General features: G+C 40.1%; 96 protein-coding genes and 1 tRNA gene (1 of these 97 cut by a window edge). 41 read left to right on the top strand and 56 right to left on the bottom strand.

The genetic code is table 11. The annotated features are described in order from the left end of the window. Window positions 1-841 precede the first annotated feature (841 nt). The 13 genes from ACX3PU_RS05885 to dnaX all read right to left on the bottom strand — a co-directional run bounded on the left by ACX3PU_RS05885 (window position 842) and on the right by dnaX (window position 18593). Window positions 842-4495, bottom strand: coding sequence for a YobI family P-loop NTPase (locus ACX3PU_RS05885; protein WP_459084003.1), 3654 nt, complete (start codon window positions 4493-4495; stop codon window positions 842-844). Between the two features lie 115 nt (window positions 4496-4610). Then, entirely contained in the window at window positions 4611-4961 is a 351-nt protein-coding gene (locus tag ACX3PU_RS05880) for a hypothetical protein (RefSeq protein WP_459084001.1), read from the bottom strand. A 45-nt stretch (window positions 4962-5006) separates the two neighbouring features. After that, window positions 5007-5354 (bottom strand): hypothetical protein, encoded by a 348-nt coding sequence (locus tag ACX3PU_RS05875; protein WP_459084000.1) that lies wholly within the window; start codon window positions 5352-5354, stop codon window positions 5007-5009. A 1055-nt stretch (window positions 5355-6409) separates the two neighbouring features. Then, window positions 6410-10381, bottom strand: a complete 3972-nt coding sequence (locus ACX3PU_RS05870; RefSeq protein WP_459083999.1) for an Eco57I restriction-modification methylase domain-containing protein — start codon at window positions 10379-10381, stop codon at window positions 6410-6412. A 12-nt stretch (window positions 10382-10393) separates the two neighbouring features. Beyond that, a complete protein-coding gene (locus tag ACX3PU_RS05865; protein ID WP_459083998.1) occupies window positions 10394-11413 on the bottom strand; it encodes a restriction endonuclease subunit M in 1020 nt (339 codons plus the stop codon). Between the two features lie 2 nt (window positions 11414-11415). Further along, on the bottom strand, window positions 11416-11619 hold the full coding sequence (locus tag ACX3PU_RS05860; protein ID WP_459083997.1) for a helix-turn-helix transcriptional regulator: 204 nt from the start codon (window positions 11617-11619) through the stop codon (window positions 11416-11418). Continuing rightward, window positions 11619-12323 carry a phage integrase SAM-like domain-containing protein gene (locus ACX3PU_RS05855; RefSeq protein ID WP_459083996.1) on the bottom strand — a complete coding sequence of 235 codons (705 nt, stop codon included), beginning with the start codon at window positions 12321-12323 and terminating at the stop codon, window positions 11619-11621. The genes ACX3PU_RS05860 and ACX3PU_RS05855 overlap by 1 nt, the downstream gene beginning before the upstream one ends. Window positions 12324-12449: 126 nt before the next feature. Further along, window positions 12450-13838, bottom strand: coding sequence for a tRNA uridine-5-carboxymethylaminomethyl(34) synthesis GTPase MnmE (gene mnmE / locus ACX3PU_RS05850; RefSeq protein WP_459083995.1), 1389 nt, complete (start codon window positions 13836-13838; stop codon window positions 12450-12452). Window positions 13839-14087: 249 nt separating this feature from the next. After that, the gene (locus tag ACX3PU_RS05845; protein WP_459083994.1) at window positions 14088-14504 is read right to left on the bottom strand and encodes a nucleoside-diphosphate kinase; all 417 of its coding nucleotides are present in this window, start codon (window positions 14502-14504) and stop codon (window positions 14088-14090) included. Window positions 14505-14694: 190 nt separating this feature from the next. Then, a complete protein-coding gene (gene rsgA / locus ACX3PU_RS05840) occupies window positions 14695-15618 on the bottom strand; it encodes a ribosome small subunit-dependent GTPase A (RefSeq protein ID WP_459083993.1) in 924 nt (307 codons plus the stop codon). A 10-nt stretch (window positions 15619-15628) separates the two neighbouring features. Further along, a complete protein-coding gene (locus ACX3PU_RS05835) occupies window positions 15629-16711 on the bottom strand; it encodes a chorismate mutase (protein WP_459083992.1) in 1083 nt (360 codons plus the stop codon). 89 nt (window positions 16712-16800) lie between these two features. Continuing rightward, window positions 16801-17427 (bottom strand): hypothetical protein, encoded by a 627-nt coding sequence (locus ACX3PU_RS05830; RefSeq protein WP_459083990.1) that lies wholly within the window; start codon window positions 17425-17427, stop codon window positions 16801-16803. Between the two features lie 83 nt (window positions 17428-17510). After that, complete coding sequence (dnaX, locus tag ACX3PU_RS05825) at window positions 17511-18593, bottom strand: DNA polymerase III subunit gamma/tau (protein ID WP_459083989.1); 1083 nt, start codon at window positions 18591-18593, stop codon at window positions 17511-17513. Window positions 18594-18891: 298 nt separating this feature from the next. On the opposite strand from dnaX, the gene ACX3PU_RS05820 reads away from it, so the two are divergent. Beyond that, the gene (locus tag ACX3PU_RS05820; protein ID WP_459083988.1) at window positions 18892-19167 is read left to right on the top strand and encodes a hypothetical protein; all 276 of its coding nucleotides are present in this window, start codon (window positions 18892-18894) and stop codon (window positions 19165-19167) included. A 212-nt stretch (window positions 19168-19379) separates the two neighbouring features. Here the strand turns inward: ACX3PU_RS05820 and ACX3PU_RS05815 are convergent, their stop codons facing one another. The 5 genes from ACX3PU_RS05815 to pdhA form a co-directional block, all read right to left on the bottom strand. After that, entirely contained in the window at window positions 19380-22112 is a 2733-nt protein-coding gene (locus ACX3PU_RS05815; RefSeq protein WP_459083987.1) for a sodium-translocating pyrophosphatase, read from the bottom strand. A 144-nt stretch (window positions 22113-22256) separates the two neighbouring features. Further along, window positions 22257-22868 (bottom strand): inorganic pyrophosphatase, encoded by a 612-nt coding sequence (locus tag ACX3PU_RS05810; RefSeq protein WP_459083986.1) that lies wholly within the window; start codon window positions 22866-22868, stop codon window positions 22257-22259. Between the two features lie 180 nt (window positions 22869-23048). Next, complete coding sequence (locus ACX3PU_RS05805) at window positions 23049-23714, bottom strand: ABC transporter ATP-binding protein (RefSeq protein ID WP_459083985.1); 666 nt, start codon at window positions 23712-23714, stop codon at window positions 23049-23051. A 97-nt stretch (window positions 23715-23811) separates the two neighbouring features. Continuing rightward, entirely contained in the window at window positions 23812-25440 is a 1629-nt protein-coding gene (locus ACX3PU_RS05800; RefSeq protein WP_459083984.1) for a pyruvate dehydrogenase complex dihydrolipoamide acetyltransferase, read from the bottom strand. Between the two features lie 95 nt (window positions 25441-25535). Then, a complete protein-coding gene (gene pdhA / locus ACX3PU_RS05795) occupies window positions 25536-26540 on the bottom strand; it encodes a pyruvate dehydrogenase (acetyl-transferring) E1 component subunit alpha (RefSeq protein WP_459083983.1) in 1005 nt (334 codons plus the stop codon). A 113-nt stretch (window positions 26541-26653) separates the two neighbouring features. Here pdhA and ACX3PU_RS05790 point away from each other — a divergent pair, with 113 nt between their 5' ends. From ACX3PU_RS05790 to ACX3PU_RS05755, 8 genes are all read left to right on the top strand, one after another. After that, on the top strand, window positions 26654-27283 hold the full coding sequence (locus tag ACX3PU_RS05790) for a phosphatase PAP2 family protein (protein ID WP_459083982.1): 630 nt from the start codon (window positions 26654-26656) through the stop codon (window positions 27281-27283). Beyond that, window positions 27280-27867 carry a BlaI/MecI/CopY family transcriptional regulator gene (locus ACX3PU_RS05785; RefSeq protein ID WP_459083981.1) on the top strand — a complete coding sequence of 196 codons (588 nt, stop codon included), beginning with the start codon at window positions 27280-27282 and terminating at the stop codon, window positions 27865-27867. Before ACX3PU_RS05790 ends, ACX3PU_RS05785 begins: the two co-directional genes overlap by 4 nt. 85 nt (window positions 27868-27952) lie before the next feature. After that, window positions 27953-29752: a DUF4153 domain-containing protein gene (locus tag ACX3PU_RS05780; protein ID WP_459083980.1), complete on the top strand. Its 1800-nt coding sequence runs from the start codon at window positions 27953-27955 to the stop codon at window positions 29750-29752. A 48-nt stretch (window positions 29753-29800) separates the two neighbouring features. Continuing rightward, window positions 29801-31744, top strand: coding sequence for a threonine--tRNA ligase (thrS, locus tag ACX3PU_RS05775; protein WP_459083979.1), 1944 nt, complete (start codon window positions 29801-29803; stop codon window positions 31742-31744). Between the two features lie 45 nt (window positions 31745-31789). Next, window positions 31790-32353: a translation initiation factor IF-3 gene (infC, locus tag ACX3PU_RS05770; protein WP_459084016.1), complete on the top strand. Its 564-nt coding sequence runs from the start codon at window positions 31790-31792 to the stop codon at window positions 32351-32353. Between the two features lie 132 nt (window positions 32354-32485). Next, window positions 32486-32683, top strand: coding sequence for a 50S ribosomal protein L35 (gene rpmI, locus ACX3PU_RS05765; protein WP_459083978.1), 198 nt, complete (start codon window positions 32486-32488; stop codon window positions 32681-32683). A gap of 122 nt (window positions 32684-32805) precedes the next feature. Continuing rightward, a complete protein-coding gene (gene rplT / locus ACX3PU_RS05760) occupies window positions 32806-33150 on the top strand; it encodes a 50S ribosomal protein L20 (protein ID WP_194739238.1) in 345 nt (114 codons plus the stop codon). Window positions 33151-33300: 150 nt separating this feature from the next. Next, window positions 33301-34494: a BaiN/RdsA family NAD(P)/FAD-dependent oxidoreductase gene (locus ACX3PU_RS05755; protein WP_459083977.1), complete on the top strand. Its 1194-nt coding sequence runs from the start codon at window positions 33301-33303 to the stop codon at window positions 34492-34494. On the opposite strand, the gene ACX3PU_RS05750 is transcribed toward ACX3PU_RS05755, so the two are convergent. The 3 genes from ACX3PU_RS05750 to ACX3PU_RS05740 all read right to left on the bottom strand — a co-directional run bounded on the left by ACX3PU_RS05750 (window position 34491) and on the right by ACX3PU_RS05740 (window position 37232). Then, entirely contained in the window at window positions 34491-35603 is a 1113-nt protein-coding gene (locus ACX3PU_RS05750) for a glycosyltransferase family 4 protein (RefSeq protein WP_459083976.1), read from the bottom strand. The two genes, ACX3PU_RS05755 and ACX3PU_RS05750, sit on opposite strands and share 4 nt — an antisense overlap. A 97-nt stretch (window positions 35604-35700) precedes the next feature. Further along, a complete protein-coding gene (locus tag ACX3PU_RS05745) occupies window positions 35701-36513 on the bottom strand; it encodes a 2,3,4,5-tetrahydropyridine-2,6-dicarboxylate N-succinyltransferase (protein ID WP_459083975.1) in 813 nt (270 codons plus the stop codon). A 131-nt stretch (window positions 36514-36644) separates the two neighbouring features. Continuing rightward, complete coding sequence (locus ACX3PU_RS05740; protein ID WP_459083974.1) at window positions 36645-37232, bottom strand: C40 family peptidase; 588 nt, start codon at window positions 37230-37232, stop codon at window positions 36645-36647. A gap of 171 nt (window positions 37233-37403) precedes the next feature. Between ACX3PU_RS05740 and ACX3PU_RS05735 the strand changes: the two genes are divergently transcribed. The 9 genes from ACX3PU_RS05735 to arsB all read left to right on the top strand — a co-directional run bounded on the left by ACX3PU_RS05735 (window position 37404) and on the right by arsB (window position 42474). Beyond that, complete coding sequence (locus ACX3PU_RS05735) at window positions 37404-38066, top strand: hypothetical protein (RefSeq protein ID WP_459083972.1); 663 nt, start codon at window positions 37404-37406, stop codon at window positions 38064-38066. Window positions 38067-38306: 240 nt separating this feature from the next. Beyond that, the gene (locus ACX3PU_RS05730) at window positions 38307-38573 is read left to right on the top strand and encodes a type II toxin-antitoxin system HigB family toxin (protein ID WP_459083971.1); all 267 of its coding nucleotides are present in this window, start codon (window positions 38307-38309) and stop codon (window positions 38571-38573) included. A gap of 38 nt (window positions 38574-38611) precedes the next feature. Beyond that, complete coding sequence (locus tag ACX3PU_RS05725; protein WP_459083970.1) at window positions 38612-38974, top strand: helix-turn-helix domain-containing protein; 363 nt, start codon at window positions 38612-38614, stop codon at window positions 38972-38974. Window positions 38975-39046: 72 nt separating this feature from the next. Next, complete coding sequence (locus tag ACX3PU_RS05720; RefSeq protein ID WP_459083968.1) at window positions 39047-39184, top strand: hypothetical protein; 138 nt, start codon at window positions 39047-39049, stop codon at window positions 39182-39184. 15 nt (window positions 39185-39199) lie between these two features. Beyond that, window positions 39200-39556 (top strand): DUF2200 domain-containing protein, encoded by a 357-nt coding sequence (locus ACX3PU_RS05715; RefSeq protein WP_459083967.1) that lies wholly within the window; start codon window positions 39200-39202, stop codon window positions 39554-39556. A 317-nt stretch (window positions 39557-39873) separates the two neighbouring features. Then, on the top strand, window positions 39874-40203 hold the full coding sequence (locus tag ACX3PU_RS05710; RefSeq protein WP_459083966.1) for an ArsR/SmtB family transcription factor: 330 nt from the start codon (window positions 39874-39876) through the stop codon (window positions 40201-40203). 91 nt (window positions 40204-40294) lie between these two features. Next, on the top strand, window positions 40295-40768 hold the full coding sequence (locus tag ACX3PU_RS05705) for a DUF6428 family protein (protein WP_459083965.1): 474 nt from the start codon (window positions 40295-40297) through the stop codon (window positions 40766-40768). A 14-nt stretch (window positions 40769-40782) separates the two neighbouring features. Next, window positions 40783-41394 (top strand): low molecular weight phosphatase family protein, encoded by a 612-nt coding sequence (locus ACX3PU_RS05700; RefSeq protein WP_459083963.1) that lies wholly within the window; start codon window positions 40783-40785, stop codon window positions 41392-41394. 3 nt (window positions 41395-41397) lie between these two features. After that, the gene (gene arsB / locus ACX3PU_RS05695; RefSeq protein ID WP_459083962.1) at window positions 41398-42474 is read left to right on the top strand and encodes an ACR3 family arsenite efflux transporter; all 1077 of its coding nucleotides are present in this window, start codon (window positions 41398-41400) and stop codon (window positions 42472-42474) included. Between the two features lie 240 nt (window positions 42475-42714). Here the strand turns inward: arsB and ACX3PU_RS05690 are convergent, their stop codons facing one another. Both ACX3PU_RS05690 and ACX3PU_RS05685 read right to left on the bottom strand, forming a co-directional pair. Continuing rightward, window positions 42715-43308 carry a hypothetical protein gene (locus tag ACX3PU_RS05690; RefSeq protein ID WP_459083961.1) on the bottom strand — a complete coding sequence of 198 codons (594 nt, stop codon included), beginning with the start codon at window positions 43306-43308 and terminating at the stop codon, window positions 42715-42717. Then, window positions 43305-43604 carry a hypothetical protein gene (locus ACX3PU_RS05685; RefSeq protein WP_459083960.1) on the bottom strand — a complete coding sequence of 100 codons (300 nt, stop codon included), beginning with the start codon at window positions 43602-43604 and terminating at the stop codon, window positions 43305-43307. The genes ACX3PU_RS05690 and ACX3PU_RS05685 overlap by 4 nt, the downstream gene beginning before the upstream one ends. 374 nt (window positions 43605-43978) lie before the next feature. Here ACX3PU_RS05685 and ku point away from each other — a divergent pair, with 374 nt between their 5' ends. The 3 genes from ku to ACX3PU_RS05670 are packed head-to-tail and all read left to right on the top strand — an operon-like array spanning window position 43979 to window position 47875. Further along, on the top strand, window positions 43979-44764 hold the full coding sequence (gene ku, locus ACX3PU_RS05680) for a non-homologous end joining protein Ku (protein WP_459083959.1): 786 nt from the start codon (window positions 43979-43981) through the stop codon (window positions 44762-44764). Between the two features lie 3 nt (window positions 44765-44767). After that, window positions 44768-47272, top strand: coding sequence for a DNA ligase D (gene ligD / locus ACX3PU_RS05675; protein WP_459083958.1), 2505 nt, complete (start codon window positions 44768-44770; stop codon window positions 47270-47272). Window positions 47273-47305: 33 nt separating this feature from the next. Further along, window positions 47306-47875, top strand: coding sequence for a DUF421 domain-containing protein (locus ACX3PU_RS05670; protein ID WP_459083957.1), 570 nt, complete (start codon window positions 47306-47308; stop codon window positions 47873-47875). Between the two features lie 131 nt (window positions 47876-48006). Here ACX3PU_RS05670 and ACX3PU_RS05665 read toward each other — a convergent pair whose 3' ends face one another. From ACX3PU_RS05665 to dinB, 3 genes are all read right to left on the bottom strand, one after another. After that, the gene (locus ACX3PU_RS05665; protein WP_459083956.1) at window positions 48007-48444 is read right to left on the bottom strand and encodes a cold shock domain-containing protein; all 438 of its coding nucleotides are present in this window, start codon (window positions 48442-48444) and stop codon (window positions 48007-48009) included. Between the two features lie 284 nt (window positions 48445-48728). Next, window positions 48729-51788, bottom strand: a complete 3060-nt coding sequence (locus ACX3PU_RS05660) for a DNA polymerase III subunit alpha (RefSeq protein WP_459083955.1) — start codon at window positions 51786-51788, stop codon at window positions 48729-48731. Between the two features lie 11 nt (window positions 51789-51799). Beyond that, complete coding sequence (dinB, locus tag ACX3PU_RS05655) at window positions 51800-52948, bottom strand: DNA polymerase IV (RefSeq protein WP_459083954.1); 1149 nt, start codon at window positions 52946-52948, stop codon at window positions 51800-51802. Between the two features lie 62 nt (window positions 52949-53010). Here dinB and ACX3PU_RS05650 point away from each other — a divergent pair, with 62 nt between their 5' ends. After that, window positions 53011-53781 carry an XRE family transcriptional regulator gene (locus ACX3PU_RS05650; protein ID WP_459083953.1) on the top strand — a complete coding sequence of 257 codons (771 nt, stop codon included), beginning with the start codon at window positions 53011-53013 and terminating at the stop codon, window positions 53779-53781. A gap of 18 nt (window positions 53782-53799) precedes the next feature. Here ACX3PU_RS05650 and ACX3PU_RS05645 read toward each other — a convergent pair whose 3' ends face one another. After that, window positions 53800-54612 carry a GLPGLI family protein gene (locus ACX3PU_RS05645; RefSeq protein ID WP_459083952.1) on the bottom strand — a complete coding sequence of 271 codons (813 nt, stop codon included), beginning with the start codon at window positions 54610-54612 and terminating at the stop codon, window positions 53800-53802. A 167-nt stretch (window positions 54613-54779) separates the two neighbouring features. Between ACX3PU_RS05645 and ACX3PU_RS05640 the strand changes: the two genes are divergently transcribed. Beyond that, the gene (locus ACX3PU_RS05640) at window positions 54780-54947 is read left to right on the top strand and encodes a hypothetical protein (protein ID WP_459083951.1); all 168 of its coding nucleotides are present in this window, start codon (window positions 54780-54782) and stop codon (window positions 54945-54947) included. Window positions 54948-54995: 48 nt separating this feature from the next. Here ACX3PU_RS05640 and ACX3PU_RS05635 read toward each other — a convergent pair whose 3' ends face one another. The 6 genes from ACX3PU_RS05635 to ACX3PU_RS05610 form a co-directional block, all read right to left on the bottom strand. Then, window positions 54996-57359 (bottom strand): hypothetical protein, encoded by a 2364-nt coding sequence (locus ACX3PU_RS05635; RefSeq protein WP_459083950.1) that lies wholly within the window; start codon window positions 57357-57359, stop codon window positions 54996-54998. A 46-nt stretch (window positions 57360-57405) separates the two neighbouring features. After that, a complete protein-coding gene (locus tag ACX3PU_RS05630) occupies window positions 57406-61014 on the bottom strand; it encodes a BamA/TamA family outer membrane protein (protein WP_459083949.1) in 3609 nt (1202 codons plus the stop codon). Window positions 61015-61016: 2 nt separating this feature from the next. Next, window positions 61017-61877 carry an SdiA-regulated domain-containing protein gene (locus ACX3PU_RS05625; protein ID WP_459083948.1) on the bottom strand — a complete coding sequence of 287 codons (861 nt, stop codon included), beginning with the start codon at window positions 61875-61877 and terminating at the stop codon, window positions 61017-61019. Beyond that, a complete protein-coding gene (gene ppk1, locus ACX3PU_RS05620; RefSeq protein ID WP_459083946.1) occupies window positions 61874-63916 on the bottom strand; it encodes a polyphosphate kinase 1 in 2043 nt (680 codons plus the stop codon). Before ppk1 ends, ACX3PU_RS05625 begins: the two co-directional genes overlap by 4 nt. A gap of 15 nt (window positions 63917-63931) precedes the next feature. After that, the gene (locus ACX3PU_RS05615) at window positions 63932-65083 is read right to left on the bottom strand and encodes a Pycsar system effector family protein (RefSeq protein ID WP_459083945.1); all 1152 of its coding nucleotides are present in this window, start codon (window positions 65081-65083) and stop codon (window positions 63932-63934) included. Window positions 65084-65294: 211 nt separating this feature from the next. Further along, window positions 65295-66206: an NAD(P)/FAD-dependent oxidoreductase gene (locus tag ACX3PU_RS05610; RefSeq protein WP_459083944.1), complete on the bottom strand. Its 912-nt coding sequence runs from the start codon at window positions 66204-66206 to the stop codon at window positions 65295-65297. A 681-nt stretch (window positions 66207-66887) separates the two neighbouring features. Here ACX3PU_RS05610 and ACX3PU_RS05605 point away from each other — a divergent pair. Next, window positions 66888-67229: an Arm DNA-binding domain-containing protein gene (locus tag ACX3PU_RS05605; RefSeq protein WP_459083943.1), complete on the top strand. Its 342-nt coding sequence runs from the start codon at window positions 66888-66890 to the stop codon at window positions 67227-67229. A gap of 405 nt (window positions 67230-67634) precedes the next feature. On the opposite strand, the gene ACX3PU_RS05600 is transcribed toward ACX3PU_RS05605, so the two are convergent. The 15 genes from ACX3PU_RS05600 to ACX3PU_RS05530 form a co-directional block, all read right to left on the bottom strand. Then, window positions 67635-67711 (bottom strand) — tRNA-Ala (locus ACX3PU_RS05600). 110 nt (window positions 67712-67821) lie between these two features. Next, window positions 67822-69234: a TolC family protein gene (locus tag ACX3PU_RS05595; RefSeq protein WP_459083942.1), complete on the bottom strand. Its 1413-nt coding sequence runs from the start codon at window positions 69232-69234 to the stop codon at window positions 67822-67824. A gap of 34 nt (window positions 69235-69268) precedes the next feature. Next, window positions 69269-72415 (bottom strand): efflux RND transporter permease subunit, encoded by a 3147-nt coding sequence (locus ACX3PU_RS05590; RefSeq protein ID WP_459083941.1) that lies wholly within the window; start codon window positions 72413-72415, stop codon window positions 69269-69271. 68 nt (window positions 72416-72483) lie between these two features. Continuing rightward, window positions 72484-73677: an efflux RND transporter periplasmic adaptor subunit gene (locus ACX3PU_RS05585; RefSeq protein WP_459083940.1), complete on the bottom strand. Its 1194-nt coding sequence runs from the start codon at window positions 73675-73677 to the stop codon at window positions 72484-72486. Continuing rightward, a complete protein-coding gene (locus tag ACX3PU_RS05580) occupies window positions 73670-74131 on the bottom strand; it encodes a GbsR/MarR family transcriptional regulator (RefSeq protein WP_459083939.1) in 462 nt (153 codons plus the stop codon). The genes ACX3PU_RS05585 and ACX3PU_RS05580 overlap by 8 nt, the downstream gene beginning before the upstream one ends. A gap of 198 nt (window positions 74132-74329) precedes the next feature. After that, complete coding sequence (locus tag ACX3PU_RS05575; protein WP_459083938.1) at window positions 74330-74899, bottom strand: sugar O-acetyltransferase; 570 nt, start codon at window positions 74897-74899, stop codon at window positions 74330-74332. 30 nt (window positions 74900-74929) lie between these two features. After that, the gene (locus ACX3PU_RS05570) at window positions 74930-75472 is read right to left on the bottom strand and encodes a GNAT family N-acetyltransferase (protein ID WP_459083937.1); all 543 of its coding nucleotides are present in this window, start codon (window positions 75470-75472) and stop codon (window positions 74930-74932) included. Window positions 75473-75617: 145 nt separating this feature from the next. After that, window positions 75618-75854: a DUF2007 domain-containing protein gene (locus tag ACX3PU_RS05565; RefSeq protein ID WP_459083936.1), complete on the bottom strand. Its 237-nt coding sequence runs from the start codon at window positions 75852-75854 to the stop codon at window positions 75618-75620. 108 nt (window positions 75855-75962) lie between these two features. After that, window positions 75963-77258 carry an amidohydrolase family protein gene (locus tag ACX3PU_RS05560; RefSeq protein ID WP_459083935.1) on the bottom strand — a complete coding sequence of 432 codons (1296 nt, stop codon included), beginning with the start codon at window positions 77256-77258 and terminating at the stop codon, window positions 75963-75965. Between the two features lie 14 nt (window positions 77259-77272). Beyond that, on the bottom strand, window positions 77273-80254 hold the full coding sequence (locus ACX3PU_RS05555) for an amidohydrolase family protein (protein WP_459083934.1): 2982 nt from the start codon (window positions 80252-80254) through the stop codon (window positions 77273-77275). 132 nt (window positions 80255-80386) lie between these two features. Next, window positions 80387-81724 (bottom strand): L-lysine 6-transaminase, encoded by a 1338-nt coding sequence (gene lat, locus ACX3PU_RS05550; RefSeq protein WP_459083933.1) that lies wholly within the window; start codon window positions 81722-81724, stop codon window positions 80387-80389. A gap of 37 nt (window positions 81725-81761) precedes the next feature. Next, a complete protein-coding gene (gene amaB / locus ACX3PU_RS05545) occupies window positions 81762-83312 on the bottom strand; it encodes an L-piperidine-6-carboxylate dehydrogenase (protein WP_459083932.1) in 1551 nt (516 codons plus the stop codon). A 108-nt stretch (window positions 83313-83420) separates the two neighbouring features. Beyond that, complete coding sequence (locus tag ACX3PU_RS05540; RefSeq protein ID WP_459083931.1) at window positions 83421-83966, bottom strand: GNAT family N-acetyltransferase; 546 nt, start codon at window positions 83964-83966, stop codon at window positions 83421-83423. A gap of 52 nt (window positions 83967-84018) precedes the next feature. Further along, window positions 84019-85065 (bottom strand): bifunctional transcriptional activator/DNA repair enzyme AdaA, encoded by a 1047-nt coding sequence (locus ACX3PU_RS05535; protein WP_459083930.1) that lies wholly within the window; start codon window positions 85063-85065, stop codon window positions 84019-84021. Window positions 85066-85174: 109 nt separating this feature from the next. After that, a complete protein-coding gene (locus tag ACX3PU_RS05530; RefSeq protein ID WP_459083929.1) occupies window positions 85175-85759 on the bottom strand; it encodes a DUF2911 domain-containing protein in 585 nt (194 codons plus the stop codon). Window positions 85760-86053: 294 nt separating this feature from the next. Here ACX3PU_RS05530 and hisG point away from each other — a divergent pair, with 294 nt between their 5' ends. From hisG to hisIE, 8 genes are read left to right on the top strand one after another with little or no spacing between them, the layout of a single operon-like run. Further along, window positions 86054-86911: an ATP phosphoribosyltransferase gene (gene hisG, locus ACX3PU_RS05525; RefSeq protein ID WP_459083928.1), complete on the top strand. Its 858-nt coding sequence runs from the start codon at window positions 86054-86056 to the stop codon at window positions 86909-86911. 21 nt (window positions 86912-86932) lie between these two features. After that, window positions 86933-88219, top strand: coding sequence for a histidinol dehydrogenase (gene hisD / locus ACX3PU_RS05520; RefSeq protein WP_459083927.1), 1287 nt, complete (start codon window positions 86933-86935; stop codon window positions 88217-88219). Between the two features lie 3 nt (window positions 88220-88222). Beyond that, a complete protein-coding gene (hisC, locus tag ACX3PU_RS05515; protein WP_459083926.1) occupies window positions 88223-89248 on the top strand; it encodes a histidinol-phosphate transaminase in 1026 nt (341 codons plus the stop codon). Further along, window positions 89241-90332 carry a bifunctional histidinol-phosphatase/imidazoleglycerol-phosphate dehydratase HisB gene (gene hisB, locus ACX3PU_RS05510; protein WP_459083925.1) on the top strand — a complete coding sequence of 364 codons (1092 nt, stop codon included), beginning with the start codon at window positions 89241-89243 and terminating at the stop codon, window positions 90330-90332. Before hisC ends, hisB begins: the two co-directional genes overlap by 8 nt. Further along, the gene (hisH, locus tag ACX3PU_RS05505) at window positions 90329-90907 is read left to right on the top strand and encodes an imidazole glycerol phosphate synthase subunit HisH (protein ID WP_459083923.1); all 579 of its coding nucleotides are present in this window, start codon (window positions 90329-90331) and stop codon (window positions 90905-90907) included. The genes hisB and hisH overlap by 4 nt, the downstream gene beginning before the upstream one ends. Then, on the top strand, window positions 90904-91617 hold the full coding sequence (gene hisA, locus ACX3PU_RS05500) for a 1-(5-phosphoribosyl)-5-[(5-phosphoribosylamino)methylideneamino]imidazole-4-carboxamide isomerase (protein WP_459083922.1): 714 nt from the start codon (window positions 90904-90906) through the stop codon (window positions 91615-91617). The genes hisH and hisA overlap by 4 nt, the downstream gene beginning before the upstream one ends. Further along, the gene (hisF, locus tag ACX3PU_RS05495) at window positions 91611-92366 is read left to right on the top strand and encodes an imidazole glycerol phosphate synthase subunit HisF (protein ID WP_459083921.1); all 756 of its coding nucleotides are present in this window, start codon (window positions 91611-91613) and stop codon (window positions 92364-92366) included. Before hisA ends, hisF begins: the two co-directional genes overlap by 7 nt. Further along, window positions 92363-92950, top strand: coding sequence for a bifunctional phosphoribosyl-AMP cyclohydrolase/phosphoribosyl-ATP diphosphatase HisIE (gene hisIE, locus ACX3PU_RS05490; protein WP_459083920.1), 588 nt, complete (start codon window positions 92363-92365; stop codon window positions 92948-92950). The genes hisF and hisIE overlap by 4 nt, the downstream gene beginning before the upstream one ends. A gap of 168 nt (window positions 92951-93118) precedes the next feature. On the opposite strand, the gene carB is transcribed toward hisIE, so the two are convergent. From carB to ACX3PU_RS05460, 6 genes are all read right to left on the bottom strand, one after another. After that, window positions 93119-96298 (bottom strand): carbamoyl-phosphate synthase large subunit, encoded by a 3180-nt coding sequence (gene carB / locus ACX3PU_RS05485; protein ID WP_459083919.1) that lies wholly within the window; start codon window positions 96296-96298, stop codon window positions 93119-93121. 9 nt (window positions 96299-96307) lie between these two features. Continuing rightward, a complete protein-coding gene (gene carA / locus ACX3PU_RS05480; RefSeq protein WP_459083918.1) occupies window positions 96308-97390 on the bottom strand; it encodes a glutamine-hydrolyzing carbamoyl-phosphate synthase small subunit in 1083 nt (360 codons plus the stop codon). A gap of 113 nt (window positions 97391-97503) precedes the next feature. Next, window positions 97504-98403: an aspartate carbamoyltransferase catalytic subunit gene (locus tag ACX3PU_RS05475; RefSeq protein WP_459083917.1), complete on the bottom strand. Its 900-nt coding sequence runs from the start codon at window positions 98401-98403 to the stop codon at window positions 97504-97506. 284 nt (window positions 98404-98687) lie between these two features. After that, complete coding sequence (locus tag ACX3PU_RS05470) at window positions 98688-98906, bottom strand: heavy-metal-associated domain-containing protein (RefSeq protein WP_459083916.1); 219 nt, start codon at window positions 98904-98906, stop codon at window positions 98688-98690. 48 nt (window positions 98907-98954) lie between these two features. Continuing rightward, window positions 98955-101366, bottom strand: coding sequence for a heavy metal translocating P-type ATPase (locus ACX3PU_RS05465; RefSeq protein WP_459083915.1), 2412 nt, complete (start codon window positions 101364-101366; stop codon window positions 98955-98957). A gap of 166 nt (window positions 101367-101532) precedes the next feature. Continuing rightward, window positions 101533-102096 (bottom strand): helix-turn-helix domain-containing protein, encoded by a 564-nt coding sequence (locus ACX3PU_RS05460; protein ID WP_459083914.1) that lies wholly within the window; start codon window positions 102094-102096, stop codon window positions 101533-101535. A gap of 300 nt (window positions 102097-102396) precedes the next feature. Between ACX3PU_RS05460 and acs the strand changes: the two genes are divergently transcribed. From acs to nhaA, 3 genes are all read left to right on the top strand, one after another. Continuing rightward, window positions 102397-104331, top strand: a complete 1935-nt coding sequence (acs, locus tag ACX3PU_RS05455) for an acetate--CoA ligase (RefSeq protein WP_459084015.1) — start codon at window positions 102397-102399, stop codon at window positions 104329-104331. A gap of 558 nt (window positions 104332-104889) precedes the next feature. Beyond that, a complete protein-coding gene (locus ACX3PU_RS05450) occupies window positions 104890-107094 on the top strand; it encodes a RelA/SpoT family protein (protein WP_459083913.1) in 2205 nt (734 codons plus the stop codon). 14 nt (window positions 107095-107108) lie between these two features. Continuing rightward, entirely contained in the window at window positions 107109-108275 is a 1167-nt protein-coding gene (nhaA, locus tag ACX3PU_RS05445) for a Na+/H+ antiporter NhaA (protein WP_459083912.1), read from the top strand. 144 nt (window positions 108276-108419) lie between these two features. On the opposite strand, the gene ACX3PU_RS05440 is transcribed toward nhaA, so the two are convergent. Then, window positions 108420-109472, bottom strand: coding sequence for a YihY/virulence factor BrkB family protein (locus ACX3PU_RS05440; protein WP_459083911.1), 1053 nt, complete (start codon window positions 109470-109472; stop codon window positions 108420-108422). Window positions 109473-109503: 31 nt separating this feature from the next. Between ACX3PU_RS05440 and ACX3PU_RS05435 the strand changes: the two genes are divergently transcribed. Continuing rightward, complete coding sequence (locus ACX3PU_RS05435) at window positions 109504-109977, top strand: 23S rRNA (pseudouridine(1915)-N(3))-methyltransferase RlmH (protein ID WP_459083910.1); 474 nt, start codon at window positions 109504-109506, stop codon at window positions 109975-109977. A 244-nt stretch (window positions 109978-110221) separates the two neighbouring features. On the opposite strand, the gene ACX3PU_RS05430 is transcribed toward ACX3PU_RS05435, so the two are convergent. Beyond that, a complete protein-coding gene (locus tag ACX3PU_RS05430; RefSeq protein ID WP_459083909.1) occupies window positions 110222-111088 on the bottom strand; it encodes an aldo/keto reductase in 867 nt (288 codons plus the stop codon). A gap of 150 nt (window positions 111089-111238) precedes the next feature. Between ACX3PU_RS05430 and ACX3PU_RS05425 the strand changes: the two genes are divergently transcribed. The 5 genes from ACX3PU_RS05425 to ACX3PU_RS05405 all read left to right on the top strand — a co-directional run. Beyond that, window positions 111239-111646 carry an acyl-CoA thioesterase gene (locus ACX3PU_RS05425; RefSeq protein ID WP_459083908.1) on the top strand — a complete coding sequence of 136 codons (408 nt, stop codon included), beginning with the start codon at window positions 111239-111241 and terminating at the stop codon, window positions 111644-111646. Next, window positions 111643-112323, top strand: coding sequence for an SIR2 family NAD-dependent protein deacylase (locus ACX3PU_RS05420; protein WP_459083906.1), 681 nt, complete (start codon window positions 111643-111645; stop codon window positions 112321-112323). The genes ACX3PU_RS05425 and ACX3PU_RS05420 overlap by 4 nt, the downstream gene beginning before the upstream one ends. 579 nt (window positions 112324-112902) lie before the next feature. Then, window positions 112903-113562, top strand: coding sequence for a YggS family pyridoxal phosphate-dependent enzyme (locus ACX3PU_RS05415; protein ID WP_459083905.1), 660 nt, complete (start codon window positions 112903-112905; stop codon window positions 113560-113562). Window positions 113563-113668: 106 nt separating this feature from the next. After that, on the top strand, window positions 113669-114853 hold the full coding sequence (locus ACX3PU_RS05410) for a sigma-54-dependent transcriptional regulator (RefSeq protein ID WP_459083904.1): 1185 nt from the start codon (window positions 113669-113671) through the stop codon (window positions 114851-114853). Window positions 114854-114996: 143 nt separating this feature from the next. Continuing rightward, window positions 114997-115343: the 5' portion of an MATE family efflux transporter gene (locus ACX3PU_RS05405; protein ID WP_459083903.1), read on the top strand. The gene runs 1009 nt beyond the window's last position; 347 of the gene's 1356 nt are visible here — the first part of the coding sequence; its start codon is at window positions 114997-114999; the stop codon falls past the right edge of the window.

Raw genomic sequence — 115343 nt, 5'->3', positions numbered from 1 at the left:
AGTTTATTTACAAGTAGAGGATTTTTTATACCTTTATTTCACAAATATCGGTTTTGCTTTGCCTGCTAAGAAAGAATTAAGGATAAATTTTATCATTTAAGTTATTTCCAATTCTGATAATTCCCTTGGTATTTGCTTCCTCCCTCGAAATAATTTGGAAGAGATGCTGATTTCTCTCTACTTCTTGAATGTTTAAATAATTATAAACTACAAAACAAATTTTCCTTGGGAATGGAAATATAGGTCAGAGATGCTGCAATAACTCTTTTTCTACTTTTCAAATAGTGTTACAGAATCTTCTGCTTTCAGCAAATCATTGAGAATGTTTTAACTTACTTTTAAATTGATGTATTCAGATTTAAGAAACCTATTTTAAGTATTTCATTTTCTATCTTATCGGAATTGATGTAAACTCCGGAACTGTAATTATACTTTTTTAACTTCTTTATATAAACTTGACTTTGCAGAACCATTGGGGTATACCTTCAATAGATTTTACTAGCTCTAGATTTTTCCCCAAACGTTTAAATATCGGCAAAATCCGCGCTCCTTGAAAGAACTCATACTTGTGTTGTTTATAGATATATGTGTATACAAGATATAGATACCAACCCATTTTGTCGTCTTCAATCACAATATGAGGTGAGCTTGCTATATTGGTCGAAATGTCCACAGGCAGTATGCAGCTGGATAGATATCTTTCGATAGTAATCTTCTTTTTTCGCCAATCAGAATGTGATATATATGAGCGAAACCAATCGTATGCTGCAATAATATCCTCGTCACTGCATTCAACTGTTGGGAATCTTGAAAGAGGGATTCGATTGATTTTTTCTATATTTTAGTAATTAGCGACAATTTTAATTTCATTACCCTTAACCTCAAATGAAGAAATCAAACCTTGGCTATTAAGATTGTTTGCAAACTCACGATTGCGTTTGTTTAAAGGAATTTTAGGTCTTTTTCTTCTTACAGCGATTTCTGAATAAGGATAGGGTAAGATTGTTACGAGATTACTTATTGCTTCGATAGTTAATTTGCTAAATTGAATGTTAAGCAGTTCTATCCTATTGTCCACCGAAGTGGCATTACTGAACAATCCCTCAAGAATTTGGTATTCTAAAGGAATATAAGAAGCATTTGAAAGTATGTCGCAAACAATAATCGAAATACCCTTACTACTGATAATTACATCAGAATCAAGCATTTTTATGATTTCAATTTTAGTTTGATGTTCTATTTTTGTCAAATTGCCAAGCAGTAAAATAATATCTTTTTTGTCCAGTGAGTATTTTTCAAAATTTTCAATGAATTTACTTTGATAATTAGCTATAAGGTCGAGATGTTGATGGGGAAATTTTTCTTTCAAAAGACTGTAATTTTCTTCAGATAATGTCAGGATATTTTCAACCAGATATTTCACCTTTTCAATACTTAAATTTTCGAACGCAAGCTGGTCTGTAGTGTACATACTATTTTCAAACAACTTCATGTAGCTTTCGTCGGACAAATCACTGCACAGTAGAATATTTTTTCTAAACTCTGTATATCCATAATCTCCCTCCATATCCATTTTTTCCTTCGAAAGCTCATGAAAATTTTCACTATTATTCAAAAAGTCTATAAGGGATTTTTCCAGAGATGAATCCCAATCAATATAATAATCAATTACATTTTCCCAATTTGGTACAATTTTATTAGAAGCCACCAGCATTGTTTTTATTTCTGAATCTTCAATATCTGATATTGTAGAGATTTTAAAGCTATATTTATTTATCACGTCCTGTTTTAATTTTTTATCCAAAAAATGATTATTCAGAAGTATAAGAAATGACTCTTCTGGTTCTTCAGAATTTCCTTCTAATTTTAAAAATACCTTTTTAACATATGTATTAATATATCCTTTTACATAGCCAATAAGATGTTCGCACTTAGAAAGAAGAATAGAATTAAAATGTGCTTTTCCTAAATTGCCCACTTGTATTTCTTTACTATACTCAAGCATCATAGCTTCAATATTTTCCGCATTTATCTGATAACAATCATTTTTATAAACGTAATCGAACAATCTTTTCGTATCATCTTTAACAGGGTCTAAATCCGAAAATTTCACACCTATTTTTTTAAACAGCGAAGAAACCTTTTCAAAATAGTCAATTTCAATAGTACTTTTTATCATTGACAAGAAATATGGCTTTTCTTCAATCATGTCCTTTAATAAATCTTCATTTTGAAATTCCACGATATCTTCATTTGAAACAAATTTTATCAAAAGCTCTAGATAAAGGTTCTGTTTTTCCTCAGTATATATACTATCATTGTACAGATAATAGATCAATCCTGGCCAAGACTTACAAATGGAAGACATAAAAATTTCTTTCGGAAAATCTTCTCGGTGTATATACGAATCTATAAATACGATAGATTTTTCCTTCTCGTTGCCTAATACGTTTAAGATATTATCAAATAAAGATTTATATTTACTATGATTATTACCAAGATAATCAAGTAAATCAAAATTTAAAATACTGTCACGTCTGAAGTATTTTTCGGGAATTTTACTAATTACAGTCTCAATATTTGTCAAATTATAATCGAACGCTAGAGCTTCCCCACTCTTGACCTTCTTCTCGAAAATGAAATCTTCTTTAGTCAAACTTACCTCGTGGAATAAAGAGATGTAATCATTATAATTTTCATTGAGATAACCATTTATCAGTAAATTACGCATCAAAGGACTCCCCGCGAAAACATCTAGATAAGTGCTTATATCAGTTTCTTCAAAAATCTGCTTTATATCCCAAGATTTGACTTCTTGTCTTTTGTTTTTAAGTTTCTCAATCTCCAATTTGAGAATTTGAACTTTATCGCTGGTTTTATCAAAAATAAATTGTTCTCTTTCTGAATAGGTGAAATCTGAGTTAATCTCACTTTCAATATCAGGAAATTTGAAATCTAGTTTGGATTTTGTTTGGTTGAATCTATAAGTATCAAATTGTGTATAGAGGTTGTAAGTGACATTGTTATTAATGATATAATTTTCGAAATTTTCGTCATCTGTAAGTTCGTTAATGGGAGCCTCTATAAATAAAGTTGCGTTTTGTGGTAAAAGACACAAAATAGCATTAATATAGATGATTCTTAAATCTATCACACTTTTAGAAACTTCATCTTCAATTTGTTTGATGTCTTTAATATTATTTATAATCTGCTCATCAATTTCTTTTATTATTTCTGAAACATATTTGCTCTTATTATTTATAAATTGATAAAGCACTCCTTCCCTTCTGTGTAACTTCATAAAATCATTAGGATTCAGATTTTTGTATGTAATAATTGCAAAAAGTTCCTCCGGCTTCGTTACAAATTCTGGGTTGAGAGCATCTCTGTATAAAACAAATTCGTGGAAGATATTGATGAGCAAACGCATATCTATATCATCAATAAAAGTGATGACGTCACTGATAAATTCTTGGGATAGAACAGATTCCAGTTCAGCTTCGCTGATAAGCTTTGATAACTGTTCGTCGGCGTTGGATGGATTGATGAAAGGTATTATTGGAACAATAAATTCAAAAAACTTAACCCTTTCATTCTTATTTTTAAACATGTCATCTTTAATTGCATACAGAAAGTTTATCTTTTCATTTCCTCTTTTACTTTGGATGGATTTAGAATTATTCAGGAGAATATTTATTTCTCTCAGTTTGGTAAAAATATCTGTATTTTCAAATCTGTCTAAATCTTCAATCACGATTACGTTATAATCTGTCCTTTCAAAAAAATAGAGAATCTCTTCAAGATGTTCATTAAAAACAGATTTATCAATATCATCTCCTAATTCAACTTCGCCTTGAATATTTAATTTATTGATTTTTGAATTGCTGAATAACCTAACAACAGTTTTAGAAAATATTCCGATTCCAAAAAAGAAAATAAGAAACACTAAGAATGTTATCCAGTCTATATTTTCCCATCTCATGATCCAAGTATCCGGATTAATTTTCCTTATGTAGTTGAATTTGAAAAGAATGAAAATACTACAAATCCATAAAATAAAACCAATAGCGATAGACCAGATTTTGCTGGTTGTATTGTTAATAATACGCTTAAATCTTGAATCAGGGATTTCATCTGGCTTTACGTGATAGAAAATCTGTTGCAATATGCTTACTTCGAGTAATCTTTCCATATCCCCTGTACTATTTGAATCATTGAAAGATGCTAAAGAAATATAGAGATATTTATTCTGTGGATTAAGATGCTGAAATGTTTTGATAATGGTACTTTTGCCTGAACCGTAAGCACCTGTAATAGCAATGTTGGTTATCGTTGGTTCCTCAATTGCATTTTTAATAGCTATAAGATAAGGCTGAACTCTTGCAACTTCTTTCTCATTTGTCAGTACTTTAGCTGCTAAAGAACTCAAACTCTTTCTATCTGGCGCCTCTTGATAATTTTTTAATCCGATTTTATGAACTATAGACTTCAGCATACTTAAACTTTTCAATTAAAACTCAAAAAACATTCCCTTTGCAATATATAACTAATTGTCAGAAAGTTATATCAGTGGTAATTATAAAGCTTCCATTATGACTAGCTTTTTAGATTTAGTCTATAATTATGCATAATAGCAATTCAGCATTTCTCATGTTGTTATTTAGGTTCATCTGATTCAGTTGCATTATCGATACAAATTCAGAATGAGCATAATTACAATAAAGTTTATAATAACCATCGAGTAAATTATTATTGATACTAATTTTATTAAGTAATTTAGACCAACTAATTGTTCTTGGAATTCCAAAAGTATCCAATTTCCAAATTTCATGCTTTGATAATTGAGAATAAAATTCTGATTCTTTCACTTCTTTTTTTAGTTTATCAATTTCTTCTTTTTCAGAATGAATTTTTTCAGATTGAATTATATTTGTATTGTTTATTGCATGTTGTCTCATCATAAAAGCCGCTATTTTCCATAATTTAAATCGGAAATCCCTTTCTTTTTAGGTGATATCATTAAAAAATAAATATTCAATTGTGAGAAAAGATTCAATAATAGTTCTCGCAACGACGTATAATGAGGAAATATCTATTACTTGAATTTCTTTGTCAAGGACTTTTAAATTTTGACCATTTGAAAGTTGTAACGCTGTGTTTGTAGCAAGTAAAATTTTGGTTGTTAGTGTTTCAATATAAGCTTCACCAAAATCCAGCTTAGGATTTACTTCATTTTTATATAATTGAATTAAATCGGCTAAGGTTTTTACAACAACCTCTAAATGATTTTTGATAATGGGCAAATCAATTGAAGCAATTTCAATTACCGTTTCAAATTTATCTTTGTCAGTCATTTTATGAAAATAGGTATACTATAATTTACTTAATGCAAAAGTACATTCTTGCTACGCAGACTACTTGCGTAACTATTATTTTTAAATTGCCATCTTCTTTATTTCTTTATCTGAATGATTATCTAGAATTTTTGCGTATCGATAAAATGTGATTCTCGTTAATCCAAGCGGTTCATAGATTTCTTTTGGAGCTTTTGTTCGATCTTCGTAAACTGAACGCATATTTAGAAGTTTTGAAATTGTCTTTGTAATATAACCTTTGGGTTTTCCACCGGTACTTCCTCTTGCGCTTACAAAATGTAATCCAGCATTAGTTCTTTCTCTTATATACTCTCGCTCGTATTCCTTGCTAAAGAAAAAATGTAAATAAATTGTTAAAAACCAACCACATTAAAATGCTTATTTTGTGTTATGAAGCCTAATAATGCATAAAAAATAGATGTGATATTGGAAAATACTACATTTAAAAAAATGTAAATACTCACACTTTCTTTTGATTATATACATTCTTCAAAAGTTGAACAAGAAAAGTTGAAGGTTCCTAAAAAAAAATTCACCTCTTCTTTATTTAAAAAATCTCTTACTAGTTTGCTAATAAATTGTTCACTTTCTAGTCTACTGCCAAATATTTCGAACTTGAAATCGCGATATTTTCCAAGCTGAATGATCTTTCTTACTATATTTAAAATGAAATCTTCATCATCTTTATAACAATCAAAAAGTGGCTAAAAAAAAACTTTTATATATTCAAGTACCTCAAAATTTTTAGAATTCTTTGATGTTCTATTGCCAAAGGTATAAATTTATTTAAATTTTTATATTTCAAACCTTCATTGATATTTTATCAGTTAAATTCATTTATGGTATTTTCATCTAAAAAAGATTACTCTCACTCCAAAGTAATTCGCTAAAAACATTTGCTTCTCCTCTCATTCTGCCTGTAATTCCAATAACAATAAATTTGCTTCTTAGCTCATAAAATTTATTTACATTTATTTGTGCTACATTTAACTATCATTATTTTTGGTTCTTTAAAAGAACTTCAACATGCTAATCTATGCCATTGGTTTAATCATACTTTCAATAAAATCAATTTCTTCTTGAGTGAGGTTATACTTTGCATACAATTGTTGTGCTATTCCTTGGATAGAATCTTCCCACCTAATATCAGAAGTATCTGTGAAGTCTTGAAGTGGAACAAATTTGTATGTTTTTGAAGTGCCATGTTGACTTATTTTTGCTAGACTATGTAAAAATCTCACAAACTTTGTTTTAAAATAATTAGATAGATTAGTCGCTGATCTTAAATCTAATTCCAGGTCAGCTCCAATAACCAAATAGGATTCTGTACAAATTTCATTGGGTTTTCCGACAAAAGTATTTAGATTATCATCTTGTAATTCCGTACCGATATTGTTTGCATATGGAGTGAAAATTTTAAATCGATCTATCATTCTTCTGTTGGAAATGTCAGTAGAATTTACATATCCAATTTTTTTTCCTCTTCCGTAGCACTTTAGATGATTAACAAGATCTACTCGGTAATCTTTGAAAATATCTTTATTTCTAATAATTTTCCCTTCTAAACCAAAAGGTTTTCTAGCTGAGATATGATTTTCAAATGATTGAAAATTTAAATCATTATTAATTTTTTTGATAATTTCAATTGCTAAACCGTGACGAATAAATATATCTGAATTTTCAGTTTTTAAATTTCTGGTACTGATAGTTGGTGTGAAACTATTATTATACGTGAAAATGCTTGAAAAATTTTCTATATTGTTATAGTTTTTATCCCACAGAAAAAAACAAATACCTCCTCTGTTATTCGTATCTTGAAATAATAATTTAGGATTCAAAAAATCGTGCAGCTGAGAAATTCTTGCATCATTTAGCATTTCTTTTCTAAATTCATCCAAACCTTTACCACCAGAAAACCATCGAGTCGGGATAATCATTGAAATAAATTCAGGATCAAGTTGTTTTGCAATCTTAACAAATTCTTGATAAATTGGTCTTGCACTGGCTTGAGCGCCTCCATCCATTACTTGATAAGGTGGGTTTCCAACAATTACGTCGAACTTCATATCTTGGCTATTTATTTTTATTTCGTCTTTATTTATCATTTCTAGCTCATTATTAAGCAAATCAAAAGAGGTGTAATTTTCTTCAATGTGCGATACATCCAAACCTAAAAGTTCATAGACTTTTCGGGTGAATTCATAGGCAACCTTGGACGTTGGTATTGAATAGAAGTTCCCGGCTATTTCTTTACCATATTTTTTATAGGCGGCATATACAAATTCACCTTGTTTGGAAGCAACATCTAATAATTGAGAGTCATCGTCTAGCGCATTTTCCGCAAAAATACTCATCATCTTATTTGCTACTTTTTCTGGGGTTACAATTTCAGATTCCGACAATCGTGTAAATTTTCTCATTGCAATACCAGCACGTTGAATTGGTGATAGATTAGCATCGCTGGTTAAAGTATTAATGTTGAGTATTTTGTAATCTAATTCATTCAAAATTAAAGTATTCATTGCGGTTTGAATAATTTCTAAAATACTTTTACTTAATCCCAGATTACTTGCAATTCTCAAACTATTTACGTCTGCATCGATGGCATCAATAATATGTTGTAAAGATTTCACTTCAGTAGTTGTAAGAAATGAAAAAAATAAAATTTTCGAGTAATAGGTGGCAAATTTATTCTTAAAAACATTTTCTTCTGTATTTTTTTCAGGAGTATCAGTATTTACTGTATTAATTTGTCCTGTGTTGTTTTCTTCATTTGCGATCGGTTCTGAAACAGTAAGTTCGTCACCATTACCATCAGCTTGAGTAGCACTTATCTCCAATCCTTGTTTAGAACCTATTTCTCCTTGTTTATCAATTTCTGATCTAATAATTGCATTTTGAAGAAGAGAAAAATCTACCGGAATAGATGTAGCCTCATCTAATACACTTTTCTCACTTGAATATTTTCTTACAGCATCTAAAATATTGGTTGGGGTAACTTGTACTAATTTATTACTGTTTAGTGTAATAATAGGCGAAACTTCAAGTTCACGCTTTAATCTCTGTTCTAATTTTGTATTGCCGTTGGCTTCGGTATTGACATTATAGAATTTAGATTTTTGCTCCTGCATAATGAACATTCGATTTGGATCAAAATCAACCAATAATGTTTGAGGTTTCATATTAATTTTGATCACATTGTTATTATCATCAATTAAATCTTTGACATATTGGTTCTGAAGCCTGAAAATAGCTTGATCATATTCTTGCGGAGATGCGGTGTCTTTGAAATAGAGCATGGTATCCCATTCTTCAACGGTAGTTCCTGTAAGCATTCGGTTCACGGTAAGCGTAATACTTTTTTGTTGAACAGCTTCTAACTCTTTAATTTTTAAGATTACCTTTTTTGTGTCATTAAATTTTCTTTCATCTTCAACACCAGCAATATTGATAATCTCGTATTGATTAAGATTTTTAAATTTTTCTAAATTGTTAATTATAAGATGCTCCAAAGCATCGCAAGAAGCACGATATGGCAATACACAAACAATATGTCGACACATATTGCCTTCTTTAATTTTATCATAATCTAGAAAAGACAAAAGATTATCGTCAAGAGTTGCCCCATCAATTATTTTCCAGAGATCTAAAATTTCTTGTTCATTTTGAAATTTTGTATGGTTTTGATGTGTTGAATCTTTTGTAATAGATTTTGGTTTGAATAAAGCAGAAAAAGCATAAGTAACACCACTTTTCTTCAATTCATCCATTTTTTTAAGAGAAGACTCATTGGGATTAAATGCGAAACGAATCATTTGTGGAAAGCCATAATAAGGGTTTTCCCATTCTTTTACATCATCTTTATTCAAATTTTCTCCGTCCCATTTCTCTTGGTCATCTGCAATATCCGTGAATTGATAAAAAGCAATAATATCTTCTTGTGAAAACTCGCTTCCCATTAAAATACGATAAGGCGTTCCCGAAAGATGTAACCGTATTTTTGCATCAAAAATCTTTAACGAATCTTTTAAATCTTCTAAAGTTTCATCGCTTTGTTTGAGTTCTTTTTTTACTTCGGAATTTGAAAGCTGAAGAACTCTCCCATACTCATTTGCTCTAGCTCCAAAATGGGTTTCATCGATAATCAATATATCAATTTCATTATCAAACAATTCTTGATGTTTAATTTTGATGTCTGCTCCTTGCAAATCTTGTAGTGTAAGAAATATTGCAACTTTCTTATTTTTTGCTAATTTTTCAGAAATTTCCTGATCGCTCATTAATAATGCATCACTATCTAAAAAAGAATATTCTTCAAAATATACATGACTTTCGATGGTTCTTTTCCATTCCATTTTCACATCTGCTTTTGCTGAAACTACAACCACTATTTTGGCATCCATTTCAACAGCACAACACATGGAAGTAAATGATTTTCCAAAACGCATTACGGCATACATCAAAAGATTTGTTCTCCCATTATCAATTGCAACTTTAAAACGATTAATAGTTTCTTGCTGATTGGGTCTTGGTTGAAAATTTTGAGTTCTTGAATATGCATAAGTAGTTGGTATTCTACTTTTATCAAATGTATATAATCGATATTTGCCGTTATTTTGAGTATGACTTTCTTTTATATCTGCAATAGCATCATTTATCTCCAGTGTTGTCGTATTTTCGAAAAATTCTTTTGAATAGTAGGGAATATTGGGAATTGTGGCAGGTAATAATCGAAGTTTGTTTAAGTCAATTTCTAAATATTGATGAATTGACAAATCTCTAAAAAATGTTTCTTCGTCAGCTTTAGCTACATCAGAGAATTTTTTCTCAAGATTTGGAAAGTGTTTTCTCCATTCGTTCAGTCTTTTTTCTATAGGGCGATATGTATCTCCTACTTTTAAATAGTTTGGAATTGTTCCAGTAGAAAATGCGTAAATATGTGGTTCTACTCGACCGAATATTAATCCGTTAAGAATTTCTATATCTATGTTATTAGTTTGAGGCATAAAATAATACTATTAGTTTTTTTTAACTAAATCAATAAATCTCAGCTGAAATCCATACTCATTTGTTTCAGTGTCTTTTGTTTTCCAGTCTTTTATGGTGCAATAAATACCATTATGTTTATGTAAATTACCTTTAAGACATCCTTCACATAATTTTGTTTCAGTTTCTTTTTCTCCGAATAAGTTTTCAGATGTCTTTACAAATTTTTTAATACAGCTTTCTGGTATTACACCTTTTAATCCATCCATCTGCCAAACATTCCAAGAAATGATTTTAGCAATTATTTTTAAAGAAGTAAGCTCTGGTAATTCTCCAAATTTAAGATGGAAATAGTCTAAGAGAGTAAAAAGTAACGATTCCCGTGCTAGCAATAAGCTATCGCCTTGCCAATCAAATGCATAGATAGATTTGAAAGCAGTTTCTGTTGCTTTTAGCCAATCTTTTTCGGAAACTGTATTTTCATTGATTACTCTTAGTTTTCTATCTAAAAGACCAATACGTCTTTCAACTGGAATATATTTTCCTGTAGTTGCATCATAACGACTTGCTATATAAGGTGCTTCTCCACACGCTATTTCTAATCTTACATCCTCAATATAATCTTGCCAAGTTTTTCCTTCTGGAAAAATTATTTTTTCATTTGAAATTATCCAATCATTTTGACCATCAGATGTTTTGATTTCTTTGTTAAAAACATGATCTCGTTCAAACCAAGCATTATCAATTAAATTATTTTGCTTATTACAAACCCAAGAAGGGGTAAAAACTTCCGCTTTAGCCCTAACTCTTGATTGTTTAAGTTCTGCATTTTTTTTAACCCTTGGCATAATAACATTACCGTAAAGACCAGTGACTAATTCTTTTTTAATCGGAGAACCATATTCATATCCAAGACCTAAATGAGTGTAATCATCAGTCGCCCAAAAAATATTACTTTTTGTTGTAAAATCATATAAAAGCAATTCTAGTACTTCCGGATATTGTTCTAAAATTTCGGTTTCTAATATATCAACTTCATTAAACCTTTTCATAACTAAACCTTCTTTGTTGAAATTAGCAATTCCTTAAAATCCACATCCAAAATATTTACAATCTCCAACAAAGTCTCCATCGAAGCCTGCACCTCATTAGTCACCCAACAAGATACCGTGACATCGCTTTTCCCTAGCTTTACCGCCAACCATTTATTGGTTTTCCCATTTTCAGCAAGGATTACTTTTAATCTGTTGACTTTCATTAGATGTTGGCTAAACAAGAGAAAAGAAACGCTTTTTTCAAAATAGGATATTTACATTCGGCCTTTGCTAAAGATTGTAATTCATCGAAAGTCAAGTATTCTCGTTGACTTTCAGCTTGCAAAAATGATTTTATTTTTGAAGCATAATTAATCGTATGATAACCTTCTTCAAATGCATTTCTGTGCGCATCTTTAAATTTGTAGAAGTAAGAATACTTTGAGTTTTGAGAAAGTGGTAAATCACTTTCAGTACGGGCATAGTTTTCGAAATATTTATGTATTTGATTTATAAAATTTTCATCAACTTCATCAAAAGTCAGGTTCTTTGAAATGACTTTTTTTAAGTGTTGGTGAGTAGAAAACCAGTTGCCGTAATTATTGGAAGAATCTTGTTGTTGCTTTTCTTCAGTAAAATAATTAAGGAAAGTTCTTTTTGATTTGGTTGTATTTTTCAAATTAAATTTCCCTTGCAAAAACTCAGATTTCCGGATAGAAAGCACATTTTCAGCAATTTCAAGACTCTGTTTATTATGTTTTTTTTCTGCGGGATTTACCGGATCAGAAAATAGATATCTATCCAAATTTTCAAAACTTCGCAAATGTCTTCGTTTGCCTTCAGCTGAAATTTCAGAACCGCGATAATATTCGATTGAAAAACATATTCTATCATCCTTCAGTTTCCTTTTATTCAATGTAAATTTCATAATTTATATATTGTACTAATTTGTACTACCTACTATTTAAAAATAAAAAAATTATTACATCCGTGGTCACAAATATATAAACAAAGTCTGACAAAAGAATACAAAAGAATACAAGGGAAAAGTAATTTATTTCCCGATACAAAACTTAGAGAAAATATTCCCTAGTACTTCATCATTTGTGAATTCACCTGAAATCTCCCCCAAGTACTCGAGCGCATACTTTAGCTCATAAGCAAGTAGTTCGGTATGGAAACTTTGACTTACTGCTTTTTTAACTCGCAACACCGAATCCAATGACTTATTGAGGGATTCAAAATGCCGCTGGTTTGTGATCACTACATTGTTTTCGTCTGATTTCAGAGACTCTACATAGGAAGAAAGTTCTGTTTTCAAAATTTCTAATCCCACTTGATCTTTAGCAGAAATTGGAATTATTTTGCTAACTAGTTCTGGAATTAACGCCTCAGTTAACTTTGAATCAAACTCATGTTTTTCTTCAGAAGCTAGGTCAATTTTATTGTGCAGCAATAAAATCATTAGATCTTCCCTAGCAAACGATTTAACAGATTGAATAATTTCTTCTGGTGCGTTATCAAATTCATCATAGAGATAAAGCAAGATACTGGCTGTTGATATTTTTTCTTTCGCTTTTTGAACTCCAATTTTTTCAATGGTATCGTTGGTTTCTCTTAGGCCTGCCGTATCAATAAACCGAAAGGCCGTTCCTTTAATATGAAAAACTTCTTCAATCGTATCTCTGGTAGTCCCTGCTATGTCGCTCACAATGGCTCTCTCCTCTTTTAAGAGTGCATTTAGCAAGGTTGATTTCCCTGCGTTAGGTTTTCCTACTATGGCTACGTCTACTCCATTTCTGATGGCATTCCCGTACTGGAAACTTTCGATAAGGATTCTCAGTTTTTCTTCAATTCGATCAAGGAGTCCATTTAAAGCAGTACGATCTGCAAATTCCACATCTTCTTCTGCAAAGTCTAGTTCTAATTCAACAAGGGAGGTAAAGTTGAGTAAATCTCCACGAAGAAGGGAGATTTCATTTGAGACGCCTCCTTTTAATTGATTCAGGGCTACTTTTCTAGAGGTTTCGTTCTCACTTGCGATCACATCTGCGATTGCTTCAGCCTGGGATAAATCAATACGCCCGTTCATAAAGGCGCGCATGGTGAACTCCCCTGCTTTCGCCATTCTACATCCGCTGCTAATCAAAACGTCTAAAATTCTCTTGGCTATAAAAGGAGATCCGTGAAATGATATTTCCACAGAATCTTCTGTGGTAAAGGTTTTAGGAGCTTTAAATACAGAGACCATGACTTCGTCAATAGACTCCGTATTTTCCATAATAAAGCCATAATGCACCGTATGGGAATCTACTAGGGTTAAATCCTTTCCGTCAAAGCATCGATTTACGTTTTCGAAGGCCTGAGGTCCGGAGACTCTTATGATTCCTAAAGCGCCAATTCCATTGGCCGTGGCTAGTGCACAGATCGTATCTTGATTCATAAAACAAAAATACGAAATAAAGGTTGGATTTTTAGACATTCCACTCTATCGTATTTCTGGCCTTTAGAAAACTTTGTGCTTCCCATAATTATTATTCAGAATTGTGAGATCTAATGGATTGAAATGAGTCCCTTCTACATGGTTATACCGTCTACGATCGATCTTAATCAAAGCAGAGAAATTTTAAGCAAAAAAAAGAACCAAAAGCGAACTTCTGATTCTTTTTTATACTTTGAAATACAAGCTTTCTTAGAAAATCTCTCTTCCTGAAAAATGGAATTGTCCTTCAATTAAAGCATTCTCATCTGAATCCGAACCGTGAACGGCATTTTCTCCAATGCTTCTTGCGAACTCTTTTCTGATGGTTCCTTCTGCTGCTTCCGCTGGATTTGTCGCTCCGATTAAAGTTCTAAAAGCTTCCACTGCGTTGTCTTTTTCAAGAATAGCCGCAACGATAGGTCCTGAAGACATGAATTCTACCAGTTCACCGTAGAAAGGTCTTTCTGCGTGGACTTCGTAGAACTTCTTCGCGTCTGCTACTGTAAGTTGGGTAAGCTTCATGGCTTTGATTTTAAATCCAGCGCCTGCGATTTTCCCAAGGATAGCTCCAATGTGTCCGTCGGCAACTGCGTCCGGCTTAATCATTGTAAAAGTGATGTTTGACATATATAGGTTTTTTGATGGTGCAAAAGTACGAAATTTGACGAAATACAATCTTAAGAAAATTTAACTTTTATTTCTACTTTCGCGAACCGTTTTTGGCACAGATATTGAATCATACTAATTGTGATTCTCATGTTTAATTTGAGTTTTCATGGTTATTAGTTTTTACCCAGCTTCGGCTGGGTTTTTTGTTTTAATAACCTTGCTCATCGGCCTCCTCCATCAGCTTTAAATACGTGATATAACGAGACTCCTCAATCTCACCCTCTTCGATGGCCTCGAGCACTTTGCATTTGGGTTCATTGAGGTGCAAACAGTTATGGAATTTACACTGTCTTCCTGTTTTGAAAATCTCAGGAAAATAATGTTGAAGTTCTTCTTTCTCTACGTTTATCATTCCAAACTCTCTAACGCCTGGCGTATCGATAACTTGCCCTCCAAAGGACCAAAAATGCATCTGGGCAAACGTAGTGGTATGCTTCCCTTTTAAGTGAACCAATGAAATTTCAGAGGTTTTTAAATTCAGATCCGGCTGCATTGCATTGACAAGCGTGGATTTTCCACTGCCGCTATGGCCGAAAAAGACAGACGTTTTGTCTTTTAGCTCCTCCATTAAGTCCTCTAAGTTCAATTTAGAGTAAGAAGAAATGCTTAAAGTTTTGTATCCGATCTTCTGATACATAAAACCAATCTCTTCTGTAATTTCTTTTTCCTGCTCAGAGAGCACGTCCATTTTATTGAATAAAATAAGAGGTTCAATAGAATAGGCTTCGCAGCAGGCGAGAAAACGATCTAAAAACCCAAGAGAAGTCTCTGGATGTTTTACGGTGAATAGAAAACAAGCAATATCGATATTGGAGGCAATGATATGGGCCTCCTTCGATAGGTTAACGGATTTACGAATGAGGTAGTTCTTTCGAGGCTCAATGTGCGTGATCCAGGCAATGTCGTCGGCTTCCAATTGGAACTCCACTCGATCCCCTACGGCCAGGGGATTGGTGAGTCGAGTTTTAATCAGCTTGAATTTTCCACGAATTCTAGCCTCGTAGATAATACCGGTTTCTTTGTCCAAAACTTGGTACCAACTGCCTGTGGATTTTATTATGAGTCCTTTCAAAAGTGGTCGTTTACGGTTTTGTGGTCATCACACTATTTTGCACTTCCACGGATTCTTCGTGAATTGCTTTAAATAGCTTTTCAATAAATTCTTTACTCATTCCGGTTTCTTGCGCTTTTTGTCCTGCATAATCGGTAATTACTTTCCAACGCTCGGGTTGGAAAACAGCCAAGTTGTTTTCTTTCTTGACCGTACCAATTTTCTCAGAAATTTTCATTCTCTGAGAAAGAAGTTCAATCAATTGAAAATCAATATCCGATATAAGCGTTCTATGAGAACCAAGTTCATCCTCATAGCCTGAGATGCCTGCATTTCTAATTTCAAGACCTGAGATGAGCTCGGCCAAGACTTCTGGTGTGATTTGCTGGGCTGCGTCACTCCAGGCTTCGTCTGGAGACGGATGCGTTTCAATCATAGCTCCTGCGTAGCCCACGTTAAGTGCTTCTTGCGCAATGGAAGAAAGTCCAGTTCTGTTTCCACAAATATGGGAAGGGTCCACGATGAGTGGAATGTTTGGAAATTGATTTTTAAAATCAAGGGCAATTTGCCAGTTCGGAACGTTTCGGTATTTCGTTTTCTGGTATGTTGAAAATCCTCTGTGAATAGCGCCTAGGTTTTCAATGCCTTGACCTAAAAGTCTTTCCATCGCTCCAATCCAAAGGGCGAGGTCTGGGTTCACCGGATTTTTCACAAGCACAGGCTTTTTCGTATCCTTTAATGCTTCTGCAATTTCCTGCACCGTAAAAGGATTGACAGTAGATCTTGCTCCAATCCATAGGATGTCCACATCCGCTTCTAATGCAGCGCGAACGTGCCCTGCGTTGGCTACTTCCGTAGCGGTCTTAAATCCAAACTCTTCTTTCACCTTTTTAAGCCAGTTCAGTCCGATCACACCGACTCCCTCAAATCCATTCGGTTTGGTTCTAGGCTTCCATATTCCCGCTCTAAAGACAGGAACTTGGTTGGTTGCTTTTTTGATTCTTTCGGCTGCTTCTAGCATTTGGGATTCGCTCTCCGCACTACAAGGCCCTGCAATAATAAGTGGTGAATTAAACTCTGAGATCCACTCGTTTTTTAAATTTTGTAACTCCATAATCGTCCTTTCCTCCTGGGGGATCTCCCCTTTTTATTTGTAAATAGTTTGAATGTTTGCTTGATTCTTTTGAGATTTGAGCCTCAAATTTAAGAAAGATCGAATTTAAAATAGGCATCCATTTCTTTTAATACTGGATTTTCCGTGGCCATCTTTTCAAAAAGGGTGCGCTTGGTCACGATTTCTTTCTTTAGTTTCTTATCTCTTTGATACTCCACCTTTATTTTATGGTGATGCACTTGCTTTTTAAAAGGTCCGAAAAAGTCGCCTTGAATGCGCTCAAATTCAGCTCTTGCTGTTTGCGATGCATGGTGCACGACAATCGTATCCTCGCCCGTTTTCACCAAACGAAATCCTGCAATGGCATTGTAAATGAGATTGTCTTTTTTCTTTAATTGAAGTAAGAATGTAGCCCAGTGGGTATCCACGTCACTTTGAGAAAAGTGATTTGTAGGGAGCTCCTCTTCTATCACGAGCGCTTCGCTCTGCTTTACCTCCTGCTTAGGATCTAGCGCCTCTTCAATGCTAAATCGAGAAGCTAATTTCTTGCCTTGCAATAAAGGCTTGGTGGTTGCAGGGATTTTGACTGTAGGTTCAGGACTCTTAACGCTGGTTTCCGGAATTTCGATGCTCGCCTCAGGCTTCTTTTCTATCGTCTGAGTTGAGATAGGCTCTGTAGCAGAAGCCTTTTCAGGCACCGGTACTTTAGGCGTCAATAGAGACTCCTTCTTCTCGAAGCTGTCTTTTGATGAATTTGAATTCTGAGTCTCCCCTTCTTTAAAGAGAAGCGGGGGAAGAATTAGGAATTTTTTTTTTTAAGAGCCTCGGCACCTTGCAAAGAGCAAAGCTGCATGAGGGCTATTTCCACGGTGAGCCGTGGGTTCTTGGAGTTCTTATAATTGAGATCGGCATGGTTGCAAATTTCAATTCCTTCGATCAGCTCAGAAGCGCTCCAATCCTTGCTTTGTTTCGCATATTTTGCCTTGGTGGCCTCTCCTAGTTCAATAAGATTTAAAGTACTCGCAGACTGCGACATCATAAGATCCCGGAAATGACTTCCCAGACCTGCAATGAAAATATGCGGATCAAATCCTTTTTTCACAATCTGATCAAAGCGTGCTAGTACCCCTGGAATTTCTCCGGTATGGGCAAGTTCCGCTATTTTCAAATATTGATCGTAATCTAAAATGTTCAGAATTTCCGCGGCTTTCTCCAGGGTAATATTTCCTTGAGAAAACGTCGTTAGTCTATCAAAAATAGAAAGGGCATCTCGTAGGGCTCCGTCTGCTTTTTGAGCGATTAAATAAAGAGCGTCTTCTTCGTAGGAAACGTTTTCTTTCTCTGCAATGCCTTTTAAATGCGATTGGATGTCTTCAATCGTAATTCTCTTAAAATCGTAAATCTGGCAACGGGATAAGATCGTAGGGATGATCTTATGTTTTTCGGTCGTGGCTAAAATGAAAATGGCGTGCGCAGGCGGTTCTTCAAGCGTTTTCAAAAACGCATTGAACGCCGCTTGTGAAAGCATGTGCACCTCGTCAATAATATACACTTTGTATTTCCCTACTTGGGGAGCGTAGCGTACCTGATCCGTGAGTTCTCGAATGCCGTCTACTGAGTTATTGGAAGCGGCATCCAATTCATGAATATTGTAGGCGAATCCGTCTTGGGAGACCGAGCCGTCCTTTTCATTGATTTTTCGAGCTAGGATTCTTGCGCACGTGGTCTTTCCGACTCCTCTAGGTCCGCAGAAAAGCAGTGCCTGAGGCATTTGGTTGGTTTCCACCGCGTGCTCCAAAGTATCGGTCACGTGCGACTGTCCGACTACAGTATCAAACTCTAGTGGGCGGTATTTACGGGCGGATACGATGAAATTTTCCATTCTTCAAAAATAGAGAATTTTCTGGCAATAAAACAAACTTTGTCAAAGTTATTGCGAACTTTCTAAAGGGCAAATTCATCTCCAGAGTCCCTCCTCTTTTTGGGTACAAGTCGCTTCTTGAATTTAAGCAAAGGGAAGTGCAGTTTTTGGAAATAGCCCCGTCTTTAAGACCCAGTGCCTTTCCGATTCTCTCTTTTATAGTCCTGGAATCATAAAGAATCTTTGAGATTCGAATGAATTCCAAAGAGCCCTTTTTTTCTATTTGTTAGAAAAAAAGTATTTTTAAGAAAAAAAAGATATGGAACTACTCACTTTAAAAACATACAACACGGAAAGCGAAGCCTGGCTTGTGGCTTCTTTCCTTGAATTCCATCAGGTCCCTTGCTTTATCAACAATAATTTCATCTCCACTGTCTATCCCGTCTTCAATAGTACCATTGGCGGTACCGAGCTAAAAATCAGGCGCGAGGATTTAGAAAAGGCTCTAGTTCTCTTAGAAGAGTATGAGAGGAAAAATAACGATGACGATGCAGCAGAAGATCAGAACGAGCATGAGGGCTTAAATGAATCTTAAATTGTGAATTAAGCTACAGGTACCTATTTAAGGATATCCAAAAAGCTTATTTGCTAAATAGCCGTGAGTATACCTATCCATTTCAATTTATTTCGTTTTTTTTTAAATCGTATTCGATACAATCCAATAAGGCGTATCCTAACCAAAAGAGAAAAGCCGTCCCAGAATTAAGGGACGGCTTTTCAATTGGTAATTCGTTTGAATGCTCTTTGTTAGAGTTCTAAGACTCTTACATCAATACGACGGTTTAGAGCCCTGCACTCGTCAGTGTCGTTTTCAGGACACATAGGATGAAGAGATCCGTATCCTTCCGCTTCTAAGTTCGCAGCCGGTATTCCAAGTTCTAATAACTTAAGTTTTACGTTTTGGGCGCGAAGTTCCGATAAGTTTTTGTTATTGGTTTCGTTCCCTGTGTTATCCGTATACCCGCCAATTTTAATTTTCATTGAAGGATTTGCTTTAAGGATTTTGGCTAGTGCCGAAAGGTTGTCTTGTGATCCTGGTAAAAGATCGCTGCTCCCTGAGACAAAATGCAAATTCTCCACAGTGAACCACTCGTTCTCATTTAATAGAGTCTTGTCTTTCTTTTCATGACGCTGGTACAAGTAATTCATTTGACTAAAGGATCTCAGTTGAACGGTCTCTCCGTTAGAAAGTTTAATTTCTTTCATTTCTCCCAGATCATAGACAAACTCTCCGTCGGCATTTAGTTCTCCTAAACTCTGAGGAGCCTCCGCTTGCGCGTCTCCAAATGCGAGATCAGAAGGTAAAACCGCTCCGCTCGCAAGCGTAAGACGATTTAGACTTTCCATTCTTTCTTTTTCAATCTTTTCATGGTGCACCGAGGATAGTGTAGGCGCAATCACAAGAGAAACAATACTCATGAGTTTAATAAGGATGTTCATAGAAGGTCCCGAAGTATCTTTGAAGGGATCCCCAACGGTATCTCCTGTGACAGAGGCTTTGTGAGGATCAGATCCTTTGTAATGCATTTCTCCGTTTATATCCACTCCGGATTCAAAGGATTTCTTAGCGTTGTCCCAAGCACCTCCCGCGTTGTTTTGGAACATTCCCATAAGCACTCCACTTACGGTGGCTCCTGCTAAGAATCCTCCTAAAACTTCAGGGCCGAAAATAAACCCGACCAAGATTGGCGAAATAAGCGCCACAGCTCCAGGTAAAAGCATTTTACGAATGGAAGCGTCCGTAGAAATCGCAACGCATTTTTCATATTCCGGTTCTGCTGTTCCTTCCAAAATTCCTGGAATTTCTCTGAACTGTCTTCTTACTTCCTCCACCATGGCCATGGCCGCTTGCCCTACCGCGGTAATGGCAAGAGAAGAGAAAATAAACGGAATCATTGCTCCAATTAAGAGCCCTGCAAGGACGTCTGCTTTGTAGATGTTAATCCCATCAATTCCTGCAATTCCGACAAAGGCAGCAAAGAGGGCAAGCGCGGTTAAAGCAGCCGATGCAATCGCAAATCCTTTTCCGCTTGCAGCCGTGGTGTTTCCGACCGCATCTAAAATGTCGGTTCTTTGTCTTACTTCTTTTGGAAGTTCACTCATTTCTGCAATTCCTCCTGCGTTGTCTGCAATGGGACCAAAGGCATCAATCGCAAGTTGCATGGCCGTGGTGGCCATCATCCCTGCGGCTGCAATAGCAACTCCGTAGAGTCCTGCGCATAGGTAAGAACCCCAGATTCCTCCTGCTAATACTAAGATAGGAAGTAGTGTGGATTCCATTCCAATGGCCAGACCTCCAATAATGTTGGTGGCGTGTCCTGTCGAAGATTGCTTCACAATGCTTTTGACCGGTCTTTTGCCCATGGCGGTATAATATTCCGTGATGATACTCATGAGAGTCCCTACGATTAACCCTACCATTACAGCTCCAAAGACGCCCATTTTGGTAAAGACAAAGCCTCGAAGCTCCATCGTGTCCGGAAGAAGGTATTGAGTTAAGAAATAAGTCACTATGGCGGTTAAAATGATACTGCCCCAGTTTCCAAAATTAAGTGCATTTTGAACTTTGCTCGTGGTTTCTTCTCCGTCGTCATTGATTTTCACAAACAGAGTTCCCACGATGGAGAACACGATTCCGATGCCTGCAATCATCATCGGAAGTAAGATAGGAGCAAATCCTCCAAAATTGTCATTCGAAAGGGTTTCTCTACCGAGAACCATCGTGGCGAGCACGGTGGCTACGTAAGAACCGAATAAATCCGCGCCCATACCGGCTACGTCTCCAACGTTGTCTCCAACGTTATCCGCAATGGTGGCTGGGTTTCTAGGGTCATCCTCTGGAATTCCCGCTTCTACTTTCCCCACAAGGTCAGCGCCCACGTCGGCTGCCTTGGTATAGATTCCACCTCCTACTCTTGCGAACAGGGCAATGGATTCCGCTCCAAGTGAGAATCCCATCAGGATCTCCAGCGTGCGCTCCATCTCCACAGAGTCGGTCGCCGCTCCAGGAGCAAAAATTTGTTTGATGATTAAATAAAGGGCACCCAGTCCTAAAACGGCAAGTCCTGCCACTCCCATTCCCATCACAGAGCCTCCTGCAAAGGAAACCTTAAGGGCTTTGGAAAGAGACGTTTTTGCAGCCTCGGCCGTTCGAACGTTGGCTTTGGTCGCGATTTTCATTCCGATGAAACCGGCAGCGGCACTAAAAATAGCCCCTGCCACAAAGGAAAGTCCAATGCTCCAATGCGATTTTTCGTGGCTTAGGCCCATCAGGGCCAAAAGAACGGCTACGATGATTACAAAATACCCCATAACGCGGTATTCTGCCTTAAGGAAGGCCATGGCCCCATCGGCAATGTGGCCACTAATTAGACGCATCCTCTCATTACCGGCGTCTTGCTTACTCACCCATCGACTCTGCAAGAAGGTATACACCAACGCGACGAGCCCTAATAGGGGAACTAAAATGAATAAATCCATAGAAAAATATTTTGTTAATAAGAGTTAAATATAGGAAAAATCTCAGCCGCTGTATCACTCCCACCCGAAATACTTATAAAAAAAGCAGAATTCCTGTGGAATTCTGCCCTTATTATTCATTAATGAGTCTATTTATAGCCCCCTCTATCCACCAAATTTATTGGCGTAATCTCTTTTAGAAGCTTCGATCACTTCCTTGGCATGCTCTGCTCCGTAGACATCGTCGATTCTACATTTTGCAGGTTCGTCCGGAAGATTTTTGTACGTAAGAAAATAGTGTTTTAATCTTCTCACTTCCGCTTGGGGAAGCTCAGAAATATCTCTGAAATGCCCAAAAGCGTGGTCACCTACCATAACGGCTACAATTTTATCGTCTGCTTCTCCTTTGTCAATCATTTTAAATCCTCCGATCGGAATCGCTTCCATTAAGAGTCCTCCTGACAAAATATTGTGAGAAGAAAGAACGCAGATATCCAGGGGATCTAAATCTCCCTCCGCTACGTCTGTCGATCCATTGGCGATCGCAAGGTTTTTCACTTCGTCGTGACAGTAAGTCCTAGGAATGAAACCGTATAGAGCTGGGATAATATTTGAAAATTGTTGCGGTCGGTCTACCTTTAAAAATCCGCTTTGTTTGTCAATCTCGTACTTAATTGTGTCACTGGGCACAATTTCAATGAAAACATTCACAACATTCGGAGAGTTCTCTCCTGCGGATATTCCGTGCCATGGATGCGCCTTAAAATTTGGAATCATGTTTAATCTGTTATTTAAATCTTGAATAACTTAAGTTCTCTTGCATTTTCAACTTCCTTTGCCCTCAAGCAAAGAGACAAAAAACCTGCAAAACAGGCTTTCGTACCTAGCGAAAATTTAACGGCGCAAAATTACGAATAATATCGTAATAAAACTCTGATTTTACCAAAGACTTCGGGGCTAAAGAATCATCCCGTCTTTCATTACGAGTTTACGGTCTGTAATGTCAGCCAAATTGGGATTGTGCGTGACAATGACAAAGGTTTGTTTGTAACGGTCTCTTAAATCAAAAAAGAGTTGATGCAAATCGTCTGCGTTTTTAGAATCTAAATTTCCAGTGGGTTCATCGGCGTAGATGATCTTAGGAGAATTTATAAGGGCTCTTGCGACGGCGGCTCTTTGCGCCTCCCCTCCGGACATTTGGTTCGGCTTGTGGTGAATTCGGTCAATAATATTGAGCTCCTCGAAGAGTTGATAGGCTTTTTGAAGACTTTCTTTTTCGTTTTTCCCACAGATTCGAGTAGGCAAAAGAACATTTTCTAATGCGCTAAATTCAGGAAGTAACTGATGGTACTGAAACACGAACCCAATGTTCTCGTTTCGAAATCGACTAAGCTCTTTGTCGTTCATGGAAATGAACGACTGCCCGTCAATGGTGATTTCTGTATCAAAGCCTTTGGGATTGGTAGATGCATCCAGAGTCCCTAAAATTTGCAGTAAGGTAGATTTTCCGGCGCCGGACTCCCCTACAATGGAAACGACTTCTGCTTTTTTGATGTGAAGGTCCACTCCTTTTAGGACCTCTAAATCCCCGTAGGATTTGTGAATGTTTCTCGCTTTGATCATGGGTCAAAAATATCACTAATTTTTCAATTAAAGAAAAAACCCTTTTAGAATCTGTGCTCTAAAAGGGTTTTCTATTTTCTCCTTATCGAATCTTGCCTTAAAGTAAGATGGACATCGGTTGTTCTAAATACTGTCTTAGGGTTTGAAGGAACTCGGCTCCCGTCGCTCCATCGACCACTCTATGGTCGCATGCAAGGGAAAGTTTCATCATGTTTCCTACGACGATTTGTCCGTCTTTTACAATCGGTTTTTCCACAATCGCTCCTACAGAAAGAATCGCAGAATTCGGTTGGTTGATAATGGAAGTAAAGGTATCAATTCCAAACATTCCTAAGTTCGAAATAGAGAAGGTAGAACCTTCCATTTCGTTTGCTTTAAGTCCTTTGTTTCTTGCGCGACCGGCCATGTCTTTCACAGAAGAAGAAATCTGCGTGTAGTTCATTTGGTCCGCGTTCTTAAGAACCGGTACAACCAGTCCGTCTGGAACGGCTACGGCCACTCCCACGTTAATATTTCCGTGGTGTACGATTTTATCCGTCGCCCAAGTCGAATTTACTTGAGGATGTTTTCTTAGCGCCATTGCAGTGGCTTTAATAATCATATCGTTGAAAGAAACTTTCGTATCTGGCAAGGAGTTGATTTCTTTACGAGCTGCAATCGCTTTGTCCATATTAATGTCTACGATCAGATAGTAATGGGGAGCGGTGAATTTGCTCTCCGCAAGTCTTTTCGCGATAATGCTACGAACCGGTGAATTTTTAGTCTCGGTGGTTTCCCCTTGGGTAAACTGCATGGCAGGAGCTGCTGCTGCTTGTGGCGCCGCTGCACTTTCTGCTTTTGCGCTGGAAGGAACAAATTCTTCGATGTCTTTCTTTACAATGCGACCGTTTTCTCCGCTTCCTTTAACTTCGGAGAGAGAAATGCCTTTGTCTTTAGCCATTTTCTTAGCCAGTGGAGACACCGCAATTCGATCGGTAGAACTATTCGAAGTGCGTTCGCTACTTGAAGTTTCTGCTTTTGCAGGTTCTTCTTTTGCTTCTGTGGAAGCCTGAGGCTTCTCTTCTTTTGCAGGTTCACTTTTCACACCTCCAGAAGCCACGATACCCGAAACGTCTGTTCCGGCAGGGCCAATGATGGCAAGGATGCTGTCCACAGGAGAAGCTTCTCCCTCGGCTACTCCTTGGTATAATAAGGCTCCGTCAAACTCCGATTCAAAATCCTGAACGGCTTTGTCGGTTTCAATTTCGGCAAGAAGATCTCCTTCTTTTACCGCATCGCCTACGTTTTTATTCCATTTTGCCACAGTCCCTTCCGACATCGTATCGGAAAGTCTCGGCATGGTGATGATTTCTACGCCCTTTGGAAGTTCTGCGGGCGCAGAAACTTTCGCTTCTTCATTTTTTGGCTCCTGGGTTTTTGATTCCTCTTTCGGGGCCTCGCTTGACGAAGCTTCGCTTCCACCTGCTTTCAAAGAAGAAATGTCTTCTCCCTCTTTTCCCACAATGGCAAGTATAGCATCCACAGGGGCTGCACCTCCCTCTGCAACTCCTACATAAAGTAAGGTTCCGTCCATTTCTGCTTCAAAATCTTGCACCGCTTTGTCGGTTTCAATTTCTGCTAAAATATCTCCTTCCTTTACCGCATCTCCTACCTTCTTGTGCCATTTTGCAACCGTACCCTCCGTCATTGTATCCGAAAGTCGCGGCATTGTAATTACTTCAGCCATAGTCTTTGTATTGTTTAAGATTTAAAGAGTTCTTAAAAGAGGCCGCCTTTTCAAAAAGGTTGCGGTCTTTTACAACTCTTAGATCCGCTTAATTTCTAGTTATTTTCAATTTTATCAATGAACGGGTAATCCTCTTGCGCGTATACATATTCGTATACTTTGTTTGGATCTGGATAAGGAGAATTCTCCATGAATTCGATGCACTCTTCTACAAAAGCGCGCGCTTCGTTGTCCTTCTCTTCAAGTTCTTGTTCGCTTGCCCATCCATTGGAAAGAATTCTTTGTTTGATAAGTTCGATAGGATCGTCCTCTTTGGCCATAGCCACTTCTTCTTTCGTTCTGTAAGGTTCTGCATCCGACATAGAGTGTCCTCTATAACGGTAAGTTCTTGCTTCAATAAAAGTAGGTCCGTCTCCTCTTCTCGCTCTTTCAATCGCTTCGTAGGCCGCTTCCGCTACTTTTTCTGGGTCCATTGCATCGACCGCTAAACAAGGCATTTCATACCCTAGTCCTAATTTAAAGATGTCTTCGTGATTCGCAGTACGTTTCACAGAAGTTCCCATTGCATATTGGTTGTTTTCCACCACGAATACCACCGGAAGTTTCCAGTTCATCGCCATGTTGAACGTTTCATGAAGAGATCCTTGTCTAGAAGCTCCGTCTCCAAAGAAACAAATGTTCACGGCCTTACGGTCAAAGTATTTGTCTGCAAAGGCAATTCCAGCTCCTAAAGGAATCTGGCCCCCTACAATCCCGTGTCCTCCGTAAAAACGGTGCTCTTTGCTAAAGATGTGCATAGATCCACCCATTCCTCCTGAAGTCCCCGTCGCTTTTCCACAAAGTTCCGCAAGGATTCTTTTTGGATCTACGCCCATAGCCATAGGGTGAATGTGACAACGGTAGGCGGTAATCATGCTGTCCTTAGTTAAGTCCATGGCATGGGTAAACCCTGCAGGAATTGCTTCCTGTCCGTTGTACAAGTGTAAAAATCCTCTGATTTTTTGCTTTAAGTATAAAGAGCGGCATTTGTCTTCAAACCGTCTCCACATCGTCATATCGGAGTACCACTTAAGGTAAACTTCTTTAGAAAATTCGTTCATTGTAATTGAAAATATGAGGCAAAAATAAGAAAAATACTTGGTCTTTGTAAGGAGTGAACTTAAAAAAGGCATTTTCAATCTAAAGAAAATAGTTTAAATTTGATTTTACAAATATGAGAATGACTTCTTCCCCTAAAAAAACGGAGCCTTGGTGGATCTATGCCGCAAAATGGATTTCGAATCTATTTAACCCCCTAACCTCGTTAGTACTTTATTTTATTTATTTCGCGACTCAGTTTTTAACATGGCAAGAGGCGATAAAGCAATTCTCACCGATTCTTGGTCTTTTAATTCTTCCCGTGACGGCTTGGATTGTATGGAACGTAAAAACGGGTCGCTACTCCAATATGGACGTCTCAAATCGACTGCAAAGAAAAAGCCTTTATGTGTTTCTCTTACTTGCCCTTCTCACCTATTTGATCGTGACGTATTTTCTATTTGGATCTCTCGACCTAGTCATGGTTTTTCTTCTCGTTCTCATGCTCCTGATGCAAATTAGTAATTATTGGATCAAGAGCTCGATGCATACCGCTTTTAATGTCTTTGCTGCGGCTTTGTTTTTTACGATAAACCCTGTGGTGGGAATCGCCTGGCTAGGCCTAGCGGCTCTAGTCGGCGTTAGCCGTGTCGTTTTAAAACGACATAGCGTAAAAGAAGTGCTCTTTGGCTCAGGCATTGCCCTTGTGGTTAGTATTTGCTATCTTTATTTTCACATTCAAACCCAATCCGTATTGCCCCTATGAAATTAAGTCCACTTACCACTGCGGAAGAGCAGCTCATGCACGTAATTTGGCCTCTTGAGAGTCCTTATCTTCGCGATATCATGGAGGCTCTTCCCGAGCCCAAGTCTCATCAAAACACCGTCTCGACTTACCTTAAGATTTTAATTGAAAAGGATTATTTGCGAACAGAGAAGGAAGGTCGAATCTTTCGCTACATCGCAAGAGTGGACAAAGAAACCTACCTAAAGGAGAAACTGAAGAATCTTGCCAAGGAATTCTTTGACGGGTCTCTAGAGGCACTCCGCGAATATATGAACCCGAGTTCCTCCTCTTTAGGAAGAACTACAGTCTCGGGTACGAGGGAACCTGCAAAGGAGGCTGCACCTACTGAATCTACGCTAGTGGAAACCCAAGGGACCCAAAAAGCTTCAGTTAAAAAGTCACCTCGCAAAAAATACGAGGAGCAAATCGCAGCTTTTGTCTCTGGACTAGAGAAAGTCAATAAGAAAAAAGGGAAAAAGAGCAAGAGCAAAAAAAGCGACTCAAAGCCCTCTAAAAAGAAAGGCAAAAAAGAGAAAAAAGAAAAAGGCTCCAAAGGAAAATAGCGTCTCTTGTTTCAAAGTCTCAAACACCCGTCTTTAAAGAATTTCATTTCTAAGCTAATCTCCGAAACTTCTAAATCGAATAAAAATGAACACAAAATTTCAAATGCTGTTCTTCCATGCAAAAGATCTGGTTCGAAGCAGTCCACTGATTCTGCTCATGTCGCTTATTGCAGGGATAAGCTCTGTGGTCGCTATTGAAAACGAGAAAGAGTCGTGGGCCTTTTCTTACACGGTGCTTGCCTTCGTAGCCTGCCTAGGAATCTCCTTGTTTTTCGCTTTAAAAATGGCTGCAGAACGCTATTCTAAGAAAGTTTTGCTCTACAGCATTGGCTTTTTAACTCTGGTGGGTCTCTACTTATTTCTCCCGAAAACAGAGAAAGAATTTGGTCCTCCCGATGCTTTTCTTTTAGCCGGACTTTTTCTACTTTCTCATTTGCTAGTATCGTTTGTGGCTTACCTTCAAGAAAAGGAGTCTAAATCCTTTTGGTTTTACAACAAACAACTTTTTTTAAATGTCTTTTTAACGGGGGTATTTACTTTTGTTTTGGTCGGTGGGGTGATGCTCGCGATTTTGTCTGTTGACAAACTCTTTGAGCTGAACTTTGATGACTCGCTCTACCCTAAGATCTTCCTTTTTCTATCGATTACCGGAAGTACCTTTATCTTCCTTCTATTTGGTTCTGGAGGAATTCAGGAGCTGGAAAAACCGACCCCTTACCCTCCCGCTCTCAAATTCTTTACTCAACTTATATTAATTCCTCTTCTCCTGATTTATGTGATGATTCTGTATCTCTACGCCTCAAAAATTTTAATTCAGTGGGAACTTCCTAGAGGATGGGTGTCGTATCTCATCTTAATTTATGCTTGTGTAGGACAACTCGCTTTGCTTCTCGTGCATCCCTTAAAGAACGACCTAGCAAAGTCCTGGGTGAAAATTTTCAGTCGTATCTTTTACTTCTCGTTAATTCCACTCTTAGTTCTTCTTTTCGTAGCCCTTTTTACCAGAATTCTAGAATACGGATACACAGAACCTCGGTATTTCCTTTTGATTCTCTCCCTTTGGCTTACCAGCGTGGTTGGGTATTTTTGCATAAAGGAAAATGCCTCGATTAAATTCATTCCACTTTCCCTTTTTGCCTTTGGAGCTTTCGCCCTATTTATGCCGTATCTAAATGCTTTTTCAAGTGCCAAACGAAGTCAGATATCCGAACTTGAAAAGGAATTGTCTGAAGCGAAGGTCTTAAAAGAGGGCAAGATTCAGTTTGATCACAAAATTTCGGATACGCAGAGTGAAAGCATCGCAGACAAATTCTATTTCTTAGCGCAGCGGGGTGAGTGGGCGTCTGTGTCTAAATGGGTTCCGAAGAAACAGATTGAAATTTTAAGTCCCGAAGTCGCCGAAAGTCAATACTGGAACTTCAAATCAAAACTTAAGCATCAATTCACGAATGTTTCGAATACAAAGCCTAACGATCTAGAAAAGAGCTTTACCCTCGATATTGAATCTCAGCTCGTAAAGACGAGTGGATTTGACTACGCCTATTCTTTTAAGGTTCCCACACAGGTTAGTCTTCCTTTAGACAGGGATCAATTGGATATTTCCTACAGTCCGTATGCAAACAGTCCTTCTCTACTATTTACTCTAAAGTTAGAAAACGGAAAAACGGTTTCTAAGGATCTTCTCCCTACTCTACAAAATTTGGCCCAGCCCTATAAAAATCAGGGAGGTACCATCTCCTCGGGACCCATCAGTAGCGAGTTTTCTTTAGCAGATTACAAGTTTGAATTGCATTTTCAAACTCTATCTGCTCGAGCGACGGGGACCAAGGGATCGGAGTGGGTCCTTGATCCTTTAGAATTCACGGTTCTAATTCGAAAGAATTAGCAGAAAATCCGTATTTTTGCAGCTTATAATTTAATTTCAAGCGAGAACATGGTTAAAATCACACTTCCAGACGGAAGCCTAAAAGAATTTGAGAGTAAAGTTACTCCCCTCGAGATTGCAAAGTCCATCAGCGAAGGACTGGCTAGAAACACTATTTCTGCGATCGTAAACGGTCAGCAGGTAGAAGTCTCTACCCCAATCACGACGGATTCTACGGTTCAGCTTTTAACCTGGAATGATCCCATGGGAAAGAAAGCCTTTTGGCATTCTTCCGCCCACTTACTGGCTCAAGCCATTCTTGCTTTTTATCCGGAAGCGAAACTTACCATTGGACCTGCGATCGAGAATGGATTCTATTACGACGTAGACTTTGGAGAAGAAGTTTTAAGCGAAAAAGACTTTGAAAAAATTGAAAAGAAAATGCTTGAAAATGCCAAGCAGAATTCTACTTTCAAACTCTACGCAGTTTCAAAAGCAGAGGCTTTAGAAGCCTACGCTGACAACCCTTTCAAAACCGAATTAATCTCCAATCTAAACGACGGAGAAATTACCTTTGTAACCCATGCGGATTTCACAGACCTTTGTCGTGGGGGACACATCCCCTCCACAGGCATTGTGAAAGCGGTGAAGGTTCTTAATGCAGCGGGTGCCTATTGGAGAGGAGACGAAAAGAATCCTCAGCTTACCCGCGTCTATGGGATTTCCTTCCCGAAACAAAAAGAACTTACGGAGTATCTTGAGCGTTTAGAGGAAGCCAAAAGAAGAGACCACAGAAAACTTGGGAAAGAACTAGGCATCTTTGCCTTCTCTGAAAAAGTAGGTGCAGGTCTTCCTCTATGGCTACCTAAAGGGGCCGCGCTTCGCAAAAAATTAGAAAACTTCCTTTCTGAGGCTCAAAAAAAGGCAGGCTATGAGTTTGTCATGACACCTCATATTGGGAATGTAGAACTCTACAAAACCTCAGGTCACTTTCAGAAATACGGGGCGGACAGTTTCCAAACCATTAAAACTCCAAACGAGGGAGAAGAGTTCATGCTCAAACCAATGAACTGCCCTCACCACTGCGAAATATACAAGGTAGGCCAATGGTCGTACAGAGATTTACCCAAACGTTTTGCAGAGTTTGGAACCGTATACCGCTACGAACAAAGTGGCGAGCTTCACGGGCTTACAAGAGTAAGAGGATTTACTCAGGACGATGCTCACTTATTCTGTACACCGGATCAACTTTTAACCGAATTTGAAGGCGTGATTGATCTTGTGATGTACGTGTTTAAAAACTTAGGGTTTGAAGATTTTGTAACTCAGGTCTCGCTTCGCGATCCTGAGAACAAAGAAAAGTACATCGGATCCGATGAAAACTGGGAAAAAGCAGAAACCGCGATTATCACTGCGGCTAAAAATAAAAACTTGACCACCGTAGTGGAATACGGAGAAGCCGCCTTTTACGGACCGAAGCTTGACTTCATGGTAAAGGATGCTCTAGGTAGACGCTGGCAGTTAGGAACCATCCAGGTGGATTACAACCTTCCGGAACGTTTTGATCTAACTTACATTGGAAACGACGGCGAGAAACACAGACCGGTGATGATTCACCGTGCTCCTTTCGGATCCATGGAAAGATTCATCGCCATTCTACTCGAAAATACGGCAGGAGACTTCCCACTGTGGCTTTCTCCAGACCAATTCATTCTGCTTCCAATCTCAGAAAAATACGTGGAATATGCAGAAAAAGTTTCACAATTACTAGAAAATCACGATATTAGCGGCCTAATTGACAAACGAAACGAAAAGACAGGCAAAAAGATACGTGATGCGGAACTCGCGAAGCAACCTTTTATGCTCGTCGTAGGGGAAAGCGAAGCCCAAGCAGGAACCGTTTCTGTTCGTCGTCGTGGCGAAGGAGACCTTGGAACTATGACGGTGGAAGAGTTCATCAATTACTTTAAAAAAGCAGCTGAATTTAATGCTGAATTTGGACAGAAAGCCTAAGCGCTTTGGTTCACAAAAATAGAATATAACTTAAAATTTACTACAATAGCACAGAAATTTCATTACAGAGGTAGAGGCCCACAGAGACGTCCCCAAGAGGACGCTCACCAGATTAACGACAAGATCCGCGCAAGGGAAGTTCGTTTAGTGGGCGAAAACGTAGAACCGGGAGTATATCCTCTAGCGAAGGCTCAGGCCATGGCTAGAGAACTCGAACTCGACTTGGTGGTCATCTCCGACAAACAAGAACCGTTCATTGCCCGAATATTAGAATACAAAAAGTTTCTCTACGAACAAAAAAAGAAACAAAAAGAACTAAAAGCGAAGCAGGTAAAAGTGACTGTGAAAGAAGTCCGTTTTGGACCTCAAACCGACGAGCACGATTACGAGTTCAAAAAGAAACATGCTGAGAAGTTTTTAGAAGAAGGTTCTAAATTAAAAACCTACGTATTTTTCAAAGGACGTTCCATCATTCACAAAGACCAAGGAGAAATTCTTCTTCTTCGTTTGGCCCAAGATTTAGAGCACGTGGGAAAAGTAGACCAGATGCCTAAATTAGAAGGAAAACGGATGATTATGATGATGAGTCCTAAGAAACCTGCCAAATAAATCTTCTTAATTACGAAAGGGCAAACAAAGAGATTTCGATTCGAGGTCTCTTTTTCCCATGGTATCGCCAGTGGTATCAAAATATTTCGTAATTTTGCAAACTCAATATTGATAACAACAAATACTAAGCAAATGCCAAAATTAAAAACGAAATCAGGTGCTAAGAAGCGTTTTGCTCTTACCGGAACCGGAAAGATCAAAAGAAAGAATGCTTACAAAAGCCACATCTTAACAAAAAAAGAAACGAAGCAAAAGAGAAATCTTACGCAAACGTCTTATGTTGCGTCTGTGGATGAGAAAAGCGTGAAACGTCAATTAGCCATTAAGTAGTTTTTATATAACCCTTTTTAGGTTTATAAGAATTATCCAATTCAAAATTTTAACCCTGAAACGGAGCAAATAAGCGCAATGAAATAGTTTGCCGCCCTTTTCAAAAAAACAACAATTTAATTATGCCAAGATCAGTAAACGCCGTGGCTTCTAGAGCCCGCAGAAAAAAAGTGATGAAACTGGCTAAAGGTTTTTTCGGTAGAAGAAAAAACGTTTGGACAGTCGCTAAAAACGCCGTGGAAAAAGCGATGCAATACGCTTACCGTGGTAGAAAAGAGAAGAAAAGAAATTTCAGAGCCCTTTGGATTACCAGAATTAACGCTGGAGCGAGAGAGCACGGGATGTCATACTCTCAATTTATGGGAGCTCTTAAAAAGAACAACATTGAACTAAACAGAAAAGTTCTTGCTGATTTAGCAATGAACCACCCTGAAGCGTTCAAAGCTGTTGTAGATCAAGTAAAATAAATGTAAAATTTTGTTATCAATAGAGAATCCTGAACTTTTAGTTCAGGATTTTTTTTGTTCTTTTCTGTGACCTCTTTTGCCATTACTCTCTCCTACTTCCCATGACTACTTCTTTAAGCATCTCTTAGAAATGCTTACTTTTGCACAAGCATGAACGAAAAACACATTGTGATCATTGGCGCAGGACCTGCAGGACTTATGGCCGCTTACCAACTTGCCCTTCAGGGTAAAAAAGTCCATGTGTATGAGCAAAACAAGGCCGCTGCACGCAAGTTTCTTGTGGCAGGAAAAGGAGGCTTCAATTTGACACATTCTGAACCGATAGACTCTTTTGTCACCCAATACGACCGCCTTGAAATGCAAGAGATCGTGAAAGACTTTGACAATGACCAAGTCACGCAGTGGCTTGGCGAGATTGGAATCTCAACGTATGTAGGGAGTTCAGGCAAAATTTTTCCCACCAAAAACTTTAAACCCATTGAGGTTCTAAACGCTTGGTTAGAAAAACTAAGTTCACTTGGTGTCCAGATTCATTACGAGCATCGATTTGTAAGTTTTGAGAACTCTAAAGTATACTTCGAGAACAAAGGGAAACAAACGATCGTAGAGTTTAGCCATCTTGTTTTAGCCTTAGGAGGAGGCTCTTGGAAGAAGACCGGTTCTAATGCCCAGTGGATTTCTTTTCTGAAGGAAAAAAAGATTGAAATCATCCCGCTTGAGTCTGCAAACTCCGGGTATGAAACGAAAGCTACGTTTCATACCCTCCAAGGTCAGTATTTGAAGAACACGAAGGTTTCTTTTGAATCCACCTCAAAAATCGGGGAACTTGTATTTACAAAATACGGCATTGAAGGAAGTTCTATTTACTATATGAATCGCTTTACAAGGCACCGAGAATTTCCACTCGTTCTTACTCTTGATTTAAAACCGAGTGTATCCGAATCCGAAATCTTAAACCTGTTAAAAGAGGCGCCCAAGATGAGTCCCATTCTTAAAAGAGAATTAAAACTATCCACAACCGCTCTTAATCTTTTAAAGACGCTTGATAAAACAAGTTATCTAGATCCCGTAATTCTGACAAAACACATTAAAAGTTTTCCAGTAGAAGTTCTTGGCTATCGACCGATCGACGAAGTGATCTCTACCTCAGGAGGCGTGGCCTTTTCTTCCTTAGCGCCTACGTTAGAATTGAAAGAGTTTGCTTCTGTGTACTGCGCAGGAGAAATGCTAGATTGGGAAGCGCCCACAGGGGGCTACTTATTGCAGGGTTGTTTCAGTTCAGGGGCTCGAGTAGCGAAGTCTATTTTAGCGAATGCAAAGAGCAAAACGCAAGACCTTCCTTAGGACTCAAGAACTTCCTGATAGACCTCGAACATTTGAGAAGCAATGGTCTCATCACAGAACTTTTGAACATATTCAAATCCTTTTTCTGCTCGCAATTTCCTTTCCGATTCCAGACTCCACAAATAGCGAAGCTTGGCTGCAATGTCTTTGCTGCTGTACGGGTCTACATAAAGAGAATGAGGGCCTCCGGCCTCTTGTAGGCAACTGTTGTTGCTTGTGATCACGGGGGTTCCGCTATAGAGGGCTTCGATGACAGGAATGCCAAACCCTTCATAAAAACTTGGATACACAAACACGCTTGCGAGACGATAAATACAGGCTAAATCCTCCATGGTTACGCCCGTTAGAAAATGAACCCTGTCTTCTAGTCCATAACGCTTTATCGCTTTTTGAACCTTTTTTTGGTACGCAGTGGGTTTTCCTACCACGATAAGCGGTATCTCGATTTCTTTAAGTTCTTTAAGGGCCTCGATGACACCTAAAAGGTTCTTTCGCTCTTCAATCGTTCCTACGCTCAGTAGAAACTCTCTAGGTAGCTTGTATTTTTCTTGAATGCTATCTAGAATCTGTAGTGGGATATCACATTTGAATGCCTTGTGGCATCCTTGATAGACCACCCGTACTTTTTGGGAATCCACCGGTAGATAATAAAGAATATCCGTTTTGGTTTGGTTGGAGATCGCAATGATTAAATCGGCCTGCTCTGCTGCTTTTTTAAATTTCCAATAATGAATTTTTCGATCGAAGAAGGAATAATACTGAGGGAATTTTAGAAAGATAAGATCGTGTATGGTCACCACCTTTTTGATGGGCTCCTTCTCCCATCGAATCGGGAGTTCTCCAGAAAGTCCATGGAAGAGATCCGCTTTTTCTCGCTGGGCTAATTTGCCCATCAGAAATAGCCTTGCGAGCTTTCCGTTTCCAATGGATCTAAATTCTACTTTGGAGTTACCAAGAATTTCCGCTCCTCGTGCGGAAATGGATTTACCATACAAGAGATAGCGATTTTCCTTGGGCGTACGGGCAAGAATTCGGATGAGATCTCGAGAATAGTTTCCAAGACCGGAAGCGTTATGAAAAAATCGTTTCGCGTCGTAGGCAATTTTCATTTTCTTTCGAACAAAATAGAATTAGTCCACAAATAACGTAAAAAAAAGTGGATACTTTCAAGAAAAGCACCCACTTTACTCTATAAGCTTGGGTCTGTTAAACAGACACGTTGTTTTCTCTTAAAGCGTCGTTAAGCGAAGTCTTCTTATCGGTTGATTCTTTTCTCTGGCCAATAATAAGTGCACAAGGCACGTGGTAATCTCCCGCTTCAAATGTTTTGGTGTAACTTCCTGGAATTACAACCGAACGTGCAGGAATTCGTCCTTTATACTCGACGGGATCGTCTCCGGTTACGTCAATAATTTTAGTAGAGGCCGTTAGAACCACATTGGCTCCTAAAACCGCTTCCCTCTCTACGTGAACTCCTTCCACGACGATGCAGCGAGATCCAACGAAACAATCGTCTTCAATGATAACAGGTGCTGCTTGAAGCGGTTCAAGAACGCCTCCAATTCCCACACCACCACTTAGGTGTACGTTTTTACCAATCTGTGCGCAGCTTCCTACCGTTGCCCAAGTATCGACCATGGTTCCGGAATCTACATACGCACCAATGTTAATATAAGAAGGCATCATAATGACTCCAGAGGCTACATAAGCTCCTTCTCTAGCAATTGCATGAGGAACGACTCTCACCCCTTTTTCTGCGTAATTTTTTTTGAGTGGAATTTTATCGTGGAATTCAAAAGGTCCCACTTCAATCGTTTCCATGGTTTGAATCGGGAAATACATTACAACTGCTTTTTTCACCCATTCATTCACCTGCCATCCTGTTTCCGTAGGTTCTGCGACACGAAGTTCACCTTTGTCTAATAAAGAAATCACTTCTCTAATTAGCGCCTTACTCTCTTCTTGTTGCAACAAATCGCGGTTATCCCAGATCGATTCGATTCTTTCTTGTAAACTCATTTTAAATTAAGTAATTAATTGAGAACAAAAATAGGGAAAGAAGCTGTGATTAAAAAACCTAGCCTCTTCATTTCTTAAAAAAGGAGCAAATTCAATTGGAAATATGTAGGAAATTTTGAAAGTATAGATTTCTAAAGCACTTTTTGAGCGTGCAAGTAGGCCTTGTTCCAATACGTCTCGTTTAGAGAGGAAATAATAACTCCTTTTGAAGTAGAAGCATGAATAAACTTCACTTCTCCATCGCCACCAATATCGTGCACGATGCCTACGTGGGAAACTCTTGAGCCTCCGCCTGTAGCAAAAAACAATAGATCTCCAGGTTTCACCTGGGTAATCTCAATGGGATCTCCAGTGAGGGCCTGATCCGAAGAGCGTCTTGGCAATTTGTATTCATTCTGTTCAAAAACGACTAGAGTGAAGCCCGAACAATCAAAGCCTGAGGACGTATCCCCTCCGTATTTGTAGGGAGCTCCGAGGTATTTATGCGCATCTTTCAGTAGATCCTCTACCTGAGAAGAATTCTTTCCGGCATATTTTGATTCTAAATGCCTCAGACCACTTGACCTTTCTACCGTTTTCGTAGGTATCTCTCGCTCTACCGGATTATGACCCACGGCGCGAGAAGAAGTACCACACGAAATAGCCACAGAAGCTATTAGGGTAAGTCCAACAAAGGATTTAAGTAGGTTTTCTTTTGGAGCTTGCAAGAGTGTATTCATCACAGAAAGGTTTTTAATTAAAAAAGGAGCAGCAAAATTCCAGTCTCTTTTCTCTACAAATATAGAAAATATATTGAAATATAGATTATACTACAACTATAAATTAACTATACTATAATTAGGTCAAAATTAAAAATATCTATACATTTGAATTCTTTTGCAAATTCATTTATGGCGAAATACAAAAGTTCCATCGAAATCCAGGGCGCTATTGGAGATTTGGTTTACTACCAACTCAATGGCGTAAATGTGGTTCGTCGTAAAAGTGGATTTAACAAAACCTCCTACGAAGAAAAGGAAAGCTATGCAGCGGTTCGCCAGAACAGTTCTGAATTTGGACATTGTTCCAAGTCTGGAAAAATGATAAGAGAAGCCCTTAAGGACTATATGGCCTTTGCTGAGGACAAATATCTATATCAAAAATTTGCAAAGGTAATGACCCTCATCAAAGATCTAGATGCTCTAACTCCGAAAGGAGATCGGCGCGTTTACCGAGGTCTGAAAACGGAACTAGGTAAGACAATGTTACGAGAGTTTGAGTTTGGAAAGATGCCTCGACCCAAGGGATCCCTAAAGATTTCAAAAGATCTTTTTGAAACCTCCCTTCTTCTCCCCTCTCTTTCAAAATATGAGAACCTTGAACTTATCGCCATCACTGCGAATTTTGAAACCTATCAGACGAAGCTCAAATTTTATGATTTTTCTTTTAAAGAAAAACCCTCTCGATTTGCTTTGGAAAATATTCCCTCAACTGAGCAAGGTGCAGAGCAGACTCTATATTTTGCTGCCCTAAGAAAGAACCAAGACGTTCGCGCCATGGGCTTTGTATTTTAGAACTAGCAAAGTGTACTCTTGCACCTGCATAGAAAAAGAAGCCATCAGTTTTTGCTTCCTTCGCTTGGAAATCCTATAAATTTATACTTTTAACCCCGTCTACTACTCTACTGATCACATATCAAAAGAATCCCTGTTAGTGATATTAGAAATGAAAATGTTTTCATATTATTTTGATTTTTATAACTTAATTCTATATATTGGAATTTAATTTTTAACTTTGCTGTATAAATTCTTTATATGAGGATTGTTGCTATTAAAACAATTAGGGATTTTTATCATCTTCATCCTACTTCCAAAACCGCATTGGAAAGTTGGTATAAAACAAGCAAATCAGCTCAATGGAAAGGATTGAATGATATTAAAAAAGATGTGAACAGTGTAGATTATGTCGGGAACAAAAGGTATGTTTTTAACATTAAGGGAAATGATTTCCGAATGGTTGTCAAAATTCTTTTTACCCCACAAATTATGTACATAAGGTTTATCGGAACACTTAAAGAATAGGATAAAATTGATTGTAAAACGATTTAAAAAAAAATAATATGGTACGGATAAAATCAGAATCCCAGTACAAGATGCTTCTAAAAAAAATAGACGTATTGATTGACATTGTAGATGATGAGACACCTCCAACGGATCCGGATTATATGGAGCTTGACCTTTTGACTGATTTGGTGGAAGAATACGAAACCGAACATTACTCGATTGAACCACCGTCTTTAAATGACGTTATCAAACTCCGTATGTACGAAATGGATATTACACAGGCAAAATTGGCAGAGCTTATTGGTGTAAGTGCTTCCAGAGTCAGCGAATATCTTTCTGGAAAAAGTGAACCTACCTTACAGGTTGCCAAGAATCTACATAAAAAACTAAACATCAATCCGTATATTATACTTCAATAAAAACACAAGGACTATCAAACATACAGTCCTTTTTTAGTGCTATAAATTTCTTGCTTTGCTCTGGTTTTTTTCATGTCTATTGTCTTGATCCAGACCCTCCAAAGACTTATTGGTACGGATTCAGTAGAAAAGGCAGGTTTTGTGCAAATTGGAAGAGACAAAGGGTTTGCCAGTGCACGACAAGAAGAGATTGAAGAATACATATACTAACTAACCTAGCGTACAATGCACGAGAAAAACAAAGAAAAAATTTACAAAATGCCTTTTGCAGTGGTCTACCCGCATTACATTCAAAAAGCGGAGAAGAAAGGACGCACGCAGGCTGAAGTAGATGAGATTATCTTTTGGCTGACTGGCTTTGATAAGAAAACTCTGCAGGTTCATCTTGAGAATAAAACCAGTTTTGAGGAATTCTTTTCTAAAGCAGAAATCCACCCGAATACTTCAAAAATTACAGGTATGATTTGTGGATACCGCGTGGAGGAAATTCAGGAAAAGCTAACTAGAGAAATTCGCTATTTGGATAAACTAATCGATGAATTGGCTAAAGGGAAGGCAATGGAAAAGATTTTAAGATCGTAAGGCTCCCTACCTATAATCGACTAGTAGATATAAGTTGCAAGGCACTGCCTTCAGTTCATTTCTTAGATATGGCTTCCAATGGCGGTTACTTTTTTTTATTATTTCTAAGAACCATTTTGTAAATCGTTGTTTTTACTATCTTTAAGTATTGAATATCATCACTAAGGATATATAATTCAAAGACTTTAATCAACAAAGAAACTGGATTTTTCTATTTAGCCCCTTTTGGCTACATTAATCTCAATCCGTAAAAAATGTAAAAATTTCTTTTGTTATTTCAATTATCATCGTAATATTACAATATCAAAATACATACAATGGGAATTACGAAAACAGATTTATATACGGAAGAGCAAAACAAGCTCGCCACTCTACTCAAGGTCTTGGCTCATCCGGGAAGGATCGCCATCCTACAGTATATCATCAATCAAAAAGCTTGTATTTGCAATGACTTGGTCGATGAACTGGGTTTAGCTCAAGCTACAATTTCACAGCATTTAAAAGAATTAAAAAACATAGGAATCATAAAAGGCTCTGTAGAGGGGAAATCGGTCTGTTATTGTATCGACGAAAAAGTTTGGAAAAAGTTTCAGGAGCAAATCAATGGATTCTTCGACCAAAACGTCGATGTGGATGCGTGTTGTTAGATTCCAATTCATCCACTATACTCTCAATGACCTCTTGATATAAAAAAGTAGCCCTTCAATTATCTTTTATTAAACAGAAATTTAAATTATCATGAAACTATCTGAAATCAAAGCCATTTTACCCACTTTAGAGAATGTGCAATTCAAATTAGAAAATGGAACCTTCGTTCCTGAGCATTTTCATGTCACGGAAGTAGGACAAATTCAAAAGAACTTCATTGACTGTGGTGGCGTCATTAGAAAGGAGAAAACGATCAACTTGCAGCTGTGGAATGCAGATGATTTTGAGCATCGTTTAAAACCGGGCAAGCTGCTAAGCATCATTAATTTGTCAGAAGAAAAATTAGGTATTGAAGATTCCGAGATTGAAGTTGAATACCAAGACGGTACGATCGGAAAATACGATTTGGATTTCGATGGCAATACGTTCATTTTGAAAAACAAATTAACCGCATGCCTTGCTCAGGAGGCTTGTGGAATCCCGACGGAGAAAGTACGCAAAAATTTATCTGAACTTACCGTGAATACAACCTCCAGCTGCTCACCCAATTCAGGCTGCTGTTAATCCACCCTATTCCCATGAACACAAACTTAGAAAAGACAATCCAGCAGCTGCATTTTGAGCAGCTCAGCAGCGCGGAGCGCAGAACTAAATTGCAACCTCTGATTGATTTCATTCAGGAAAAAACAGATGAGAAAAAGGAAATAAACTTAAATTTCATTTGCACTCACAATTCCCGAAGAAGCCATTTGGCGCAAGTTTGGGCGCAAGCCGCGGCCGCACACTTCAAAATTGAAAAAGTGGCCTGCTATTCCGGAGGCACAGAAGAAACGGCCTTATATCCGAAAGTAGTAGAAACCCTTTTAAACCAAGGCTTCGATGCTTTTAAAATTGGGGAAGGCAGTAACCCTGTTTACGCGATAAAATTCGAGGCCAATTCCTTGCCTATCCTAGGGTTTTCTAAAAAGTACGACAGTGCGTTTAATCCGACTTCCTCCTTTGCAGCAATCCTTACCTGTTCGCAGGCCGAAGAGGCTTGTCCCTTTCTTGCAGGGGCAGAAAAAAGGATTGGGATTCCCTTTGAAGATCCTAAAATTTCGGATTCAACTCCAGAGCAATCGCAAGTCTACGCCGATAGAAGTTTGCAGATCGCAAGTGAAATGTTTTATGTCTTTTCAAAAATTAAATAGCGAATGCAACCTAAATTAAAATTTTTAGACCGCTACCTTACACTCTGGATCTTTCTTGCGATGGGCATCGGTATTGGAATCGGTCACTTTTTTCCTGCCGTTTCTCAAATCACGGATTCTTTATCAGTTGGGACCACCAACCTTCCCCTAGCCATTGGACTAATCCTTATGATGTATCCACCCCTGGCTAAGGTAGATTATTCCCTACTGCCCATGGCATTAAAGGATAAAAGAACGATTAGCATTTCTCTACTTCTTAACTGGATTGTAGGACCTATTTTGATGTTTGCCCTTGCGGTCCTTTTCTTGAGAGACGAACCGGATTATATGATAGGTCTTATCCTCATTGGACTAGCCAGATGCATCGCGATGGTGATTGTTTGGAATGATTTAGCAAAGGGCAATCGTGAATACGCGGCGCTCTTAATTGCCTTAAACAGTATTTTCCAAGTGTTTACCTACAGCTTTTTAGTATGGTTGTTTATAAACATACTACCTGGCAAGCTTGGTTTAGGGACATTCGAGGTGAGCGTTTCGATGAGAGAGGTTACGCAGAGTGTACTCATCTATTTAGGAATTCCTTTTGTAGCAGGGTTTGTAAGTCGCTATATTCTTGTTAAGACCAAAGGTATTGAATGGTACAAACGGAAATTCATCCCGAAAATATCGCCTCTAACCTTGTATGCACTGCTTTTTACCATTGTACTCATGTTTAGTCTCAAAGGAGACAAAATAGTAGAATTGCCAATGGATGTGCTTAAGGTAGCCACCCCTTTAATTCTCTACTTTGTACTCATGTTTTTCGTAAGCTTCTGGGTTAACAAATCCCTTGGGCTTCCGTACGATAAAAATGCGTCGATTGCCTTTACGGCTACGGGAAACAATTTCGAATTAGCCATTGCAGTTGCAATCGCCGTCTTCGGAACCCATTCCCCACAAGCTTTTGTAGGGGTCATTGGACCTTTGGTAGAAGTTCCTGTACTAATCGCCCTAGTGAGAGTAAGCCTATGGCTTAAAAAGAAGTATTATCCTACCCCTCAGGAAATAAGAATTGAGAGTGCGAATTCGTTAACCCCTTAGGTCTACTGAGCCTGAGTACCGAATGCTTTGACGCAAAATGGGTTCGTATCGTAATTGTTATCATAGCTATTTATTAAAATTTATTCGCTTTTTTCCATTTCAAAAGTAATGCTCATCCCTTTTGAACCAAATGCGCTCTCTCATTGCAGTTAAAATTGTTTCAAAAAAAGAAGCAGCCCACCACAGACTGCTTCAAAACCACCAAATTTAGTTTGAAAAACTAAGTACTTTGTATGCTGCCTAAAGGGCAGCTTTTTTCCATACCAAATCGGGAATCGCATCCGTACAAGGGTTCTTATTGGGATTGACCAGTATTTGTTTTAAAACTGTGGCAGCCTGTCGTGCGTATTCATGAAATTCTTTTTCAGTTTTCATCGCTGCACTAAGGGCACTTGCTGCACAAAATGTGTAAGCCTGCACTTCTGGATCGTCGTCCGATTTATTTGCAGCCAACGCTTGGTACTTTTCTGCGATCGCCATGTACTTATCATGCTCATCCCCTGAAGTGACTATAGCCGTTGCATTCATCCGTTTTAGTACGGAGGTATCCTGGGTATTAGAAGAGGTAAAATGCAAAGTATTAGGATCGACAATTTCTACGTAATACGTCTTTTGAAATTTATCGTGATAGTACTGGTATTTATTGCCAGCAAGTAGTGTATAGGGAGTCGTTCGATTGGGTTCGTAAACGATAAGTTTACCGCCTTTCAATTCAGCATCTAGGACGTAATTCCCTCCCTCCATAGAAAAGGTTCCTTTCGAGAGACTGGCTTGCGCATGGATTTGACCCATTCCTAGTAGAAAAGAGAATATCAAAATCGTTAAAGTTCTCATGGACACTGAGCTTTTAGAGAGTTGGCTTTTGCGAAATCGTCGGCTTCGTTACAACCGTAGGTTCTAGCAAAAAACTCCCAGTTCTTCTTACAAGTGGCGGAGAGTCGGTTTGGAATTTCAACGGAATTCTCACTTCCAACCGCGCACTTATATCTGTAGGTATAGGTAGAATTGTCCACTTTCTCTTGTTCCACACCGTCGGCAAAATCTTCACCTAGCCAGTCGGCAAAATCACAACGTTCTGCACTTTGCAATACAACGAATGCCAGTGCAAAATTAAATAGCATCTTTAACATAGTTTAAATTTTAAATCGTTAGAAATTTGGACTTAGCTCCCTGACGTCAGGATATAAGAAAAGCCCTGCCTTATATAAACATTCAAATATATCGTTTTCGCATTCTTAGTGAAATACCTAGAAATAGGTATTTTTCAGAAATAAAAAGGCGCGTTTATTGTAGGAAGTATTAAATAAACGATAAAGCTCTACACTTTTTACGTTTTAACCATGAGAAATGGAACAACAAATCGAACGTTAAATCCCTTTGCTTGTGACTTAAACGGGCAATAAAAAAATGTGACGATGCAGATAGAAAAGGCCTTTTGCTTATCATTTTTTAAGCGCAAGATTGTGTGTCAAAGCATTTTATTAATCTATAGAAAGCAAAAAATATGAAATCAATTTGGAACGGTGCCATCGGATTTGGCCTTGTGAACATTCCTGTAAAAATGTACTCTGCAGTAGAAGACAGCAGCCTGGATTTAGATATGCTCGACAAAACAGATCATTCAAACATTAAATTCAAGCGGGTCAACGAAAAGACAGGAAAAGAAGTAAAATGGAAAGACATCACGAAAGGATTTTTGATTAAAGATTCCTATGTGATTTTAGATGAGGAAGATTTTGCAGCTGCAAATCCAGAAAAGTCCAAAACGTTTGCCATTGAAAAATTTGTGAAAGAAGAAGAAATCGATTCTGTACTCTTTGAAGTCCCCTATTTTTTAGAGCCTCAAAAAAATGCAGAGAATGTTTATAACCTTTTGGTTCAGGCTCTATTAAAAACCAAAATGGCGGGGGTTGGAACTTTCGTGATGCGGGAGAAAGAAATCTTTGGTATGATCCGTGTGTATGAAGGAAAGATATTAATCGTGAATCGTCTTCGATTCGCTCAGGAAATCAGAGACTACAAAGAACTCAAAATCCCAAAAGACAAAACTCCAAAAGCCGCCGAATTAAAGATGGCCATTTCCTTAATCAAACAAACTTCAGCCAAATTTGATCCCTCTGAATTTAAGGACAACTACTCTTTGGATTTGATGAAAATCATCAAGAAGAAAGCAAAAGGAAAATCATCGAAAGTAGTGACCGAGAAGAAAGAAGAAACCGGAAAAGTGGTCGATTTAATGGCGCAACTAAAAGCCAGTTTAAAAGGATCCAAAGACAGCAAAGCCTCCTAGAATATGCCTTTAGAAGAATATCATAAAAAGCGAAATTTCTCTCAGACCTCCGAACCTAAGGGCGGTAAGGGAAAGAAGGACGACTCCCTTATTTTTGTCATCCAAAGGCATTCTGCCTCCCGCTTGCATTATGATTTTCGCTTAGAAATGCAGGGCGTTCTGAAGAGTTGGGCTATACCTAAAGGCCCTTCCTTAGATCCACAAGACAAAAGGCTAGCGATGCAAACGGAAGACCATCCCTACAGTTACAAGGATTTTGAAGGATCGATTCCGAAAGGAAACTACGGCGCTGGCGAAGTGGAAATTTGGGACTCAGGAACCTATGAGCCTTTAAATACGAAGAAGGGAAAAAGCAAGGAGGCCTCACTACTTGAAGAACTGCAATCCGGATCCTTAAAGATAAATTTGCACGGACAGAAATTGAAAGGGGAATTTGCCCTTGTGAAAATTAAAAATTCAAAAGAAGGAAATGCCTGGCTTTTAATTAAGCATAACGATACGTTTGCGACGCAGGGATATAATGCAGAAGATTTTGCAGCGAAGGACTCGAAAGTGAGCGAGCGAGAATTGAATCGATCGAGCAAAGGAAAAGCGAGCAAGGTTCAAAAAAAAACGCCCGTTAGGAACTTAAGTTCTGTTTTTACCGCTAGCGAAAGATTCTCTAATTATATTTCCCCCATGCTTGCAGAAACAGGTGAGCGCGCCTTCGATGATAAAAAATGGCTTTTTGAAATCAAATGGGATGGATACCGTGGGATTGCCGATTTACGAGAAGACAAAATAAAACTCTATTCGCGCAATGGAATCTCCTACGCAGCGTCCTTTGAAAAAATAGTCAAGGCATTAGAAGATCAAAAATTCCCTATGGTTTTGGACGGGGAGATTGTAGCTTTCAATGCGGAGGGCAAACCGGAGTTTCAACTCCTTCAAAACAAAGTTGAAAACTCGAAACTCGCCCTTAGCTATCAAGTATTTGATTTGCTTTGGCTCAACGGACATTCTACGCAGAAGCTTTCTCTTATCGAGAGAAAGGAACTTTTAAAAGAAGCCCTGATTGAAAATGAGGTGGTTAAATACTGCGATCATGTAGAAGAAAAAGGCAAAGATTTTTTTAAGCAAGTAGAGACCCTGGGACTCGAAGGAATGATTGCCAAGAAAATGGACAGCCCGTACCTAGAAGGCATTCGTACAGAAGACTGGCTTAAAATCAAATTTCACAAAACACAGGAAGTCCTCATTTGTGGCTATACAGAGCCTAAAGCAGGACGCTCCTATTTTGGTTCCTTGATAATGGGGATTTATGAGAAAGGAGCGCTTTGCTTTTGTGGTCACGTAGGTACGGGGTTTAAAGACGACACGTTAAAGAATTTAAGGGAAGTCTTTAGACCGCTTGAAACGGACGAGTGTCCTTTTGAAGAAGTACCGAAAACCAATGGCAAACCTACTTGGCTTCGCCCCGAACTTATTTGCGAGATTAAATTCACAGAAAAAACGAAGAAGGGAATCTTCCGCCATCCGGTTTACTTAGGCATCCGAGCGGACAAGGATCTTGAAGATTTAGAAGAATTTGAGTATTCGAATGCAAGGACAAGTAAACTCTTGGAAGGAACGAAATCAAAGAGAGAAGTAAAACTTACCAATCAAAAGAAAATCTATTTTCCAGAAAGTGGCATTACCAAAGGCGATTTGATTGCCTATTACCAATCGGTGGCGGAGTATATTTTGCCTCATTTGAAGCATCGGCCTCAATCGCTCAACCGATTTCCAAATGGCATTGAAGAATTAAACTTTTACCATAAAGATGCGGGTAAGGAGGCGCCCACGTGGATGGACAAGGTCTCTATTTTCTCGGAGTCTAACGATAAGGACAATCTGTATCTGATAGGCAACACAAAAGAAGACTTAGCCTATCTAAACAATTTAGGATGCATTGATTTAAATCCTTGGAATTCGACTGTGGATCATTTGCATAACCCTACGTGGTTAGCACTCGATTTAGATCCCTCTGAGAACAATACGTTCGAGCACGTGATTGAAACCGCCTTGGCGGTAAAAGAAGTGCTTGATCTTTCAAAGGTGAAAGGCTACGCTAAAACCTCAGGAAGTTCGGGCATTCACATCTATTTGCCTATGGAAGCAAAGTACACGTTTGAACAAGTGAAAAACTTCGCCCATATCCTCATGCAGAAAGTAAATGAGCTCCTCCCCGAACTTACCACACTAGAAAGAAATTTGAAAAAACGAGGCAAAGAAAAAATCTATTTAGACTACTTGCAGAACCGATTCGGACAGACTTTGGCTAGCGTCTATAGTGTTCGTCCCAAACCCCATGCACCTGTGTCTATGCCCCTCAATTGGAACGAAGTAAAATCAGGATTAAGCCCTACCGATTTTACGATTCACAGCGCACTTGAGAGAATTAAAAAGAAGGGAGATCTGTTTAAACCTGTACTCGGAGAAGGAATCGATCTATTGGATGCCTTAGAAAACCTAAGCCCAAAGGGTTAGAATTACCCGTTGAATTAAATAAAAACACAAAGTATGATAGAAGCTAGCGAATACACTTTTGATCTTCAAAAAATGTTTTTTGGAGATTTTGGAATCCAGATTTATCTCGAAATCATTTTGAGAGTGTTTGTCATTATGACCTATACCATTTTAATGATTCGATGGATTGGAAAGCGTGTGGTGGGTGGTATTGGGAGTACGGATATCCTACTCATTGTCGCAATGGGAAGTTCTGTGGGGGATGCCACCTTTTATCCTTCCATTCCTTTAGCGGTCTCCCTTTCGGTCATTACGCTCATTGCGCTTTTTCAAAAAATTTACGTTTCGATTGAAATCAAATACGAACCGGTCAGAAAATTCACTCACCCCAAAGTGACCAAATTGGTAGAAAACGGTCAGCTCTTGAAAGAGAATTTTAAGCTAGACGACATTGATGAAAACGAAGTCTACATGCTTCTTCGGCAGCAGGGAATTGAGTACTTATCCGAAATCAAATATGCCTACTATGAAGAATCAGGCGAAATAAGCATTTACAAATTTGAGAACCCAAAATTTGAAAATTCAATTTTACCTGAAAACATTAAGGAGCAAGAAGTGAACTAAAAGCTAGTTTTAGAGTACGGGGTTCGAAGGCTCTGCTGGTGGATGGATGATTTTTTTCAAGTAGGGAGCTAAAAAAAGCCTCGAATGAGGCTTATATAGTTTTATAAAGCGGTAGATCCCTACCCTTTTAATTATTGCTTAACAATCGTGATGTTTAAGGCAGAATATCCTTTTGGTGAACGTTCTTTTTCAAAGCGTACTTTGTTTCCTTTTTTAAGCTCTCCTTCCACGTTGTTCAAGTGGAAGAAAATGTTTTCTTTCGTATCATTTTCCGTGATAAAACCATAACCCTTGTCACTTAAGAAAGTAACAATTCCTGTTTTGATTGGATCTTCCGCTTCAATTGGAGCCGCTCCTAGTTGAATATCCTCTAGAGATACTTCGATTTTTTCTTGCTGGCTCGGCGGTGTAGAGGTTAATTGACCAAACTCATCGACATAAAGAAGCATGTCGTCAAGCTCTTTTCCTTTGTTGTTTTGAGTTTTACGCTCCTCACGCTTGAGTGCTTTTTCTTTTTGTTTCTGTAATTTCTTTTTTAAATTTTCCTTTTTAGAGAAAGAATCTGACATATATTATATTGTATTTTGTTTCATTGAAGTAGAGAGCTGTTTATAGTTTGCACATTTGCACAAACTGTACTTTAAGTTCTCTTAAAGTTTAAATTAAAAAGTTGCAGCTAAAAATTTGAAAACTGAAAAGTGGCTATTAAGATTTACTCCTCGGTAAAAGCATAAAGTAACCGTCGCTTTGTAATTTATCTGCAAAGGTACAAAAAATTAACGACACTTTCGCTACATGGCTTGGTTTCAGAGAAATATTTGATTTTGAGATGGGGATTAACTCGCCTTTGCCCCTACTCGCTTTTCATTTGAGTTCGAGGCAGTCCAATGTCTTTTTCACTCGGATAAGGTTTTCTCCACGTGGGACTTACATCTTCTTTCAATTGTTTTTCGGTCTCTCTCGACTTTTCTTTGTCGTACGCATACCGAGGGTCTGCAATAAAAGGCATCTTGGCCATCTTGAAAACCGTTACGGTGGGAAAGTGATACTCTACCTCGACTCGCCCCAGTAGAAGATAGACCCCACCTCCTAAAAAGGGATATTGACTCAGGGTATCCGGAAAATGCGCCGTATCAAAATAATCCCCGTTCGAGTCAATCCAGGTACCGAAATACATCGTGCCTTTCTTAGTGGGTACATGCTTTCTGGAAATAAGATACGCGAGCATCTTTACCTCCGTTTTGTGGTGATCCAAAAGATCCTTGGCTTTTACTTTTCCACGGTAAGAGGTTTGAAGCAAATCAAAAATACTACAAGACACTGGGAAATCCAGGAGTTCAATCTCATCAAACGCATCTTCAAAATCCGTTCTCTCTAACGAAGGAAGCGTGTAAGGCTCTATCGGCTCTTCTAAAAGACTCGGCCCTCTGTATTCGGGTTTAAAGTGAATCAGCAAAAGTCTAGCTTCAATCAAAAGTTCATTTTTCGCCTTCCCTGTAAAGCGAAAGGCGCCAATGAAAATAAGAATCTGCAAGGTTTCAATTCCTACGGGAACCCGTCTTACAAAATCTTCTAAGGAAAGATAGTCTCCGTTCTTCTCCCTCTCTAAAATCAGAAGACTCGCTAGTTTCACCTCTAGTTTCTGAAGATGCATAAAGCCTAGGTAGACCTCTTTTCCATAAAGGGTGGTCTTATAGAGGCTTTTGTTCACGCAGGGATTGTGAATGTGAGCTCCGGCCATTCGGCATTCGTGAACATAGACTTCCGTTCGGTAAAATCCTCCCTGGTTGTTAATGGCGCAGACCATAAACTCAATCGGGTAATGTACTTTCAGATAGAGACTCTGATAGCTCTCTACTGCGTAGGAAGCCGAGTGCGCCTTGCAAAAGCTATACCCCGCAAAGGATTCAATCTGGCGGTAGACCTCTTGCGAGAGCGGCTCGGGATGTCCTTTTTTCTTGCAGGACTCAAAGAAATGATCTTTCACTTTCTTTAATGCCGCTAAAGAGCGGCCCTTGCCGCTCATCGCCCGGCGCAAGATGTCGCCATCCGCAGCACTGAGCCCGCCAAAATGAAGAGCAATTTTAATCACGTCTTCCTGATAGACCATAATCCCGTAGGTGTCTCCCAGCTGCTCTTCAAAGACTTTGTGAAAGTATTCAAAGCGATCGGGATGGTTATGGCGAAAGATAAACTCTCGCATCATGCCACTTTTAGCCACTCCAGGTCGAATAATTGAGGAAGCCGCTACAAGCGTTTTGTAGTTGTCGCATTTAAGCCTTCGAAGAAGCCCCCGCATCGCAGGGCTCTCAATGTAAAAGCAGCCAATGGTTTTTCCGAGACTTAAAAAAGCATTGGTTTGTGGAGTGTCCTTAGAGAGTCGAGTGTCTTTAATGTCCACCCTAATTCCTTGGTTCTTCTCTACCATCTGCACCGTGTCATGGATGGTTCCAAGGCCTCTTTGAGAAAGAATATCGAATTTCTCAAACCCAATTTCCTCTGCCACATGCATGTCAAACTGAATAATTGGAAATCCTTTGGGAGGCATTTCAAGCGCGGTGTAATTGGTTAAGGGCTCCTCTGAGATTAAAATTCCACAACTGTGCATGCTGCGCTGGTTGGGGAATTTCTCTAGGAGCATTCCGTATTTTTGCACCGTGCTAACCACCTTACTTTTCTCGTGGGTCAGCATGGGGTTTTTGGCCAGTAAATCCAAATCGTCCTTGGGAAGACCAAAAACCTTTCCGACTTCTCTAAAAATGGAGCGGTATTTAAATTCCACATTGGTTCCACAGAAAGCCACATGGTTTTTGCCGTATCGCTGGAAAATATACTCTAAGATTGTATCTCGATCCTGCCAAGACCAATCGATATCAAAATCAGGCGGACTTTTGCGGTTTTCGTTCAAGAACCGTTCAAAATACAAATTGAGCTCCAGGGGACAAATGTCTGTAATGCCTAGGCAGTACGCCACAATAGAGTTCGCTCCCGAGCCTCTTCCTACGTGCATAAAGCCTTTGGAGTTGCTGTAGCGAATAATGTCCCAAGTGATTAAAAAATAGCCACTAAAATTAAGTTCGTGAATGACTTTGAGTTCCCTCTCAATTCTCGCTTTTGCCTCCTGATGATTTACTCCATACCGCCTTTTGAACCCTAGGTAAGCGAGTCGAGTTAAAAGCGTTTGGTCGCTTTCTCGACTGCGGGTGAAGAATTTTTTATTTCTCGGCAGAGAGAATTCAAATTCAAATTTCGCCTGGGTTAAAATTCGTTTTGTGTTCTCTATGATTTGGGGATAACGGCTAAACTGAGCTTCTAACTCTTGGGGCGAAACAAAACAGTCTGTCGGCTGACAAAACTGGTGGGGTTCTAATTTGGAGAGCAGCACATTGTGCTCAATGGCTCGAAGAATCCGGTGAAGATTGTACTCTCGTTTCGTGCGAAACGTGACCGGATGAAGGACCACCATACGCTCTAAAAACGGGCGTAGATCGGGACGCAGTAAAAAGTTGATCTCAGAGGGATTTACCCCTATAAACTCATTAGGCCTTAAGGTCTTTGGAAAATGCGCTAAGGGATACACGACATACAAATCCTTGAACTCAGGAGCCCAGGGACTCAGGGTCTCGTTTTCACAGTGGTGGCGAGTGAGAAGTTCGTTTATCTCCGAGAGGCCCTCAAAACGCTTTGCGATGACAAGATAATACAGATCGTCTTTTTCTCGAACCTCTACTCCTGCCAGAGGCTTTATGCCTTTTGACTTGCAGGCTTTGTAGAAATCATAAATGCCTGTGACGGTGTTAATATCCGTCAATACCAAGGTAGAGACGCCTTTCGAGAAGGCCTCTTCTACAATCTGGTCTATGGAAAGCGTACCGTAGCGAAGGCTATGGTAAGAATGACAGTTTAAAAACATACTCTTTAGATTTAGGATTTAAGTTTAAATCCAGAGGCTCTTCCTACGGCTGATTTTCCAAAGCGGTTTTTAATTCCATCCATGGATTGGTAGAGATTAATAAGCTCTTCTGAATCTTCAAAAAGATTCATTTGGTACGTTCCGTGCACCAAATCGGTTAAACGAAGTCCTATAAGCCGTAAACGCATACGTCGGGTGTAGAGCCTCTCAAAGAGCTCTAAAGCCACCCGACTAATGGAATGATCAAGCGAGGTATAAGGAATTTTGATCTGACGCGTCTCCGTGTCAAAATTGGAATACCGAATTTTCACCACGACCGTAGAGGTAAGCCATTTTTCTTTTCGAAGTTGGTAGCTAAGCGACTCGGCCATGGCCGAGATCAGCCGCCGAATTTCTATTATATCAATTGTGTCGCTCGTGAAGGTGTGCTCCTTCGAGATGGATTTTCGCTCGGCATAAGGAACCACGGGAGAGAGATCAATTCCGTTTGCTTTTTTCCAGAGTTCAATTCCGTTTTTTCCAATCATTTGCTGAAGTACTCTAACGGGCATCTCTGAGAGCGTTTGAATCGTTCGAATGCCAATTCGAGACAAAAGCTGAAAAGTCACGTCTCCCACCATTGGGATTTTTCGTACCGAAAGTGGATTTAAAAAAGGGCGAATGCTAGGCTCCTGAATTTCTAAACGGCCCAGAGGCTTGGATTCTCCTGTCCCAATCTTAGAGACGGTCTTATTGGTCGAGAGCGCAAAGGAAATAGGAAGTCCGGTCTCATGCGTCACGGACTGAGCAATCTCCTTTGACCATTTGTAACAACCAAAAAACTGATCCATTCCCGTAAGATCTAGGTAAAATTCATCAATGCTGGCTTTTTCCATCAGAGGAACCTTTTCTTGAACGACCTGCGTAACCTCATGCGAGAGTTTAGAGTAATACTCCATATCGCCTTTTACGACCTTGGCCTCTGGGCAAAGGCGCAAGGCCATTTTCATAGGCATAGCAGAGCGCACCCCAAAGTACCGAGCCTCGTAACTACAAGAAGCCACGACTCCCCGATCTCCCCCTCCAATAATAACGGGGACCCCGTTAAGCTTTGAATTAGAAAGCCTTTCACAGGACACGAAAAACGTGTCCAAATCCATGTGTACAATTGCTCGATTCATGGGGTCAAAATTATCACGATTTGTAACAATTTTTCGTATATTTGTTGATATAATTTATATCAATGTCAATTTTTGCCGATAACATCAGGTATCTCAGAGGGCAACTCAGTCGCTCTCAGCAGAACATCGCAGACGAACTTCTTATTACAAGAGGACGTTATGCCAAATACGAGGATGCGGCCTCCGAACCGCCTTTAGAACTGTTAATCCGGATCTCTCGATTCTATAAGATCAGTATTGATTTGCTGCTTTCTGTGGATTTGAAGAAATACCCCATTGACAAGATTCTTTCTCTTCCGGACAACCGAATCGTACTTCCAATTCGGGTGAACTCCGGAGGAGACAAGCAGATTGAAATCATTCCCCACCGAGCCTCGATGGGCTATTTAAATGGGTACTCCGATCCTGAGTACATTGAGAGTTTGCAAACCATCTCACTCCCCTTCTTAAGAAACGGAAACTTTCGAGCCTTCCCTGTGGAGGGAGATTCAATGCCTCCTTTTAATGAAGGAACCTACATCGTAGGGCAATACGTAGAATCGATTAAGGAATTAACGAAAGGGAAAACCTATATTTTCATTACAAGAAATGAGGGAATTACCTACAAGCGTTACCAAGGGAGAGACTCGAATGGCATTAGCGTAGCGGCAGACAATGAATTCTACGAACCCTATCAAATTAAGAACTCCGAGATTTTAGAAATCTGGCAATATGCCGCTAGCATCAACACGGAAGAGCTAGGCTCTTCGTCTCTGGATGCAAGCTCCATTAAAGAAATGTTTTTCAGTTTGAAGAAAGAAATCGCAGAACTTAAGAAAGAGAAAAAGTCTTAGCCCCTAGGGGCTGCCTCCCTAAGGGTAAGGAATGGCCCTGTCTTTTTCTATGGGCAGATAATAGGATTTGATATTATCCTGAAGGGACTTTCTTTTCTTGTTTATCTCTTCTTTGGTAGCAAGCTCTCCTTCCGTAGCAATGGAAACTCCGTTTTCGCGGTGTCGATTAAGCACTTCCACAATGTTATTGAAATGATCTACTTTCAAGGTATGAAACTGTTTTTGAGTGATTGAGATGGGTTTCTTTCCATAATGCGTTTCTAGGAAATTATGGGTATCGTACGTCTGCGCAAGATTTTCACTCTTGACCATCGAATAGTGGAAAATGTCCTCAGAATCGTAAACCTCAAAGATGAGTCCTGGAAGTCCCCGAAATTTATAGGGGCCTTCCTGAAATGGAATCTCAGGACAGAACCAAGCCGTCCACTGCCTTTCTCCAAAAGCAAGAGTAGCTTTCTGAAGCTCAAAGCCGTCCACTTTTTTATGTTCGTTTTCTATCTTCCAATTCATTTTATCCTTTGAGGAAATCGCGTAATAATCGTAGCCTTGGCGAAACATATTCCTGTTTTCAAAGCTGCCGGCTTTTCGATACAAACGTTGATCAATTTCAGAGAAAGCCTCGGAGGTCTGTCCTGTCGCTTTGTTTATAGAATCTCTTAGCACAAATTCATAATCATAGAATTTCACAAAATCTTTGTCAATATCAAGGGTCATGTTTGTCTTCTCTTCGTATCCGTTTTTTTTGATGTTCAGCTCATACAGGAATCTATGGGTTTGGCAAATCGCCATACTAAAGAGATTGAGTGCTAAAAGTAAAAGTAGTTTTTTCATAGTTACTTAGTTATTGAACAAAAGATCTCTAAAAGTAATAAATTTCTGCCTTCCCAAACTGTCTATTCTTTACAAATAAAAAGCTTACCCCATTTTCAATCCATCGAATTTGAAGTGTCACCTAATCGTGCCATCCGGTTAGCAATCTCACTTAATTATTGGATTGAATGAATCGCATTTTTTTTAAAGCTGCGAGAGTCCCCAACGGCGTATTCGTAGGTCTTGCAGATTTCTTGAAATACGAAGGCTCAAACCCTATGTCTATTACATGGGAATTGCAAAAGCCGATACCTGAGTTTCTATGGACCGCTTCCGCAAAGATGGCCATTGGGTAAAGAATTTGGCCCTTTCATAGGGTCTAACTTTACTCTCCAGGGTAAAGGCTAAAGAGAAAGGCTAAAATCCCTCATTTGATCGAAATTAACTCCTACACGAAGACCTTTGAGTCCATTAACGTCGTGAAGTTCTTCTAGCTCTAATACTTCTAAATCGTCTAGTAAGAGTCCTTTGTTTTGAAGGAACTGGATATACCCCTTGTACTCTTCCATTTCTTTTGAGCCCATAAAAACTAAAGAAATCTTCCCAGGTTGAGTAAGTCTTTCTAGGCTGTTTTTAAGGGTTATTTTATCGATTCGTTTTTTAATAATCTCGTAGCGAATATTATAACTTCCTTCGACATCAAAACGTCTTTCGTCCGTTCTAAAGCTAATGTCGATGGTATTCCCATTCACGAAAATTAATTGAGTGGTATCAAGGGGAACTTTCATCTGCGGCAATAAATTCTTGGTAATGCCCGCAATGGCAGCCATGGAGGTAAGTTGCCAGAGACGAATGTTTTTTAGGTAAAGAGGATTAAAGGGTTTGCGCGGCGCAATGGATTGACCAATATAAATGTCGTACTCGACTCCGTCGGTTCTAAATTTCTCAAAATAACTCGGATACGAATTCTGAATCTCCAAATTGAAAAATTCCAAGTACCCATTAATTGAGGAATTAATCAGTTGAATGGACTGTTCCAGTTCTCTTCGGCTTGCAAAGGCTTTTCCCTTGTGTGGATCCACGGCTGCTTCATACTCTGAAATGAGTTTAAAAGCTTCTGGACTTAGTTTTTTAAAATGCGCTAGAACATCGTTTACTTCTCTTTCTAGAAAATCCATTACACGAGATTGAATTCGGTCCATGGACTCTAGTTTTAAGCGCTCAATTAGCTTGTTGCACGTAAAGATCATTTCCTCGAGTATTCCAATACCCAGCTTTTCACTTAGCTTTTGAAGCACGGACTTGAGATACTCTAATTGGAACTCCGTGTCTGTGGCAAAGGCACTGTTTCTTTCGAGGGTGGAATTTTTGATATCAATGGCACCGTAGAGCGGATAGACCTCTTCGAAACTAATACTTCCAATGGCAGGAGCGGGTTTGTCCGCTTCTATACTTTGTAAGTATTCCAGCGCAATCTCATTAAATTTCCATTGCACGGCCGGTTGAAGGGATGTAAACTTATCTTTAATAATTTGATCAATCTTAAGTTCAAAATCCACCGTCGCATTTTCTAGAATCTGCGCTAATAAGGGACTCACACCGTCTAGTTTCGGAAGCACATTTTCGTCTAAAAAGTGATTTTTCTTTTTCGTATAGATTTCAAATACACCCACTAGCTTGGTATGATGGTAGATCGGAGTAAGGGCATAGGAATGCACTTTGAGGGCTTTTAGCCCTCGGGTAATGAACCCAAATTCCTCCTCCGTAGACAAGACCCCCGTGTTAACCAAAATACGAACTCGATTCTTTACAAGTTTTTCAATCTTTTCCCCTAGGGTATCAAAACTGATTTTTCGCCTTCTAAACATCTCTAAAATAGGACTTTCGTATCTCTCTTGAGATAGATTTAAGACCGGTTTCTTGTTTAGTTTTAGATAAGGAATGAGTTCAAATTCAATGTCCTTGTCCCCTACAATGGTTTTTAAAGACTTAATAAGTCGCTCGTCTTGAAAACTAACTTGCGAGCCCATGATGAGTTCTTTGATTCGCTCAATGGCATAGGCACTGGTAATGTCTGTGACCGATATAATGGAAAACCCCTTAAACTTAAAACTAGAGAGTGGAATTAGGGCCTCTAATTCCTCGTAATTTAAGGTGTCTGATAGCTGGCTTATATTCAGGTTGGAAAGGTCTAATTTTTCTCCAAGATTTTCAACTTCAATAAATTGATCGTCCACGGAGATCTCATAATACCGGCTCAGTCCCGATTTTGGATCCAAAATCGAACGTACAAAAGTTTGTTTCTTTACGAATTTAAATCCGTAATGTTTTTTGAAGAGCGTTAGGTACGGCACTCTTCTTATGTCTCGGTCCGTAAGGAGTGATTCCTGAGTTAAATCTGTGGTGCACAGTCCACCCTGCATGATAGAGAAGAAAGCGGGCGTTCCGTAAAAGGACTGACGCTTTACGGGGATTCCGAAGCCTAAAAGAATTTCTTCTTCATTTGCAATGGGGGGAACTAAAAATTCCTGAATCAGTTCAAATTCTTTTTCAAAATCAGGAAAACTCTCGACCGAAAGAGTTCCTTTCAGTCGCAATGCCTTTTCTAGGCTTTCGATAAGTCGATTTAATTGAGCGGCTTTCGTGGGAGATTCCGTTTTGACTCGCTCGGTTAGATATTTTAAAAAAGGCTCAAAGGAGAGTTCTACTCGAAGCCCTTCAATATCTTTGTCAAATGTCTCAATTTTAATCGTATCCTGCTTTATCATTAAATTTTCGATTCTAAAATATACGTTTCTTTTCTCTTGGTGGGATTTAAAACCTTAGCCCTAGGGTTATATAAGGACTCCACCCTTCTCTTGAGTATCCCCCGACGACTTGAACCACTACGAGTTGAGCCGGAGCGTAGTAGAGACCTCCTCCCACGCCTTGGTGGATTCTAGAGCTGTTAAACCCTTTTGCCCAAACTTTTCCAACGTCATAAAACCCGATGAGTCCTAGCTGTCCTGGAAGTAGGTAACTTCCAATGTCTAAGAGTTTAATACGGGCTTCTAAATTGTTATAAAGCATGTGCTCACCCGCAAACCTGTAATTTCTATAGCCCCATAAATTATCGTGGCCTCCTAAATAAAGTGCCTGATAAAAGGTAGGACTGCCTAGGGTAATTCCTCCCCCAATTCGGTTTGCAAAAATAATGGAATTTTTTCCAACGGCCTTGTAAAATGAAAATTCACCCGTAAGTTGTCCAAACGATCTAGACTCGTCATTTAGTCCTGTATACCCTCGAGCTTTCAGATTTAAATAGCCTCCAGCAGAAGGAAGAATTTTGCTGTTTCGTGAGTCTTTTACGTATTGTGCTATAAGGCCTACAAAAAGTTTGTCTTGGTCTAGTGTGTTCTTGTCATAGGTATTGACGAGTCCACTGTAAAGGAAACGATCTTCGTTTTCTTTTTTATTTAAGCTATAATACTCTAGGGCGGGTCCTATTCTAAACTCAGAATTGGGTTTTTCCCAAGAAAGACTTGGACTAAGCTCTATGAGATTGTAGCGAGCACGGTAGTAGCGTGAATCGTGGTTTTCTTTGTCATAGACGGACTCATTTCCAAGACCAAAAAAGTTTTGCGTGTTGTTGGGAACATATGCGCTTGCATCAATTCGCAAATCGGCTTTGCCGATAAGTTCTTTCCAGCGTCCTTTGTAGTTTACCTTAAAGGAACCTGTCGCTAGGGCGGCTTTTACGAGGAGTTGCTGCGTATGGGTATAAGGCGTTTTTCTAAATCCACGCTGATGCGTGTATTTGAATCCCCCTCCAAGCAGGATCCCGTCGTCTAAATTGTATCCCCCTGTCACAAGTGGCATCATTGAATTGCGGAGATTTACGGGGACAAAACCTACCATCGTGCTGTCTTTTCCTTTGTGATGGGTAAGTTTCGAATTAGGATCCGCATACGTCGCTTCGGACTGGTACTCATATAGATCAATGGATCGCTTAGAATCCGTCACGACAAAGCTTTTCTTGTCTGTCCCTGAAATGACACGCAATTTTATTTTGGAGTCTCTTGGCTCGAGTTGGATTCGATCCGCTCCAGCTTCTAAATAAAGACGAATTTCTTTGGTTAGAGAAGGATCGTACCATTTGCTCATGAGCTCCTTCTTATTTTCTCCTTCTTTATTTATTTTGTTGATGGTGACCTGAAGTCCCCCACTTTTCTCTTCCACAACCACGTTTTCGTCTTTATTGGTCAAACGAATGTCTACGATGGAATTGATAAAACGGTAGTAGGTCTCCATATTCTGAGGCATTTGATCCCTTCTTTTTTTCAAATCTTCTAAAAGACTTTTCCCTCGAATGTCATAGGAAGATTTCGGGAGCAATCGAACGCTTTGCTCTAAAACAGAATCGGAGATTTTCTCTACAAACACACGGCTGAGTTCATTCCACTCCGCCTCCGAAAATTGCATTTTCGGATGAGCGTTTAAGAAATCCGATTTGAGCATCGCAAAATTAACCGCTCGAATCTCTGGGGCAAAGCCTCGGTTGGCAGGCATCGCAAACCAAGAACGAGAGGCAAGTCGGGGGAAAAACCCGTCCATTAAACGAAGAACTTGATCTCGGTCTCTAGGAACCACCTCATAATCTTTGTCCTTTCCGGGCAACTGATCAAACCAGCGGTACTGGTCTCCATGCCGGTCCCAGTCTCCGACCAAAAGATCAAGCATTCTAGAACGAACAAAGGTTTTGGCTCCAAACGTATCGTCGTTATCGTTGTAGATTTTCTCAAGCATTTTGGGCGTGTTGTCTGATTTGCCCAGGGGCTCACGCTCTTCTAAAAGCGCTAGGGTTCCCGCAAAATCTAAATTGTGAACGCCTAGGGCAGGATCTTCCGCTACAATTCCGATCACTGGATTTGTGGAAGGTACTCCAAGGGCGCTAGCCAAAGGTGGCATCATAAGCGCGGAATAAGGATGCTGTGCACTGACGGCATCGTCTAAAAGGTCTTCTGCAAATGTATCGTGCAGCGTAGAAGGAATTAAAGATTCTGAGTTTTTATTAACACTTCGAAGAACCCACTGTTTTCCTGTTGGATCCTCTAAACGAAGAGAAATCGTTTGCATGCCCCCTCCTCTTTTTAAAGGCGTAAGTCCGCCCGCCACTTCCGAGACACGAATCACGGGAAGCTCCGTCGAAGCTGCCCATTCTTTTCGATAGTTTTCTCCGAAGAGCTTACGGTGAAATTTCCCTACTTTTTCAAACTCTACGTTGGCACTAACAGTCACACTGTCTTTTTGAAATGTGAGGTCCGCGGTGCCCATTTCATAGGGTTTCTCTTCTACAAAAGGCACGCTATAGGAAAAGGCTTTTTCAACGGTTCCCTCGTGATACGTATAATAGGTGATGACCGAGGATCGATCGTCCATAAAATCCACACTCACGAAACCTTGCATTTTGCTTGCAAATAGTGAATTTGGATTCTTTTTAATAAAGGTACTCTTTGAGCCTGATCCGCTCACAATTTGATAATTGAGTTTAGGATCCTTAATGAGTTGCAGCCCATGCTCATGTCCCGCCGCATAAATCACATTTGAAAATCCTTGAAACACCCCACTAACACTTTCAATTAAATTCTTATAATCGGGATGCGCTAAGTCTTCCGCATTTAAAAAGGCGGATTGTCGAAGTAAAGGATAAAGGGAGCCCACCACGGGTAGTGGAATGTATAAATTTTTGCTTATCGCCGTCAAGGGAAAGACGTGGTCTTTGAGCTCGAAGTTCCCTCCGTGAACTCCGTTCGAAAGAAACGGATGGTGGGAAGTAAGAAGGATGGTCTTGTCTTTGTTCTTATACAGAAGGCTCTCTAATTGGTCGACCACTTCCTCTTTTGTGGTGCAAAGACAGTCCGCTCCTGGATTCTCTTTGGAAAAGGGAAAAAGCCACCATTCGCTATCGTAAGCAATGACTACTACCTGATCTGAAATCGGAATCTCAATCGGATCTGGACAGCCCTTCGAAGGGACTAACTTTAGATTGGGATCGTTTTGAGAGGCTAAGAACTCGCCTTGCGCCTTGATTTTTGCAAGCCCCTGCTTTCCCATCTTGTCCCAATCGTGGTTGCCGGGTACAAAATACACAGGCGCTCCTTTTGCGCGCATGGGTCCAAACTGAGAGCGAAGAATATCTTCTCCTCTTTTTTTGTCCTCAGTTCCCTCGAGTCCCATGCCTCGAGGATAAATATTATCCCCTAAAAAGAAAACCGTGGTTTTGTCTTTTAAGATTAATTCAGCCGCTTTGGGAATCACCGTCTGCTGCTTATAATTCAGTTCTCCTGCATCGCCAATGAGAAGGACTCTGTTTTGGATTTCATTTTGCGCGAAGAGCGCGCAAAAAACAGAAGGGAATAGGGTAAGAGTAAAATAACGTCGCATGGCTAAGGAATTAAATTAAACTTTAAGAGACTGGGCCTGCTTGTTTTGCTTCCCCCTTCGTTACTAATAAATAAAGAGCCTTCCTTATCAAACGTAAGGCCTTCGGGCTGGTTATAAAGTTTTGGATCCAGAGAATAAGCTGCCTTTGGACTCATTTTGTCATCTAAAACCACGAGCATTTGGTTCACAGAAGAAAGTAAATACCACTCCCCCGTTTTCGGGTTTTGTCCTAAGGCGGAGGGTCTAAATTTCTTTCCCTTCAAGGAGGAGAGAGAATCAATCAAAGTATGCTCAATTTTAAATTCATCGAGCTTCTTGATTTCGCCTTCACTCGAAAGTGAAAGTCTATATCCTGAGGTTTTATCGCTTTTCTTATCCACGGAGCAGGATTTGCAAACTGCATAAAGAAGGGAGTCTTTTGCATTGTAAGCAAGGGACTCATACTCTCCTTTTGGGAGCTGACCACTCCACTCCCTCGCAAGGGAAGTCTTGTCTTTAGAAAGTTCCTTTTTAGGGATCGAAAAAAGGGTCCCGTCACTTCGAAGCACCACGACAAAGTCTTTTGCCACGGCAAGACCTTCGTAATCTGCGCTAGCACCAAAACGAGTCTCAGTAAGGATTTTTGAAAAGGGTGTAAACTTATAAAGAATGCCATTTTCATCCTCTACGGCCACAAGAGTGTCACCCCAAAACCCAATGGCTGAAATTTCATGGAGCGCGTCCCATAAAGGTTCTACCTTTGGCTGGGTTAAATCGTAATTCTTTGGACTTTGGTATTTCGTCGTGTTATCCTGTGCGCAGGCATTAAGCGAAACCAGTGCGAAAAGAAGGGCCCTTACAGGCGTAAATAGTTTGCTTTTCATAAACCTGTGCTTTTAGAGTTTAAATAGTCGTAAATCGCTTTTTGAGCGCGAACGCCCACAGAAGTTTGCAAAGGGACGTTGTGTAAATTTTCATCCAGTTCTACAGCGAACTCATCGTCGCGAAGTTGATAATCGAGGAAGGTAAAGATCTCCTTCTTTATATCCGGATCTAGAACCGGATAACAAACCTCAATTCGATTGTAAAGGTTTCGGCGCATCCAATCGGCCGAACCCATATACATGAGATCCTTTCCCCCTTGATGAAAGACAAAGACTCGACTATGTTCTAGGTAACGATCGACCAAACGTCTCACGGTGATATTAGAACTCATCCCTGGAACGCCTGGAACCAAACGACAAATACTTCTTACGATTAATGTAATTTTTACGCCTGCTTCACTCGCTTCATAGAGCTTACGAATTAGGCCCTTGTCTTCTAAGTTGTTAAGTTTTATAAGAATCTTGGCCTCTTGTCCCAGTTTTGCCGCCTCAATTTCCTTCTCAATAAGGCTCGTGAATTCTCCAAGCATATTAAATTGGGCAACGAGAAGATGTTTAAACTCGTAGGGTTTTCTTTGCTGCTCGTCTCTTTGAGACAGCATTTCAAAGACATCTCTTAGTTCTCCTAAGAGCTCAGGGTTGGCCGTTAGAATGATATGGTCCGCATAGACTCCCGCAGTCACTTCATTTAAATTTCCAGTCGAGAGCAGTCCTAAATACGTAGGCTCGTTTCCTTCGGTTTTTCGTTGAACCAGGGCAATTTTAGCATGTACTTTAAGGTTAGGCAAACTATAAAGAACATTTACGCCTGCTTTCCTTAGTTTTTTAGCCCATCGAATGTTATTGCCTTCATCAAAGCGAGCTTTTAGCTCGACAAAAACCGTTACTTTTTTTCCGTTTTTGGCTGCACTTATCAGGGCATTTAAAATCTGAGAGTTTTTTGCAACGCGGTAGATAGAAATCCATATTTCCTGCGTCTTAGGATCTAATGAAGCTTCATTAAAGAATCTTAGAATGGGATCGTAAGACTGATAGGGAGTACTTACCATCAAATCTTTTTTCTCTAGCCTTTCAAAGACAGACTCTTCTTTTAATTCCGGATGCGATAAGGGAGGTTGGGACGTATAGTTCCACTCCGGATTCGAAAGGGGAAACTGAAAAAAATCTTTGAGATTATGGTTGAACCCACCCTTCATTGCGCTTCGCTTCCTGAGGCCCAAATGCGATAAGAGTGAATCTCTAATTTCTTTAGGCATATCGGGTTGATACAAGAGTCTTGTGGCAAGGCCATAATCTCTTTTGGCAATCTGCTCTTCAATCTTAACCCGAAGATCTCCTTCAAATTCATCTTCTAAATTTAAATCGGCATTTCGCGTCACTTTAAAGGTGTAGAACCCTGTGAGGGTTTTGCCTGGAAACAAAGCAGCGATATTCTCTCTTAGTATGTCGTCTATGAAAACAATGTATTTACAGTCCGGTTTTTCAATGACATGAAAACGATCTAAGGAATCCGAAGGGATGTTTACAATCAATACTTCAGAGTCTTTTTCAAACGAAATTGCGCTATAGAGTTTGTTATTTTCAATATAGAGACTAGACTGCTCCATGGATTTAACCTGCAAGAAGGCTGCTATCCTTGTATAGAAATAATCGCGCGCCTCTTGCTTAATTTCTTGTGGGAAAGGCTGGTTGTATAACAGGACAATTCCAATTTCGCTTAACTTAGGTAAAACAAGCGTTCGAATGATCTCCCCATACTTCTCCTGTTGCGATTCAATAAGTGCTGTGGCCTGCGCATAAACCCCTGTTTCAATAGTTCCAAAAAGAGGATCTGGAACTTTCATCAGTTTTTTAAGTGCAGAAAGTACAGGCATTCTAACGCGGTAAAACTCATCCAAATTGGAAGAGAATATGGCTAAAAAATTAATTTTAGCAAGGAGCGGGACGCTCTCAAGGCTCGCTTCCTCTAAGATTCTTCCATTAAAATGGAGCCAACTTAAATCGCGGTCCATAAAGTAAGGCGAAATTGGGTCTGCCATGGATTTCATTTCAAATTATCGATTAATAATAACAACGATTAAAAAGACCAGTACAGAGAGAACAAGCCCAAACATAAACACATTGTAGGCAAGTCTTAGAAGTCTGAATTTTCGTCCAAGTACTACCCCTTGAGAATACACATCTCGAATTAGGGTGTTGTATAAAAAGTCCCTGTCTTCCATCACTTCATTCATTCCCTGGCTGTAGCTTTCTAAATCCATTCGGTGAAAATTTCCAAAAAAGAGCAAGTTGACTTTTTTAGCGGCCAAATCCTCTTTTGTGAAATAGCCTTTTGGAATCGAAGGACGTGTGGCTAAAATAGCTAGAACCATGGTAGCTAAACTAATGCTTAGTAAAATGACTGTAGGGATAATAAGGTGCGCGTTGTTGTCAAGTTTTCGAAGAAGCATGGCAATGACCACCGAAAGGATGATCGAGTTTACGGTAATCAAAATGTTTGACTTATTGTCCGCCATGTCACTTAGACGCTGATTGTTTGTCGAGGTGATTCGAAACATGGTTTCAATGCCTCGATCCGGTCTCTTGGCTTTTTTCTCCTTGTCTTGTAAATCGGTTTTCTCCTTGTCTTTTAGCATTTGAAGATTTTCCATCTTTTTAGGTTCCAAGTTTTGTTTTGCGTAGTCTGTATGGTAACGGTGTCTTTCCATGAGGGCAATGGTTGAGGCGCGCCAGTCTTCCTTAGAAAACTCAGCCCCACAAGCTTTTGCTTCTTGTTGAAGCAGTTTATTTCTGTATTCAAACCAATCTTTACCAAAGTGGAATAGATCTGCATCGCATACAATTTCTTCTAAAAGGTTCTTAGGCTCTTGAGGCATTTTTGTGGCAAGAATGCAATTCTTGACCTCTGAAATAAACTCTGGGTCGGCGGATTCGCCTTCTAAAAATTTTTGTGCGATCTCTGTTCCTCGAAGCTCGTGACCTTGCTTGCCCACTTGGCAATAGCCAAGGTCATGAAAGTACGAAGCAAGCCCCACAATCGCAGTGTCCCTTTCAGACAGCGAATAATGCATTGCCATCTTTCGGCTGGCTTCTACCACCTCTTTTAGATGGATTTCGTTATGAAAACGAAGCTTTGTTAGGTCATATTGCTCTAAGAAGTCTTGCGAAAACTGAGCTGCCTTTTGTAAGAGTACTGAATAGTCCATAGTTAAGTCTCGGCAAAGGATTTCGGGTTGTATTAATTTTTGAATTTCATTTGCGATCTTTTTTAAGGGGTCTTCCCTTCTCAAATAAATCGGGTAAACTTTTCACTAAAAAAACCTGTTAAAATTCAACTCTATACAAAGATAAGGATAAGAAACGCAGTTTGCGAGAAATGAGTGTCTTAGTTTTTTTCAATCACTTTCTGCTTCTTTCTTACTTAAAGCCTTGTTCAATTAATTCTGAGTTGAGTGCACCTCCGGCCATGCTTCCGTTGTAGACCGCGTTCGCAATGGAACGTAAAAAGCTTGCATTGTCGCCACAGGCATAAACGCCCTCTACACTCGTTTTCATAGAAATCTCAACCTTGATATGCCCCTGCTCCGTGAGTTCACACCCTAGGTCTATAGGAAGCTTACAATGCTGCTCAAATTCAGGATGCGCATACATAACGCTCAGCTGCTGACTCGAGTCGTCCTCAAACAAAACCGCTTTAAGCTTTCCATTCTCTTGCACCAGCTCTTTAATTTTGCGATCTACAATCTTTATTGCTTTTTTCGTTAGGGCACTGCTGTACTCTTCTGAAAGCTTTTCTTCCCCATTGGTGTAAATCGTAAGATCGCCGGTCCAATTGGAAATTAATTTCCCCATTTCATAAGCGCTTTCGCCCGTGGCAAGAATGCCCGTTTTCTGATCCCGGTATTCGTATCCGTGGCAGTAAGGACAATGGATAATCGAAACTCCCCACGCCTCTTTAAATCCAACAATGGGCGGCATAATATCCTTTATCCCAGTAGCAAAGATCATTTTCTTTGCGCTCCAGGTTTTACCCGATTCCGCTTTGACGAAAAAGCCCTCTTTTGTCTTCTCGACTCCGGTCACTAAATCCTCTACACACTCTATGGTTTTGTAAAGTTTCAACTGATCCCGAGCAATCGAGAGAAGCTCTAAAGGAGAAGTACCGTCACGCGTGAAAAAATTATGAGATTGGGGTGCCATGCGATTGCAAGGCATGCCGCTATCAATAAGGAGCACTTTTCTGCGAGCTCTTCCTAAGGCTAAAGAAGCGGAGAGTCCAGCGCTGCTGCCTCCTACCACAATGGCATCGTAAATTGGATTGTTATTCATAATTACAAGGTATTTCTTGAGTATTGGATTCGATAAAGTTAGAGGATTTTTTCTAAGTTTTAGAAATTCCTACATAGTTAAATTACGCGTTGAAGGAATGAAGCAGGGAGAACCCTATTTTTGGACAGTTGATTTGTTTAATTGATGATTCCTTCATCAAAAAAGAAGTAAAAAAATCAATTCTGACCGATACTTAAAGCGAATCATGTTAAGGGCGCTAATTAAAAAAATGAAACCAGTATATAGTCCTAATCTTGTTAAAATACAATTAGATAATCGGTTTATTTCCGATTATCTCTTCTTGTTTTTACATTATCAAATAAGAACGCTTAAGAATCGCTCAGGTTTGTCCGTGTATTGAGTCTTATCGCAATAAGTCGGCTTTCCCCAACTTCGTTTAAATAGGACGGTTGTGATGACACGAAGGATTCTTGATTGGCACCTCAAAAAAAACCCTCTTAAACACGGGAGTTTAAGAGGGTTTACGTGGAGAATACGGGATTCGAACCCGTGACCTTTTGACTGCCAGAAACATTTTGATAATTTGCAAATAGTTTCTTTTAGCTTCAAAACTATTGATCTTCAATTAATTACTAAAAAATAGTAATATTTTTGGTTTCATCAAATTTCATGATAAAAGTACAACTGTTGTACTAATGTTGTACTTAAACCAAAAATGTTATGAATGCTAGTATCAAAATCGTCTGCAAAAAGAACCAATTACAAAATGGATTGTTCCCAATTTACTTACGAATAACAATCAATCGTAAATCCAAATTCTATTCGCTACCATTTTCCTGTAAACTTACAGAATGGAATGAGAAGCAAGGCGAATTCAATACGAAATTTAGAAACCATATTCCATTTAATAAAACATTGCTGAAAATAAAAGATAAAGCACTTGATACAATTTCAATTCTAGAAAATGATTATGAGACTTACAACTTAATCTTATTTGATAAATACTATCAAATTTCAACATGTACTATTGATTTCGTTTCAAACTTGTCCTTTAATATTTGAAAAAAATCTTTACCAATTACGTGACAGTAAATTTGGGGATTCAAAATCGATAGAATCACAAGAGTAAGTACTAAAAATAAAGTTCCAACTAAGATGTAGTCTTGATAAAATAGAAAAGTAAAATAGAAAAATGTTGAATTAATAGTGGCCAAAGCGAAAATCAAAAAGAACTTTGATATTAAAAATCTAGTTTTTAGCTCATGAAAATATTTAGCAATATCAATGAAAAACTTATAATAATGTAAAAAGCCACTTTCCATTTCAATAGTATTTTTTTTTAAAATACAAATATTTGCAATCAATTGAAAACAATAACTATCTTTGAGTCAACAAGTTTGTTGTACTTTTGTTGTACTTGAACCAAACAAAAAAACACCTACATTACTGCAAGTGTTTGAAATTCAATGGTGGAGAATACGGGATTCGAACCCGTGACCTTTTGACTGCCAGTCAAACGCGCTAGCCAACTGCGCCAATCCCCCATTCTAAATCAGAAAGATCTGAATTCAGATTGCAATAATAGGTAATATTTTAAAAATAGCAAAGCGCAGGGATCAATATTTCCCCGCGCTTTGCTTTATTTGCTAATGGATTACTTCCAACCTCCTCCTAAAGCTCTATAAAGCTCGATTCCGGACTGCATTTTTGCATATCGGGCATTCGAGATATTAAGCTCCGCATTGAGTTGATTGACCGAGGCATTAAGTACTTCTAAGTAATTGGCCATCCCATAATTTACAAGTTCTTGCGAAAACTCGACACTTTTACGGTATGCGTCTAATTCCTTTTGCTTTAAGGCAATAAATGAATCTTGGGAAGAGTACATTTTGATGGCGTCAGAAACTTCTTTTCCTGCCGTTAAAACAGATCGTCTAAAGTTTAAATAGGCAATTTCTTTGTTCGCTAAACTTACTTCGTATTGAGTTTTAATCTGTCTTTTGTTTAAAACAGGTTGCAACAAACCTCCTACCACATTGGCAAAAAGAGAATTTGCACTAAAGAAATTGTCTATGTCTTTGGATTGCAGCCCCCCACTTCCTGTGATGGTAAGACGTGGGTAAAATTGCGCTTTGGCTGCTTTTGAAAGCTCAAAGGCTTGCACCAAATTAAGTTCTGCCATTCTTACATCAGGACGGTTGCTAAGCAATTGACTAGGATACCCAAGATCAAGTGCGATGGGCAAGTTCTGATCCTCAAGCGTACTTCTAGTGATCGCTGCAGAGGGTTCTGCAAGCAAAAGACTCATCGTATTTTCCAGAAGTTCAATCTGGATATCAATGTTGATTAAAAGAGACTCCGCATTATGCACCAAAGCTTCACTTTGCTGAACGGCCACTTCCGTTAATGATCCCGCATCTTTAAGTGCTTGGGTGGTTTCTAGGTTCTTTTCTCTAAGTGAAATCGTCTCGTTAATAATTCTCTTTTGCTCATCAAAGGTGAGTAACTGAAAATAAGAGGCGGCTACGGCAGCTACCAAATCGCTTTTAATGGATTGGTGAGCGGAAACGGTTCCTAGATAAGAAGCCATTTGTGCACGCTGCTCAGAGGCCATCTTCCCCCAAATATCAATCTCCCAATTTAAGGCGCCCGTTAGGTCCCACTGCGAATTGTGCGTACGCTCAGAAAGCATTTGACCGGACTGCGTATTTAACGATTGGGTGTTGAACGTATAGTTCGGTCCGATGTTAATAGTCGGCAGATAAGCCGCTTTGCTTTGCTTTAAATAAGCTTCTGCGGACACAATATTTTGAAGGGCAATACGCACGTCGATATTGTTGTCTAAGGCTTTTTGAATATGCCCTTGCAAAATAGGATCCGTAAAGATTTCACGCCAAGATACATCGCCAAAGCTCAGAGAATCTTGAGGCAGCTGATCTGTCCTATAAAGGGTCTGTTCTACCACCTGAGGAGGCGTTTCATACTTTGTGGCGGTTGCGCACGAAGTAAGCAGCACTCCTAGAGCTAGGGGAAGAATAACCGATTTTGCTTGTATATAAATATTCATTGTCTTTTTAATTTATTTTTAAGGTTTTTCTCCCTTATTCGTTCAAATTAATCACTTCTTTTTTAAGAGGTACTACTTTTTCCTGAAGCCATTGGAAGATGACGTAAAGCACGGGAATAACCAATAGACCTACAAAGGTTCCAATCAGTAGTCCTGCCGCTGCACCGGTACCAATGGATCGGTTTCCAACCATCCCAATTCCACTTGCGAACACAAGGGGAAGCATCCCGAAGATAAAGGCAAAGGAGGTCATTAGAATCGGTCTAAGTCTGGCTTTAGCCGCATTGATTGCAGACATAGCAATGCTCTCACCCTTATGCCTACGCTGAACAGCAAATTCCACAATCAAAATCGCGTTCTTGGCTAAGAGTCCAATAAGCATGATAATGGCAATCTGGAAATAGATGTTGTTTTCAAGTCCCATAATGCTCTGACCAAAGTATGCTCCAATAACTCCTAAAGGAAGGGACACGATGACGGCAAACGGAAGAATGAAACTTTCGTATTGAGCCGCTAGAATGAAGTACACAAATAGGAAGCTTAACAGAAACACTACATAAGTTTGGGAACCTGCTTTCATTTCTTCCTTGGAAAGCCCCGTAAATTCAACATCATAATCGGTTGATAAATGTTTAGCTTGTACTTCCTGCACAGCTTTAATTGCATCTCCAGTGGAATAACCCGGTGCGTTGGATCCACTAATCCCAACCGAAGTAAAGAGGTTGTAACGCTCAATCGATTGAGGACCAAAGGTACGCTCTAGAGTTACAAATTGAGAAAGCGGTGTCATTTGCCCACTCGCTGTTTTCACATAGAGTTTGCTTAAGTCCTGAGCATTTGCTCTATCCTCAGGCAAGGCCTGAATCATTACTCTAAACTGCTTTCCGTATTTCGTGAAATCCGAAGCGTAAATTCCTCCTACATACCCTTGCATCGCACTCAAAATGCTGTTGACAGAAACGCCTACATCTTTTGCTCTAGGGATGTCAATGATCATCTCGTATTGAGGGTAGTTGGTATTGAAGGAAGTGGAAGCAAACTGAATTTCTGGACGCTTCATTAGTTCTGCAATGAAATCCTGAGCAGCGGTACTTAAGTTGGATAACTCTCCACCTGAACGGTCCAAAAGCTCAAAATTAAACCCTTCACTCTGACCAAATCCAGGGACACTTGGAGGAGAGAAGAAAATCATTTTTGCATCGGGATACTTTTGAGCCAGTCCAAACAACTGACCTGTTATTCCTTGTACACTTGTGGCATCCGTAGTTCTTTCTTTAAAAGGCTTTAATTTAATAAAGGCCTGCCCTACGTTGGAACCTTGTCCGGACATAAAACCACGAGACGAACTAAAGGTAACGTTTTGTACGCCGTCAATTTTCCGAGCTTCTTTTTGAAGATCTTGCAAAATCGAATAGGTTCTTTCCATGGAGGCACCTTGCGGAAGCTGAATGTCTGCAAAGATAATTCCTCGGTCTTCACTTGGAATGAAACCAGAAGGCATCGAAGAATTAGCCCACCAGAAGGTAAGTCCTCCTAATACAAAAATGATAAGGGTAACCCATTTGTGGCGAATTAAAAAGAGGAACGATCGACCGTAACGATCGGTGATGGATTTGAATCCTACGTTAAATTTATAGAAGAATTTATCTCGGACATTTAATTCCGTGTATTCTTTGTGGTGATGTGCATTCGGCTTAAGGAGAAGCGCACAAAGCATTGGACTTAACGTTAGGGCGTTTACAGCCGAAATTAAAATCGCAATAATTAGGGTAATCCCAAACTGTTGGTAAAAGACTCCTGTAGGACCTTCTAAGAAAGTTACAGGAATAAAAACGGCTGCCATTACAAGGGTAATGGAAATAATCGCTCCTGTAATCTCGTCCATGGCCTCCACCGTGGCTCTTTTCGCGTCGGTGATTCCTTGCTCTAATTTCGCATGGACGGCTTCTACCACGACAATGGCGTCGTCGACCACAATTCCAATGGCGAGAACCAGGGCAAAGAGAGTTAATAGGTTAAGGGAATAGCCAAGTAAATTTAAAAAGAAGAACGTTCCGACAATGGATACCGGAACCGCAATGGCCGGAATCAAAGTAGAACGGAAATCTTGAAGGAAAATATAAACTACTAAGAATACGAGTAGAAAGGCTTCAATTAGGGTGGTCACTACTTTTGAAATGGAAGCTTCTAGGAATTCGTTGGTATCAAAGTTAATGTTGTATCCAATGCCCTCTGGAAACGAACCTTTTTGTTGCTCTAGAAAAACATTAATGTCTTCAATAATGGCCTGTGCGTTGGAGCCCGGTGTTTGGAAGATCCCCATACTGATGGAACGATTTCCATTACTTTCTCCAATTCCAGAATAAGAAAGTGCGGCAAGTTCTACTTTTGCCACGTCTTTTAAATGTAAAAACTGCCCATTTCCAAGGGAGCGGATTACGATGTTTTCATATTCCGAAGCCTCGTCAAATTTCCCTTTGTAGGTAATTACATATTCAAAGGAATTTCCGTCATTCTCCCCTAAAGATCCCGCAGCTGCTTCTCGAGATTGCTCGTTAATCGCGGCAGAAATCTCTGTAGGTTCAATACCGTACGCCGCCATTTTGGAAGGATCAAGCCAAACTCTCATGGAATAAGTCTTGCCTCCAAATACCATCGCATCCCCAACACCGTTAACCCGTTTTAGTCCAGGAACGACATTAATGTTCAAATAGTTTTGAAGCCAGGTCTCGTCTAAATCCGGATTGCTCGTATAGAACGTTAGGAACATAAGCGCACTGGTTTGCTGCTTCTGAGTAATCACCCCGGAGCGCGTTACTTCAGAAGGAAGTAAAGGCATGGCTCGTTGTACCTTGTTTTGAACGTTTACGGCCGCAATATCTGGATCAACTCCTTGTTTAAAAAAGATCTGGATCGATGCCGATCCATTGTTTTGGGCTGTGGAATTAATATAATCCATCCCTTCTACCCCGTTGACCTGCTCTTCAATCGGAATTACAACCGAATTCATTACCGTTTGCGCGTTCGCTCCGGTATAGTTTGCGGAGATTCTTACCGTAGGTGGGGCAATGTCTGGATACTGGGTTACAGGCAGTGCCATGAGTCCCAGAATACCGAGGATCACGATCATAATCGAAATTACGGTCGAGAGTACGGGTCTATCTATAAATCGTTTTATCATTTTTATCTTGGATTTTGGCTATTTGTCCTTCATTTAATTTCCAAATAGCCGAGTTCACTTTGCACTTATTAATTGTTAAATTGGGTTTTAATGGCCTTCAGAATGTCATCCAATTGTACAGGTTTTGCTTTGACAGGAGTTCCTGGTCTTAAGCTCCCCACACCTTCTGCTACGACGGTTTCGCCTTCTTTCAAACCTCCTTCCACAATGGCAAGGTTATCCACTCTGTCCGTCACTTGAATGACCGCGCTAGTAGCCGTATCTTTTACAATTTTGTACACGTAAACAAGTCCCTGTTGTTCGTAAGTCGCCGTCTCAGGAATGACAAGAACGTTCGTATAGGTTTTAGGAAGAAGAATCGTTCCCGTGTTCCCATTGCTTAGCATTTTTTCTGGATTCGGAAGCGACACTCTAAATTGAATGGTTCCTGTGCTAGGGTCAATTTGGCCTGTAACGGCTTTAATTACTCCTTTATGTGAATAAATATCACCGTTTGCCATCTGCAATTCTACAGCAGGCATATTTTTCAATTTTTCACTCATGGTAGAACCGTAAGAATTCTTTAAGAAATTCAAATACTCCGTTTCATTCATGGAAAAATAGGCATAAAGTTCACTCGTATCCGAAACCGTGGTAATCGGCTGCTGGTCGGAAGGTCCCACAAGACTACCAGTCCGTTGATTTAATTTACCCACAACCCCTGAAATTGGAGAACGGATCACAGAATAATCGATATTCGCTTGAACGCCTTGGAAGTTTGCACTTGCCTGCGCTTTGGCTGCAATGGCTTGCGAAAGCTGCGCTTGGGCACCCGCTAAATTCGCTTGAGCGGTTTGAAGCTGAACACTAGAGATGATGTTCTTATCGACTAGCGGTTTAATTTTATTCACCTCGACTTGCGCTGCATTGACAGCACTTTGGGCTGCTTTTACACTCGCATCTGCAGCTCCGATTCCAGCTCTTGCCGCAGAAGCGGACTGATTAAGGGTATTGGTTTCCAAACGAAAAAGGGGTTGTCCTTTGCTTACAAACTGACCTTCGTCCACAAGTACTTGAGTAATGTATCCTTGGATTTTCGCGCGCACGTCATTGTTCACACGCCCTTGAATACTAGCCGGAAAGGAAGTGTATCCGGTCACGCTTCGAGTTTGAGCTTTCACGCTGCTAACAGCTTTGGTCTGACTTGGAGCCTGAGTTTCTTTTTTCTTACAAGCCCCTAACGCTAAAGAGGCTACTAGTAATAAAACGATTCGTTTATTCATTGTATAATTGTCTTAGTGAGTTTTCTATATTTGCGATACTATTTTCAATAAGGTTGCTGTAAATTTCGTATTTTTCTTTGGAATATTCTCCCTGCGTGCCGCGAAATACCATAAGCCTTTCAAAAAGCGAACGCTCTGATTTTAATCGCTCCAAAAGCTCTTCAAAACGTAGACGGATAAATTCATTGTTAATACTGAAAAAACGTTTTCTACTTTCCTTTGGGATTTCCTTGATGAGTCCAATTTCCAATAACAGATGCAAATTGGTTGAGATGGAGCTTTTGCTTGCCGAAAAAGCCTCCACCAATTCTTCGAAAGTGACTCCCTGGCGGTCAAAATCAAAGATTAGAAACGCCTGAATTTTCGCCGCCAATGGCGGCAAGTGAAAAAACTCGCCATAGAACGAAACAAAATCCTCAAACAGGGAGGGATCGATTGCAATACGACTGCGCATAAAGGGTATAAATTTACGTGGGCAAAGATACTAATTTTGGTTCGTAAATTACCGAACCAATTGAGATTATCGATAAAATAAATAAGTTCTATAAACCAGCACGCAAGAAACGGCACTCTCCTTTTATGCTCATTCCAAACAGAAACCTGCTTTATTTTGCCTCCTTTTTTTGCTCGTGAAATAGAGACAAAGACTCTTTTACTCCTTTGGATTTTGTATAATCTTACGGACCGCTTTGCAAGGGTTTCCAAAGGCAAGCATTCCCGATTCAATCGAACGGGAAACCACACTTCCTGCACCAATCACACAATTCTCACCAATCTCAACGCCGGGCAACACCACTACATTTCCACCGAGCCACACGTTATTTCCCACTTTAATGGGTCTTGCCGTTTCCACTCCTAAGTTTCGGCTTTCGTACTCGAGTGGATGCAGCGCGGTATAAAAGGAGCAATTGGGTCCAATGAGCACATGGTCACCAAACTCCACGCGGGCTTCGTCAAGAATCACCAAATTAAAGTTGGCGAAAAAATTTTCTCCTACATGGATGTTATAGCCATAGTCACACTTAAATCCTGACTCCAGGATGAAATTTTCCTTTGTCGAACCTAAAAGAGAAGATAGAACCTCTCTCCTCTTAGGGATTTCCCTTGGGGAGAGCTGCTCTAGTTCTTGAAGAATCACTTTGCACTTTAATCTTTCCTCCACTAACTCAAGGTCGTTTGCATCGTACAGTAGACCCCGCATGCATTTTTCTTTTTCGTCCATTGCCTTGTTATTCGTGAGACTTTTGTCTTCTTATTTTTGAATAGATTTCTCCTTAGATAGTACTTTTTCGTAGGCTCTTCGAGAAGCTCCTCGAAAAAAAACCTCCCCGCAGTAGGTATATCCAAGGGAGTCTATAATTCTTAGCATAGCCACATTGTCAAAATTCGTATCCACTTTAATCGAGGGAATCCCACGCTGCAAGGCATAATTCTGCGCAAAAAGCAGAAGCATTTTCCCGTATCCTTTTCCACTTACACTTGGACTCACTCCCATTCTATGCACCACAAGAAACTCTCCTTGAGTAAGCCACTCTCCTTCTATGTCCTGGTAGGCAGGTTCGTAGTTTTCAATCAGGGCACAATAGGCTACTATCTCCTTCCCGTTCACAATGAAAAAACCATATCCCTTTTCAATATCCGTTACGATAGAATCCTCATTGGGATAGCCGTCTTGCCACTGTTTTGAACCTTGACTTTTGCGCAGTTCAATTCCCGATTTAATAATGGACCACGCTTGGGGGATTTCCTCCATCGTGGCTTTTCTAAAGGTAAGTTCAGGATTGTCAATTTTCATACTCTCTGTCATTTTGGAATTCTCTTAGCAAAGCTACTTTATTTTTGACCTAGAGAAAAGAAGTTCTGCTTAGATGAAAAAAAACCGCGATGCTCCTGCATCACGGTTTCAATAAAATTAAAATTTACTATATGAAACAATTTGGTTAATTCTGAGTGGCCTTAGACTCTAGGAGCCACTGGTCAATAATATCAAAAGCTTCTTGCTCTTTATTCAAATTTACTTTCACACTAAGCATATTCGCTGTCGGTGTGGTCGTAAAAGTCATGTATGCATTTTCCACTGCATTCTCTATTCCGGCTTCGTCTAATTTCGATTTTACGAGTTGAATTTCTTGCTGAATTGCACTCTCAAATACCGAAACTCTGGTCTTTCTTTCCATAGTAATTCATTTAATAGAGTCTAAATATACGAAAAATTTAGCTTTAATTTAACAAGTTTACCAAAACTTAACATTAAATCTGTTAAAAGACGGTTTTCCTTACCGGTTTCATTTTCGACTTTTATTCCCCTCTATTTTTTCCTGATATCGCTCATAAAGGGTGGTTTGGTGGTTTCTGAGTTCTATATCTCTTCCATCAATAAAGGCGCGAGTCACCTGATTGGTAAGTTGATCAAGCGCATCTCCTTCAGAAATAAATAACGTGGCGCTTTTTCCCACTTCCAAACTCCCGTGCGTTTTCTCGATACCGAGCATCTTCGCTAGATTTAAGGTAACACTTTGCAGAGCCTTTTCCTTATCTAATCCATACGCCGCCGTGGTTCCTGCAAGAAAGGGAAGATTTCTTGAATCGGAGAAATCCTTCCGTGCACTGTAATCCAGTCCGTGCAGAATTCCTTTGTCAGACACCATTTTTGCGAACTGATACGGTAGCCTAGGGGAAGAGGATGCATTCGTAGGCAACGAGTGAGGATTGGTGACGATCAGTGGATAGCCACTCGCCTTGATTTCATCAAGGACCGATTCTAGAGAGGAATCTCCAATTAAAACGGTCTTTTTCACCCCGTAATCTTTTGTGAATTTAATTAATTCTAGCGCTTCGTTTGGACCGCTTACGGCTGCAAAGAGAATCTTCTCCCCTGTAAATAGAGGCGCTATACTTTGCAATTTAAATTCTTTATACCCCGAATTCTTGTCGTAGGATTTCGCCCGTTGGAAAAGACTCTTAAGCTCCAAGAGATCTTGGTCTCTTTGATCGTTCAGCTGCTTACTTCTTTTGGCGTCACTTAGTCGATAAATGGTCGGCCAGTTCATGTGAAGCACATTGTCCTCGCTGACCACAGCATCTTGCCAGTTCCACCCGTCTAGCTGCATAATCGAGGACGTTCCCGAAAGAAGCCCTCTTTCCATCGCAGGCTGAGCAAGAAGAACTCCGTTGCTACGCACCGTCGGGATTACGTGACTGTCCGTATTAAAGGCAATTAAAGTTCTTACTTCCGGCACAAGACCGTTGGACTCCCTAAAATCCACCGTGGCCTTCGTGGCCGATATTTCCACGAGTCCTAAGGAATTGTTCACAAGGATAAACCCGGGATAGACGTGCTTTCCACTGGCTTCAATGACTTGTGCTCCTTGAGGAATTACGCCTCCAATGGAGGTAATGATTCCCTTGTCAAACACAAGCGTCGTGCTGGGAAGCACTTGGCCGGTTGCCGTATGCAAGGTGGCCCCCGTAATGGCGATGGGCGCCGATTGCGCAGGAGCAGGTTTTGGCCTTTGCGCAAAGCTACTTACACTAATGAAAAAGGCAAATAAACTATATAGAGTACGTTTTGATGAGTTCATAGGTTCTGTATTAATTAATGAGAATGAGTTTCAGACAATAAATGCTCCTCCAAGGTGTCGCAGTGATAAAGAACCGGCTCTGATTTGCTTACCGCTTTTGTATTGCCAGACTTTTGATCGTCTGAGAAAAGCATCTTTTGCACAATTCTATTTTTTTCGTCTCTCACTTTTTGGTCTTTCAAGGCTTGGGTTTGCCCATCAAAGTACAAAGTTCCATCTACGAAGGTTTTGTCCACAGTGGCATAAATGCTTAAAGGATTGTTTGTCCAAAGGACGAGATCCGCATCCTTTCCCACAGCTATAGAACCTACCCGATCATCAATCATAAGCATTTTCGCTGGGTTTAAAGTAACCATTTTCCAGGCAGCTTCTTGAGACACGCCTCCGTATTTAACGGATTTAGCAGCCTCTTGATTGAGTCGGCGCGCCATTTCCGCATCGTCCGAATTAATGGCCGTGTTTACGCCCGCTTCTAGTAATAGGGCCGCATTTTGCGGAATAGCGTCTCTCACTTCTTCTTTATAAGCCCACCAATCGGAGAAGGTGGAAGCATTGGCTCCGTGCGCTTTCATAAGGTCTGCAACCTTATATCCTTCTAAGATATGGGTAAAGGTTTGCACTCTAAAATTAAAACGATTTGCTACCTCCATAAGCATGTTAATTTCACTTTGTACATACGAGTGCGAGGTGATAAAACGCTCTTTGTTTATGATCTCTAACATAGCTTCCAGTCGAAGATCTTTACGGTAATTTTTGTTTGTTCTTTTTTCCTCTCCGTATTCTTTCGCACGGGTGAACCAGAAATCAAAGGCTTGCTCTACGCCGGCTCTACTTTGAGGGAAACGATTTGGATTTCCTCCCCAGTTGGCCTGCTTCACGTTCTCCCCTAAGGCAAATTTAATAAAAGGCTTGGCTCCTTTGTACTGCATGTGAGTAGGATCCTCTCCCCACCGGAACTTAATCAGTGAAGACTGCCCTCCCACAGGGTTGGCACTTCCATGTAGCTGCTGCGCAATGGTAACTCCCCCTGAAAGTTGGCGGTATAAGTTGACGTCATCCGGATTGATGGCATCGCTCATTCTTACTTCCGCAGAATTGTTAGTTCCCCCTTCGTTCACTCCACGAGTAATTCCCACGTGAGTATGCTCATCAATAATCCCGCTTGTAAGGTGCATGGATTTTCCTGAAATCACCTTGGCTCCGCCTGCAGAAAGTCCCTGGCCGACGGCTACAATTTTCCCTTTGGATACTTTTACATCGTAATTCTCAACGATGCCTTTCTCTGTGTTGGTCCAGACCGTGGCTCCTTGGATTAAATAATCCTCAGCTTTTGGAATCTCGCTCGATCCAAACGCGGAGAACGGATACCATATTTCTCCGACCTTCTGGTCTAAAGGAGATGTGGGCTTTTGAGGTTCAGGTGAAAACCCCTGAGTCTGTACTAGAGAATACGGCACGGGCAGTCCGTTTTTATTTAAAGCGCGACCGCTTGCATTTTTATATCGATCGAGTTCATACATCAAACGATAGTTCTGAAGGGAATCGTTTGGAAGTTTAAGCTCCATGGCCAGTTTATAGTCCGCAAAAGCAAGTTTCACTTTGCCTTTCTTTGTTCCTTGAGAGATTTCAGCTTGTGGACTTGTCAACTTGCCTTTTACTTTTAAATCATAGGATTGTCCGTTCAAAGTTAACTTATAGGTTCCCCGAATGTCTTGCGTCGGACGCTGGGTAATCTGATAGCGGGTTCCCATTACGTAATTGTCATAAATCTCAGTTTCCTTTTCAAATAGATCTCCTGAGCTTACAAAGAAATTCGCAAGTGAGCCTGCTTTTAGGCTCCCTAGTCTCTCCTCTTTTAAAAGCTTTGCAGGAACTTTGGTTAGCGATTCTAACAACTGTTCTTTGCTCATTCCTTTTTCATGCAAAGCGCGAAGTTCGGTTAAAAACTTGCTTTTGTCTGAAAGTCCGTTCATTGTAAAAGCAATAGGGACATTTTCTTTAGCAAGATACACCGCATTGTAAGGAGCGAGCTCCCAATGTTTAAGGGCTGCTACATCAAGAACTTCGACATCAAGCGCATCTTTTATTTGGTAAGGTTTTGGATAATTTAGGGGCAATATAAGGGTACCGCCAGTGGCTTTAATTTCTTTTGCACGTTGGTATTCGTTCCCCGAACCTAAAAACACAAACTGACGACTTGTTTCATCTCCAATTTTGTCCGCTCTAAGAACGTCCCACTTTTCTGAGGTTTCTACAATGGTAGGAAGGTCTTTTAGTTGATTAAAAGCTTCTAGGTTTGCATTTAGAGCTTTTGAATCTTTAGAGCTCTCATACCATTTTGCATCTAAGTACAATTGGCGAAGTAACGCAATGGAACCTACAAGAGAGGAAGGATACGCCTGTCTTGAACTCCCTTTTGAAAAGGAGAGCATCAAAGCGGCATCGCTTTTAATGATTTTATCAGCACTTGTCCCTTCTCCTAGTCCGATCAGTACGGCAGATCCGCGGACCAGCCCGTCCTCATTAAAACTAAGAACCGACCCAAACCCTTGGCTTAAGTACGCATTAAAGTCCTTGGATTGGTTTGTAAAGGTTTCTACCGCTCTCGTGTCGGCTTTCACCGCATCGTTGTAGGCGGCAGAAGTTGCATCTGTAGGAAGGTAACTGCTACCTGGATCGTACTGCTTTCTTTGTTTTTTCTCCACTCCTACACTCGCGTAGGGATCGATAAAAGAGGGATACACAAAAGCGCCCTTGCCATCAATAACAACCGCTCCTTTAGGAATGGAGGCCTTGCCTGAAGCCACGACTTTTCCTTCTTGAAAGACCAAAACAGCCTCAGGGATCACTGTTTTTGAATCTTGGTAAAGGGTAATGTTCTTCAAGGCATAAAGACTTTTGTCCTTGCCTTTCGTGTCGTTTGGCCAGTAGCCTACTTGCGCCCAAGTGTGCACGGCCAGTAGCAGTGCCAAGCTGGATAGGATTCGTTTTTTCATAGTTTTAAGAGGGATTTAAAAAATCAAAGTATCAAAAGTAGACATTATTATTAAAATATCCCTGTGGATTCACAAAAAATACCGCACAATTTTGTGCGGTACTCAAGTTTTTAATAAAATTTAACGAGGTTCTTAAAATCCTGCGGCTAAAATCTGATCCATTTTCTCAATTGCCATTTGAATCTCCTCCTTCGATACCGTTAAGTGCGGTCTGAAACGAAGCGACTGCTCTCCACAAGCGAGCAGTATTACTTTTTCTTCGTAAAGCTTAACACGGAAGCGGTCTCTGGTTTCAGGATCTTTCAAATCAATCGCGCACATGAGTCCACGACCTCTAGGGTTTGAAACCTGCTCTGGGTATTTATGAGCAAGATTTTCGAGTCCTTTCAACAGGCTCTCCCCTACCAAACGTGAATTTTCCACTAGGTTATCCTTTTCAATAACTTCTAGAATAAGTTTGAGTCGCATCATATCAATGAAGTTTCCTCCAAACGTAGAATTGATTCTTGAACTTTCTCTAAATACATTGTTTGGGATACGGTCCATCTTCTCTTTGTTCGCGAGAACGCCACAAACTTGGGTTTTCTTTCCAAAGGCAATAAGATCGGGTCTCACGGAAAAATGCTCAAATGCCCACATTTTCCCTGTCATGCCAATGCCCGTTTGTACTTCGTCAAAAATGAGCAAAATTTCGTGCTCATCACAAATTTTGCGTAGCGCTTGAAAGAACTCATCTCGGAAATGATGATCTCCCCCTTCCGCTTGGATGGGTTCTATGATAATGCAGGCAACACGACCGGGACTTGCTAAAATGGCTTCCTCAATGTTCAAAATGGCAAGCTGTTCATTTTTGATGGTCTCTTGTAAGTTTTCCTCAGTGATTGGAAAACTCAAATGAGGATTTAAAATTCTTGGCCAATCGAATTTAGGGAAATACTGATGTTTCCTTGGGTCGGACGTATTGGTAAGACTTAGGGTGTACCCACTTCTTCCATGAAAAGCTTGACGGAAATGGATGCAGATATCTGCCTCTAAATTCTGTCCCTTCTCCATATTGAGTCTTGTCTTCCAGTCGAAGGCTGCTTTCATCGCATTTTCCACGGCCAGAGTTCCACCCGAAACGAAAAAAACGTATTGAAGCTCCTTTGGAACGACCACTCTTTCAAAGACTTCCATAAACTCAGCGTATTCTACACTGTATACGTCTGCCAAGGTAGGCTTATTCACGGCCATTTTCCCAAGCCAACCCACATGCTCCAAAAGATAAGGATGGTTGTATCCGATGGATGCGGAAGCAAACATCGAAAACATATCCAAGTAATCCTCACCCGAAAGACTGTCATGAATATAGGATCCATGGGATTTTTCAATGTCCATTACAAAATCAAAACCGTCCACAAGTAGGTGTCTGGCTAGTACGCTTTGTACGTCTTTAGGAGCGATGGAATCTTGGTGATTTTCTGTATGCATAATAAATTTGTATTTGGTGCTTAATTAGGGTTTGAATTTATAAATCGAACGTGATGCCCTGGGCCAAAGGTAGATCCAGACCGTAGTTGATTGTATTGGTTTGTCTTCTCATGTAGTATTTCCAAACATCGGAGCCACTCTCGCGACCTCCTCCCGTTTCTTTTTCTCCACCAAAGGCACCGCCAATTTCAGCACCTGAGGTTCCAATGTTTACGTTCGCAATCCCACAATCCGAACCTTGAGCAGAAAGGAAAAGTTCCGCTTCGCGAAGATTTTGAGTCATGATGGCTGAGGATAAACCTTGAGGAACGCTATTTTGCAGTTCAATGGCCTCTTCTAACGTCTTATATTTGATTAGGTACAATATCGGAGCAAACGTTTCGTGCTGTACGATTTCAAAATGGTTTTCGACTTCCGCAACACATGGTTTTACGTAGCATCCTGAAGCGTATTCTTTTCCTTTTAACACGCCTCCTTTTACGATGAATTTTCCACCTTGCTCCTCGCATCTTTTGATGGAGCTCTGGTAATTTTTCACTGCGGAAAGATCAATAAGCGGTCCTACGTGGTTGTTTACATCCAAAGGGTTTCCAATCTTAAGTTGGGCGTAGGCTTTTACAAGTCGCTCTTTCACTTGGTCGTATAGGCTCTCATGAATAATGAGTCTTCGGGTAGAGGTACAGCGCTGTCCTGCAGTTCCTACAGCTCCAAACACCGCTCCAATCACGGACATGTCGATGTCGGCATGCTCTGAAATAATGATGGCATTGTTCCCACCTAATTCTAAGATGGACTTCCCAAACCTTTGTTGAACCTTGACCCCTACTTCTCTTCCTACTTTGGTAGATCCCGTAAAGGACACAAGTGGAATGCTTGTTTTTTCTACAAGCGCTGCGCCCACAGTATGGTCCGCTACAATAACACTACAAACGCCCTGTGGCATTTTGTTTTCTTTTAAAACTTCGTTTAATAGGTTCTGACAGGCCAAAGCACAAAGTCCTACTTTTTCGGACGGTTTCCAAACCACCACGTTTCCACAGACTAAGGCAAGCGCTGTATTCCAACTCCATACCGCTACTGGGAAATTAAAAGCGGAAATCACCCCTACAATCCCTAACGGATGGTACTGTTCGTACATACGGTGAGAGGGTCTTTCAGAATGCATCGTGTATCCGTAAAGTTGACGAGAAAGCCCTAGGGCAAAATCACAGATGTCAATCATCTCTTGCACTTCTCCTAGACCTTCTTGGAGGGATTTCCCCATCTCGTAAGACACGAGTTTACCCAAATCTTGTTTGTTTTCACGAAGCTTTTCTCCAAATTGGCGGATTAGCTCTCCTCTTTTGGGAGCTGGGATACGGGAAAATTCTTTGAAGGCTTCTTTCGCCTTGGAAATTACTTTCTCAAAATCGCTAAGGCTACCGGTTTTAATCTTTGCGATCAGTTTACCATCTGCCGGGGAATAGCTTTCAATCACATCGCCTTTCGCAAAGGATTTGCCCCCCATATTCACTCCATTATTTTCTTTGGAAATCCCTAAACGTTCTAGTGATTTATCAATCGAAAATTTTGATTCTTTTTTTGCCATAATTTTTCAATTCTATGGTTCTAAATATAAAAACTATCCAAGGAATGAACAAATTTTTTAGCATTAAAAAGACTTTAGACCGTTTTACTCAAAAGAAAGAAGCGCAAATCAGCTTCTGCTTTTGCGCTTTGTCCAACTGGATTTAGAGATTTCATACTCTATATTGATTTTGGGCGACTCTCCGTGGTACGCTACTTCCAACTCTCGACGCTTTAGGGCTCCCAATTTTTCCATTGCCCGTTTGGATCTCTCATTTTCTCGCCCTACGTGAAACACTACGGTGTCTATGAAATCAAAAATATAGTTGAGCATGGCCTCCTTTACTTCCCGATTTACGCCTTGCCCCCAATGCTTAGGATTGTAAAAGGTATATCCAATTAAGATCTCGCTATTAAGTGGATTGTAATCGTAAAACCGCGTAGAACCAAGTACCACACCGTCCTTTTTTCGAACCACTTTAAAGGCTCCTCCACTTTGGAGAGCCCCTTGAAAGAAGTTCTGAAAAACTTCTCGTTTGTAGCGGTTCGGATTGGGATGTTGACTCCAGGTTTCGGGATCCTTTGCACTGGCATACAAGGCCTCAAAATCGGACTTGGCAAGAGGAACTACTTGGTAGTTCTTTGTATCTAAAGTAGGTTGTAGATTGGGAATCATGGGAAGAGAATTTATCTTTGTTTATTAGAAATACCCGTGAGCTTCAAGGAGATTAAAAAAGAATTGATTTTTCCAATTCTAGTAATTTTTGTTTGCGCCAAATTCCACCGCCATACCCCGTTAAAGTCCCGTCACTTCCAATTACGCGGTGGCAAGGGATTAATATGGAAATCTTATTCATTCCATTTGCATTGGCCACGGCGCGGACTTTCTTCACATCGCCCAAAACTTCCGATTGCCTTCGATAATTCCATGTTTCACCGTAAGGAATCTTCCTTAAAATCTCCCAAACACTTTTCTGAAATTCGGTTCCTACAGGGGAAAGTGGAACCGTAAATTCTTTACGAATCCCTTCAAAATATTCTGAAAGTTCTTTTTCTAAGGTATCAAAATGGGGATTATCCCCTTGAATAATGGTGGCATTGAGGGATTTTGCTAAATCTTTAAATTCAGTTTCCAGCATTCTTCGATCGGTAAATTCGAGCATACAAATGCCCTCTTCGGTTGCCGCTGCATACATGGTTCCTATCGGGGTTTCGATTCTTTTTAAATCAATAATTCTTTGCGCTTTTGAATTTTTCGGAGAAACCCCGAAAATATTTTTGAAACTTTCACTAAATCCACTTAAACTTTCAAAACCACTATCATAAGCTGTTTCCATCACATTTTCTCCTTGTTGCAATTTTTTGAAAGCCGTATTCAAACGAAACATTCTTTGAAATGCCTGAAAGGTCATTCCGTGGTTCTTCTGAAACCATCTTCGCATCGTAGAGGGGTCAATCCCCCGTTTTACCAAATCGTAATCTTTAAATTTTAAAGCAGGGTTTTCCCTTAGTTCCTTCAAAATTTGTTGAATGTACTGGGGAGTTTCATCTGGATTCTCTAGGGGCTTACAAACTTTGCAGGGGCGGTATCCTTTTAAAATTGCATCCTTTGTGTTTTGAAAAAACTCTACGTTTTCGGCTTTAGGTTTTCGGGCGCTGCATGTGGGGCGACAGAAGATTCCTGTGGTCTTCACACCCATCCAAAATACCCCTTCAAAATCTGAATTTTTGTCCAAACTGGCCTGGTACATGATTTGAGAACTTAAGTTTTTCATTGACATTTGCGATTAACTAGTCACAAAGGTAAAAGGCTGAGCCTACAGGTGCAACCGAAAATTAAGCAACTATTTTTTTTGCGATGCTCGTCTTACCTATACCCTTACCTTATTTTGCACGCTCAATCGATCTAATCTCCCCGAGCTTCTCTACAATGGCTTTTGTCTTATCCGCGTTTTGTACACTGACGGGTACCGTAGCGGAAGATTTATCCCATGCAAAGGTTAGATTTGCATGCGTTGTATCCACAGGCTCAATCGAAATGGTAAACCACTCCACTTTCTGAGCTAAGTCCACCTTAGGAACTTTTACACTGTAAAGATCAAGCTCTTTGTTGTATTGGGTTCCCCAACTTTGATAGTCCTTATTTAAGATGACTCGCCACTGCGATTTGGAGGGCTCAATGTAAAGACCATACGTTCCCGCAGGGACATCCACGCCACCAAAGTTCACTTTTTCACCAAAGGTAATTTTTGTCGAGGAATTCGCTCCCGCGCGCCACACAGCATCATAAGGAACTAAGTCTCCAAAAACCACCCGGTCTTTCACCGCCGGACGACCATAGTCTACAGAAATACTGGTTAGAGAAAATTGTTGTTCAATTTTCTGCCTAGGGCTTTGCGCTGGAAGCGTGTACTGCGCCTGAGAAAATAAAAAACCGCAAAGAAAGCTGGTTATAAGAATCTTTTTCATAGAATTGATTTAGGATTTAAAGGTAGTGAATTTTATAGTTTTATTAGAAAACAAAAAAAATAATTGTTTGAATAACAAAAAATTATTTATCTTCGCCCCCTAATTTAAAACACAAAGAATGTTTAATCAATTACATCATCATTTTCATCCTTGCACTCAAGCGAGCTGAGAATGATATGCTGTAAATTCAAAATATCTAAATCTAATCCCGTTTGAGTAAATCAAACGGGATTTTTCTTTTTTACAGGTCATCCCCCATTTAAGATTTACTCAAACATTTAATACTAGTGAAAAATGAGTAAACTTAGAATTGCCATTCAAAAAAGTGGCAGACTTAACGAAAAATCAATCAATCTACTGCAACAATGCGGAATTAAATTTCCAAATGGCGGTGGAAAATTAATCACGGAAGCTACTAATTTTCCAATTGAAATTTTGTTTTTAAGAGATGATGACATTCCCCAATACGTCGAACAACAAGTTGCTGATATAGGCATCATAGGAGAAAATGTTCTGGTTGAAAGTAAAAAGATTATCAATCTCGTTGAAAAGCTTGGTTTTTCTTCCTGCCGGTTGAGTCTGGCAGTTCCTAAAGAAACACAATACGACAGCTTGGAATTTTTCAGAAACAAACGCATCGCAACCTCCTATCCCAATATTTTATTGGAATATTTTCAGAAACAGAATATCGAAGTTACGATAGAAGTTATATCAGGAAGTGTGGAAATTGCACCGGGAATCGGTTTAGCAGACGGTATCTGCGATATTGTAAGCAGCGGTAGCACCCTGCTTTCGAATGGGTTAAAAGAAGTAGAGAAAGTCCTGGTAAGTCAGGCGGTTTTGGTGGCAAATCCTAATTTAGAAGAATCCAAAAAACAGATTTTAGAAAAACTGTTGTTCCGAATCCAGTCCGTTCAGAAAGCCAAAGAAAACAAATACATTTTATTGAATACCCCCGATTCTAAACTGGAAAAAATCAAAACAATTCTTCCAGGAATGAACAGCCCGACCATTCTACCCCTGGCAAGGGAAGGTTGGAGCAGCTTACATTCTGTTATCAGAGAAGACAAATTCTGGGAGATCATAGACGAATTAAAAGAAGCCGGAGCTGAAGGAATTCTCGTCATTCCTATCGAAAAAATGATTGTGTAAACGAACTCAAAAAAAAACATAATGAAATACTTGAATAATCCCTCAAGATCTACATGGCAAAATTTAGCCAAAAGACCTTTGATTGAAAAGAGAAACTTAGATGACACCGTAGCCAATATCATTGACAAAGTACGGACCATGGGCGATGCTGCCCTTCGGGAATTTACCTTAGAATTCGATAAATTCAACTTAGGCAATCTAAAAATAAGTTCCTCCGAAATCGAGCAAGCAAACTCTCAGGTTTCAAACGAACTGAAACAGGCGATTTCTATTGCCTATAACAACATCTACAAATTTCACGCTTCTCAGAAAGTTGCAGAAATACCTGTGGAAACCATGGAAGGTGTGACTTGCTGGAGAAAAAACGTGGCTATAGAAAATGTAGGACTTTATATACCTGGCGGTTCTGCTCCCCTATTTTCAACCCTGCTGATGTTGGCAATTCCTGCACAAATTGCAGGTTGCAAAAACATTGTTTTGTGTACGCCTTGTGATCAAAAGGGAACGATTAATCCAGCCATTTTGTACACCGCTTCCTTTTTGGGTATTAACCAAATTTATAAAATCGGCGGTGCCCAGGCCATCGCTGCCTTGGCTTATGGAACCGCGAGCATTCCTAAAGTAGATAAAATTTTTGGACCCGGTAACCAATATGTAACCAAAGCAAAAGAACTTGTTCAAAAGAACGGCATTGCGATCGATTTGCCTGCAGGACCCAGTGAAGTTTTGGTTATTGCAGATGAAAATGCAGACCCAGAATTTATTGCGGCAGATTTACTTTCACAGGCAGAACACGGAACGGACAGCCAGGTAGTTTTTGCAACGAATTATAAACCCCTTATCGAGCAAGTAAATCTTGCTTTGGAAAAGCAATTGAGTACTTTATCAAGAGCTGATCTCGCAAGAAAAACATTGGAAAACAGCTTTTCCGTATGGTTCAATTCAGTGGAGGAATGTATCGATTTTAGCAATAATTATGCTCCTGAACATTTGATTTTGGCCCTTGAAAACGCAGAAGAATATGGTGATAAAATTCAAAATGCAGGTTCCGTTTTTCTTGGAAATTACTCCTGTGAAAGTGCCGGAGATTATGCAAGTGGAACCAATCACACATTGCCAACCAATGGGTATGCCAAGAGTTATAGCGGTGTTTCGTACGATAGCTTCGTAAAGAAAATCACGTTTCAAAATATCACCCCAAAAGGTCTTCAAAACATTGGGGCTACCGTAGAAATTATGGCAGAGGCAGAACAATTAACCGCACATAAAAACGCTGTGAGCATCCGACTTAAGAAATTAAACAAGTAGACTATGGAAAATTTAATCAGAAAAAACATCCGTACTCTTGCTCCCTATTCAAGTGCGAGAGAGGATTACTCCGAAAAGCAAGGCGTTTTTCTGGATGCAAATGAAAATCCATTCGGCATTTACAACCGCTATCCAGATCCTTACCAAAAAGCATTAAAAGAGCGATTGTCAGAGATTAAAAACATTCCGTCCAAGCGAATCTTTATCGGAAACGGAAGCGATGAAATAATTGATATTGCTTTGCGTATTTTTTGCGAACCCAACCAGGACAAAGCCTTGACATTTACACCTACTTATGGCATGTATGAAGTTTCGGCAAATATCAATGCGGTGCAGCTCATCAAGCTTCCCTTGAACGAAGAATTTCAGATAGACAGAAAAACGATTGAATCTTGGTTATCAGATCCAAATTTGAAATTAATTTTTATCTGCTCGCCTAACAACCCCACAGGAAATCTCATCAATCCAACGGACATTGAATTTATTTTACAACAATTCAATGGAATTGTCATCCTTGATGAAGCTTATATCGATTTTTGCGATCAAGTTTCGTTTCTGGAAAAATTGACTCAATATCCTAATTTAATTATCAGCCAAACACTAAGCAAGGCATGGGGACTGGCAGGAATCCGCCTTGGGATTGCTTATATGAACGAACCTGTATTGTCCTATTTCAATAAAGTGAAAGCACCATACAATGTCAGTGCCATCAATCAGAAAATAGCGCTAGATGCGTTGACTAAATTGGAAGAATACGAGAAAAACAGAAGCGAAATTCTTAAAGCAAAATCCAACCTTTTAACGGAATTACAAGGAATAAAAATCATCTCTAAAATTTATCCCTCCGAGGCCAATTTTCTATTGGTTGAAGTAAACGATGCAAATGACGTGTATACTCAATTGATAAAAAAACAAATAATTACCCGAAACAGAAATATCGCAATTCCAAACTGTCTTCGAATAACGGTTGGAGCCCAGGAGGAGAATCAAAAATTAATAACCGCTTTAAAACAAATCAGCAATGGCTAAAAAAGTATTATTTATAGACCGAGATGGCACCCTCATCGAAGAGCCGGCAGATTTTCAGATTGACCGCTTTGAGAAATTGCAATTTTTACCGTTTGCTATTAGTTGTTTATCCAAAATAGCCCGGGAATTGGATTTCGAATTGGTAATGGTGAGCAATCAAGACGGTTTGGGAACGGATTCTTTTCCCGAAACCACCTTCTACCCTGTCCAGAATTTTATACTTCAAACTTTGAAAGATGAAGGTGTACTCTTTAAGGACGTCTATATTGACGCGTCGTTTGAATACGAAAACAAACCTACCCGAAAACCTCAAACGGGCATGCTTGGCAAGTATATTTACGGCAATTACGACCTGCGAAATTCCTTTGTAATCGGCGATAGAAAAACCGATGTGCAACTTGCAGAAAATCTTGGAACACAGTCCATCTTTATCAGTGAAAATACTGTGGTAGATGCCACCTTCACGACTACCGATTGGAATAAAATTTATAATTTTTTAAAAAATCAACCCCGAACCGGAAAAACTCAACGCAAAACTTCTGAAACGGACATTTCGGTTGAAGTAAATCTGGACGGAACAGGAAAATCCGCTATACAAACAGGATTGCCCTTTTTCGACCATATGTTGGAGCAGCTCTCCAAACACGGTAATTTGGATTTGAATATACAGGTAAAAGGAGATTTGGAAATAGACGAACACCACACAATAGAAGATACAGCCCTTGCTTTGGGAGATGCATTTTTGCAGGCATTAGGGAATAAGAAAGCAATAGAACGCTACGGATTTTTACTGCCTATGGATGATTGTTTGGCTCAGGTCGCAATTGATTTTGGTGGTCGTCCCTGGCTGGTGTGGGAAACGGAATTCAAACGAGAAAAAATAGGCGATTTGCCCACAGAAATGTTTTTTCATTTTTTCAAATCTTTCAGTGACCAGGCCCGGTGCAATCTGAACATAAAAGCAGAGGGAACCAACGAACATCACAAGATAGAATCCATTTTCAAAGCCTTTGCGAAAGCAATAAAAATGGCAGTAAGTAAGACAGAAAATCACCACATTCCAAGCACAAAAGGAACCCTATGATCGCTATTTTAAGATACAATGCAGGCAATACCACTTCGGTAGAAAACGCCATAAAAAGTTTGGGTTATAAACCCCTTGTAACCGATGATATTGCACTTTTGCAATCCGCCGAAAAAGTGATTTTTCCGGGCGTTGGAGAAGCGGGTTCCGCAATGAAATATTTAAGGGAAAGAGGTTTAGATGAAGTAATAAAAAATCTAAAACAACCTGTTTTGGGAATTTGCCTGGGCATGCAATTGTTGTGCGAGTTTTCAGAAGAAGGAAATACCGACGGATTGGGAATTTTCAAAACAAAGGTTCGAAAATTTCCTCCTGAAGATTTAGTCCCCCATATGGGTTGGAATAATTTCACCGCTGTCAAAAGAGAATTGTTTCAAGATATTTCGTCAGAAAACGATTGCTATTTTGTCCATCTTTTTTATGCCGAATTATGTTCACACACAGTGGCTACAACCCACTATATCTTACCCTTCAGTGCTGCTTTGCAAAAGGATAATTTTTATGCTACTCAATTTCATCCCGAAAAATCGGCCTCAACAGGGTTACAAATTTTAAAAAACTTTCTTGAATTATGAGAATTATTCCCGCTATAGATATAATTGACGGTAAATGTGTTCGACTGACTAGAGGCGATTACAATCAGCAAAAGATATACAATGAAAATCCGTTGGAAGTGGCCAGAATGTTTGAAGATTTTGGAATCAATTATTTACATCTGGTCGATTTGAATGGAGCAAAATCAGGGCAGATTGTCAATTACAAAACTTTGGAATTGCTGGCTGCAAAAACCAATCTGCAAATTGATTTCGGTGGTGGAATAAAATCTCTGAATGATGTTGAAACGGCCTTTAATGCGGGTGCTAAACAAATTACAGTGGGAAGCATTGCTGTCCAAAAACCCGAATGGATGATAGACTGGCTAGAACGCATTGGAGCCGATAAAATTATTCTGGGAGCGGATTGTAAAAATCGAAAAATAGCGACCCACGGCTGGCTAAGAAACAGCGAATTAGATGTTTTGACATTCATTACAGAATATGCAGAAAAAGGAGCAAAATACAGCATTGTAACGGATATAGACAAAGACGGGATGCTTTCCGGACCTGCTTGTGGATTGTACGAAGAAATTTTATCTGAAACTAAAATACAACTAATCGCAAGTGGTGGCATTACTACAATTCAAGACCTGATACAACTCAAAGAAATGGGGTGTGAAGGAGCGATCATAGGAAAAGCTATATATGAACAAACAATTCAATTAAAAGAAATATCGCAATTATGTTGAAGAAAAGAATCATTCCTTGTCTGGACATCAAAGACGGACGAGCCGTAAAAGGCATCAACTTCGAAGCGATTCGGGATGCGGGTGACCCGATAGAACTGGCTCGGCGGTATGTGGAAGAAGGGGCTGATGAACTGGTGTTTTTAGATATCACTGCTACATTGGAAAAACGTAGAACACTTCTACAGCTGGTCAATCGCATTGCTTCGAAAATCAACATTCCGTTTACCGTCGGTGGAGGTATTAACAGTATAGAAGATGCAAAAATGATTATTGATGCAGGTGCCGATAAAATAAGTGTGAATTCGGCTGCGATTCTGAATCCTGAACTCATCAGTGAAATTGCCAATGAATTCGGAAATCAATGTGTGGTTTTGGCTATCGATACAAAATTTATTGATGGAAAATGGATTGTTTTCCGAAGCGGTGGAAAAATTGAAACCGGATGGAATGCGGTGCAATGGGCTCAAGAAGGTGTTAGACTTGGAGCAGGAGAAATCCTGCTTACTTCTATGAACAATGACGGTACAAAATCGGGTTTTGCGTTAAACATTACAAAACAAATCTCCGAAAGCGTCTCTGTACCCGTGATCGCTTCAGGAGGAGCAGGATGTATGCAAGATTTTGCAAATGTTTTAAACCACACAAAAGCCACAGGAGCTTTAGCCGCAAGTGTTTTTCATTACGGACAAATTTCCATTCCTGAACTCAAACAATTTTTAAACTCACAAAATATTCCGGTCAAATTATGAACATAGATTTTAACAAAGGCAACGGACTGATCCCTGTTATTATTCAAAATGCCATTAGCATGGAGGTATTGATGCTTGGTTTTATGAATCAAGAAGCATACAATCAAACGGTTGAAAAACGAAAAGTCACATTTTTCAGCCGAAGTAAAAACCGCTTATGGACGAAAGGAGAAACGTCTGGAAATTTTCTGGTCGTAGAAACCATCCGTTTGGATTGCGACCAGGATACCTTACTTATTATGGCAAATCCAATGGGACCTACTTGTCATACGGGCGATACATCTTGTTTCAACTCAGGATCTTCAAAAGGTTTTTTGTACCAACTGGAACAAACGATTCACAAAAGAATTGATAATAACGTAGAAACTTCTAATACCAACACATTGTACAAAAGAGGTATCAATAAGGTAGCTCAAAAAGTGGGTGAAGAAGCTGTAGAACTAGTGATAGAAGCAAAAGACGATAATGAGAAATTATTTAAAAACGAAGCAGCGGATTTATTGTATCATTTTTTGATTTTATTGAAAGCTAAAGATCTTTCCTTGGAAGAAATAGAACGTGTCTTGTCCGAAAGAAATAAATAAGACCCTTAATCCTAAATTCGCAAAAACGAAATAGGATCGTAATTTCTGAACTTTATGAATTCGGTCTTCAATGACCCTAATTTCTAGTTCAGTTTGAAATACTTTTGCCTTTAAACGACACATCCCTCGCGAATGCGAAGGATGTGCTATTTATTATGAGGGTGTTTTTTACATAGGTTGCATCTTGAAACTCATACTCTCAATCACTTTGAGTATTGCCTCTACCGTGTCCATGGAAGTAAGACAAGGTACTCCATTCTCCACACTCATACGGCGGATTTGGAATCCATCTCGTTCGGCTTGTTTTCCTTTCGTGGTTGTATTCACTACGTATTGAACTTTTCCTTTTTGAATAAGGTCAATTAGGTTGACATCTTCCTGTCCAATTTTATAGCCTATTTTTACTGGGATACCGACTTCCTGAAAGTATTTTGCAGTCCCCTGAGTGGCCCAAATTCTAAAGCCTACTTCGTGGAAACGACGTGCAAAAACGGCCGCTTCTTCCTTGTGTTTGTCAGCTACTGTAAAGAGAATCGCGCCGTGAAGTGGAACACGTCGACCTGCTGCGATAAAGCCTTTGTAAAGTGCTTTTTCTAAAGTCGTGTCTTTCCCCATGACCTCCCCAGTAGATTTCATTTCAGGGCCTAATGAAGTATCAACCTTGGTTAACTTAGAAAAGGAGAAGACAGGAACTTTTACATACACTCCCTCTTTTGCCTCTACCAGTCCACTTTCGTAGCCCAGTGATTTTAAGCTCTCTCCAAGAATCACTTTGGTGGCTAAATTCGCCATAGGTACCTCTGTGATTTTTGACAAAAATGGTACGGTACGAGACGATCTTGGATTTACTTCGATGACGTAAACCTGATCTTCAAATAAGACGTACTGAACATTCATTAATCCAATGACGCCAAGACCTTTCGCTAAACGCTCTGTGTAATCAATCAATTGTGCCATGCACTTTTCGTTGATATTCTGCGGAGGATACACCGCAATGGAATCCCCAGAGTGAACTCCTGCGCGCTCAATATGCTCCATAATTCCTGGAATCACGACCGTTTCTCCGTCGCAAATGGCGTCTACCTCAACTTCTTTTCCGGTCATGTATTTATCGACCAAAACGGGATGTTCAGGACTGGCTTCTACCGCATTTTCCATATAGTGCGCTAGTTCCGTTTCGTTGTATACAATTTCCATCGCGCGCCCACCTAAAACGTAACTTGGACGCACTAAAACAGGATATCCAATCGAATCTGCGATTTCAATGGCTCCTTCTTTCGAAAAGGAGGTTCTTCCTTTGGGCATCGGAATGCCCATTTCCTGCAGTGCTTTTTCAAATTTATCCCGGTTCTCAGAACGGTCTAAGTCTTCTAAACTGGTTCCTAGAATCTGAACGCCATGACTTGCTAGTTTGTCCGCAAGGTTGATAGCGGTTTGTCCACCAAATTGAACAATGACCCCTTTGGGTTTTTCTAGCTCAATAATATTCATCACGTCTTCTTCGGTCAAAGGCTCAAAGTAGAGTTTGTCTGAGATCGAAAAATCGGTGGAAACCGTTTCCGGGTTGTTATTGATAATGATGGATTCGTACCCCATTTGCTTAATGGCCCATACACTGTGTACGGTCGCGTAATCAAACTCAACTCCTTGCCCAATACGGATAGGTCCAGAACCCAGTACAATGATTTTTTCTTTGCCGCTTCGTACACTTTCGTTTTCTTGTTCGTAGGTTCCGTAGAAATACGGAGTTTCGCTTTCAAATTCAGCTGCGCACGTATCTACCATTTTGTAGACCGGCATAAGTCCACTTCTTTTTCTAAACTCGAAAACTTCTCTTTGGGTGATTCCCCAGAGAAACGCAATGTTTTTATCCGAAAACCCTAATTTTTTTGCATCGTTTAAAACCTCAAGATCCATTTTGCTGCTGGAAATGGTCTTTTCAAAATCCACTAATTTTTTTAGCTTCCAAATGAAGAACGGATCAATTTTACTCCATTCTACAATTTGCATCCAGTCGTATCCACGTCTTAGCGCTTCACCGATGACAAAGAGTCTTTCGTCATCACATACTCGAATGCGTCTTTCAATATCTTCCGGCGTTAACTCCTGTGCTTGTTTTTGCTTAAGTCCTAAGTGGCGAATACCCGTCTCAAGAGAACGAATCGCTTTTTGAATACTTTCTTCAAAGGTTCTTCCGATTGCCATAACCTCCCCTGTAGCCTTCATTTGAGTAGAGAGACGACGGTCTGCCGTTTCGAATTTATCAAATGGGAACCTAGGAATTTTGGTCACCACGTAATCCAGTGCAGGTTCAAAACAGGCATAGGTTTTTCCAGTGACAGGGTTCATCATTTCATCTAAGGTTAACCCCACGGCAATCTTCGCTGCTAATTTCGCAATCGGATACCCGGTCGCTTTGCTGGCTAAAGCAGAAGAACGCGATACCCTCGGATTCACCTCAATGATATAATAGTTGAAGGAATGAGGATCTAAGGCCAATTGCACGTTACAGCCTCCTTCGATGCCAAGGGCACGAATAATTTTTAAAGAAGCATTTCGAAGCAGTTGATACTCTCTGTCGGATAGCGTTTGTGAAGGAGCCACTACGATACTATCGCCTGTATGGACTCCTACAGGATCAATGTTTTCCATGTTACAAACCACAATTGCATTGTCGTTTGCATCTCTCATCACCTCGTATTCAATTTCTTTAAATCCCGCAATCGAACGCTCAATTAAACATTGAGTTACTGGCGAATATTTAAGTCCTAATTCTGTGATTTCTTTTAATTGGGCTTCTGTATCTGCAATTCCTCCCCCGGTTCCTCCCATCGTAAAGGCAGGACGAACAATTACAGGATACCCTATTTTATTTGCAAACGAAATGGCTCCTTCTACGGTGGTGACAATGTCACTCTCTGGAACCGGCTCGTTTAACTCGTTCATTAATTCTCGGAAAAGATCTCTATCCTCTGCTTTGTTGATGGCAGAAAGTTTGGTTCCAAGAACCTCCACTTCACACTCTTCTAAGATTCCTGATTTTTCTAATTCAATCGCCATATTCAGACCAATTTGCCCTCCTAAGGTAGGAAGTAAGGCGTCCGGTCTTTCTTTGCGAATAATGTGACTTACAAAAGGAAGGGAAATAGGTTCAATGTATACTTTGTCCGCAATTTCCACATCGGTCATAATCGTAGCGGGATTGGAATTAATTAAAATTACGCGGTATCCCTCCTCCCTTAGTGCCAAACAGGCCTGGGTTCCTGCATAATCAAATTCTGCCGCTTGTCCAATAATAATCGGACCTGAGCCAATTACTAAAATCGTTTTTATATCCGTTCTCTTCATTTTCTTGTCTTAAGCTCTTTTCGTTGTAAACGCCTCCATTAGGCTGATAAATTCATCAAATAAATAATTTGCATCTTCTGGACCTGGACTGGCCTCTGGGTGATACTGTACCGAGAAACAAGGAAATTCCGTGTGACGAACTCCTTCGTTTGTTCGGTCGTTTAAGGCCACGTGCGTTTCCACAAGGCCTGTGCCTTCCAAACTCGCAGAATCCACTGCGTATCCGTGGTTTTGAGAAGTAATTGCTACGGTGTTTCGTTCTAAATCCAGTACAGGATGGTTTGCTCCTCTGTGTCCGAATTTCAGCTTAAAGGTTTTGGCTCCACAAGCTAAAGAAATGAGCTGATGCCCTAGACAGATTCCAAAGATAGGCACCTTGCCTAAGAGTCCTTGAATCATCTCCTGCGCCCCCACCACGTCCTGGGGATCGCCAGGTCCATTGGTTAGCATCACTCCGTCGGGATGCAAAGCTAAAATTTCAGAAGCGGACGCGTTTTGATTCACCACAATAATATCGCAGTCTCTATGGGAGAGTTCTCGAATGATACCAAGTTTCGCTCCAAAATCAACGACTACAACTCTAAAACCTCTACCTGGTGCCGCATAAGGTGTTTTTGTAGAAACCTGCTCCACTAATTTTTTTTCAATTTCAAGCGCCTTTAATTCCGCCACTATCTCGCTTTCATTGGCATCAAAGTTTGCAATTCGTCCTCTTAACGTTCCTTTGTCTCTGATGAGTCTTGTCAATTGTCGGGTGTCAATGCCTTGAATCCCAGAAATATTTTTCGATTTTAAGAGCTCATCAAGCGACATTTGACTTCTAAAATTAGAAGGATAATCACAAAGCTCTTTGACCACCAAACCTTTGATTCCCGGTTCAATGCTTTCAAAATCGTCACGGTTGATTCCGTAATTCCCAATTAAAGGATATGTCATGGTCACAATCTGACCGCAATACGAAGGATCGGAAATTAATTCCTGATACCCCGTCATTCCTGTGTTAAACACCACTTCACCCTCGCTCAATAAATCCGCACCAAATCCAATGCCGTGAAAAACCTCGCCCGATTCTAATACTAATTTCTTTTTCATTCTCTTTTTTTAGCGCGTCTTTGGCAAGACTTGCTTTCTTTATTGTATGATTACTTTTCCTTTCTGTCGCTTTCGTCTGCTTCTCTCTTCAGACCTTAGCACCTCTACCTTTTTTAGCTGTACGTTTCAAACTCAAATCCTTGCAATTCAAGCTCATGCTTTAAAATCGCCATGCGCGTATACACGCCGTTTTCAATTTGTTTGAAAATTCTTGATTTTTCGCTATCCACAAGTTCGCTTTCCATCTCCACTCCTCTATTCACAGGCCCAGGATGCATCACAATTGCATTGGGTTTCATAGCCTCCATGCGGGCTTTTGTGAGTCCGTATTTCGATAAGTACTCTGCATTTGAAATGGGATGTTTCGTCGTATGTCTCTCGTGTTGAATACGTAGCATAATTAACACATCGACTTCTGGAATTAAGTGATCAAAATTTCGGTACGTTCCGTTCATCATGGCTCCTTGGTCGAACCAATCTTCCGGTCCTGAAAAATGCACTTTTGCTCCCAATCGTCTAAGCGCTTCTGCATCAGAGTTTGCCACTCGAGAGTGCTTTACATCTCCAACAATTCCTACGGTGAGTCCTTCAAAACTTCCAAACTCTTGTTTGATCGTGACCAAATCCAATAGACCTTGGCTTGGATGATGGCCGGTTCCGTCCCCTGCGTTCACAATCCCGATTTCAATGGACTTTAAATCTTCGTAATAATTATCGTCTGGATGTCGGATCACAAGTAAATCAAGCCCTAAAGCTTTTAGAGTCTTCACTGTATCGAATAGCGTTTCTCCTTTGTTGAGTGAGCTGGTTTGAACCGCAAAAGGAATCACTTCCAGTCCTAGTTTGCGCTCGGCCATTTCAAAACTCACAACGGTTCGAGTACTGTTTTCAAAAAATAAGTTGGCCACAAAAATGGGCTGTTTTGCACGTATTTTCGTTCCCTTAGCAAATGCCAAGCTATCTTCAAGGATCCTCTCAATGGATTCTTTGCTGAGTTTTGAAAGTTTTATCATTTTGAATTAAAATTTCTCCTTAAAATTACAAAAAAAAACGAAGCCAAAAAGACTTCGTTCGTTATAAAAAATATGTTTCCTGAGGCATCCATGCCTCTTGATTTGCGATCAAAATGTAGCGTTTTACACATTGAGTGCAAAGATAGAAATTAATTTGAAAAGTAAAAAATTGTGAGGCGATAAATTTTCTTTCCCCCTCAATTTTTTCTATTTCTGTCTCCATCTCGTCTTAAAAAACTTCGGCCGCTGTGGGAAACGTGCACCCTTAAGGGGGGGGCTATCGCTTAAGAAATCGATTCTACTTCGAATCCTTTTGCTTTTACAATATCCATCACCTCCTTCTCAGTAATCCCACTCGATTCTACTGTAAGAATCTTGTCTGGATTCGAGGTATCTACATTCCATTTTTCAATCCCAGAGGCAGAGTCTAAATCGCCTTGCACTTTAGAGACGCACCCTCCACAATCTAAGGTGGTTTTAAATTTAAATTCTTTGTTTTCCATTGTTCTATTGATTATTTTAAAATTATTATTGCTTAATTCTACAGGTATTTACTTTTTCCACTTGAGGCGCAAACTATTGCTTACGACACTTACGCTACTTAGCGCCATGGCCGCTCCAGCAAGCATTGGATTCAGAAGAAAACCATTGATAGGATACAAGATTCCTGCTGCAATTGGAATGCCAATTAAGTTGTAGATAAACGCCCAGAATAAGTTTTGCTTAATGGTAGCCACGGTTTGTTTAGAGAGTTTTATCGCCTGAGGAATTTTGAGTAGATCAGAAGAGATAATGGTCATTTTAGCCACATCCATTGCAATGTCAGATCCTTTCCCCATGGCAATACTTACGTCTGCCGTGGCAAGAGCAGTACTGTCATTAATTCCATCCCCAACCATGGCCACGATTTTCCCTTCGCTTTGGAGTTTTTTCACAAAGTCCGCTTTGTCCTGAGGCATCACCTGAGCTTTGTAGTTTGCAATGCCGGTTTGCTTTGCAATGGCCTTCGCCGTTGCCTCGTTATCTCCTGTCAGCATGTAGAGCTCGATGCCCATTTTATTTATTTGCTCGATGGCTTGCACCGAGGTTTCTTTGATTTTATCTGAAATGGCTAGCACAGCAAGCGCCTGATGCTCATTTGCAAACCAAATTACGCTTTGTGACTGCTCAGCCCAGTTCTGCGCATACTGCTTTAAACTTGGGCTTATTTCAATCTTATGATCAGTAAGCAATTTTAAATTGCCCACGAAATAACTCTCCTTCTCATAAAGCGCTTTTGCACCCTGTCCAGTAATACTTTCAAAATTGGAGATTTCTATTTGTGGAGAGCCCTGCAAATACTTCACTACGGCGTCCGCGAGCGGATGCTCAGACTGCTTTTCAAGACTAAGCAAAACGGCTTTCTTGTCCTTTTGCCCTTCAAGCCACTCTGAGGCGGTTACCTGAGGTCTCCCCTCGGTAATGGTTCCGGTTTTGTCAAGGATGATGGCATTCACTTTTTTGGCAAGCTCAAGACTTTGTGCATCTTTAATTAAAATTCCATTTTCAGCACCTTTTCCTACGCCCACCATAATGGCTGTCGGCGTGGCAAGTCCAAGTGCGCAAGGACAGGCAATCACAAGTACGGTAATGGCCGCAAGCAGCCCTTGTACCACACCGTTTTCTCCTCCGAGTACGAGCCAGAGTCCAAAGGTTACAAGCGCAATCCCGATCACCACAGGCACAAAGACACTTGCGATTTTGTCAACCAACTTCTGCACCGGAGCTTTGCTTCCCTGGGCATCTTGTACGGTCTTAATAATATGAGCAAGCATCGTATCTTTCCCTACTTTTTGGGCTTTGAATTGAAAACTTCCTTTTTGGTTGATGGTTCCTGCGTAGACCGATTCATTCTCACTCTTTTGAACCGGAACAGGCTCTCCACTGAGCATGCTTTCGTCCACATAGGAATTGCCTACGGACACGATTCCATCCACTGCAATTTTTTCTCCGGGCTTTACTAAAATTTCATCGCCCACTAGCACCTCTTCAATCGGTATTTCTCTCTGCGTTTTGTCTGGGGAAATCACAATTACAGATTTAGGTTGTAGTCCCATCAGGTTCTTAATTGCACTAGAGGTATTGCCTTTTGCTCTTTCCTCTAGTAGCTTCCCAAGCAGGATAAAGGCTATAATAACTGCAGCCGCTTCAAAATAGACGTGCGCCTCAAGCCCACGACTGGTCCAAAACTCAGGGAAGAGCAGAGTGAATACACTAAACAGGTAGGCAATCCCTGTACTGAGTGCCACAAGTGTATCCATATTGGCGGATTTGTGCTTTAATTGTTTCCAAGCTCCGATAAAAAAATCTCTACCGAGCCATAGAACCACCGGGGTGGAAAAAAGCCACATAATTTCGTTTCCATAGGGCATGTCCATATAAAACATCCCAATGAAAACCACCGGTAAAGACAAGAGGACCGCCCAAAGCGTTTTTTGCTTCAGGGTTTTGTACTTTTTCTCCTGAATCTTCTCTAAGGTTTCATTTACTGAGGATTCCTCTTCGATGAGAAGATCGTATCCTCCGTTTTGAAGTGCCTTTTTGAGCTTTAGAAGATCGGTTGTACCCGGCAAATACTCTAAAACCAAATTTCCGGTTCCATAGTTCACGGATGCATCCACCACTCCAGGTTGCATTTTTATGATGTTTTGTGCACTGCTAGCGCACGAAGCGCAGGTCATCTCTAGTACGGGAACCGTGGCCTTTATGGTAGTCACGCCGTATCCAAGGTCTTTAATCGCTTGTACAGCTCTAGTGACCGCTTCGTTATTTTCAGTCGTCAATACCGCCCTGCGATTATTAAGTTCGACTTTATGACTCTCCACTCCGTTTACTTGCGAGAGTCCCTTGTCCACTATAAGAGCGCAGTGTTCACTATCTACATCTTCAAGGGGAAGATAAATTAATTCTTTATTTGTAGCCATTGCTTTACTAGGTTTGTTTACAATGCAAAGATGCGACATCCTCTGGGGAGAAAGGTTGTAGTTTTGTGGAATTGAATTGTAAGATTATAGAAGGAATCAGAAAAGGGATTCCAAAAATAGAAGGACTAAATCCTTATTTCTAACCTAATGGCCCTGCATTTTTAACCTAAATTGAATCGAGGGATTTTCTTTGGTTTGTTTTCTCTTTTTTAAATTCACTGGGAGAGAACCCTGTGATTTTCTTAAATTGATTGCTTAAATACGCAACACTCGAATAATTTAATTGGTCCGCAATCTCACTTAAAGTTAACTCATCATAGACCAATAGCTCTTTTACCTTTTCTATCTTTTGCGCGATAAAATACTTTTCAATGGTGGTTTTCTCTAATTCGGAAAACAAATTAGAAAGGTAACTATAGTCATGGTTTAGTTGCTCGCTTAAAAGAGTGGACAAGTTCGTTTTGTTCTCATTGTCTTTGGTATGAACGAGCTCAATAATGATCGTCTTAATGCCTTCTATTAGCTGTTTCTTTTTGTCATCGATTATCTCAAACCCTAAAGGTTTTAAAGAGGCATCTAAGGCTTTTCTTTGGTCCGGACTTAGTTCCCTTAGGAGCTCTGCCTCTCCTAGTTTTACTTCTTTAGCTTCGAGCCCTAGCTTTTCAAGTTCCCCTTGTACCACCAAGATACAACGATCACACACCATGTTTTTTATATAAATTTGGGCCATAATAGATAAATCTAAACGAGATACAAAAGTACAACTATCTTTTCCGAATCCGAAATACCAAAACAAAGACTCTCTTTTAAGTAGTACAGCGCGGCACTTGTCTTTATGTTTTTCTATTCAACTCTAGCCTATCTAGCTTAAAATAAGAACATATCCCATTCTCGAAAAGACCTTAAACTTCAGTATACACGGGCCCTTTTCATGGGTGCTCGTGTAGGGCTCTGTTTTTTTTCTACGAAATCCCCCTCGCAAAAGCTGCGATAAATTAAAAATAATGCTAATTTTAAAAACACAAACGAAATCCAATTCACTCAAGAAAATAATAAAATGAAAAATTTTTATATCGACGACCTTCCCGATTATTTTAAGCAATACAAGAAATCCATCAAAAATCCTAAGAAATTCTGGGATCAAGTCGCAGACGAAGGCTTCGTTTGGTACCAGCGTTGGACGAAAGTTCTTGAATTTGACATGGAAGAAGCAAAGATCAAATGGTTCAAAAATGCGAAGCTAAACATCACAAAGAATTGCATTGACCGTCATTTGCAAGTCCGAGGGGACAAAACAGCGATTCTGTTTGAACCTAACGACCCAAAAGAACCCGCGCAGCACATTTCGTATAAGGAACTGCATGAAAGGGTTTGCAAGATGGCAAATGTACTAAAGGACCAAGGCGTCGAGAAAGGAGACCGCGTCTGCATTTACCTTCCTATGATTCCGGAACTTGCTGTAACCATGCTTGCCTGCGCAAGACTTGGAGCCGTGCATTCCGTTATTTTTGCTGGATTTTCAGATTTGGCGCTTTCCTCCCGAATGAACGATTGTGAGGCGAAACTTTTAATTTGTTCAGACGGTAGTTTTCGAGGTTCTAAATCGATTGATTTGAAAGGAATCGTAGACAAAGCGCTTGAAAAATCGCCAGGAATCAAAAGAGTATTGGTTGTAAAAAGAACGGGCACTGAGGTGAGCATGAAAGAAGGAAGAGACTTATGGCTCGAGCCTCTCTACAAGGAGGCTTCCATCGATTTTGTTTCTAGAATTATGGATGCGGAAGATCCTTTGTTTATTTTATACACTTCGGGTTCCACCGGCAAACCCAAAGGAATGCTTCATACCACCGCGGGATACATGGTTTATTGTGGGTATACCTTTAAAAATGTTTTTAATTACAAAGAAAACGACATTTATTGGTGTACAGCGGACATAGGCTGGATCACGGGACACTCTTACATACTTTACGGTCCGCTTTCCTGTGGTGCTACCACCGTATTGTTCGAAGGAGTCCCTACTTACCCCGAGCCGGACCGTTTTTGGGAAGTCATTGAAAAGCATAAAATAACTCAGTTCTATACCGCCCCTACCGCTATTCGTTCTTTGGCTAAGGAAAGCACCGATTGGGTAGAAAAGCATGATTTGAGCTCACTGCGTGTAATTGGATCCGTGGGTGAACCCATTAACGACGAAGCCTGGCATTGGTACAACGACCATGTAGGAAACAAAAAATGTCCCATTGTCGATACTTGGTGGCAAACGGAAACTGGCGGAATCCTGATCTCTCCGATTCCTTTTGTAACCCCAACCAAACCCACCTATGCGACTTTGCCTCTACCTGGAATACAGCCTGTCCTAATGGATGAAAAACGAAATGAAATCACAGGGAACCAAGTAGACGGAAACCTTTGCATTCGATTTCCATGGCCCGGCATTGCGCGTACCATTTGGAAAGACCATCAAAGGTATAAAGAAACTTATTTCACGGCCTTTCCTGGTAAATATTTCACCGGAGATGGAGCCTTACGAGACGAAACGGGATACTACCGTATTACGGGACGTGTAGACGATGTTATTATTGTCTCTGGACATAATTTAGGAACCGCTCCGATTGAAGCCAGCATTAACCAACATCCCGCTGTAGCGGAATCGGCCATCACCGGGTTTCCACACGAGATCAAGGGCAGTGGGCTCTACGCCTTTGTAACACTCAAAGAAAGTGGAGAATCCCGTGATCGGGAAAATCTTAAAAAAGAAATCAACATGTTGATTTCAGACAGCGTGGGACCTATTGCCAAACTAGATAAGATTCAATTTGTCTCCTCTCTCCCCAAAACAAGATCAGGGAAAATTATGCGACGCATTTTACGTAAAATAGCACAAGGAGAACAAAGTGATTTTGGTGATATTTCCACTTTACTCAATCCAGAAGTTGTCGAAGAGATCAAGAATGAAAAAGAATAAACTAGCACGCGGATCTTCCCACTAAGCAGATAATGACCTTATTTGAGCTTTGTATTTCTTTTTTTGAATGAATTATTTTTCATCCAAAGGAACTTAAAAATCGGCAATTGCAAGGATTGCTTGTCTCTCTTCAAATGAAAAGGACTTTCCTTCAAACTTTTTACAAAGCAAAAGACTAAAAATTACGATTTTGTTATTATAGAGGCGCTATATTATTAATTATTTGTTAAATCTATTAGAAACTGTTAAAACTTTCTATTTTTGGCTGTAGTTTTGCACCGATTTAAAAGAACATACGTTAAAGATCCAAATAACAGTGTTTTTCTTATCAAATTAAATTTTTTCAATACGGTCCACTTGAGTGCAAGTGGACTTTTTTCTTTTCAAACCTCTGGGTTTTTCTACCCACTTTTTTGCCAAAATTCTAATGGACTCCTAGACATATCTGGACTTTAGGAACTGGACTTTCGCTTTAAAACAACCTCTATTCTATCCTCTCTATTTTGTTGGAGTTCTGCTCATTTTTTTCTACATTCGTAGAGTTAAAGAACTGCACAGATGATATACGACTTAGAACAAGAAAACAAAGAAATTCTTGCCCGGTATAAGGACTTAATTTCCAACACATACCGGACTCTTGACGAGGAGCAGAATAAGCTAATACGTCGTGCATTTGATCTCGCACTGGATGCCCACAAAGATCAACGTAGAAAATCAGGAGAACCCTATATCTACCATCCGATCGAAGTGGCAAAGATTGTTGCCAATGAAATCGGACTTGGGGCCACCTCCATTGCGTGCGCCCTGCTTCATGATGTGGTAGAAGATTCAGATTACACATATGAAGATTTAGAAAAGAGATTTGGAAAGAAAATCGCGGACATCGTAAACGGTCTGACCAAGATCTCTGTGATGAACCACCAGAACATTTCGATTCAATCGGAAAACTATAGAAAATTACTTTTAACCCTCTCTCAGGACTTCCGCGTGATTCTCATTAAGATTGCGGACCGCCTTCATAACATGCGTACCTTAGAGAGCATGGCTCCGGACAAACAAAAGAAGATTGCCTCGGAAACCGTCTATATTTATGCGCCTCTAGCCCACCGTTTAGGGTTTTATAATTTGAAAGGAGAGTTAGAAGATCTATCCCTAAAATACAACAATCCCGAGGTTTATAACGAAATCACAGAAAAACTTGAACTCGCGAAGGAAAACCGAGAAAAGTACGTTGAAGAATTTAAAAAAGAAGTCTCTGAGCGTCTTGGCGAAGAAGGTCTCAATATCACAATCAAAGGACGAGCAAAAGCCATCTCTTCCATCTACAGAAAGATGCTCAAGCAGGGCGTTCCGTTTGAAGAAGTTTTTGACAATTACGCCATTCGGATTATTTATAAATCCGATGCGAAAAACGAAAAATTCCTAGCCTGGAAAATCTACTCGATCGTCACAGACCTCTACCACAGCAATCCCCTTCGAATGCGAGATTGGATTACAAGGCCTCGTTCCACAGGGTATGAAAGTTTACACCTCACCGTTCTAGGTCCAGACAAAAAATGGATTGAAGTTCAAATTCGAAGCGAACGCATGGATGAGATTGCGGAGAAAGGAGTCGCTGCGCATTACCGCTACAAGGAAGGCTTTAAGAACAATTCAGACGATCAGAATTTTGAACGCTGGGTTAGTGAAATTAGAGAAGTCCTTGAACAGCAACAAAACTTAAGTACGACCGAACTTCTTGACAATATCAAACTAAATCTTTATTCAAAAGAAGTTTTCGTCTTTACTCCAAAAGGGGAAATTAAGATTCTCCCGGTGGGATCTACCGCGCTAGATTTTGCCTTTTCCGTTCACTCTGATTTAGGAACCAAGTGCCTCGGGGCAAAAATTAACGGAAAACTAGTGCCTATCTCCCATGTGCTGCAAAACGGAGATCAAGTAGATATTCTTTCCTCTCAAAACCAGAAACCAAAATTGGACTGGCTAGAGTTCGTGGTCACCTCGAAAGCAAAAAGCAAAATTAAGGCCTATTTAAATTCTCAAAAAAGCAGCGCAGTCACTGAAGGCAAAGAAATGCTACAACGTAAGCTTCGCCACGCAAAGCTCCCCTTCAATGACGAGGAAATCAACAAAATGCAGAAGTATTTCAATTTAAAAACTTCGCAGGAACTTTTCCTCGGTTTTCAAGAGGGCACTCTCGACACCGGAGATTTACGCAAGTACATCGAGAGCAAAAGCGTATTTAATAATTTAATCAATCGCTTTCGTAAATCTCCAACGAAAAACGAAGAATACGAAGAGCATGGCACTAGCAATCTTGATTTGATTGTCTTTGGTAAAGACGAGGAGAAACTCAACTATACCTTTGCCAAATGCTGCAACGTCATTCCGGGGGATAAAATCTTTGGTTTTATCACCATCTCGGAAGGCATCAAAGTTCACAGTGACAATTGTCCCAATGCCATTAACCTACGAGCCCAATACGACTACCGCGTCATGCCCGCCAAATGGGTCAACGAAGAAAGCTTCAAGAACCGAGTCAAAATCGAAATTGAAGGTCTGGACCGCCTGGGAATGATTAATGACATTACACAGGTCATTAGTAACTCCATGGCCATGGACATGAAAAGCATGACTATATCTTCGAACAACGGGCTCTTTACAGGAACCATTAATCTCGAGGTAAGGAACCGAAGTCAACTAGAAGAAACCTTTAAGCAACTAAAAAACATAAACGGAATCAGTCGTGTGAAACGACTTTAACTCAATCAATATTCATGAAAATTACCCAGTATTTTAAAAACTTTCTCCACCACAATCAATCCTCTGGAATCCTTCTCTTATTTTGTGTCTTTCTCTCGCTCATGATCGCGAATTCTTCGTTAGGTCCTTCCTTTGAAGATCTGTTAAATTATGAGCTAGGTCCCTACTCGATTAGCATGTGGATTAACGACGGTCTTATGGCCATTTTCTTTCTCTTGGTAGGTCTAGAAATCAAGCGTGAGATTGTGGAAGGAGAGTTATCCAGTTTCAAGAATGCATCCCTTCCCATTGTGGCAGCCCTAGGAGGTATGAGTGTTCCAGCACTAATTTACATTCTATTTAATGCGGGAACGGACACGCAAAACGGATGGGCCATTCCGATGGCTACCGACATAGCATTCTCTCTCGCGATTATCTCACTGCTTGGAAAAAGCGTACCGACTTCCATCAAAATTTTCTTAGCTGCACTCGCCATTGTGGATGATCTTGGAGCTATTGTTGTGATCGCACTCTTTTATACAGAGCAACTGCACCTAAATTACCTTTTGATTTGCCTTGGAATTACAGTCCTGCTTGTCCTATTAAACTACTTCAAAGTAAAAAAGCATGTCTTTTATTTAATCCCTGGAATTTTCTTGTGGTACTGCATGCACCATTCCGGTATCCATGCGACCATCGCAGGGGTAATCTTAGCCTTTACCATTCCTACGAACGTATCGGAAACAGAAATTTCTCCATTGGAAAAATTGGAAGGAAAACTTCATTTGCCTGTCAGCTTTATCATCATGCCTCTGTTCGCACTGGCCAATGTAAATATCGCACTCGAGGCAGGAATGGTGGACGGACTGTTTACCAATTTTGGTTACGGAATCATTCTAGGACTTTTTGTGGGCAAGGTGGTCGGAATCAATCTCTTTTCCTTCCTTGCGATCAAATTTAAACTCAGTAGCCTTCCCGACAAAAGCAATTGGTCTCAAATGATTGGGACGGGGCTTCTCGCAGGAATTGGATTCACCATGTCTATCTTTATAGCCTTGCTCTCTTTCAAAGGGCATCCTGAACTACAAGCAGAAGCAAAATTCGCAATCCTTGTTGCCTCTTTAATTGCAGGGTTAACGGGGTATATGATCTTAAAATCCGTTGGAAAGAAACAAGCCAAAAAAGAGCTCGAATCTGCCTAAGTAGTCAGACGAATTTTAACCACAAAACAAAAAGTCATTCTGAACCTAGATTTAAGAATGACTTTTTGCTTTTAGTCTAATACACCCTACAGAATCAAATCTGAGCTTGGAAAAGAATTCACTCTCTATAAGGGTTTTAAGCATTTAAGTAGACAAGTTTGAACCCTGTGACCTATTTTTTTCCTCCTTTTCTTTAGAATCGGAAACAAGGTCAATTTGGTGTTCACTTGAAGCTTCCAGTTCCGGATCATTTTGAGGTGAAAAGTTCTCTGCTTCTTTTAGGAGTTCGTCTGAGACTAATTTCTCTAGGCGAATGCGACGAATGGCTAAGTTTAATTCGTTTCCAAACAAAAGCAAATAAACATTCACATTCACCCACACCATAAGTAAAATCATAGTCCCGATCGATCCATACAGCACATTGTAACGTGCGAAATTTCTTGCATAAATAGCAAAAAGATAGGTGGTGAGAACAAAAAGTATGGTGGTTAAAATGGCGCCTGGAATGGCCTGACGAAACCTTGTCAATTTCACAGTCCCGAGCCAATAAAAAAGAGCCAAAAGAACAAAGTAAAAAAGCGGAAACGAAATAAGTCCAATAATCGCCGATAGGTTTTGCACAAACCACGAAATCGCATATTCGGGCGTGAAAAGTTTTAAGACGACCTCTGAGTAATAGATTCCGAAAATGGCTAGTAAAATCACACTGATAAACCCAATGGTAATAACAAAGGCCAATAGAAACTCCTTTACGTCGCTCAACTTCTCTTTGGTCTGTTCGTTAAACCCGTCGATTAGGGCAAAGGTACCGTTGGTAGCAAAGACAAGCGCTAAAAGAATCGTTATGTTGCTAATACTCGAGGTATTGGGAATAATGTTCTGTTCGATGTAACTCACCACATCCCCTTCAATACGTCCTGGGAAAATCTTTTGCATCAAAATCTCAAAAATGTAAAATTGCAATTTATCGTAGTGGGGCAAATAAGGAAGTATGGACAGCAAAAACAAAATGAAGGGAAATAAGGAAAATACGAAGTTCCAAGAAATGGCGGCAGACTTCCTTCCAATTTGGTTTTTAAAGATTCCCTCAATGTAAATCTCAAACATTTTGTAGAGCGAAACTCCTAGAAAAGGAATGTGAATTCCTTCAAAGAAATCATGGATTTTCCTGATGAATTTCGGGGTTTTTATGCTCATTAAGGGTATATTTGTGCAACAAAGATAAGAAATGCGAATTAATATTCTCTCCATTGGAAAGACACAAGAAAAAGAAATTGACGCTTTAATAGCCTATTATCTGAAACGATTGCCAAGGCATTGGAATACAGAATTTATTGAAATTCCCGATGTAAAGAACACAAAGAATTTAAGTGTCGAACTTTTAAAGAAACAAGAAGAAAAGCTACTTCTTGAGCACATGGAACCTGGCGATTTGGTTGTTTTGCTTGACGAGAAAGGCAAACAATACACCTCTCGAGAGTTTGCTACTAAACTAGACGATTGGATGGGCAGCTCTGTGAAGAAAATTCATCTGGTCATTGGCGGTGCCTACGGCTTCTCCCCAGGTCTCTACGAAAGAGCCAATGAAAAAATGGCTCTCTCCAAGATGACTTTTACGCATCAAATGGTAAGACTGTTTTTAATTGAGCAGCTCTACCGAGCAGACCAAATTCAAAAAGGCAAACCCTACCATAACGATTAGTCCTTCCCTCTTACGAAAAGCGAGTGTTAATTAGCGTTAAATCAGGGCCCTTAGTTTTAATTTTCTGTTAAATCAGCTCCTAAGGCTCTAATTCCTACGAGTTTGTCATAGGATTTGCTACTACTTATACGAGTTAATAAATGAGATAATTGCTAAACAAAATTTTAGAATTCACTAAAATAGTTTTCATGATTTTTTTTGAGTCCGGCTCTATCCAAAAGATAGAGCCGGATTTTGTTTTAAGCTACAAAACTCGTCTCCCCCGAGAGGCTTCTAAAAGAACAAACCAATCCTCGTCGCTGAGCGTTAGATCCAGCGAACGGGCTAGCTTTTGAATAGACTCGACTTTGGAGCTACCTACGATCGGGATAATTCCCGCAGGAGATTTTCTAAGAAAACTTAGTAAGAGCTCGGCCTCGCTAGCACCGTATTTTTCCGATAGAGGAATAAGTACAGCACGAGTACGTTGTGACTTTTCATCGTCACTCGAAAAATAGCTTCCCAGTGGGCTCCACGCGGTAGGCTGTAGCCCTAAGGATTGCTGCTGAAGAATACGCCCATCAAAGAAAGCATCGCTCTGGGTAAGGGAAATTTCGATTTGGTTGGTACAAAGAGCGGGGAAATATTTCGATAAGAAATCAAATTCTAAGGTTGAGAAATTGCTCACTCCAAAATTAAGGACTTTTCCACTTGATCGAAGAAGAGAAAAGGCCGCTGCAATTTCCTCAGGATCCATTAAGGGAGAGGGTCTGTGCAGTAAGAACAGATCCAAATATTCAGTTTTCAAATCCTTTAGGCTCTGTTCTACACACTGGATAAGATAGTCTTTGGAAAGATCGTATGCTTTCACTTCATAAGGTCTTGCCCCACCCTTGTATTTAATGCCTCCTTTGGAAATAAGCTGATACGATTGACGCGGCAAATTCATTTCCCCTAGCGCCTTGCCAAAAGACTCTTCCCAAGTATATCCGCCATAAATATCTGCGGAATCAAAAGTATACAATCCTAAATCTAGACACGACTCGATCAAAGTTTGTATCTCTGGCTTGGGGTGGCTTACCCCCCAAGAACTCCAACGCATCGTGCCGACAATAAGTGGTGAAAACTTCATTTTAAATTTTTTCCAAATTTAGGAAAGTTTAGAGAAGTACCTACGCTCGAACCCAAAGCGAACTTCGACTTCTTTTTAAATAATTCTCTTTTGCCTTCAAAAGCCTAGGGAAGTTCAAATTATTCCCCTTAAATTTGTGAAAAAGTACTTATGAACTACCACACTAGAAAATGGATTAAACCGGAGGATTTAAACCCCAACCATACGCTTTTCGGGGGAAGACTCTTGCAGTGGATTGACGAGGAGGCGGCACTTTACGCCATCGTCCAACTTGAAACACCTCGCTGCGTCACAAAATACATTTCAGAGATCAATTTCATTAGTTCCGCAAAACAAGGGGATATTATTGAAATCGGTATTGAAGCCACGGAATTTGGAAACACCTCCATTACGCTTCATTGCGAGGTGAGAAACATGATGACTCGCCAGACCATTATTACCATTGAAAAACTTATTTTTGTGGGTGTGGACCAGGAGGGAAAACCCACTAGGCATGGGAAAACTCAGATTGAATTTATTGCAGAGCGTTTAAAAAACAGAGGAGAAATCGAGTTGTGAAAAAACTAGTGGTATTAAGCGGAGCCGGCATCTCGCAGCAAAGCGGACTTCAAACTTTCCGAGACTCTGACGGGCTTTGGGAGAACTTTCGGATTGAAGAAATTGCAACACCAGAGGCCTTTGCAAGAGATCCTCAGAAAGTTCTTGATTTTTACAATATGCGGCGCTCACAATTAAAGAACGCGAAGCCCAATCGGGCGCATGAAATCCTTTTTGAACTAGAATCTTTTTTTGAGGTTCAGATTATCACTCAGAATGTGGACGATTTGCACGAGCGCGCTGGATCCACAAGCGTTCTGCATTTGCATGGTGAACTCTCGAAAGTACGTTCAACCGACAACCTTTTACCACTCTACCCTTGGGTGGAGGACTTAAAGCTTGGGGATACGGATGAATTTGGCGTCCAACTTCGTCCTCACATTGTTTGGTTTGGGGAAGAAGTTCCTGCTATGGATGAGGCTATTCGGCTCGTTCAAAATGCGGATATTTGTCTTATCATTGGCACTTCGCTACAGGTCTATCCTGCAGCAGGCCTTCTTTTAGAACTTCGAAACAGAACTCCCCTTTATCGAATTGATCCGCAAGAAAAACAGTCGATCGGAAGAAACCACATCCATATAGAGAAGGATGCTATCGAAGGGATGATTCATTTTCAAGAAGTACTTACTACAATCTAGGCTCAACCTAGAGAAGAACGTAAAGCCGCAGTGACTGCTGCAAAGGCTAACCTAGACCATTTTTCAGCAAAGACTTATTTGGTGATAGACCTTCTCAGGATAACAGTGCGCTATTTGATGAGAGACCGGACGGTGAAGCAGGAAGGGAATTAATTAAGCGAAGTCTCGCCACGACAAAGCGAAATCTGAATTATCACGGATTAATACCGCCATTCGATATGTAAATAAAGAAAAAACCCAAAAATACATTTCGGTTCAATCGACCAATTTGATTGGAAACGGAAATATAGTAATGGACTTAGAAACTGCTACAAATGTAGTTAATAATTGTGAAAATCGCCTTTGATCGATTCAAAGCCGATAAAAAACGGAGCGCCACTTCTGCTTTTTGGAACAAACAGTGACAAGAACCATAAAAAAGACAAGGACCTCAAAGAGCAGGAGCATGACAGTATTAACGGTGCCACTCCTAAGTTTTCTATCTTTAGGAATTGGATAATAATTTTGTATTTTTGCTTTTGTTGCAAAGGGCCTTTTGCCCTTTCCCAAATGCAATTCCTTTTTCTTAATCTTTTCACTATGTCTATTGAAGCTAATTTTCAAAATGTAAAACGCAATATCCCAGAGGGTGTGACTCTTGCGGCAGTCTCGAAAACCCACCCAATTGAACCTATTAAGGAGCTCTACTCTTTAGGACAACGGATCTTTGCAGAGAACAAAGTTCAAGAACTTGTCGAAAAGCAGCCTCTTTTGCCCTCAGACATTCAGTGGCATTTGATCGGCCACTTGCAAACGAACAAAGTAAAATTCGTCGTGCCTTTCGTAGACACCATTCAGAGTGTTGATTCTGAAAAAGTCCTTCGAGAAATAAACAAACAGGCCGAAAAAATAGACCGGAAAATAAAGGTTTTGCTTCAAGTGAAAATTGCCCAAGAGGATACCAAGTACGGTCTCGAGGTCAATGAAACCAAAGAACTTTTAGCCCAGTGGAAAAATGGAGAGTTTCCATTTGTGGAAATAAAGGGCTTAATGGGCATGGCCTCTTTTGTCGAAGATCAAAACCAAGTGAAGCAAGAATTTCAATTCTTAAAGCATCTTTACGATAGCCTCAGTCTCTATTATCCGTTTAACACCCTTTCCATGGGCATGAGTGGGGATTACCCCTTAGCCATTGATTGCGGTGCTACCCTGGTACGAGTAGGATCCGCTCTGTTTGGCGCACGGGACTATTCGCATTAGTTGCTTTTAATAATCCCTAATGAAAGTAGGGTTCAAAACGAATGGTTTTTGTAAGAACTTCATTCAAAATTTTAAATCCTCAAATTATAAATGTAAATTTGCCCTTATGCAAAAAATCCTCATAGTCGAAGACGAAAAAGCAATCGCAGGCGTACTTCAAAATATACTTTCGGACGAATTACCCGATTTCGAAATTTCCGTTGCACCGGATGGTCTCGAAGGCTATAAACTGATCGAAAAAGACGATTTTGCGTTAGTAATTTCTGACATCAAAATGCCTAAGCTCTCGGGTACAGAGCTTTTAAAGCAGGCTTTAATCCTCAAGCCGGAATCTACATTCGTAATGATTTCAGGGCATGCGGATATTGACATCGCAGTGGACTGCTTAAAAGACGGCGCTTACGATTTCATCTCTAAGCCAATTGATATCAACCGCCTTATCACGAGCGTGAAAAACGCCTTAGACAAGGAGAAACTCTTCAAAGAGAACAAAACCCTACAAAAAGAAAATGTTACCTTAAAGAAAAAGGTTAACAAAAAATACCAAATGATCGGTCAGAGCCAAGGATTAAAGAAGATCCAAGACATGATCGATAAAGTCGCTACTTCGGATGCTCGAGTACTTATTACAGGTCCAAACGGAGCCGGGAAAGAATTGGTAGCTCATGCGATTCATGCGCAAAGTGAACGCAGCAGAGGCCCAATGATTGAAGTGAATTGCGCCGCAATTCCTTCCGAATTAATTGAAAGTGAACTCTTTGGTCACGTGAAAGGATCCTTTACAGGAGCCATCAAGGACAAACAAGGGAAATTTGAATTAGCTCAAAATGGAACCATCTTCTTAGATGAAATTGGAGACATGAGCTTAATTGCCCAGGCAAAAGTGCTTCGCGCTTTGCAAGAAAGCAAAGTTTCCCCCGTAGGTAGTGACAAGGAAGTAAAAGTCGATGTGCGTGTGCTTGCCGCTACCAACAAAGACATGCAAAAAGAAATTGAAGCCGGACGCTTTAGAGAAGACCTCTACCACCGACTCTCTGTAATTGAAATCTACGTACCACCCCTTGACGAGAGAAAAGAAGATATAAAACTTCTTGTGGAGCATTTCTCTAAATTAATTGGAGATGAAAACGGGGTTCCGGTTCATCAGTTCGATTCCAAAGCGATCAAAGCGCTAGAAGCTTTCTCGTGGACTGGAAACATTAGGGAACTGAGAAACGTCGTAGAGCGTTTAATCATTTTAGGAAACAATCCTGTGACTGCTGAGGACGTGAGTGCTTTTGTACGAAAGTAAACGATCGCCTTCAAAACTTAAAAGAGAGTCACTTAAACGCTAAGTGACTCTCTTTTTTTGGAGAGAAACAAATTCCGAATAGGAAAGAAAATTAACATACGGAAGTCCTAAGAGAATCCTTATTTTTGCAAAAAGAAATCCACATGGCTTTTTTAAATCGAAATTACACCAAAGAAACCCTTACCCTTGCCCTTCCGGTGATGGTCACTCAATTAGGTCAAGTATCGGTCCAGTTATTTGACAATATCATTGTGGGGAAATTACTAGGGGCCACTGCCCTTGCCTCCGTATCCCTTGGGAATGCCCTGTTTATTTCGATTTTCATTTTTGGTCTTGGAATTTCCTTTGCCATTCCTCCCCTTGTCTCTCAGGCGCATAGTCGAGGAAGACACGAACGAATTAATTCTGTTTTTCGTCATGGGTTTGTTTTAAATATGCTTGTAGGTCTAGCGCTAATGATTTTACTATTAGCCTTTACGCCTCTTCTCCA

The sequence above is a fragment of the Chryseobacterium sp. A301 genome, from assembly GCF_054489425.1.
This window is presented reverse-complemented; position numbering and strand designations above follow the sequence as displayed.

Coding starts and splice junctions, on each gene's coding strand:
- arsB (WP_459083962.1), top strand. CDS start 41,398: ATGCAACCTAAATTAAAATTTTTAGACCGCTACCTTACACTCTGGATC.
- ACX3PU_RS05705 (WP_459083965.1), top strand. CDS start 40,295: ATGAAACTATCTGAAATCAAAGCCATTTTACCCACTTTAGAGAATGTG.
- ACX3PU_RS05720 (WP_459083968.1), top strand. CDS start 39,047: ATGTCTATTGTCTTGATCCAGACCCTCCAAAGACTTATTGGTACGGAT.
- ACX3PU_RS05745 (WP_459083975.1), bottom strand. CDS start 36,513: ATGAGTTTACAAGAAAGAATCGAATCGATCTGGGATAACCGCGATTTG.
- ACX3PU_RS05835 (WP_459083992.1), bottom strand. CDS start 16,711: ATGGAGTTACAAAATTTAAAAAACGAGTGGATCTCAGAGTTTAATTCA.
- ACX3PU_RS05845 (WP_459083994.1), bottom strand. CDS start 14,504: ATGTCAAACATCACTTTTACAATGATTAAGCCGGACGCAGTTGCCGAC.
- ACX3PU_RS05755 (WP_459083977.1), top strand. CDS start 33,301: ATGAACGAAAAACACATTGTGATCATTGGCGCAGGACCTGCAGGACTT.
- hisG (WP_459083928.1), top strand. CDS start 86,054: ATGAGTAAACTTAGAATTGCCATTCAAAAAAGTGGCAGACTTAACGAA.
- hisC (WP_459083926.1), top strand. CDS start 88,223: ATGGAAAATTTAATCAGAAAAAACATCCGTACTCTTGCTCCCTATTCA.
- ACX3PU_RS05470 (WP_459083916.1), bottom strand. CDS start 98,906: ATGGAAAACAAAGAATTTAAATTTAAAACCACCTTAGATTGTGGAGGG.
- ACX3PU_RS05660 (WP_459083955.1), bottom strand. CDS start 51,788: ATGTTTTTAAACTGTCATTCTTACCATAGCCTTCGCTACGGTACGCTT.
- ACX3PU_RS05585 (WP_459083940.1), bottom strand. CDS start 73,677: ATGAATAAACGAATCGTTTTATTACTAGTAGCCTCTTTAGCGTTAGGG.
- ACX3PU_RS05860 (WP_459083997.1), bottom strand. CDS start 11,619: ATGAAAGTCAACAGATTAAAAGTAATCCTTGCTGAAAATGGGAAAACC.
- ACX3PU_RS05435 (WP_459083910.1), top strand. CDS start 109,504: ATGCGAATTAATATTCTCTCCATTGGAAAGACACAAGAAAAAGAAATT.
- rplT (WP_194739238.1), top strand. CDS start 32,806: ATGCCAAGATCAGTAAACGCCGTGGCTTCTAGAGCCCGCAGAAAAAAA.
- ACX3PU_RS05785 (WP_459083981.1), top strand. CDS start 27,280: ATGAAATTAAGTCCACTTACCACTGCGGAAGAGCAGCTCATGCACGTA.
- carA (WP_459083918.1), bottom strand. CDS start 97,390: ATGAAAAAGAAATTAGTATTAGAATCGGGCGAGGTTTTTCACGGCATT.
- ACX3PU_RS05685 (WP_459083960.1), bottom strand. CDS start 43,604: ATGTTAAAGATGCTATTTAATTTTGCACTGGCATTCGTTGTATTGCAA.
- ACX3PU_RS05555 (WP_459083934.1), bottom strand. CDS start 80,254: ATGAAAAAACGAATCCTATCCAGCTTGGCACTGCTACTGGCCGTGCAC.
- ACX3PU_RS05780 (WP_459083980.1), top strand. CDS start 27,953: ATGAACACAAAATTTCAAATGCTGTTCTTCCATGCAAAAGATCTGGTT.
- ACX3PU_RS05610 (WP_459083944.1), bottom strand. CDS start 66,206: ATGAATAACAATCCAATTTACGATGCCATTGTGGTAGGAGGCAGCAGC.
- ACX3PU_RS05790 (WP_459083982.1), top strand. CDS start 26,654: ATGAGAATGACTTCTTCCCCTAAAAAAACGGAGCCTTGGTGGATCTAT.
- ACX3PU_RS05880 (WP_459084001.1), bottom strand. CDS start 4,961: ATGATGAGACAACATGCAATAAACAATACAAATATAATTCAATCTGAA.
- ACX3PU_RS05475 (WP_459083917.1), bottom strand. CDS start 98,403: ATGATAAAACTTTCAAAACTCAGCAAAGAATCCATTGAGAGGATCCTT.
- ACX3PU_RS05595 (WP_459083942.1), bottom strand. CDS start 69,234: ATGAATATTTATATACAAGCAAAATCGGTTATTCTTCCCCTAGCTCTA.
- ACX3PU_RS05710 (WP_459083966.1), top strand. CDS start 39,874: ATGGGAATTACGAAAACAGATTTATATACGGAAGAGCAAAACAAGCTC.
- ACX3PU_RS05885 (WP_459084003.1), bottom strand. CDS start 4,495: ATGCTGAAGTCTATAGTTCATAAAATCGGATTAAAAAATTATCAAGAG.
- ACX3PU_RS05820 (WP_459083988.1), top strand. CDS start 18,892: ATGGAACTACTCACTTTAAAAACATACAACACGGAAAGCGAAGCCTGG.
- ACX3PU_RS05750 (WP_459083976.1), bottom strand. CDS start 35,603: ATGAAAATTGCCTACGACGCGAAACGATTTTTTCATAACGCTTCCGGT.
- ACX3PU_RS05870 (WP_459083999.1), bottom strand. CDS start 10,381: ATGCCTCAAACTAATAACATAGATATAGAAATTCTTAACGGATTAATA.
- hisIE (WP_459083920.1), top strand. CDS start 92,363: ATGAACATAGATTTTAACAAAGGCAACGGACTGATCCCTGTTATTATT.
- ACX3PU_RS05430 (WP_459083909.1), bottom strand. CDS start 111,088: ATGAAGTTTTCACCACTTATTGTCGGCACGATGCGTTGGAGTTCTTGG.
- ACX3PU_RS05535 (WP_459083930.1), bottom strand. CDS start 85,065: ATGAAAAACTTAAGTTCTCAAATCATGTACCAGGCCAGTTTGGACAAA.
- rpmI (WP_459083978.1), top strand. CDS start 32,486: ATGCCAAAATTAAAAACGAAATCAGGTGCTAAGAAGCGTTTTGCTCTT.
- ACX3PU_RS05615 (WP_459083945.1), bottom strand. CDS start 65,083: ATGGACTATTCAGTACTCTTACAAAAGGCAGCTCAGTTTTCGCAAGAC.
- ACX3PU_RS05580 (WP_459083939.1), bottom strand. CDS start 74,131: ATGCGCAGTCGTATTGCAATCGATCCCTCCCTGTTTGAGGATTTTGTT.
- hisB (WP_459083925.1), top strand. CDS start 89,241: ATGGCTAAAAAAGTATTATTTATAGACCGAGATGGCACCCTCATCGAA.
- ACX3PU_RS05690 (WP_459083961.1), bottom strand. CDS start 43,308: ATGAGAACTTTAACGATTTTGATATTCTCTTTTCTACTAGGAATGGGT.
- ACX3PU_RS05725 (WP_459083970.1), top strand. CDS start 38,612: ATGGTACGGATAAAATCAGAATCCCAGTACAAGATGCTTCTAAAAAAA.
- ACX3PU_RS05650 (WP_459083953.1), top strand. CDS start 53,011: ATGTCAATTTTTGCCGATAACATCAGGTATCTCAGAGGGCAACTCAGT.
- ACX3PU_RS05540 (WP_459083931.1), bottom strand. CDS start 83,966: ATGATTCCCAATCTACAACCTACTTTAGATACAAAGAACTACCAAGTA.
- ACX3PU_RS05630 (WP_459083949.1), bottom strand. CDS start 61,014: ATGCGACGTTATTTTACTCTTACCCTATTCCCTTCTGTTTTTTGCGCG.
- ACX3PU_RS05810 (WP_459083986.1), bottom strand. CDS start 22,868: ATGATTCCAAATTTTAAGGCGCATCCATGGCACGGAATATCCGCAGGA.
- hisF (WP_459083921.1), top strand. CDS start 91,611: ATGTTGAAGAAAAGAATCATTCCTTGTCTGGACATCAAAGACGGACGA.
- dinB (WP_459083954.1), bottom strand. CDS start 52,948: ATGAATCGAGCAATTGTACACATGGATTTGGACACGTTTTTCGTGTCC.
- ACX3PU_RS05730 (WP_459083971.1), top strand. CDS start 38,307: ATGAGGATTGTTGCTATTAAAACAATTAGGGATTTTTATCATCTTCAT.
- ACX3PU_RS05565 (WP_459083936.1), bottom strand. CDS start 75,854: ATGGAAAGAAAGACCAGAGTTTCGGTATTTGAGAGTGCAATTCAGCAA.
- ACX3PU_RS05815 (WP_459083987.1), bottom strand. CDS start 22,112: ATGGATTTATTCATTTTAGTTCCCCTATTAGGGCTCGTCGCGTTGGTG.
- ACX3PU_RS05670 (WP_459083957.1), top strand. CDS start 47,306: ATGATAGAAGCTAGCGAATACACTTTTGATCTTCAAAAAATGTTTTTT.
- mnmE (WP_459083995.1), bottom strand. CDS start 13,838: ATGAATCAAGATACGATCTGTGCACTAGCCACGGCCAATGGAATTGGC.
- pdhA (WP_459083983.1), bottom strand. CDS start 26,540: ATGAACGAATTTTCTAAAGAAGTTTACCTTAAGTGGTACTCCGATATG.
- ACX3PU_RS05415 (WP_459083905.1), top strand. CDS start 112,903: ATGTCTATTGAAGCTAATTTTCAAAATGTAAAACGCAATATCCCAGAG.
- amaB (WP_459083932.1), bottom strand. CDS start 83,312: ATGGCAAAAAAAGAATCAAAATTTTCGATTGATAAATCACTAGAACGT.
- ku (WP_459083959.1), top strand. CDS start 43,979: ATGAAATCAATTTGGAACGGTGCCATCGGATTTGGCCTTGTGAACATT.
- dnaX (WP_459083989.1), bottom strand. CDS start 18,593: ATGGAAAATTTCATCGTATCCGCCCGTAAATACCGCCCACTAGAGTTT.
- ACX3PU_RS05530 (WP_459083929.1), bottom strand. CDS start 85,759: ATGAAAAAGATTCTTATAACCAGCTTTCTTTGCGGTTTTTTATTTTCT.
- ACX3PU_RS05800 (WP_459083984.1), bottom strand. CDS start 25,440: ATGGCTGAAGTAATTACAATGCCGCGACTTTCGGATACAATGACGGAG.
- ACX3PU_RS05560 (WP_459083935.1), bottom strand. CDS start 77,258: ATGAACTCATCAAAACGTACTCTATATAGTTTATTTGCCTTTTTCATT.
- thrS (WP_459083979.1), top strand. CDS start 29,801: ATGGTTAAAATCACACTTCCAGACGGAAGCCTAAAAGAATTTGAGAGT.
- ppk1 (WP_459083946.1), bottom strand. CDS start 63,916: ATGGCAGACCCAATTTCGCCTTACTTTATGGACCGCGATTTAAGTTGG.
- carB (WP_459083919.1), bottom strand. CDS start 96,298: ATGAAGAGAACGGATATAAAAACGATTTTAGTAATTGGCTCAGGTCCG.
- lat (WP_459083933.1), bottom strand. CDS start 81,724: ATGCATACAGAAAATCACCAAGATTCCATCGCTCCTAAAGACGTACAA.
- ACX3PU_RS05575 (WP_459083938.1), bottom strand. CDS start 74,899: ATGGACGAAAAAGAAAAATGCATGCGGGGTCTACTGTACGATGCAAAC.
- ACX3PU_RS05665 (WP_459083956.1), bottom strand. CDS start 48,444: ATGTCAGATTCTTTCTCTAAAAAGGAAAATTTAAAAAAGAAATTACAG.
- ACX3PU_RS05805 (WP_459083985.1), bottom strand. CDS start 23,714: ATGATCAAAGCGAGAAACATTCACAAATCCTACGGGGATTTAGAGGTC.
- hisA (WP_459083922.1), top strand. CDS start 90,904: ATGAGAATTATTCCCGCTATAGATATAATTGACGGTAAATGTGTTCGA.
- ACX3PU_RS05645 (WP_459083952.1), bottom strand. CDS start 54,612: ATGAAAAAACTACTTTTACTTTTAGCACTCAATCTCTTTAGTATGGCG.
- ligD (WP_459083958.1), top strand. CDS start 44,768: ATGCCTTTAGAAGAATATCATAAAAAGCGAAATTTCTCTCAGACCTCC.
- ACX3PU_RS05700 (WP_459083963.1), top strand. CDS start 40,783: ATGAACACAAACTTAGAAAAGACAATCCAGCAGCTGCATTTTGAGCAG.
- ACX3PU_RS05570 (WP_459083937.1), bottom strand. CDS start 75,472: ATGAAAATTGACAATCCTGAACTTACCTTTAGAAAAGCCACGATGGAG.
- ACX3PU_RS05715 (WP_459083967.1), top strand. CDS start 39,200: ATGCACGAGAAAAACAAAGAAAAAATTTACAAAATGCCTTTTGCAGTG.
- ACX3PU_RS05590 (WP_459083941.1), bottom strand. CDS start 72,415: ATGATAAAACGATTTATAGATAGACCCGTACTCTCGACCGTAATTTCG.
- nhaA (WP_459083912.1), top strand. CDS start 107,109: ATGAAAATTACCCAGTATTTTAAAAACTTTCTCCACCACAATCAATCC.
- ACX3PU_RS05625 (WP_459083948.1), bottom strand. CDS start 61,877: ATGAAAAGCAAACTATTTACGCCTGTAAGGGCCCTTCTTTTCGCACTG.
- ACX3PU_RS05465 (WP_459083915.1), bottom strand. CDS start 101,366: ATGGCTACAAATAAAGAATTAATTTATCTTCCCCTTGAAGATGTAGAT.
- ACX3PU_RS05450 (WP_459083913.1), top strand. CDS start 104,890: ATGATATACGACTTAGAACAAGAAAACAAAGAAATTCTTGCCCGGTAT.
- ACX3PU_RS05740 (WP_459083974.1), bottom strand. CDS start 37,232: ATGAATACACTCTTGCAAGCTCCAAAAGAAAACCTACTTAAATCCTTT.
- hisD (WP_459083927.1), top strand. CDS start 86,933: ATGAAATACTTGAATAATCCCTCAAGATCTACATGGCAAAATTTAGCC.
- ACX3PU_RS05640 (WP_459083951.1), top strand. CDS start 54,780: ATGAATCGCATTTTTTTTAAAGCTGCGAGAGTCCCCAACGGCGTATTC.
- ACX3PU_RS05410 (WP_459083904.1), top strand. CDS start 113,669: ATGCAAAAAATCCTCATAGTCGAAGACGAAAAAGCAATCGCAGGCGTA.
- ACX3PU_RS05440 (WP_459083911.1), bottom strand. CDS start 109,472: ATGAGCATAAAAACCCCGAAATTCATCAGGAAAATCCATGATTTCTTT.
- hisH (WP_459083923.1), top strand. CDS start 90,329: ATGATCGCTATTTTAAGATACAATGCAGGCAATACCACTTCGGTAGAA.
- ACX3PU_RS05855 (WP_459083996.1), bottom strand. CDS start 12,323: ATGAAATTTACATTGAATAAAAGGAAACTGAAGGATGATAGAATATGT.
- ACX3PU_RS05460 (WP_459083914.1), bottom strand. CDS start 102,096: ATGGCCCAAATTTATATAAAAAACATGGTGTGTGATCGTTGTATCTTG.
- ACX3PU_RS05875 (WP_459084000.1), bottom strand. CDS start 5,354: ATGACTGACAAAGATAAATTTGAAACGGTAATTGAAATTGCTTCAATT.
- ACX3PU_RS05605 (WP_459083943.1), top strand. CDS start 66,888: ATGAATGCTAGTATCAAAATCGTCTGCAAAAAGAACCAATTACAAAAT.
- ACX3PU_RS05735 (WP_459083972.1), top strand. CDS start 37,404: ATGGCGAAATACAAAAGTTCCATCGAAATCCAGGGCGCTATTGGAGAT.
- ACX3PU_RS05425 (WP_459083908.1), top strand. CDS start 111,239: ATGAACTACCACACTAGAAAATGGATTAAACCGGAGGATTTAAACCCC.
- ACX3PU_RS05635 (WP_459083950.1), bottom strand. CDS start 57,359: ATGATAAAGCAGGATACGATTAAAATTGAGACATTTGACAAAGATATT.
- ACX3PU_RS05865 (WP_459083998.1), bottom strand. CDS start 11,413: ATGAAAAGGTTTAATGAAGTTGATATATTAGAAACCGAAATTTTAGAA.